Raw genomic sequence first — 115,343 nt, 5'->3', positions numbered from 1 at the left:
ATGAGTAACGAGTGTAAGGTGAGAATCCTTACCGCCGGATGACTAAGGGTTCCTGGGTCAAGTTCGTCTTCCCAGGGTGAGTCGGGGCCTAAGGCGAGGCCGACAGGCGTAGTCGATGGATAACGGGTTGATATTCCCGTACCCGTATGTGTGCGACCATGGTGAATCGGGGATACTAACCACCCATAATCACCGCCAAGCCCCGCCTTCGGGTGGGGCAGGTGGTGTGCGTGCGTGGGGCCTGATCCGGTAGTAGCCAAGTGATGGGGTGACGCAGGAGGGTAGCCGAGCCACTTAGTGGATTGTGGTGCAAGCGTGCAGGCCGGTGTGTAGGTAAATCCGCACACCATCAAGGCTGAGGCGTGATGCGTAGGACCTCATGGTCTGATGTTGGTGATCCCGTGCTGTCGAGAAAAGCCTCTAGCGATGTGCATGTATGGCCCGTACCCGAAACCGACACAGGTAGTCAGGTAGAGAATACTAAGGCGGTCGGGTGAACTGTGGTTAAGGAACTCGGCAAAATGACCCCGTAACTTCGGGAGAAGGGGTGCCATTGCTGGTGACAGTCTTGACGGCTGGTAGCTGGTGGTGGTCGCAGAGAATAGAGGGAAGCGACTGTTTATCAAAAACACAGGTCCGTGCGAAAACGTTGAAGTTGATGTATACGGACTGACGCCTGCCCGGTGCTGGAAGGTTAAGAGGACCGGTTAGGACACCCTTGTGGTGTTCGAAGCTGAGAATTTAAGCCCCAGTAAACGGCGGTGGTAACTATAACCATCCTAAGGTAGCGAAATTCCTTGTCGGGTAAGTTCCGACCTGCACGAATGGCGTAACGACTTCCCTGCTGTCTCAACCACAGGCCCGGTGAAATTGCAGTACGAGTAAAGATGCTCGTTTCGCGCGGCAGGACGAAAAGACCCCGGGACCTTCACTATAGCTTGGTATTGGTGTTCGGTTCGGTTTGTGTAGGATAGGTGGGAGACTTAGAGATCATCACGCCAGTGGTGGTGGAGTCGTTGTTGAAATACCACTCTGATCGGATTGGATACCTGAACCTTGGCCCATGATCTGGGTTGGGGACAGTGCCTGGTGGGTAGTTTAACTGGGGCGGTTGCCTCCCAAAATGTAACGGAGGCGCCCAAAGGTTCCCTCAGCCTGGTTGGCAATCAGGTGTTGAGTGTAAGTGCACAAGGGAGCTTGACTGCGAGACGTACAGGTCGAGCAGGGACGAAAGTCGGGACTAGTGATCCGGCACCTACTAGTGGATGTGGTGTCGCTCAACGGATAAAAGGTACCCCGGGGATAACAGGCTGATCTTCCCCAAGAGTCCATATCGACGGGATGGTTTGGCACCTCGATGTCGGCTCGTCGCATCCTGGGGCTGGAGTAGGTCCCAAGGGTTGGGCTGTTCGCCCATTAAAGCGGCACGCGAGCTGGGTTCAGAACGTCGTGAGACAGTTCGGTCTCTATCCGCCGCGCGCGTGGAAACTTGAAGAAGGCTGTCCCTAGTACGAGAGGACCGGGACGGACGTACCTCTAGTGTGCCAGTTGTTCCGCCAGGGGCATTGCTGGTTGGCTACGTACGGAAGGGATAACCGCTGAAAGCATCTAAGCGGGAAGCCTGTTCTGAGATGAGGTTTCTTTTGAGGTCCCCTATAGATGATGGGGTTGATAGGCCAGATCTGGACGTGGGGTAACCCATGGAGGTGACTGGTACTAATGCACCGACTTCAAACACAACAAACGATTATGCCCACCACGTGGTGGTGGGTGGTTCTGCTGCACGCACTGAGATTCCCAAGTAAATGGGAACAGAAAAAACTTATATGCTCGCGTTCATTATGCAGTGTCTGACACGACACACGTGTGGTTCATGGTGACCACCCCCTTTGGGGTGGTGTCCTGAATGTGTGTCGGTGGTTGATAGCGGCAGGGAAACGCCCGGTCCCGTTCCGAACCCGGAAGCTAAGCCTGCCCGCGCTGATGGTACTGCACCCGGGAGGGTGTGGGAGAGTAAGTTGCCGCCGACCTAAAACAACAACAACTACATAAAAGTGTGAGGGCCTGTGGGCCACCCCAGAGAGGATGAGAATCTTCGGGGGTGGGCCACAGGCCCTTTACCCATGCCCAAATGCCGTTGCGCCTCAGAGGCGAAACGTCCGGAAGTCGTGGGTGAAGGGGTCCCGGAAGCTGAGCTGCGTGGCGCTCAGGCGTAGCGGCCTGTGGAAGTCCTCCTGCGCTGCGGGCAGGGGAGCGGGATAGGCGTTGTCGCCGAGGATGGGCGCCCCGGCGAGGTGCATGTGCAGGCGGAGCTGGTGGGTCTTCCCGGTCTGCGGGCTCAGCACGTACCGCGCGAGCGGTGGCTGGCTGCCGTGGTGGGATTCGAGGAGACGGTGTTCGTCGTCGCTAAGCGGGACAACATCGGCGAGGGTGGTCACCGCATTGACCTCGCCGGGGACAATGCGCGCCTGGAACTCCCCGGGGGTCTTTTCGATCCGGTTCTCCCACACTGTCGGGCAGACGCTGGCCAGCTCCGGTCGGTGGGGCGCGATGGCGTGATAGGTCTTCTGCACCTCCCGGTTGGCGAAGAGCGTCTGGTAGGCGCCGCGGTCGGCTGGGTTCTTGACAAAGAAGAGGACTCCCGACGTCAGCCTGTCCAGTCGATGGGCGGGGGAGAGATCATTGTTTCCGGTCTCTCGCCGCAACCGCACGGTGGCGGTTTCCGTGATGTGCTGCCCGCGGGGCATGGTGGCCAGGAAGGGGGGTTTGTTGACCACGAGCAGCCGATCGTCCTCGTGAAGAATGGCGATGTCGAACGGGACCTTCTTTTCCGGAGCGGGTCGGCGGTAGAACCAGACGTCCTGGTGTTCCGCGAGAGCGGTGTCCGGATCGAGCGGGTTGCCCTGCGGGTCAACGACCTCGTGGTCAGCGAACCTTTGCGCGAGGGCCGAACCATCGTCCTGGGGGTGGCGGTGCCGCTGCGATTCGATCACCGCGGTGAGAAAATCCCGGGCGGTGATGCCCGTGTGGCCCTCGGGAACCCTCACCCGGGTGGGGTTGAGGCCGTCCTTCACGGGCAGAGGTGGTGCACCGCGACGTCGCTGTACTATTGTTGGCCTCATGAACTTAGACGACACCCTTGCTCCGTTCCTCGCATTCTTCTCTGATGGTATCGGCGCTATCATTGCGCAGGTCGCCCGGGTCATCTTCGACCTGCTCTACCCCGCCAACTCCGGCCCCGCCGGCCCGGTGGAGATCCCGAACTAAGCTGCATTTCTTCACAGACCACCCCGTCGTCGCGGATACCGCGGCAGCGGGGTTTTTCTGTGTGCTTGTCATAACCGGCGACCGGGGCGCGAGTACACTGGGGACCATGAGGAGGCCGCCGCGCTATTGCGCACCCTCCGCGTGCCGGAGTTCTGACCAGCACGTACCCAGCTAGGAAAGGACCGGAGAAATGGCTAAGGAAGATATCGTCGTCGTCGCCGTGGACGGCTCCGCGGCATCGAACAACGCTGTGCGTTGGGCCGCCAACACCGCAATGAAGCGGGGCCTGCCCCTGCGTCTGGCCACCAGCTACACCATGCCGCAGTATCTGTACGCCGAGGGAATGGTTCCCCCGGACGAGCTCTTCTCGGATCTCCAGTCCGAATCCATGGAGAAGATCGAGGCCGCCCGGGCGATCGCCCACGACGTCGCGCCCGAGATTCTCATCGGTCACACCGTCGCCGAGGGTTCGCCGATCGACCTCCTGCTGGAGATGAGCAGCGACGTGACCATGCTGGTTCTCGGATCGCGGGGACTCGGAGGCCTGTCGGGCATGGTGATGGGCTCGGTCTCCGCGGCCGTGGTGTCTCACGCACACTGCCCGGTCGTGGTCGTCCGGGAGAACAACAACGTCACGGAAGCCACGAAGTACGGCCCGGTCGTGGTCGGCGTGGACGGTTCCGACGTCTCCCAGCAGGCGACGGAGGTGGCCTTCGAGGAGGCTTCCGCCCGTGGCGCGGACCTCGTGGCGGTGCACACCTGGATGGACATGCAGGCGCAGTCCTCGCTCGCTGGCCTGTCCGCCGCCCAGACCCAGTGGGAGGAGATCGAACAGCAGCAGGCAGACCTGCTCAGCGAGCGGCTGGAGCCGCTGATGGAGCAGTATCCCGACGTGTCGGTGAAGAAGGTCATCACCCGCGATCGCCCGGTCCGCGCCCTGGCGGAGCAGGCGGAGGGCGCACAGCTTCTGGTCACCGGTTCGCACGGACGTGGCGGCTTCCGCGGCATGCTCATTGGCTCGACCTCCCGTGCGCTGCTGCAGTCCGCGCCCTGCCCGATGATGGTGGTCCGACCGGACAGCCGATAGACTACCCCCGCACGTCACCCCCGTCCGGAAAGATAATATCAATAGACCTTCGGGCAGGGCAGGTATGGCGCGGGATTTGTGGACGTGACACGAAGCGGTAACAGTTTCTTATGGTTGCGGCCAGGGCAGTTGGCGCAGCGGCCGAAGTTTCGCCACAATGGTGCCCGTCTCAAGCATGCGGGGACGGTATTGACGTTCTAGGCTGCATGCCCAAAACAAAACAAAAGGAGAATCATCATGGCTGTTGGACTCGGTGGCATCATCGGTTGGCTCGTTCTCGGCGGCCTCGCCGGCTGGATCGCTTCGATGATCAAGGGCAAGAACGCTCAGATGGGCATTGTCGCCAACGTCGTCGTCGGTATCGTCGGCGCCCTTATCGGTGGCTTCCTGCTCGGCCTCTTCATGGAGGGCCAGGCTGGTCTCTTCATCAGCTTCATCACCGCTATCGTGGGTGCGGTTATCCTGCTCTCCATCATCAACATGGTGCGCAAGTAACCACAAGCTCCAGTGAAAGGCCCCGGCGACATCGCCGGGGCCTTTTCCTGACCCCCGGAGTGGTTGCAAACGTACCGGTTTGTCTATATTGGGGAGACGAACGATCCACTGAACGTCAACGAGGAAAGGCAGGGCAGCGACGTGGCAACAGAAACCGCGAAGAAGAAGACCACCAGCCGACGCCGCAACCGGCCGAGCCCCCGGCAGCGCCTGCTCACCTCGGCGACGCACCTGTTCGCCACGGAAGGCATCCGGGTCATCGGCATCGACCGGATCCTCCGCGAGGCCGACGTGGCCAAGGCGTCGCTGTACTCGCTGTTCGGTTCCAAGGACAACCTCGTGGTCGCCTACATCGAGCAGCTCGACGACCAGGCCCGCCAGCAGTGGGCTGAACGCACCGCCGACCTGCAGGACCCGCAGGAGAAGATCCTGGCGTTCTTTGACCAGGTCGTGGAGGAGGAGCCGGAGAAGAACTACCGCGGTTCCTACTTCCTCAATGCGGCCAACGAATACCCGAAACCCGAGACCGAGTCGGAACAGCGCATCGTGGATGCCTGTCTCGCACACCGGCGCTGGATGCACTCGACGATGACGGAGCTGCTCAACGAAAAGAACAGCTACCCGTCGGCGACCCAGGCCAACCAGCTGCTCATCTTCCTCGACGGTGGCCAGGCGGGCGCCAGGCTCGTGCAGGATCCCGCCCCGCTCTACACGGCACGGGACCTGGCCCGGCAGATGCTCAACGAGCCGCCCGCCGACTTCTCCATCTAGGATTCCCCGGACTTCCTGCTCTCCCGCTTCGCCTTCGAGTCCCGGGCCCGGAGCGCGGCCTGGACTCGGTTGCGCTGCCGGCGCAGCTCCTTCTCCTCGGCCTTCCTGGCCGCCTTCTCCTGCGCCTCGCGGGCGTCTCGCTCCTTAAGCTCGGCGCGGGCGCTGGCGCGCGTGGTGCCGCGGCTCTTCGCTGAGGCGACATAGGACCTGTCCTCGGCCCGCCGGGAACGACGTGCGCGACGGGCGTCGATAAGCTCCTGCCGGCCCGCGTGGCGGAGCTCCCGGTGCTCCTCACCCTCCGGCCAGCGGCGGCGGATGACGACGTTGAGCACGATCGTCTGCAGGGCGGTCCAGAGGTTACCGGTGACCCAGTAGAGAACGAGGGCGAAGGGCAGGGGGCCGTGTGTGCCCAGCCAGAAGATGAAGAACGGCATGATCACCGTGAGGGCAACCATGATGCGGAAGACGACCCGCATCGGGGTGGAGGACCAGTCCATGTAGCGGTAATTGAAGTAGTTGCTGACGATGAGGTTGGCCGTGGTGAAGAAGATCGCCACGAGGACGAGGGGGAAGATGACGTTCCACGTGTCGGTGGAGTTCGTGCCCAGCGCGGCGAGGCGCTCCTCGCTCATGGCGAGGTAGGCGGGCAGGGGGACGTCGAAAAGCCGGGCCTGCTCGAAGGACGCGACGTCCTCGCCGGTGAGCACGCCGACGCCGCCGGAGGAATTGCCGTGCGCGCCGAGGAGCTCCGGGCGGGAGATCCACAGGAGGAGCCGGTAGAGACCCAGGACGACCGGGATCTGGATGAGCGGGGGAATGCAGCCGACGGCGGGGCGGAAGCCGTAACGCTCGTGGAGCTCCTTCGTGGCATCACGCAGCGCGATGACATCCTCCGGTTTCGCGGAACTGCCGTAGCGGCGCTCCAGCTCGGCTTTCTCCGGACGCATGAGCACCGAGCGGTGGCTCGAGCGTTTCTGCATCCACGCGAAGGGGAAGAGCAGTCCACGCACGGTGACCACCAGCAGAATCACCGAGATGATCCACGCCGCGGAGGCGTCCATGGTGAACACCTCGGTGAGCAGAAGATGCCATGCCTTGAGGACAACGGACACCGGGTACGCGAACAGCTCCAACATGCGGATCATCCTACGTCTCAGGCCGGGCTTGTCGAACGCTAACCTGGGCGGGAGCAACGACACGGAATATGAGGAGGGCGGGCATGGCTGCTGACGTCCGTCGCCCCGCCGCGGGGCAGGTCACCGGCGAGCTGCTGGTGACCGTCGGGGTCCTGCTGCTGCTGTTCGCCTTCTACGAGGCGTTCTGGACCAACCTCCAGTCCGGCCGGCTGCAGGACGAGGCGGATTCCGGGCGGGAGTCCGCGTGGCAGAACCCCCGCACCTCTCACACGCCCGAGTTGGGCGACGCCTTCGCCCGCCTGTACGTGCCCACCTACGGCGCGGACTGGGCGTTCGCCGTCCTGGAGGGGACCACCGACGAGGTCCTCCGGGCCGGGCCGGGCCATTACCCGGAGACGCAGCTGCCCGGTGCCCGGCAACTTCGCGGTCGCCGGGCACCGGGTCGGCAAGGGTGCCCCGTTCAATGACCTCGGTTCGCTGCAGGCCTGCGACGCGGTGGTCGTAGAGACGGCCACCGAGTGGATCACCTACCGCGTCCTGCCCCTGACCGCGGCCGACGATCCGCTGGCCTGTTTCACCCCGGAGCAGTCGGCGCGCATCTCTTCCGGCGAGTACGCGGGCATCCTCCGCCGGCACATCACCACCCCGGGTGACGTCGGTGTGCTCGTTCCGGTCCCCGAATCGGGGCTGGGGTTGCAGTTAGGGCCGGGGCTGGAGGCGATCCTCACCCTGACCACCTGCCACCCGCAGTTCTCCAACGCGGAGCGCATGATCGTCCATGCCATGGAGGTGGCCACCGAGCCCAAGGCCGAGGGTTTCCGGCCCGCCGTGATGGAGGAGAGATAGATGTACGCCTGGTTGATTCACCTGATCCCCGGGCGCCGGTGGTTCCGGGTACTCGTCGTCTTTGCGGTGGCGATCGCGGTGTTTCTCCTGTTCATGGAGGTCGTCTTCCCCTGGGTCTCCGAGCGGATGCCCTACGCGGAGGTCGCGGTCTAGAGCCCCAGGTTGTTTACGGTGGCCTGGGCGGCCTGCTCCGCCTTGACGGACTGCGCCTGGTTGGTGAAGACCACCACGGCGACCGTGTCCTTCTGCACGGCGAACACCGCGCCGTCGACAACCTCCGCGGCGCCGCGCCCGCCGACCCAACCCCCGGGCAGCTCGGCGGGTTCGGTGCCGTCGACAGGGGCGGCCCAGTCCACCACGGCCGCGGCGGACGGCGGATCCGACATCCGGCGCACGATGACCTGCAGCTGCGGTTCCTCGGGGTAGGACCAGTACACGCAGGCGGGGTCCGCGAACCGGGTGTCCACCCCGACCCCGGTCACACGCTGGCCGTTGACACCCTCCACCCATCCGGTGTCGAGGTACGGGCACGGAGCCCCGCTCTCCCGGCCCCCGGGAACGAGGGGGAGCGTATCGACGCCCAGCTCAGCCCCCGCCGGCAGGGCCATCGGGGCGGAGGTCTGCGCACCGGTGGGCGGCGGCTGCGGGTCGTCCCCCGCGCAGCCTGTCAGCGCGATGCCGGCCAGCGTCAGGAGCACGGCGGCGACTGGGGTCCGCAGGGGCGTGCTCGGTAGGCTCGGGGTCATGAGCTCCAGCCTAAGGCTCCCGGGCAGCCCGCTGCCCGATGAGGACGCCCTGCGCGGCGGCATCCACATCTTCACCGCGGTGCTGCTGATGGTCGCGGTGGCGACCTCCTTCCAGATGTCGCTCCTCGACGCCGCACTCAACCTCGTGCTGATCACCATCTTTGCGGCCGCGTACTTCCTCGGTTCCATCTACGTCGACGCCTGGAGCGAGGGAAAGCGGCAGGCCTGGGTGCTGCTGCTGACGGTGGTGTGGATCTCCGAGATGATCGTGGCGCCCGTGGGCATCTATCTGGTGTTCACGCTGTACTTCCTCTACCTGCAGGTATTCGACAGTCTGCAGGGCGGGGTCTCCGTCGTCTTCGCCACCGCGGCGGCCATCATCGTGCAGATCCCTGGTGGGCTGACCTTCGGCGGGGTGATGGGCCCGGCGGTCTCCGCGGTGATCTCCCTGGCCATCCACTACGCCTTCCGCACTCTGGCGCGCATCAGCGACGAGCGTGAGCAGCTCATCAACCAGCTCATGGACACCCGCGAGAAACTGGCGGAGTCGGAACATGCGGCCGGGGTGGTGGCGGAACGCCAGCGGCTTGCGCACGAGCTCCACGACACGGTCGCGCAGGGGCTGTCCAGCATCCAGATGCTGCTCCACGCCGCGGAGAGGGATGTGTTCGAGGGGCCGGAACGCACCACGCAGGCGGTGGAGCGGATCCGGCAGGCGAGGTCGGCGGCGTCGGAGAATCTCGCCGAGGCTCGCGCCATGATCACCGCCCTGCAGCCCGCGCCGCTCGCCGAGAACTCCCTGCGGGGCGCCCTCGAACGGATGGCGGGCAGCTTCGGGGCAGCCGGTGAGATTGACATCGCCGTGGACGTGGAGGGCGAGCAGCGGCCGCTGCCCATGGGCACCGAGGCGACGCTGCTGCGGATCGCGCAGGGGGCGGTGGGCAACGTGGTCAAACATTCCGGGGCCAGTCGCTGCCGGGTCACCGTGACCTACGAGGCTGACGAGGTGCGCCTGGATGTCGTGGACAACGGCAGGGGGTTCGATCCGGAGGTGATCAGTGCCGAGCGCGCCGGCCTGGGGCACATCGGGCTCTCCGCCATGAGCGGACGGGCGAGCGAACGCGGCGGCACGCTGGTCATCGAGTCCGCCCCCGGCGGGCCCACCGCCGTGTCGGTGGCCATTCCCGACGCCCGGCGGGCCTGAACGTCTGGTGGAGGTGTCTCCTCGACTAAAGTTTGAGAAGACCTTAAGCCGTGCCCGCCACCTGCGGGAACGGCCGACGCTGTAGGAAGGACTTTCCCCATGATTCGGGTGCTGCTCGCGGACGACCACGAGATCGTGCGGCTCGGACTGCGCGCGGTGCTCGAGGAGGCCGAGGACATCTCGGTGGTCGGCGAGGTGGCCACCGCGGAAGCGGCGATCTCGGCGGCGCAGGCGGGCGGCATCGACGTCCTGCTCATGGACCTGCGCTTCGGCGCCGGCATCGAGGGCACCAAGGTGACGGGCGGGGTACAGGCCACCGCCCGGATCAAGGAGTCGATGGCCACCCCGCCCAAGGTGCTGGTGGTGACCAACTACGACACCGACGCGGACATTCTCGGGGCGATCGAAGCCGGCGCGGTGGGTTATCTGCTCAAGGACACGGAACCCTCGGAGCTTCTCGCCGCGGTCCGCTCCGCGGCGGAAGGGGAGTCGGCGCTGTCGCCCATCGTCGCCGACCGGCTGATGACGCGGGTGCGTACGCCGCGGATGTCGCTGACCCCCCGCGAGCTGGAGGTGCTCGAGCTCGTCGCCTCCGGCTCGTCGAACCGGGACATCGGCCAGTCGCTCATGCTCTCCGAGGCGACGGTGAAGTCCCACCTCGTGCACATCTACGACAAGCTCGGGGTGCGCTCGCGCACGTCCGCCGTGGCGGCCGCGCGCGAGCAGGGCGTCCTCTAGGACACCCTCGGTTTAACGCCCGGAGTTGGCGGCACGGAAGGCGTCGATCACCTTGGTGGGGATCTTGCCGCGGTTGGCGACCTGGTGGCCGTTCTTGGCGGCCCAGGCGCGGATGTCCGCCGGGTTCGCCGCGGCGGCGCGGTCCGTCGGTGCCGTGTTGGCGACGGCGAGGTAAGGCTCGAGAAGCTCGAGGAACTTGTCGGCGTTCTGCTCGGAAAGATCGAGGGTGTAGTCGGTCCCGTCCAGGCTGAATCGAATTACACGCAGTTCGTCCTCGGTGAGGGGGGACTTGTCCAGGTCGTCGTAGTACTGGGTGATTTCACGTCGGGCCATGATGATAATTCGCTTTCCTTGGAGATACTTGTGGGGCGGCTGGCTGCACGGCAACAGAAAGCAGATAGTAAGAGATCTATATTACTATTGTATTCGTGGGGATGACCGGCAAAGCCGACCAATAGCGTCGTTCCACTACCGCCCCACAAACTATATCTCAAGAGAGCTAAATGTAGGTAGGCGGGAGGCGATAAGCATTACCGATAATGCAATTTCCTACTGATCTCTTAAATGTCAAACGGCGGCCAGTTTACTCGAGAAGGCGCGCTGGCCGCCGTCGATAGGCAGGGCATATCAGCCTCGCGTAAGCCGTTCCTGAATTTCAGCCGTGAGCTTATCAATGTCCGAGTTGATGGCGTGATGTGCGCGACGGCGCTGATCCGCGGTCATGAACTCCGCATTGTCGGTCGCGGAGCGGAGCTCGTCGAGCCGCGTCTCCGCGTCGCGCTTGAAGCCGGGTGCCAGGCTGGTTCCCTCGAGGGAGCCACGGATGCCTTCGATCCGGGCGTGGAGATCCGCACCGTGGCCGGAGAACCGGGCGAGTTGGTCCGGGGAGATACCCGCTCGCTTCGCCTTGGTCTGCGCGGCGGAATCACGCAGCTGCGTCACCCCGCGGTAGATCAGGGGGAGGAGAACCGGCATGGCGATGCGGCCGGCGTTGACGTAACGGGTCACATTGCCGGCATTGAACTTTCCGGCCTTGCGCTTCTTGTATTCGGTCTTGGCCAGCTCGAGTTCGTGTTTACGCTTGGCCTTGAGACCCTTCTTCTCCTCCTTGATGAGATGCTTCTCCGTGCGGGCGAGGAGTTTCTCGCGACGCTCGAGTGCCTTGGCGCTCTCCTGAACCTCGGCGCGAGCTTTCGCCTGGGCAGCCTTGATGTTCTGGCGGCTCTTCGCGCGGCGCTTGGTGAGATTGGCGACAACACCCATGTCAGTTCCTCTTTTTCGTGGCTGGTCGAGTTCGGTAGGCTGCGGTGTCTGACCCCGAGCGAATCGGGGTCACGCACGCATTGACTAAGATTCGGGTACAACCTTACCTGCGTGCCGTCCGCGCGCGTCGGACAAGTCTCGAAGCATTCGCCAGAAGAGTAGGGCACGCAATAGATACCGCAACGGTCACCGCCTCCGATCTCGTCGGCTGCCGATACCGCTATCCCCAACGCCTGGCCCATCCCGAAATCCCCCGCCTGCCAGCGGAGCTCGAGCGACGCGAGCGCCTGGCCGCGGCGCGGGCCGCGGTGCAGGCGGCCCTGCCCACCCGGCGGGCGCTGGGCGACGGCCGCGGCGCCCGCCCGTTCGCCCGGATCGACCTGGCCGACACGCCCGGCGTGGAGCTGGAGACTCTGGAGGCGCTCGCGGCGGGCGCGGACCTCATCACCGGGGCCGTGTTCATCGGAGACGGGTGGCGCGTGCGTGTCGATGTTCTCGCGCTGACCGCCGACGGGACGTACCTTCCCGTGACCGTCTCCAATCACCGGGCGGCCCGGAGGGATGAAGGCTCCACGATGCTGGCGGTGGCCACCAACCGGCTGTCGTTGAGCGCCCCCATGGCCGTGCCCTACCGGCACCGGCACCATGTCTCGGACGGCTACCGCCTCGCCATGGCTTCCCGCGCCCTGGCGGAGTTCGGCCTCGACTCCGGGCTCGGCGGGGTCATCGGCCAGGACCGGACCCGCGCGTTCGTGGCCGAGACCGCCGGACTGCAGCCCGCCCTGGACGACGCGCTGCGCGCCGGGTGGGCGGACCAGCCGCGCCGGCTCAAGGAATGCGCCAGCTGCCGCTTCTGGGAACTCTGCGAGCCCGAGCTGGAGACGATGGACGACATCAGCCTGGTGCTGCCCGGGGACAAGGCGCGCACCTACCGCGAGCGCGGAATCACGACGGTCCAGGAGCTTATCGACGCCCGCCTAGGCGAACCCAGCGCCCTCGCCGCCGCCTGGCGCGCGGGTGTTCCCCTCCTCGCCCGCGTCCCCGAGGTGACCGGCCCGCGGGCCGACGTGGAGATCGACGTGGACATGGAGGCCTACCTGGACCAGGGGGCCTACCTCTGGGGTGCCTACGACGGCCGCGACTACCGCGGGTTTGCCACCTGGGCACCCCTGGGCGGCGCGGAGGAGGCCGCCAACTTCGCCGAGTTCTGGTCCTGGCTCATGCAGCGCCGCCGCGCCGCACACCAGAGCGGGCAGAGCTTCGCGGCCTACTGCTACAGCGCGCACGGAGAGAACCACTGGCTGCGCCAGTCCGCGCGGCGATTCCACGGGAAACATCGCGGGGTCCCCTCCGAGGCGGAGGTTCAGGAGTTCATCACCTCCGGCGACTGGGTCGACGTGTTCGCGCACGTCCGGTCCCAGTTGGCCGGCACCGAGGGAACGGGACTGAAGATCGTCGCCCGGGAAGCCGGGTACGCGTGGGCGGACGGGGACTTCGACGGCGAGGCCTCGGTCGGTGCCCGGCGCACCGCCGTGGCCACCGGGCCGGAGGCGCTGGCCGCGCGGGAGGCGCTGCTGCGGTACAACGAGGACGACACCCGTGCCACGGCGGCGGTGCGCGGATGGCTTCGCGACGGCGCCCCGGGCGTCCAACCCATCAGCTAGGTTGACGTGCATTTTGGGGCCTGGGTAGTGTCTTTGCCATGTTTATTGGTGTTGGTTCTCTGAAGCTGCGTTCCGCCCGCTGACGGCGGCGGGACCCCTTCTGATTTCTCGCTCGCCGTCCTGGTGCCATGCCGGGCGGCCATTTTGTCATGCCCGGCTCCATGACGAGCTGAGAGAACACCATGCTAATTTCACCATCTGCGCAGTCGTGCGTATGGACCGGAACACCTGCGGGGCCTGCCGCCCACCTCCGAGCTGAGGGAATCCACGTTGCTCCGGGCGGTGAACCCCTGCTGTCCGGTTTGGACATCACCGTCTCGCGGGGAGACCGTCTGGCCATCGTCGGGGAAAACGGCCGGGGAAAGACAACCTTGCTGCACATTCTGGCCGGAGTGCGTGCACCGGAGTCCGGGGACGTCACCCGGGTGGGGTCGCTCGCTCTGGTGAAGCAGGACATGGCCACGAACGAAGACCGCACCGTCGGTGATCTCATCGCCGAAGCCACCGCTCCAGCGACCGCCGCGCTGGGCGCGCTCGACGCTGCCGCCCAGGCCATGGCCCAGGGCGTGGACGCATCCGATGCGTACACACACGCCCTCGAGACGGCCACAGCCCTGGATGCCTGGGATGCGGAGCGTCGTGTCGACATCGCCCTCGCCGGGCTCGACGCTTGCAGCGACCGGGGCCGGCCCCTGGCGACCCTGTCCGTGGGGCAGAGGTATCGGGTGCGCCTCGCGGTCGCGCTCGGGTCGGCCCCGGACATGCTGCTCCTGGACGAGCCGACCAACCATCTTGACGCGGGGGGCCTGACGTTCCTGACGCAGCGACTCCTCGACCATGCCGGGTTGCTGGTGCTGGTCAGCCACGACCGCGCGCTCCTGCGGGACGTCGCCACGACCTTCCTCGATCTGGACCCGACCCGGGATGGACTGCCCCGCCTGTATGCGGGGGGCTACGAGGGCTGGATCGAGGGGCGTCGGCGGGAACGGGCGCGGTGGGAGCAGGGCCACGCCGACCAGATCGCCCACCACGAGGAGCTGCAGCGGGCTGTCGTCGAGGCTCGCTCGCGGCTACAGACGGGTTGGCGTCCGGACAAGGGCACGGGCAAGCACCAACGTGCCACCCGCGCCGCCGGTGCCGTCCAGGCTCTCAACCGCCGCGTCGATGACCTGGATCGACACGAGATCACCGTGCCGCAGCCCCCACTGCGACACGTGTGGCCGCCGTCGGACACTCGGAGGGGAGAGCCGATCCTCGACGTCACTGACCTCGTCGTGGAAGGGCGGTTGATCACCCCCGTCTCGGTGACCATCGGCGGTGGCGATCGACTCCTGGTCACCGGCCCGAACGGCGCAGGCAAATCAACCCTCCTGTCCGTGCTCGCTGGCCGCCTTGCCCCCAGCAGTGGACACGTGCGCGTCGGTCGACGATCGCGGATCTCGATTCTGAGCCAGGAAGCACCAGTCTGGAACGACGACCACCCCGGTCACCGCGCCTACGAGGAGCATCTGGCGCGGATGGGCAGGCGTGGCCACGCGCCGACGCTCTCCTCCTTCGGGTTGCTCGACGCCCAGGCTGCAGGCACTCCCGTCACACGCATGTCCCAGGGGCAGCAGCGGCGACTCCACCTGGCCATGTGTCTGGCTGAAGAGCCCGATCTCCTGCTGCTCGACGAACCCACCAACCACCTCTCGGCAAGCCTCGTCGAGGACCTCACCACCGAGCTGAGGCGCACTGCCTGCGCCGTGGTCATTGTGACACATGACCGCCAGATGCTCGCCGACCTCTCCGACTGGCCACACCTGGCCCTGACCCCCGAGGACCCGTCATGAACCCCCTTCGACCGCTCGCCAGCCCCGCGTACCGGCCGCTCTTCGCGGCCATGACCCTGACCATCTTCGCCCAGGGCGCATGGGCCCTGTACCTCGCCATGCAGACCCTTGACCTCGGCGCTACAGCCGCTTCGCTGTCGTCGGTAGTGGCGTGGAGTGGCATCGGTCTGCTGGCCGGCTCCCTCCCCGCGGGCGTCATCGCAGACCGGTTCCCCAAGAAGAAGATCCTGCTCAGCGTCCTCGGCCTGAACACCCTCGTCGCAACGCTCACCGCGGGACTCGCAGCCGCCGGAACGGTCACCTTCTGGATGCTCGGGCTGTCCGCCTTCGTCATCGGCACCACCACGGCCTTCTTCTTCCCGGCCTACACCGCGCTGGTCCCGCTCGTCGTGCCGGCCGACGACCTGATGGCCGTCAACGGGTTGGAAGGCGCCACCCGGCCCCTAATCGGTCAGGCGCTTGCGCCTGCCGTCGTCGGGGCGGTCATCGGCGCGGCACTTCCCCCGGCAGGAGGTTTTGTCATCGCGGGTGCCCTGGCGGTCGCCTTCCTCGCCGCGCTTCGCCTACCCGCACCGACCGTCCCCGACGAACCCGCGGGACAGCCCGACCCGTCTCCTTTGCGCGACCTACGTGACGGCCTGGCCTACGCGGCCCGCACCCGATGGATCCGCTCCAGCGTCATCTTCGCCGCCCTCATGGGCCTCGGCGTGACCGGGCCGCTGGAGGTGCTTCTGCCCACCCTCATGCGCGAGTCCCATGCCGACGGTGCCGCGCTGTACGGAGCCGTTCTCGCCGCGCTCGGCGTCGGTGGCCTGGTCGGCTCCCTGGTCGCCGGGTCGTGGCACACTCCTCGACGGTTCCTGCCAGCCATGGTCGGCGCGTGGACCGTGGGGTGCCTGCCTCTGGCCGCCCCCGCCTTTACCGCCGACCCGTGGCTCATCGGAGCCGGCCTGGCCCTGTACGGAGCACTGATCGGCATAGGAATGGTGATCTGGGGGACGGTCCTCCAGGAGCACGTGCCCGCGGCCATGCTCGGCAGGATCGCGAGCCTGGACTTCTTCATCTCGATCGCGTTCATGCCCCTGTCCATCGCGCTGACCGGCATCCTGAGCCGACACATGGCGCCCACGACCCTGTTCCTCGGCGCGGCGCTGCTCCCCCTTGCCACGGCCGCCACGCTGGCAGCCCTGGGACAACTGCGCACACCCGACGTCACCGATAATCAGTACAGCTAGGGGACGACGACGATGTCGATGACCATCCCCTGTGCCTGGTGGCCGGCGATGGTGCACCATCCGTGAATGTCGGTCGTGACCACACCCAGGTCCAGCTCCACACTCTCCCCCTCGCCGAGGCGGCCGGACTGCACGCCGTTGGCGAATTTCAGCTCGTGGTCCATGGAGTCCGTGTTGGTGAAGGTGACGGTGAGCTGATCGCCCTCCGGCACCTCGATGCGGTCGGGGACGAAGGTCATGCCGCGGGTGGTCACCTCGACCTCGGTGACACTCTCCGCTCCGGTGGCCTGGGTAGTGGCCGGGGTGGCCCCCTGGGACCCGTTGAGGCCGCCGAAGAGGGAGAGGATCAGCGCGACAACCGCCATGCCGGCGGTGACCTGGTTCCAGGCCGGGCGCGCGCCGGGATCCACCACCGGCCCCTCGGCTTCCTTCATGAGCACCCGGCGCTGGGCCCGCACCGAGCGGACGAGCAGGAGCACAAAGACGGCGAGCGAGCCCAGGCACAGCATCGACATGACCACCCGGATCCACGAGTTGCCGGACGCCAGCCACACGGCCAGGCCCAGGTTGATGAGCGTGAGCCGGAACAGGCCGACCCGGTTCATCTCCCGCAGGCCGGCGCGGACCGCGGACGGGCCGCCGCCCATCGTGGTGGGCAGCAGGTAACTCATCACGCCGATGAGCAGCTGGGCTGCGAACCCGACGAGCAGGGCCGTGGTGGGCAGGGGAACGTCGTGGGCGGGGGCGTCGCTGAGCTGGATGCGCACGCCGTAGAAGGACAACGTTCCCACCAGCCACAACACCGCCATGAGGATGGACACCGGCGGGTACGTGACCCGGTCGCGGGGATCACGCAGCACGGTGATCGTGTTGGCGATCCACCCCTGCAGCCCCACGATCCACCCGGCGACGACGATGAGTAGGCCGGTGGAGACGGCTGGGCGGGCGTCGAGAAGCATCCCCGTGGTGGCCGTGAGGACACCCGCCGCGATGAGCGTGAGCATGGGAGTGGCGTGATTGCGCAGGCCGGAGGTGCGCCAGATCGCGGGGAAGAGCACCGTGAGCGAGGACGCGGCGGCGAGGCCGACGAAACCGCCGAGGTTGACGATCACGTGCGCCCCGCGGACGCGGTCCTGCCAGTCGCCGGGAAGCTCCGTGGCCAGGGCCGCGCCGAACAGCGCGCCGACGGGGAGCGCCAGGCTCGCGCCGACGTAACCCGCCACGGCGGGGCGGAAGGCCTTGGCCCGTGGGGCGCGCCACCACTGCCCACCCAGGACGGCCGCGTGCCAGAGGAGGATCCCGGCGACGATCGTCGCGCCGACCTGGGTGAGGATCCAGTGCCCGGGAAGGATCCCGGCGGTCCACTGGCCGGCAATGATGAGCACGATGCCCGCCTGGAGGATCATCATCCGGCGCAGCTGCCAGGGGCGGGCGGTCTCGGGGAGTTTCTGCTGCAGGAACTTCTCCGTGAGGTGCTGCGACCACAGGACAATGGAGTTGGTGAGCACGCCGAGGGTGAAGATGTGGATGAGCACCCAGCGGTAGTTCGGGATGAGCACGTGGGTCAGGCCGGCGACGAGGAAGAGCATCATCCACACGGTCACGGGCTTCGAGGCCCGACGGTGCCAGGACTTTTTTGACCACTCCCGGGTGGGCAGCTGCGGAGATCCCATGACCGGAAGATTACTCCCCGATAAAACCGGGTATAACCGTGGGTATTAACTCCGGTTCAGGGCCGCCGCGATAGCCACGGCGACCAGCAGTACGCCCGCCGCGACGGCGATGAACCCCGGCCAACTCGTCGCCGCGAAGACCAGGCCGGCGAGGGCGCCGAGCACCGAGGACCCCAGGTAATAACAGAGCAGGTACATGCTCGAGGCCTCCGCACGGTCCCGGGTGGCGATCACCCCGATCCACCCCGACGCCGTGGAGTGCATGGCGAAGAACGACGCGGTGAATACCAGCAGGCCGGGCAGCGCCAGCCATAACGACGGCGCAGCGATGGCGCACAGCCCGGCGAGCATCAGGGTCGCGCCGGTCAGCATGATGCGGCCCCGCCCGAAACGCTCGGCGAGCGCCCCCGCGCGCGCCGAGGACCACGTGCCCGACAGGTACATGACAAACACGAGGCCGACCAGCCCCGGAGAGAGCCCGAAGGTGTCGATCATCCGGAAACCCACGAAGTTGTAGACCGAGACAAACACACCCATGCCCACGAAGGCGATGACAAACAGACCAGCCAGATGCGGGTTGCTCCAGTGCGCCACCACGGCGCGGAACTCGCTGGCCAGGCTGATGTGTTTGGGCTCGAAGCGCCGCTGCCGGGGTAGGAGGAGCGCCATGGCCACGGCCCCCACCAGCGCCGCGGCAGAGATGACAAACAGTGCGGGGCGCCAGGTGGTCAGCTCCAGGAGGCCGGCGGGAACGAGGCGGCCGAGCAGGCCGCCGACCGTGGTGCCCGCGACGTAGAGCCCCATAGCCTGTCCGAGGTCGTTCTCGTGCAGCTCCTCGGCAAGCCAGGTCATGGCCACGGCGGGCACCCCGGCCACGGCCACGCCCTGGAGCAGGCGCAGCGCGATGAGCCAGTGGGCGTCCGGGGCGAAGGGCAGGGCAAGGCCGATGAGCGTGGCCGCCAAGGCGCTGCCGATGAGGACGGGGCCGCGCCCGGCCCGCTCAGAGAGGATGGACACGGGCACGATGCACAGGGCGAGCGCACCCGTCGCCGCGGAGACGGTCAGGGCGGCGGTGGCCGGGGAGATGTGCAGGTCATCGGTGAAGATGGGCAGCAGGGCCTGGGTGGCGTAGAGCGTGGCGAAGGTGGCCAGGCCCGCGGCAAGCATGGCGAGCGAGGCGCGTCGATAGGCAGGGTCGCCCCTGTGCAGGCCCTCGGGTCTGGTGCTCATCATCACTCCATCTTCCTGCACGATCCGGCCGGCCGGAAAACAACGAGACCCCCGGACGAGACCGCGCTGCTTTCACAGGCGGCCCCGCAAGGGGGTCTTCGGGCGCGAAGAAGAGTTACTTCTTGGCGGCTGCGAGGCGCTCGGCGACGTCGTCCCAGTTGAAGACGTTCCAGACTGCCTTGACGTAGTCAGCCTTGACGTTCTTGTACTGGAGGTAGAAGGCGTGCTCCCACATGTCCAGCATGAGCAGCGGGGTGAAGTCGATGGAGACGTTGCCCTGCTGATCGGTCAGCTGCTGGATGATCAGCTGGCCGGCAATGTGGTCGTAACCGAGGACGGCCCAGCCGGAGCCCTGCAGGCCGGTGGCCGCAGCGGAGAAGTGAGCCTTGAACTTCTCGAAGGAGCCGAAGTCCCTGGTGATGGCCTCAGCTAGCTCACCGGTGGGCTCGCCGCCACCGTTGGGGGAGAGGTTCTTCCAAAAGATGGAGTGGTTTGTGTGTCCACCCAGGTTGAAAGCAAGGTTCTTGGAGAGCGCGCGGATCTTGTCCGGGTTGGCCTCACCCTCGCGCTCAGCCTGGAGTGCCTCGAGGGCGGCGTTGGCGCCGGCGACGTAGGTCGCGTGGTGCTTGTCGTGGTGCAGCTCCATGATCTCGGCGGAGATGTGGGGCTCAAGTGCGTCGAAGGCGTAGGGCAGGTCGGGAAGCTCGTACGTAGCCATTAAGAATCAGTCCTTCCAAAAACTTTTGTCTAAGTTCGCGCATCGTCGGACGGTGCGCTGAGCCCCACTATAGACAAACTCGCGATCTCGGCAACGGGGTCGTTTCCTATTTCAGGTTGCCCCCGGTGGGCCCAGGAAATATTCACGTAACGTTCGCGGTTGAATCCCTGTGAAAGGAAGTGACCGATCATGCGTTGGATGTTTCAGAAGACCCCCGAGCTTGTTTCCGCTGATGAGGCCCTCAAGGGCGGCCGAGCGCCCGTTCTGGAGAACCCCCGGCCCCACCCGGTGCTGGGCACCCCGATCACCGGGCCGTGGAAGGAAGGACAGAAGTCCGTCCTCGTCGGCGTCGGCTGTTTCTGGGGCCCGGAGCAGATGTACTGGAAGATGGACGGCGTAGAGTCCACGTCGGTCGGATACGCCGGCGGCGTGACCGCGAACCCCACCTACCGCGAGGTCTGCTCGGGCCGCACCAACCACGTCGAGGTCGTCGAGGTGGTCTACGACCCCGAGAAGGTCTCCCTGCGTGAGATCGTCGCCGTGGGTCTGGAGGATCACGACCCGACGCAGAAGAACCGGCAGGGCAACGACGTGGGCACGCAGTACCGCTCCGCGTTCTACACCGTCGGCGACGATGCCGAGGCGGACAAAAAGCTCATCGAGGAGATGGTGGCGCAGTACGCCACCGCGCTGGCGGAGAAGGGTTACGGCGAGGTCACCACGGAGATCAAACGCCTGGACGAGACCGATGCCGGCGAGTACTACCGGGCCGAGGACGAGCACCAGCAGTACCTGCACAAGAACCCGGGCGGCTACTGCCCGACGCATGCCACGGGCGTGGCCTGCGCGCGTTAGAACTCCACCTCGTCCAGGCTGGCGACATCCCCGCCGCCGGGACGATCCAAGTACACCGCGTGCATGCCCGCCTTACGGGCGCCGCGGACGTCATTGTTCAGGTCATCACCGATGAGGACGCTTCTCGAAGCCTCGGCCGACTCCATGCGCTCCAGCGCCGCCGCGTACGACGCGGGCTGCGGCTTCGCCGCCCCCAGATCCGTGGCCGCGAGCATGACCAGGCCCGGGCGCGAAAGCCCGGTGCGGGCGAGTTTGTCGTTCTGCATGTCCGTGGCCCCGTTAGTGAACACCCCGACGCGTCGGCCGTTGGCGAAAGCCCGGTCCAGCGCTGAGGCTGCGTCGGGGAAGGCTTGCCAGGAGCGTCGATACGCGGCGAGGTACACCTGGTAGATCTCCAGGGCCTCCACCTCGGACATGTCGGGGCGGCCCAGGAACTCGCGGCAGCGTTCGACGCGCTGGCCGGCGTGGGTGACCTTCCCGCGCTCGAAGCGCGTGAACCAGCGGCGTTCGACGGCGAACCAGCGGCGCACTATCTCCTCCGGAGCGCCGGGGAGATCGAAGTGCGCGGCGAAATCGAGCACTCCGGCACGCGCGGCGCCGGCGTGGTCGATGAGTGTGCCGTCGAGGTCGAAGAGGACCACCTGGATGTCGGAGGGGAGGCGCATGACCTTCAGTTTAAGGGCCGGTGAAATCTTGGCTGGTGGGGCTGCCGCGGCGTGGCGACAGTGGCACGGTGGGACCCATGGTGAGCCGGAGACATGTCCTCGCCTCCGCCGTGGCGGTGGGTGGCGCGGCCGCCCTACCCAGCTCGGTGGACAAGGTGCGGGCGTCGAGCGTGCAGGCCTACACGGACGTGGATCTCAGCGCGGTGCACGGCGATCCGCCGCCCTACCCGGAGAGCACCCACCACCTGTTCATGCACGGGGTCGCCTCCGGGGACCCGCTCCCGACCTCGGTGATCCTGTGGACCCGGGTCTCACCCTCCCCGGAGGCGGTCCCCGGGTCCGGGCTCGGCGACGACGTCTTGCTGACCTGGCAGATCGCACTGGACGAACGTTTCTCGCGGGTGGTCCGCGAGGGCGAGGTGCTGGCCACCGCCGCCGACGACCACACCGTGCACGTCGACCCGTTCGGGCTGACGCCGGAGACGACGTACTTCTACCGTTTCCTGGCGGGTTCCACGGCGAGCCCCACGGGGCGCACCCGCACGACCCCGGACGCGGACTCGTCGCCGGAATCGCTGCGTCTGGCGGTGGCGTCCTGTGCCAACCTCGAGTCGGGGTACTTCGGCGCGTATTCGGACATCGCGAGGCGAGCGTGGGCGGGTGAGATCGACGTGGTGCTGCACCTGGGGGACTACCTCTACGAGTACGCCAGCAGCGTCAACCCCGGAAAAACCGGGGTGAGCAGGCCATTTGAGCCACCGTGGGAGATCGTCACCGCGGCGGACTACCGGGTCCGCCACGGCCAGTACCGCCGCGACACCGAGCTGCAGGCCGCCCACGCCGCTGCCCCCTGGGTGGTGACCTGGGACGACCACGAGATCGCCAACGACGCCACCGTGCCCGGCGCCCAGGGCCACGACCTCTTCGAGGGCGACTGGGCCGCGCGCCGGGCGGCGGCAATGGGCGCCTACCTCGACTGGATGCCGGTGCGCGCGACCAATCCGGCGGAGGGCGGCCGGCTGTACCGCAGCCTCCGCTTTGGCACCCTGGCCGAGCTGCACATGCTGGACCTGCGCAGTTACCGCTCCGGCCCGGGCCTGATCCGCTCGACGGACCCCGAGCGCACCATGATGGGCCAGGAACAATTCACGTGGCTGTCACAGAAATTATCGACGTCCGCTGCCACCTGGTCGCTCATCGGCACCTCGGTGATGATCTCCCCGCTGGAACTCCTCGACCTCGATCCCGCCGTGCGCGCGCCGCTGGCCGCGATCACCGGCGCGGACTCCGGCGCGGAGTTGGCGACCGGCCTCAACGCCGATCAGTGGGACGGCTACCCGGCGGACCGCGAGCGGCTGCTCACCCAGATCGCCGAGACCCGTCCCGATGCCTCCACCGTCTTTCTCACCGGGGACATCCATTCCGAGTGGGCGGGAAAGGTCAGCCACCGCGGCCGGGTCATCGGGGCCGAGCTGGTGTGCTCCTCGGTCTCCGCACCGAACCTCGACGACGCCCTGCACCTGCCCACCGGGAGCGCGGTCTCCCGGGCGGCGGAGCGCCACGTGCTGGCGAACAACCCGCACTTCGAGCACGTCAACCTCGACGCGCACGGCTACCTGATCGTGCGCTTGGACGCCGAGGGTGTCGAGGGGAGATGGCTGCGGGTGGACGACGTGGAGCGGGCCGGCTCGCCGGTGCGGGTGGGTAACAGCTGGGCGTTTGCCGGCGGAGCGTAGGCCCGCCGGTGATGTGACGTGGGTCTACTGTCTCCGAAGAATGCGAGCTACGTATCGTTGACGGAAAGATCCTCGCCGGCCCACCACCGTCGGCGGGGATGGTGGCACACCAGCCCATGCTCTGACCCGGAAGAGGTTTCACGATGTCCACTGTGTTCGGGAGTTCAGACTCCGCAGATTCAGCCGGTTCCGGCGACCAGTTGCCGAAGCTCCACAGCGACGAGCATCTCCGCCAGTCCCGTGACCAGTTCGAGCTCGGCAACCTCACGGAGGCCGAGCAGGACCAGTTCAAACAGTCCGACAGTACGCAGAAGCCCGACGGAAGTTTCCTGTCCTGGGTGATCACCCTCTTTGGCACCGCGGTCGGTGCCGGCATCCTGTTCCTCCCCCTGGACGCCGGCAGCTTCGGCTTCTGGCCCCTGGTCGCGGCGACGCTGTTCATCGGCCCGCTGGTGTTCTTCTCACATCGCGCCTACGCCCGGATCGTCAGCGCCTCCCCGATCAAGGGGCTGGATGTCCTGCAGGTCATCACCTCTCTGACCGGCCGCAAGCGCGGAGCCGTCACGGCGCTGATGTACTGGTTCTCCATCTACCCGATCGTGCTCATCTACGGCATCAGCATCACCAACACGGTGGACAGCTTCCTGGTCAATCAGCTCGGCCTGCCGCAGCTGAACCGACTGCTGCTCGCACTCATCTGCGTGGGGGTCCTGGCAGGTTCCTTCGCCCTGGGCAAGAAGGCCATGCTGTGGCTGGCCAACATTCTGGTCTACCCGTTGCTGCTGACCCTCGCGGCGGTCTCGCTCTACCTGATTCCGCAGTGGGACCTGGAGAGCTTCATGGCGTACGAGTCCGCCACCCCGATCTGGAAGTCGTTGCTGCTCATCCTCCCGATCCTCGTCTTCTCCTTCAGCCACATGGCGGCGGTGTCCCAGTTCGTCCTGGACATCCAGAAGGCCAAGGGGGGCGACGTCCACGCCACGGAGCGTGAGGTGTCCCGGATCGAGTTGGTCGCGTCGACCCTGATGGTCGTGTTCACGATGTTCTTCGTCTGGTCCTGCACCCTCGCCCTGGGAGCCGAGGGCATGGACGAGGCAACCGCGGCGAACATCCCGGTGCTCTCCTACCTGGCCAACGTCACTGACGCCCAGTTCCTGGCGGTGATCACCCCGATCATCGCGATCTGTGCGATCACCACCTCCTACTACGGCCACATGCTGGGCACCCAGGAGGGCACGACCTACCTGCTGCGTGTGGTGGCCCCGGGCGCCGCGGCGAAGATCAGCTCGCGGGCGCTCAACGCCGGCATCAACATCTTCATCTTCCTCACCACGGTCGCGGTCGCGGTGCTCAACCCGCCGATCATGGACCTCATCTCCGTCGTCGGCGGCATCTTCATCACGTTCCTCGTCTACCTCGTGCCCAGCCTGTTGTTCCGCAGGGCCACGGCCTTCAAGCACTACGCCAACCGTCCCGACACGATCTTCGTCGGAGTCATGGGCGTGATCATCATGGCAGTGGCGATCTGGCAGCTCTTCCAGGGCTGACCTTCGGTTAGATCCCGTGGCGTTTGCAGTCCGCGTAGATCCAATGCTCGAGCTCGTCCGCGATGTCCTCGGTGAGCTCGAAGGCCGCGTCCTCTCCCAGCACCGCCTGCCAGTAATAGAGCATCTCCCGGTGGTACTGGTGACCGTGCCCGCCGGGCGGATCGAGGGAGTCGACCTGGTCCACGGCGACCTGCCAGCCGGTAACGAAGAAGGCCCACCGCATGCTCTGCAGGACATCCACCCGCTGCGCCTCCGGGGCGGGAATGCCGCGAGCGCCGGGCTCGCGCAGCCAGTCGGGTTCCTGGAATAGCAGCGGCCAGTCCCAGAACACCACCGGGTCGGAGGCGTGCTGGGCGAAGACGATCCGGGGACGCTGCCACGAATGCGCGAACGGGTTCCCCCGGAAATCGGTGTGGACGTGCTCCGGTACCGCGGCGAAACGCACGTGCCTTCCGCCGCCGACCACGGGCAGGCGCTCCGGGGAGCCGTGTTCGCGTTTGGTGACCAGCGCGCGGTGCAGGCCGGTGAAACCGGGGACACCGGAGAAGACGGCGCCGTCGATAAGCGAGAACAACTCGTCGCGCCCGAAGGAGTCCGCGATGCCGTAACCGCCGAGCGACTCGCCGGAGACGTACAACCGGGGGCGGGAATTCTCGGGGAGCTCATCCAGCCAGTCGCGGACGCGGCGGATGAGCAGGCGCGATGAGGCCACGGGGGAGTCGCGGTCGGTGACGTAGGCGAAGGCAGAAGGCAGGTAGGAGTACTGGATGGCCACCACCGCGCAGTCGCCGCCCGTGAGGAACTCCAGCGAATCCATGGACCAGGGGGAGAGCCAGCCGGAGCCGGCGGAGGACATCACCACGACCGCGCGCCGGGAGGCGGCGCCGGTGCGCTCGAGTTCGCGGATGGCCAGCTCGACGGACTCCTCGACCGTCCGGTTCTCGGTGAGGCCGATGAACACTCGGACCGGCTCTTTGACCTGGTGTTTCAACAGCGGGGTCGCGGCGGCGATGTCCCTGGCGCGTGGGCCGGCGGAGAGCACCGTCCGGCCCTTGGACCCCACCGCACCCCAGTGCTCCAGGGAGGCGGCGGACCCGCTGCGTTCCGGCTCGCGCGGCTGCGAGATGCCGGGGAACACGTAGTCGTTGAGTGCCTGCGCGCGCCGGGCCGCGTTGTTGAGGAGCTGGCGCACGATCACCCGGTCCGAGGTCACGACCAGTAGCCCGGTGACCACCGTCGCGGACAACGGCCAGCTGAGCACGGGGGGAAGCCAGCGGCGCAGGAGAAGGGCCAGCCGGGTGATGCTGGACTGGTTGGCCTCGGCGATGAGCAGAATTGCGCCGAAACCGAGTGTCCCGATCCCCAGCCCGGCGATGGCCTCGGAACGGCCGCGGCGACCGGGCTGATCGACGAGTGCGGCCTGCTCGTCCTGGCGCCACAGCGAGGAGGCGGCGGCTACGGCGGTGGTTAGACCCATGGCGGCGTGGAGGATCCGGTGGCCCCGGCGGGTGAAGTCCGGGTTCGGCCGGTGGCCCGTGACGTCGAAGACGGTGCCCAGGGCGAATCCCGCCACCGTGCCGATCGCGTGCCCGACTCCCTGGCAGATGGCCACATTCGCCGCCGTCGCCCACCACGGGCGGGGAAGCAGAGACGGGGAGATGGCCCACCAGGTGGCCGCCTCCGCGCCGAGAAGCCCCGCGCCGAGATTCTGGGGAAGATGACGCCGACCGGTGGCCATGCGGACCCCGGGAAGAATCTCGCCGTAGATCTCCAGGGCCAGGGCCGCGGCATGCAGCCCCGAGGAGGCTGCCCGGAGGGCGAATCGGCGGGCCGGTGCCCGGTGCCACCGGTCCGTCAGCGAAAGCATGGATCTCATCTTGGCAGAACTTTCCCGCCCCTGCACCGGGGAGCTGCCGCCCGGGAGGAATGCAGGTAGAACGGGACGTGAGTGCACACAGGTGTTAGCGCGACGTTCATCTGTACCCAGCGTCGCGTTTACCGCGGCGGTGCACAATGACGTGCGTGAACGAGGACGGCGAGGGCATGGACGAGCAACTGCACACGATGTTGGGCCAGCTGGATGCGATTCTCACGGATCTCGATGCGGAGGCGGAGGCGAAAGCCGCGGTTATCGAGCGTGTCCATCCCCGCCACCGGGAGGGCGCGGTCAACCTCATCCACTACTCGCTACTGCGCGACCATGACGTCCGTGAGCTGCAGGCCGGCCTTTCCGCCATCGGCGCGACCCGGCTGACCACGACGGAGCCGGCCGTGAAGGCCCGCGTCCAGGCTGCCCGCAACGTCGTCGGCGCTTACCTGGGCCTGCCCGTGAAGTTCGGCGGCGACGAGGTCCGCGACGCGTTCCACGAGGCGGACGACATTCTCGACCGCAACTCTGATGAGCTGCTCGGTCCCAATGCCGAGGGAACTCATTCGCGCATCATGGTCACCCTGCCGTCGGAGGCCGCGGACGACGCCGACCTGGTGCTCTCCTTCGCCGAGGCGGGCATGGAGGTCGCCCGCATCAACTGCGCCCACGACGGCCCCGACGCCTGGGGCCGGATGATCGAGCACGTGCACCGCGCTGAGGAATCCGTGGGCAGGCGGATCCGCGTGGCCATGGACCTGGCGGGTCCGAAGCTGCGCACCGGTGCCATCGCGCCGGGCCCGGCGGTCGAGCGCGCCCGGGTGACGCGCACCGAGGTAGGCGAGACGATCACCCCGGCGAAGATCTGGCTGGTCCCGGCTGAGTCGGGCGGCCCGCGTGAGGCCGCCCCCGAGCCGCCGGCCGGTCCCGGTCGGCCCACGGTGACGGTACTTGTCGACGACCGCTGGCTGGACAGAGTCGCCGAGGGCGACGTGCTCTCCCTCGTGGACACCCGCAACGCCAAGCGCGAGTTCACCGCCGCCGAGGTCGTGGATGTCGACGGGGTGCGCTGCGTGCTCGCCACCGGAGACCAGAACGCCTACCTGTCCAACTCCACGCTCATCCAGCACGACTTCGAGCGCACCCGGATCTCCGGCATCCGCGACCTGGAGCAGCACCTGCTGGTCAGCGCGGGGGACACCCTCACCCTGACGACAGATCCGACGCCGGTGGACCCGAGCGCCGGCGACATGGTCATCGGGTGCACCCTGCCCGAGGCGGTCCGGGCCATAGAGCCCGGTCAGCCCGTGCTTTTCGACGACGGCACCATCGAGGCAGTTGCCGGGGAATCGTCCGTCGACGACGCCGGAAACACGCGGGTAGTCCTTAATGTGGTCCGCGCTAAGCCGGGTGGAACCAAACTCCGGGCGTACAAGGGGATCAACCTCCCGCAGACGGTCCTGCCGCTGCCGTCGCTGACCGACGAGGACATCGTCGCCTTCGAGTTCGTCGCCCGTCACGGGGACATCGCCAACGTCTCCTTCATCCGCAACGCCGCGGACGTGGCCTTCGTCCTGTCCACGCTCGCGGAGCTCGCCGACACCATCGAGAAGGAATCCGGGCCGGAGGCGGGGGAGCGCGCCCGCAACCTCGGCGTCGTGCTGAAGATCGAGACGATCCCCGCCTACGAGTCTCTTGCCTCGGTGCTGCTCGAGGGCATGCGCCACGAGAACCTCGGCGTGATGATCGCCCGCGGCGACCTCGCCGTCGAGTTCGGCTTCGAGCGTCTCGCTGAGGTGCCGCGGCTGATCATGAACATGTCGGAGGCCGCGCACGTTCCCACCATCATGGCTACGCAGGTCCTGGAAAGTCTGGCGAAGTCGGGCCTGCCGTCGCGCGCGGAGATCACCGACGCCGCCTACGCGCTGCGGGCGGAGGCGGTCATGCTCAACAAGGGCCCGCACATCACCGACGCGATCCGGATTCTCAACACGATCTCGGCCAAGCTCGGGTCGTCGCAACGCAAGAACCGCATCCAGCTGCGCCGCATCAAATCCTGGCACAACGCCCTCTAGACCTCACGGGAGCCAACACATGAAAATCGTCGCCCACCGCGGAATCGCACCCGGCTTCCGGGAGCTCACCCCGGCCGCTTTCGAGCACTCCCTCGCGCTGCCGATCCACGGCGTCGAGTGTGACGTCCGGCTGTGCCGGACCGGCGAGGTGGTTCTCCACCACGACCGTAGGCTCGGGCGCACGTCCAGCGGGTTCTCCAAGGTGTCCTCCCTGTCGCTCGATCAGCTGCGGCAACAGAACTTCGGCACCGAGGAAATGCCGCAGTCGATCCTCACCCTCGACGAGATGCTGGAAATGATCAGGGACGCGGGCGACAAGCACCTCTACCTGGAGATCAAACACCCCTCGCGTTACGGCCGCATGCTGGAGGAACAGGTGCAGCGCGCACTGATCTACGCCGGGATGCTCGAGGACGAACGCATCCACATCATCTCCTTCTCCACCCTGTCCATCCGCCGGATGGCGGAACTCGCCCCGGCGCTGGACCGCATCTATCTGCGCCGCCAGTGGGAGCTGCGTTACAACCCGGGTGACGTCCAGCTGTGTGAACCCACGGCGCTCGGCCTGGGTCTCAGCTCGGCCCGGGTGCGCCCGGATCTGGTGGGCGCGCACGGCCTGCCGTCCTACCTCTGGACACTGAACTCGCCCGCGGACATCCGGTTCGCGGAACGTGTCGGCGCGGACATCATCGCCACCGACTTTCCGGAGATGGCCCTTGAGACGCTGGGGCAGCTTGCTTCGGTAGATTAGGCCGCATGGCCAAAAAGAACCGCAAGAACGAGCAGGACCAGAACCTTCCCGAGGGCATGAGCCGCCGCCAGGCGAAACTCGCCGCCCGCGCCGCCGAGCGTGAGGCCCTGGACAAGGACCCCCGCCCCTTCGGTGGTCTCGCCGCCGAGGCCGACCTGGTCGCGCTGCAGGAATTTGTCCCCGCCGGCACCGCGACCGTGCCCCTCAAGGGCAGCGACCGCACCGTCACCCTGGGCACCGTGCTCCCCGGCGCCGGCGCCGGACTCGTGCGCGACGAGCAGTTCGGCGGCGACGCACTCGTGGGTCTGCAGGTGCAGAAGCGCTCGCACAACCCCGGCCGCGACCTCGCCTACGCACTGAACTGGGCCGCCAACGCCGCGCCGGGTGAGACCATCGAATCCACCGTCGCCGACGGAAACCAGCCCAAGCTCACCGATCTCATCGACGCCGACACCACCCTGGACATCACCGTCCACGACGACTTCAACTGGTGGGCCCCCGAAGGCGGCCAGGTCCCCTTCGAGGTTCAGCAGGCGATCCAGCGCTCCAACGAGACCATCGCGCCGACGCGCCGCGTCACCGCGAACGTCCCCGGTTCCGCGTGGTGGACCAACCCGGGCGGCGGCAAGGCCTACCTGCGGTGGGTGCGTATCGACGACAATGAGTCCGCCCTCCTCTCCGCCCTGGCACGCGTCGCCGCCCGCGGGGACCTGCACGTGGGCGAGAACACCAAGTTCGCCGGCGTCTTCCGCACCCACGGCGTCATCGTCCCGGTCTTTGACCTGCACGACACCGATAAGGCCGCGGAGGAGTACAACGCCGAGCTCGAGCGCGTGAACACTGCCATCGAGGCCGAGCTGAAGAACGATGAGCAGCTCACCGCTGAAGAGCGCCGCCAGCTGGAGAACATCAAGTCCCGTCAGGTGACCATTCGGTAATTGTCGGGCACGGGGCGTCGATAAGCGAAGCCCCGCGGCAAGAATGTCGAGCTCATCGACGCTGACTTGGTCAGATCGCGCAAAAGAGTAACGTCCGGTGCATGAGTAACTTCACCAACGTCACTGTCCTCGGAACCGGCGTGCTCGGTTCGCAGATCATCATGCAGGCGGCTTTCGCCGGCAAGAACGTCGTGGCCTACGACATCGGCCAGGAGCAGCTGAACAAGCTGCCGGCGCGCTGGGAATGGATACGCGGACATTACCGCAACGATCTGGCGGGTTACACCGACGAGCAGTACGACGCGGCGGTCTCCCGCATTACGGTAACGACGGATCTCGCCGAGGCCGTCGGGTCTGCCGACGTCGTCATCGAATCCATTCCAGAGCAGCTCGAGCTGAAGAAGGATGTCTGGGCCAAGGTCGGCGCCGCGGCTCCCGATCACACCATCCTGCTCACCAACACTTCGTCGCTGCGCCCCTCGGATTTCGCCGGGGCGACCGGGCACCCGGAGCGCTTCCTCGCCCTGCACTTCGCCAACACCGTGTGGCGCAACAACACGGGTGAGGTCATGGCCACCTCCTTCACGGATAAGAAGGTCTTCGAGGACACGCAGGAGTTCGCCCGGCAGATCAACCTCGAGGTCTTCCCCATCCACAAGGAGATCCCCGGTTACATCATCAACAGCCTGATGATCCCGTGGCTGTTCTCCGCCGCGAAGCTGTACCTGGCCGAGGCCGCGGACCCGCAGGTCATCGACCACGACTGGAAGGTCTCCCTCGGCTCACCGCGTGGGCCGTTCGAGGTGTTTGACATCGTCGGCTTCAACGTCGCGTACCACATCATCATGGGCGGCCCGTACGCCGAGATGAAACCCTTCGCCGAACAGCTCAAGGCCAAGGGTATGGACCGCGGCCGTACCGGGCTTGGCGACGGCATCGGTTTCTACGAGTACGACGAGCAGGGCCAAATTGTTCGCCCGAACCCCGACTGGGTCATCTACGGCGACTAGAAGCTGCGCACTTTCTTGGCGGGTTTTCCCTGTTCAGGGGGGATATTGAGTATGCGGCTGCATACTGATTAGCCTGCTGTGATGAGTGCGCACGTGCGCACTATGCCATGGCATAGTGATCGAACACTGCGAGGCGGCGTGCTTTCCTAGCGGTATGCCCTGCTCAGAGGTGTGTCCAGTATGCGGCTGCATACTGTTTAGCCCGCTGCGATGAGTGCGCACGTGCGCACTTTTTTGCTCACGGTTTGATCCGCGGGAGGTGCCGACTATGCCATGGCATAGTGATTGGGCACTTCAGGACTTCGCACTTTCCCAGCCGTACGCCCTACTCAGAGGCGTGTCCAGTATGCGGCTGCATACTGATTAGCCCGCTGTGATGAGTGCGCACGTGCGCACTTTTTGTGCGCGGCAGGGCTCGGGGGCTCGCGCCGACTATGCCACGGCATAGTGATCGGGCGCTGCGAGGCTGCGCACGTTCCCGGTGATATGCCCTGCTCAGAGGCGTGTCCAGTATGCGGCTGCATACTGATTAGCCCGCTGTGATGAGTGCGCACGTGCGCACTTTTTGTGCGCGGCAGGGCTCGGGGGCTCGCGCCGACTATGCCACGGCATAGCGCCCCCACCACTAACGCATCGAGCCGAACAGCTCCTCGGCGGCCGTTTCATCCCACACCACGACGTTGCCCACGTCGGTGTCGAGGAACCCGCTGATGGGCACCGTGTTGGTCTCCACGCCGCGCATCGCCAGGGCGAGGCGGGCGAGGTGCCAGACGTGCTCGCCCTTGCCGACGGTGAAGGTGCCGGAACCGTGGTAGATCAGCGAGACTATGCGCACGGGGTTGAGTAGTGTCGCGGGCGCGGTGATTTCCCCGAGTAGTGCGGCGAAGAACTCGCGCTGGCGCATGACACGGTCGATGTCGCCCATGGCGGTGGCGCGGGTGCGCACGTACCCCAGGGCCGTGGGCCCGTCCATCTCCTGACAGCCGGCCTGGATGTCGAGGTTCGCCAGGGGATCCTGAATCGGTTCGGCGGCGCAGATCTGCACGCCGCCGACGGAGTCGACGAGGTTGGCTAGGCCGCCCATGCCGATCTCGGCGTAGTGGTCGATGTGCAGGCCGGTCGACTGTTCCACGGTCTCGGTGAGCAGCTGCGGCCCGCCGAAGGTGAAGGCGGCGTTGATCTTGTCCTCGCCGTAACCGGGAATGGAGACGAGGCTGTCGCGGGGAATCGACACGAGCTGGGAAGCGCCGGGGCCGGTGGGAATGTGCAGCACCATGATGGTGTCGGTGCGTCCGGTGCCGATGTCGCCACCTGTGCCCAGGCGCTCGACGTCTGCGTCGCTGAGGCCCAGGCGGGAGTCAGAACCGACGAGCAGCCAGTTGGTGCCCGCGGTGTTGCCGATCTGCTGGTCTGGCATGGCCTCGACGCGGGTGAGGCGGGCATCGGCCCACAGGGTGACCACGACAACGAGCACGAGCAGCAGCGCCAGCGGCCAGCCGAGGCAACCCAGGCAACCCGGGCGGCGACGACGGGGCGCGCGCGGTGGCTTGGGCGCGCGGCGGGACATCCGGTCCTCGGGGCTCTGAGAGAGGAGGAGCTCGTCGTCGGCGCGTCGGTAGGTGGGCTGCGCGGGGCGACGCTGCGGCATGGGCTGCGGAGCCGGCTGCTGGACGGGTCGCGGACGTGGGGGCTGCTGCTCGCGCGGGTAGTAGCGGGTCTCGTTGGCCGGCGGGGTCTGGCGCGGAGGAACCTGCTGGTCGCGCCGGGGTGGTCGCTGGCGCGGCTCCGGGCGGGCGGCGCGTGGTTCGGCGGCACGGCGGCGGACGGGGCGGCCGTAGCGGTCGATCAACGGCTTGCCGTCGCGGCCGAGAACAAAGTCTCCGCCGGCGTCACGTGGGTCGCCGGAGCGGGGGATGCGTCGGCGGGGGTCGTCGTCACGCCAGCTGCCGCCGCGCCCTCCCTGATCAGTCATGGGCAATACCCTATCGCGGCCCGGACCTAACCGAGGAACGCGAGGCGGTCACCGATGGCCGCGTAACCCACGAACGCCACGGCGTCGATGAGGAAGTGGCCGATCACCAGTGGCCACACGCGGCGCGTGCGCGCGTAGAACAATCCATAGACCAGGCCCATGACGATGTTGCCGAATCCGGCGGATATCCCCTGGTAGAGATGGTAGGAACCGCGGAGAACTGACGACGCCGCGAGCGCAGCCGGCAACCCCCATCCCAGCTGTCGCAGGCGGGTCAGCAGCCACATCACCACCACGATCTCCTCGCCGAAGGCGTTGCCGGCGGAGTTGAACAGCAGCACAGGAATCTCGATGGCGGCGTGATCCATGCCGGTGGGAACGACCACCTTGGACAGGCCGGCGTGCACGGCGAAGACGTAGAGCCCGAGGCCGGGCAGGCCGATGATGGCGGCGAGCACCGCGCCCCAGCCGAGGTCAGACCAGCGGGGCCGGGGGATGCGGAAGCCGTCGCCGGCGAGGAGGAACAGCGCCAGGCCTCCCCAGGCGAAGAGCACCAGTGAGCTGCAGGTCTGCAGCGCCAGGTCGAGCCAGGGGATGGCGGACTGGGTGACGTTGGGGGTGGTCTGCTGCTGGTTCAGTGGTTCCGGAGCGAGCAGCGAGTCCGTGAGCCGGAGGATCGAACGCAGTCCGGACATGCCGAAGGTGATGGACAGGACCAGGAGGATCTCCCACCGGGCGCGGGTGCGGTCCACCGTCGGAGGAGTCACTCGTGGAGTTCCCGGGCGAGGGCGAGGAGTTCGGCGTCGGTAAGCGTCAGTGAACCCAGGTGAACCGCGGCGGGCTGAGGGCGACCGGGCACGGGCCACGGCAGCGAGATGGCGGCCGCACCGGCGATGTTGAACAGCGAGGTCCACGGCACCCAGCGGGTCTGCGCCTCGAAGTTGTCCTGCGGGGACAACGAGGAGAACGCGCCGGTCACGGGCGGGTCGCAGGAGATGGTGGGGTTGAGGATGACGTCAACGTCCCAGAACTCCGCCAGCCGGGGTTTCAGCGCGAAGGCGTAGGCCTCCGACTCCTCCTGCTGCTGCTTGGACACGGTCAGGCCGCGCTCGCGGAGCCATTCGGCGAGGTAGTCGTAGTCCTCCAGCGCCACCAGGCGGGAGGTGAAGATGTCCTTGAAACGCTCGAAGGTCTCCGACGCCTCGGGCCAGGGGCCCACCGGGATGACCTCGTGCCCCGCGGCCGCCAGCTTCTCGGCGGCCTCGCGCACGGCGGTGAGGTACTCGGCCTGGACGTCGGTCTGGGCCATGAGCGGCTCGGTGAGCACGCCGACGCGGACCTTGCGGTCGAGCGACGGGGTGATCTGATGCAGGAATGCCTGGTCGGCGACGGTGGTGGTGAGGTAGCCGTGCACTGCGAGGGTGGTGGCGGAAGGTTTGTAACCCGCGATGCCGCAGGCCGCGGCCGGGATGCGGATGGAGCCGCCGGCGTCCGAGGCGTGCGCGGCGCGGACCAGCCCGCGCGCCACCATGACCGCCGCCCCGCCGGACGAGCCGCCCGGGGTGTGACCGGGCCAGATGGGGTTGTCCACCGCCGGCAAGTCGCGGGGTTCGGCGTCGACACTCATGCCGAGCTCCGAGGACACGGACTTGCCGGGGATGCGTGCGCCACGGGCCTCGTAGGCCGCGATGAAGGGGTCCGTCTCCTCGGCCATACGGGTGCGTGCCTTCGAGCCGAAGGTGGTGGGCATGCCCTTGAGGTCGTAAAGATCCTTGGCGGGGATGATCCAGCCGCTGAGGTCGCCCTCGGCGACGGGTTCGCGGTCCAGGTCAATGTAGGAGAACCCGTGTTCCTCGGGGGTGAGTTTTTCCAGGGCGCGGGCGAGGTCGGTGATCGATTCCGTCATGCGCACCACCATAGAGCCTGGGTTAGGGTGAGCACATGACTTTCAGCGTGGCGTATCTCGGCCCGGCGGGGACCTTCACGGAGGCCGCCCTCACGGAGTTTTCCGCGCGCGGGGTGTTCGGTTCCACGGGCATTCAGCCGCTCCCGGTGGCCAGCCCGGCCGCGGCTCTCGACGCCGTGCGCTCCGGTCAGGCGGACTACGCGGTCGTGGCCATCGAGAACTCCGTCGACGGCGCCGTGACCGGCACGTATGACGCGCTTGTCGACGGCGGCGAGCCCGTCCAGATCTTCCACGAACTGGAACTCGAGGTCGCGTTCTCCATCATGCTGCGACCCGGCACGGCGCTGAGCGACGTGCGCACCTTCGCCACCCACCCCATCGCCCACCAGCAGGTGCGCCGGTGGCTGGCGGAGAATCTCCCCAACGCGGAGTTTCTCCCGGCCAGCTCCAACGCCGCGGCCGCGGAGATGGTGGCGAACGGCCAGGCCGATGCGGCGGCCGCGCCCGCCCGGGCGGCGGAGATCTTCGGACTGGAGCGGGTAGCCGACTCGGTGGCCGATCGCCGGGGCGCGCGCACGCGGTTTGTGGTCGTCGGTAAGCGATCCGCACCCACCCCGCGCACCGGGAACGACACCACCCTGGTGGTGTTCACCCTCCCGCACGAACCCGGCACCCTGGTGGCGTCGCTGCAGGACTTCGCGCTGCGCGGCATCGACCTCTCGCGCATCGCCTCGCGCCCCACCCGTGACGCGCCGGGCACGTACCTCTTCTATGTGGACTTCATCGGGCACATCGACGACCAGCCGCTCGCCGAGGCCCTGCGCGCCCTGTGGCTGCGCGCGGAGAACATCCGATTCCTCGGCTCCTGGCCCTCGGTAAATGAGGAGGCGCGGGCGAAGTCGGTGGATCTTTCGCGTATCGACGCCGCGTCTGCCTGGGTCGATGCCGCGCGGCGCGGGGAGGAGATCTGATGGCCGGACGAATCATCCTCGTGCGCCACGGGCAGACCACCTCCAACGTGGACCGGCTGCTGGACACCGAACCGCCGGGTGCGGAACTCACCGACCTCGGCCGCCAGCAGGCCACCGACGTGGGTACCGAGCTCGCCGAATACTGCGGGGCCGGCGAGGGCAGCCTCGGGCGGATCGACACCGTGTACTGCGGAATCTCTCTGCGTACCCAGCAGACCGCCATGCTCGCGGCTCGAGCGGTCGAGGCCTATGCCGGGCTTCCGGAGCGCGCGCTGCGCGTGCATCCCACCGTGGGCATTCACGAGCTTGCGGCCGGAGAAATGGAGATGCGCGGCGATGACGAGGCCCACCGCGCCTACGCCGTGGCGACGGCCGGCTGGCTGCGCGGCGACACTGAGGCGCGCATGGCCGGCGAGTTCGGCGAGGGGCTGAGCGACATTCTCGGCCGCTATCAGCCGGTGCTGGAAACCATCGCCGAGGAGCACGAGCTGGGGACGCAGGACCGCGACGTCATCGTGGTCAGCCACGGGGCGGCGATCCGCACCATGGCCACGCACGCCACCAGGATCGACCCCGAGTTCGCCTTCGCCGGCTACCTGGCCAACTGCCGGTTCATCGTGCTCGCTCCGGGCGGGCGGGAGTTCGGCAAGTGGGAGCTGGTGCGCTGGGCGGATCTGGATCACCAGATCTGAAGCGGCGGGTATCGCGCGAGGATCGGTGCCTACCCCTTAACTCGGCGGTACTCACCTGGAGTGATACCCAGAACGCCGCGGAAATCGGCGCACATGTGTGACTGATCGGCGTAGCCCAGTTGTGCGGCGAGGTCGCCCATGGCTACCGACTCCCGTGCACGCAACTGCACGGCGGCCTCCTGCAGGCGGTATCTGCGGATCACCGCCAGCGGCGACAACCCGATGTACCTCGCCGAAAGCCGCTGCACGCTGCGTACGGACATCCTCATCCGCTCGGCCAGCTCGCCAACGCTGGTGATCGAGCGGTCGGCGGCGATGAGATCCACCATGGCGTTCGCAGTTCTGCCGGTGTCGTCAGCGCCGGCAATCTCCCTGCGCACCCAGTCGGCGGCAGCCCGCACCGCCGCGGTGTTCTCGCCCGCGCGCATCGGGGTGGTCACCAGCGAAAGGAGCCCCGGGGCTGCGAAAGACAGGTAGGTGTCGAGGAACTCGGCCGGTTCGCTGGTCAGAGCCGCTAGCCCCGCGGGACGCAGCCGCATCCCGAATGCCCAGTCGTGACCCGAAAGGACGCGGACGCTGATTCCGGTCGTCGGCCCGTAGAGATTCACGTGCCCGTGCTCGACGACGAGGTGAGACGCCGGAAACGGGAGCACCGTCTGCGTCGAGGTGGCGCCGTCTGTGAGCTCCCACCTGGGGATCCAGAACCACTCCACCCGGTCCCTGATGTCTTCGGGCGCGTCCACCCGTTCAAAGGCGGGTAGCTGACCGGGGAAGAGGATGCCCCGTGAATCACCGGTCGTCGTCATGGCACCGCCCTTGTCAGGTGGTTGTCGCGAATCTCCAATCCAGGCGGACCGGACAGTCACTAACCTAATGCCCATGACCACTTCCTCGCCCGGCGTCACCGGGGACCACACCACCAACGGCCGGCCGAACTACTACACGTCCCTCACCCCGTTCATCGCCGTGACCGGTGCCCGGGAAGCGCTCGACTTCTACCGCGATATCTTCGGTGCCGAGGTAATCGATGTCACGGAGATGAACGGCCAGGTCGTCCACGCCGAGCTCGGATTCGACTCGGGAAGACTCCAGCTGGGCGAGGCGACTCCGGACTACGGGCTGGTGCCTCAATCTTCCACCGATGACGCCTGTTTCTCTTTCAGCTTGTACACCCCCGACGTCGACGCGCTCGTCGACCGGGCGGTGAGTGCCGGGGCCACCCCGCGCGAACCTGTGGCCTAATTCGCCTCCGGCGACCGCTATGGCTCCATCAAAGATCCGTTCGGCGTGCGGTGGACGATCATGATGCGGGTGGAAGATCTGTCCTCCGAGGACAGCGCCCGACAGGTTGCCGAGTGGGCTGCCCAGCAGGAGAACTGAGTTAGGGGTCACTGCTGCGGCAGTCCAGACGTCTGGACTGCCGGGAAAACGACCGTCGAGAAGCTAACCCCAACCCAGCTGGTGCAGCCGATGCTCCTCGATGCCGAAGTAGTGGCCGACCTCGTGGAAGACGGTGACCTCCACCTCGTGGGCGAGATCGTCCTCGGAGACGGCGTGGCGCTCGAGGGTGTCCTTGTAGATGAAGATCGCGTCGGGGAGATAACCCGTGTGGTCGAAGGTGCGCTCGGTGAGCGGGACGCCCTGGTAGAGACCGAGGATCTCCGGGTTCTCCTCGTTGAAGGGCTGGACCAGGACGACGACGTTGCCCATGCGCCGCACGACGGCCTCGGGAAGTTTGTCCAGGGCGTCATCGACGAGCTCGTCGAAACGCTCGTCGCTGACGCGGTACATCTACTGTGCGGGCGCCGGGGTGGGTGCCGCAGAGGAGGCGGGCGCCGGGGCACGCACCGGGTCGCGGGCCGGCTGCTCGGGGACCGGGGCGCCGTTGATCTTCAGCGCCGGCTTGTCCTTGGCCGTGCCGACAAGCTCCGAGAATCCGCCCTCGGGGTTGGCGTGCACGAGGTAGCAGTTCGTCGAGTGTGAGCCGCCGATCCACGAAGCCGACTGGATGGGGATCCAGTAGGGCTGCAGCGTCGACTGGTAGAGGGCCTCGTCGTCGCCGAGGTAGTCGATGGCGGCCTGCGTGCACACATCGCGCAGGTGGGTGTCCTGCTGCTCGACACTGGGGGTGCCCTCCGGGAACACCGGGAGCAGGTCCACCACGGAGGTGGCCTCGAGCTGGTGCGGCTGATCGCAGTAGATCGGGGCGAGCTGCTGCGAGCCGTCGACCTGGATGCAGTAACCCGCGGGATAGACCCGCGACTGGTCCTGCTGTGCGACAAAACCACTGGTCTCGACGACGGTTCCGCCGGGATCGGTCTCCTGGATCCCGCAGAGGAGGGTGCGGTCGCCCGCGGCCCACTTCTCCGCGGGCGGGAGAATAGAGGCGATGGAGTAACGCCCGGCCGGGTCGTAGCGCCCGTCGAGGTAGCGCAGCGTGGCGCTCTGGCAGAGTTCCTCACGCAGCTGCGCCTGGCGGGTGACGCCAGGCTGCTCGGCCTCGGGGCCGAACTCGCTGGCGGGGTAGGTGGCCAGGTCCTCGCGGGTGGAGACCTCGAAGCGGTGGGTCTCGTCGCAGGAGGTGCGCTCGAAGTTCTCCAGCTCGCCCGTGCCTTCCGCCACGCCCCAGGTCAGGCAGTCGCCGGCGGCGGCGGTGGTGAACGGGGCGGCGTCGACAGCCGGGGCGGTGGAGGAGGAACCGGGCGCTGCCGTGGTGGAGTCGGTGCCTGTGCCGTCCGACTGGGAGACAAACCCGTAACCGCCGACACCCGCGGCGCCGACGAGGGCGGCGACGAGTGCGGTGCGGACGGCGGTTGCGGATCGCCAGGACGCGGTGCTGCTCGGGGTCCTCGTCGGCAGGGTGGCTCTAGTGCTCATAATGCTGACCATTGTGCACCGGTGAGCGGGGGAAAGTCACGTCAGGGGAGCGCGTCAGCGATGTCGTCCCGTTCGATCCGCGAGGTCAGACGGTACCGGTCCGTGCGGTAGACCGACGAGCACCACTCGACCGGTACATCCCGCGACCGTGCGGTGCGCACGATCTGCAGCAGGGGCGTGCCGATCTCCACGTCGAGGTCAGGCGCGGTCTGCAGGTCCGCGGACACCGCGGTGACGGTCTGGTCGGCGTCGGTGACGGCGTGGCCGAACTCCTTGTCCAGGATGGCGTAGACGGAGTTGTACACGTCGCGTTCCAGCAGCTCGGGGGCGACGGCGGCGTTGTACCAGCCGTCGTCGATGGAATAGGGCACGCCGTCGCCGAGCCGCAGGCGACGCAGGTGGATCTGCGGAGTGGAGGGATCCGCGCCGAAGAACTCCGCCACGGGCAGCGGCGGGGTGGCGCGTGCGGAGAGGAGGATTCTTGACGACGCCGTCACCTCCTGTGCGTTCATCTCCGCCGAGAACGACGCCAGGTGCAGTCGCGAGACCAGCGCATTCGGCGCCACGAAGGTGCCCTTGCTGCGGACCCGGCGCAGCCGCCCGGAGGCGACCAGGTCCCCGATGGCGCGGCGGACGGTGATCCGCGAGACGCCGTAATATTCCTCGATCACCCGTTCCCCGGGGAGCATGTCGCCCGGGGAGAGCGTGGTGGACGCCAGGGAGTTGAGGATGTCGCGCAGTTGCGCGTGCTTGGGCACGGTGCCGTCGACGATGGTGACGTCGGGCAGGACGGGCAGTACCGTGGAGTCGGGCGGGGCCATGGGGATCAGCCTAGACCGCGTGGTTATCACCGGTCTATAGGTTTCTGCACAACGATGGGTGCGGGTCGACCGTGCCGGGCGTGGTCACGGTAAGGTCTGCAGGTGTGATTGATCTGAAATTCCTCCGCGAAAACCCCGACGCCGTCCGCGCCTCCCAGGTCACCCGTGGTGCTAACCCGGCGCTGGTCGACGACCTGCTGGCCGCCGATGAGGCCCGCCGTGAGGCCATCCACGCGGCCGACTCCCTGCGCGCCGAGCAGAAGGCCTTCGGCAAGAAGATCGGCCAGGCCGCGCCGGAGGAGCGCCCCGCGCTGCTGGAGGGCTCCAACGAACTCAAGGCCCGGGTCAAGGCCGCCGAGGAGGAGCAGAAAGCTGCCGAGGAGAAGATGTCCGCGCTGCAGCTGCGCATCGACAACGTCGTCGAGGGCGCGCCCGCCGGCGGCGAGGACGACTTCATCGTGCTGGAGGAGGTGGGTGAGAAGCCCACCTTCGACTTCGAGCCCAAGGACCACCTCGACCTGGGCGAGTCCCTCGGCCTGCTGGACATGGAGCGTGGCGCCAAGGTCAGCGGCGCACGTTTTTATTTCCTCACCGGTGACGGCGCGTTCCTGCAGCTCGGCCTGCTCATGCTGGCCGCGCAGAAGGCCCGGGAGAACGGCTTCACCGTCATGATTCCGCCGGTGCTCGTGCGCCCGGAGATCATGCAGGGCACGGGTTTCCTCGGCGAGCACGAGGACGAGGTCTACCGCCTGAAGAACGACGACCTCTTCCTCGTGGGCACCTCCGAGGTTGCGCTCGCCGGCTACCACAAGGACGAGATCATCGATCTCTCCAACGGTCCGCTGAAGTACGCGGGATGGTCGAGCTGCTTCCGTCGAGAAGCGGGAAGCTACGGCAAGGACACCCGCGGCATCATCCGCGTCCACCAGTTCGACAAGCTCGAGATGTTTGTCTACTGCGACCCGGCCGAGGCCACTGAGCAGCACCAGAAGCTGCTGAAGATGGAACGCGAGATGCTCGCGGCCGTCGAGGTGCCCTACCGGATCATCGACGTCGCCGGCGGGGACCTCGGTTCCTCCGCGGCGCGCAAGTTCGACACCGAGGCGTGGGTGCCCACCCAGAACGCCTATCGCGAGCTGACCTCGACCTCGAACACCACGACCTACCAGGGGCGACGCCTCAACACCCGCTTCCGCGACGCCGAGGGCAAGCCGCAGACCGTGGCCACCCTCAACGGCACCCTCGCCACCACGCGCTGGCTGGTAGCCATCCTGGAGAACCACCAGCAGGCGGACGGATCGGTCGTCGTGCCCGAGGCGCTGCGGCCGTTCGTGGGCGAGGACATCCTCACGCCGGGCAAGTAGACTCCCCGGCATGACCAAGTACATCAAAGCCGGGCAGTTCCGCGTCCCCGAGGGGTACGGGGCCATCGTGGGCCACGCGTCCGAATCGCGGGAGTTCCCCTACGGCGGCCTGTTCATCCGGCTGGCCAAGCTCTGGATGCGCGCCTCCGGAACGACGGTGACCGTGGTGGGTTCCGAGAACATTCCCGCCGACGGGGGAGCGCTCCTGGCCTCCAACCACACCAACTACTTCGACATGGTGTGGGTCGGCATCCCCGCCCACCTGCGCGGACGCCGGCTGGTGCGGTTCATGGCCAAGAAGGAGATCTTCGAGCACCGCGTCGCCGGCGTGCTCATGCGCTCGATGAAGCACCTCTCTGTCGACCGGGCCGCGGGCACCGCGTCGGTGTCCGAGGCCGTGGCTCGACTGAAGGCCGGTGACCTGGTCGCGGTGTTCCCCGAGGCGACGGTCTCCCTGAGTTACGAGATCAAGGAACTCAAGTCCGGAGCCGTGCGCATCGCGGCCGAAGCCGGGGTTCCCCTGATTCCCGTGGCCACCTGGGGCGGACAGCGCATCCTGCCCAAGGGGGGCAAGGCCCAGCTGGGGCGCAAGAAGATCCCGGTCCGGGTGCACGTGGGCACCCCGATCGACCCGGCGGGTGACCCCGTGGAGCGCACCGCCGCCCTCAAGGTCGCCCTCCAGGAACTTCTCGAGGAGGCGCGCGGCGAGTACGAACGCGAATACGGCCCCTTCCCCGGTGGCGAGAGCTGGCGCCCGGCGTCCCTCGGCGGCGGCGCGCCGACGCTGGAGGAGGCCAAGGAAATCGAGAAGAAGACGAAGGAGGAGCGGGCACGCCGATGACGGCATCGCTTATCGACGGCTGGCGGCCGCACCTCATCGTCAGCGACATCGACGGCACCCTGCTCAACTCCGAGGACCGTGTCACGCCCCGGTTGCGCGACGCCATCTCCCGCGCCACCGACGCCGGCTGCGAGGTCGCGCTGGCCACGGGGCGTCCCTTCCGCTGGGTGGGCATGGTCCTGGACCAGCTGCCCGTCCGCCCCATCTGCGTGACCTCCAACGGTGCCGTGCTCTACGACTCCGCCTCCGACTCCGTGCTCTCCGCCCGGGAGATCTCCGCCGAGGCGATGACCGGGGTGCTCGAGGCCGCCGAATGGGCACTGCGTAACGACGGCGGCGTGGCCGTCGCCGTGGAACGTGTCGGGGTCAGCTCCCTCGACGACCCGCGGGATGTCTTTGTCATCGGCCCCGGTTACCTGCACACCTGGGAGGAGCAGGGCTTCGGTTCGGCCTCGCGCAGTGAGGTCATCGGCCTGCCGGCCGTGAAGATGATCCTGCGCAACGACCACCTCACCGCCCCGCAGATGTACGCCAAGATCGCGCCGCACATCGTTGCCACGGAGGCGCACGTCACGTACTCCATGAACGAGGGACTGATCGAGGTCGCCGCGCCGGGAGTGACCAAGGCACTGGGTGTGTCCCGGCTGGCCGAGATCCACGGCGTGAGCAGCGACGATGTAGTGGCTTTCGGCGACATGCCCAACGACATCGAGATGCTGAAGTGGGTGCGCCTCGGGGTGGCCATGGGCAACGCGAACCCGTCGGTGCTCGAGGCGGGGGACATGGTCACCGCCACCAACGACGAGGGCGGCGTGGCCGAGGTGCTCGAGCGCTGGTTCTGACCCCCGGATTCCCGCCCCGCCGGTGACCCCCGGCACAATGGGGCGGGTGAGCGAATCCCGGACCGAACTCCTTGCCGCCATCGACCAGGGCACGACCTCGACGCGGTGTGTCATCATCACCCGCTCGGGCGAGGTGGTGGCCAGCGCGCAGTGTGAGCACCGGCAGATCATGCCCCGGCAGGGCTGGGTGGAACACGACGCCGCGGAGATCTGGGCGAACGTGCGCCAGGTGGTCTCGCAGGCGGTGGTCGACATCGATGCCACCCCCGAAGACATCTCCGCACTCGGCCTGACCAACCAGCGCGAGACAGCCGTGGTGTGGGAGAAGGCCACCGGTCGGCCCATCCACAACGCGATCGTCTGGCAGGACACCCGCACGTCCGCGATCGGTGGTGGCGATCCCGAGAGGTGGCTGGAGCGCACCGGCCTGCTGGCCAGCTCTTACCCGGCGGGTCCGAAGATCGCGTGGTTCCTCGACCATGTGGACGGCGCCCGCGAGCGCGCTGAGCGCGGGGAGCTCCTCGCCGGGACCATGGACACCTGGCTGCTGTGGAATCTCACCGGGGGAGCGCGTGGCGACGAGGGGCGCCCCGCCGTGCACGCGACCGACGTCACCAACGCCTCGCGCACCCTGCTCATGGACCTGCGCACGCAGACGTGGGACGAGGAGCTGTGCGAGAAGGTCGGCGTCCCGCTGGCGGTGCTACCTGAGATCCGGGCGTCGATAGGTGACTTCGGCACCGTCCGCCACCGGGGGACTCTGGCGGGAGTGCCCATCGCCGCAATCCTGGGCGATCAGAGCGCCGCACTGTTCGGGCAGGCGTGTTTTGAGCCCGGCGACGCTAAAAACACCTATGGGACGGGCCTGTTCCTGCTGCTCAACACGGGTGACCAGCCGCATTTCTCCGAGCATGGGCTGCTGACCACCATCGGGTGGCAGGTCGCGGGGGAGGAGCCCGTCTACGCGCTGGAGGGGTCGGTGGCGGTGGGCGGTTCGCTCATTCAGTGGCTGCGTGACCAGCTGGGGATCCTGCGCACCGCGGGGGAGTCGGAGACACTCGCCCGAGAGGTGCCGGATTCCGCGGGTGTCTACGTCGTGCCGGCGTTCTCCGGATTGTTCGCCCCGCGCTGGCGCCCGGACGCACGTGGTGTCATCGTCGGGCTGACGCGTTTCGCGGACCGGCGTCACATCGCCCGCGCCGCGCTGGAGGCGACGTGCCTGCAAACTCGGGAGGTGGTGGACGCGATGGTCGCGGACTCCGGGGTGCAGCTGGGACGCCTGCGTGTCGACGGCGGCATGGTCGCCAACGACCTGCTCATGCAACTGCAGGCGGATGTCCTGGGCATCGAGGTCGAGCGCCCGGCGAACATCGAGACGACCGTGCTCGGCGCCGCCTTCGCCGCCGGGTACGGCCGCGGGCTCTACTACTCGCTCAGCGACATCGCCGGGCTCGTGCCCATCGAATCCTCGTGGAGCCCGGCCATGAGCCAGGTGGACCGGGGCGTGCTTGTCGACGGCTGGAACCGAGCCGTGGAGAAGTCCTTCGACCTGGCCGGGGACGAATAACACAGAAAATCGGCCCAACCCCTGCTGAAGGGGTTGGGCCGATTCCGGCCGCTGCCTAGTTCGTGGAGATGTGCAGCTTGTTGGTGGCCGGATCGTAGGTGATCGAGCCACCCTCGAAGTCGACCTTCAGCTCGCCGCCGTTGCCGGTGGAGACGGGGTCGGAGGTGGGCATGCCCAGCGGTCCGACGTCGTAACCCTGGCCGGCCCAGGCATCGGCCAACGCGCCCCACAGGGCGTGGGTGCCGGTCTCGTCGTCGGAGACGATGATGCCGTTGTCGAAGAGGGCGAAGCGGGCGTTCGCCGCCTCCTCGGGGGTCGGGCCGCCGATGCCGGCGGTGGAGACGCCGCCCTTGGAGTTGCCCAGGACCGGGCCGAAGGCGGAGTTGATGGTGTTCCACTTCTGCTCGATCTCGGAGTCACCGGTGAGGGAGACGAGCCCGTCGATGATGGGGGGCAGCTCGGAGATCTTCAGGCCGTCGAGAATCTCGACGTCACCCGCCGCGCGTGCGGTGCCGGCGTTCCCGGTGCCGTTGGAGGCGGCCGTGCCGAGCAGGATCGCCGCGATGGAGCCGACGATGGTGATGATCGCGGAAACGTCGCCGTTCAGGGCCCTGCGGATGAGATCCAGGGGCGAGGTGTTTCCGGCCGGGGTCGTGGCCGGCTTGGTGGTGGCCGGCTTCGTGGTCGTCGGCGTGGCCGGGTTACCCGGGGTGCTCGGCGTGGAGGTCTGGTTCCCGCCGATCGGGGTGCCGTTCTTGATGGAGTTGTAACGCTCCGAGGCGATGGAGCGGATGGAACTCATCTTGGCGTAGAGGTTCCCGCCCGGGCAGGAGTTGTACTGGAAGTCGCGGTGGGCGTTGATGGTGGGGAAGTTCGTCCCCTGGCCCACGCCGTACTTGTTGCCGTTGTAGTTGAAGTCCGAGGCGAGGTAGGTCGTGCCCGTCGGGTTGAACCCGGAGACGGCGGCCTTCCAGCCGGCCAGCTGGCCGACCGCACGCACGGAGGCGTCGGCGGGCTGGGCGGTCTCGTAGTTGCCCAGGACAGAGATGCCCCAGGTGTTGGAGTTGAATCCGCCGACGTGGGCGCCCTGGACGGCCTTGTCCAGACCGCCGGCGCGGCCCTCGTAGATGTTGCCGTACTTGTCCACCATGGCGTTGTATCCCACATCGCCCCAGCCCAGGGTGGAGCCGTGGTAGGTCTGGATTCCGCGAACCAGCGCCGCGGACTCGGCCTCCGAGTAGTTGTTGGAGCCGGCGGTGTGGTGGATGGTGACGGCCTTGACCGGAGCGTTGTAGTAGGTGTTGCTCAGCCTCTGGTTGGCTCCCCAGCCTGCGCGGGAGATGACCTTGGGCATGCCGTCGGTGGTGGCGGCCAGCTCGATGTTGCCCTCGTTGAGCCCGGCGTCCAGCGACGGGTCGATGAGGACGGCCTCGATGTTGTCCGCGGAGATGGGGCCGGAGTCCTCGGTCTCTGCTTCAGCCTCGGCCTCGGCGACCGGCTGGATGTCGCCGTAGTTGGAGGCGATGGGGGCCAGTCCGGTGGTGTCCGTGTCGGCGGTCTCGTCGAGCGGCTGCGGCTCGGCCGCGGCTTCTTCGGTTGCGGCCGTGTCCGGCCCGCCGGTGCCCCACTCGGGGTTGATGCCGGCGCCGGCGACCGGGGCTTCCTCGGGGACGTTCTCCAGGGAGGCCTCGTCGGCAGGGGTGGCGTCGGCATCGGTGATGCCGAGGTCGACTCCGGCGACGGAGACCTGGATGCGCTGGGTCGGCTCGACGTAGATGAGGTCGGTGCCTCGCTTGCCGTCGGCGCTCGGCTCACCCATGGGGGCGGCGGCGTACCAGGGGCCCCACTCGCCGTCGGCGTTCTCGGCGCGGACGAAGGACGCGAAGTCCTCGTCGCTGTTCCAGGTCAGGGCGAACATGCTGAAAGGGGTGTCGCTGGTGAACTCCTTGACCGTCTTCGGGCCAGGCTGCCCGCCCTGGGAGGCGATGGCGGCGTCCTCGACGACGACGTTGTCGAACTCGCCGAAGTTGACGGACTGCTCGGCGACGGGGATGGGGTCCCCGCCCTCGGACTGTGCCTGGTAGATGGAGTTGCCGCCGAAGACCGTGGCGGCAACGAGTGCGGCCACGGTGAGAACGGCGACGGTCGGGTTCGCGCGGAGTGCGCCCGTCGCGGTGGGCGACGTGATGCGGCGTCTTTGCTGCACGATGAGGCTCCTCAGAGATCAGGGGAAAGAAAAAGAGTTCGGCTCTTTCAGCATGGTAGAACACGCGTGGGGCCCATGGTAACCCAGTTCATCAAAGTTTCATATCGGACACAAGTTGTTGGTGGGATTTTATTGACATAATTTCGAACCGGGCGAATGGTTTTCCACCGGCCCGCCGTGTTTCGCCGGAGGGGCGGGCAGGGAGCGTCGATTAGCCTGATTGCCATGACTTATGACCTCTTTGTTGTCGGATCCGGCCTCTTCGGACTCACCGTCGCCGAGCGCGCCGCCACCCAGCTGGGCAAGAAGGTGCTCATCGTCGACCGCCGCGACCACCTCGGCGGCAACGCCTACTCCGAGGCCGAGCCGGAGACGGGCATTGAGATCCACAAGTACGGGGCGCACCTCTTCCACACCTCCAACCAGCGGGTATGGGAGTACGTCAACCAGTTCACGGACTTCACCGGCTACCAGCACCGGGTCTTCGCCATGCATGACGGCACCGCGTACCAGTTCCCCATGGGCCTGGGTCTGATCAACCAGTTCTTCGGCCGCTACTACTCCCCGGACGAGGCGCGCGAGCTCATCAAGTCGCAGACCGAGGGCATGGATCCCAAGGAGGCGGCGAATCTGGAGGAGAAGGCGATCTCGCTGATCGGCAAGCCGCTCTACGAGGCCTTCATCCGCGACTACACCGCCAAGCAGTGGCAGACCGACCCGAAGAACCTGCCCGCGGCGAACATCTCCCGCCTTCCCGTGCGTTACACCTTCAACAACCGCTACTTCAACGACACGTACGAGGGACTGCCCGTCGACGGTTATACCGCATGGCTGGAGAAGATGGCGGACAACGAGCTCATCGACGTCCGCCTGGGCACCGACTGGTTCGACGTGCGCGACGAGCTGCGCGCCGAGTCCCCGGACGCGCCCGTGGTCTACACCGGCCCGCTGGACCGCTATTTCGACTACGCCGAGGGCACGCTCGGCTGGCGCACCCTCGACTTCGAGACCGAGGTCCTGGAGACCGGCGACTTCCAGGGCACGCCGGTGATGAACTACAACGACGCCGACGTCGACTACACCCGCATCCACGAGTTCCGTCACTTCCATCCCGAGCGGGACTACCGCACGGACAAGACCGTGATCATGAAGGAGTACTCGCGCTTCGCCGACCGCGAGGGCGACGAGCCCTACTACCCCATCAACACGCCCGAGGACCGCGCGATGGTGGAGGCTTACCGACGCCGCGCCGCCGCCGAGGCCCGCGAGAACAACGTGCTCTTCGGCGGCCGCCTGGGCACCTACCAGTACCTGGACATGCACATGGCCATCGCCTCGGCGCTGACGCTGTTCGACAACACGCTCACCCCGTTCTTCGTTGACGGCACTCCGCTGGAGCAGGAGCGCGGACACTAGCTCGACCGTGGATGCGGCGGTGCTCGGGTGGCTGGTGGCGTCGCGTATCGACGCCCTGTCCCCACTCATCGCCGCTTTCAGCGAACTCAGCCGCCCCGCCTACCTACTGCTGTATGCGCTGGTGCTGGCCCTCGGGCAGGGGATCCGCCGGCGGCCACAGTGGGCGCAGTGGTGGGTGCTTCCGCCCGCGATCCTGGTGACCAACGGGCTGGTGCACGCGCTCAAGGCGCTGATCGGGCGCGCCCGCCCACCGGCGGAATTTCAGCTGGGGCAGGTCTCCGGGGATTCCTTTCCCTCCGGGCACGCCGCGGGGGCAGCGGTGGTTGCGGTGCTGGTGAGCCTGCTCTGCGCACGGTGGTGGGCGCGGGCTGCGGTGTGGATCTGGGCCGTGGCCGTCATGGTGTCGCGGCTGTATCTGGGGGTGCACTGGCTGAGCGACGTGCTCGCCGGAGCGGTGCTGGGGGCGGTGGTCGGGGTGGTTTGTTGGGTGACCGCGGGGCGGGTTCGAACGGCCTTAGGTGAACGTCAGGTTAACAACTGACAAAGTTGACGTGTACTCACGAAGCGCCTGCATACGGCACGAAAGTTACCAAAACGCCATGTGGCGAAAACTTTTCCCCAGCGTGCGGCCTTGACAATACTTCTCGCTGCCCGTAAGTTAACTTTACGTAAACAGCGAACGGCGCTCCCGTTAACAAAAAGGTTAACGGTGCATGAACCGCCGGAAGTGAACTGGAAGAACGAAGGAGCGATCACCCTGCACAACGCAACCGCCCCGGAATTTCCTCGCGAGCAGCAACCCGCTCGCCGCCGCCCGGCCCTGAACGCACACGCTGAATCCGAAAGTCTTTCAAGGAGCATCATGAACGTCAACCAGACCCTCACCACCGTCCGAACCGACCTTCACCGCCGCTACGGCCACGAGCTTGCCGTCGCCGACATCGACCGTGTCTTCGACGCCGTCCTCGGGCAGCACCTGTCCACCGCCGCCCTCTATGAGTTCGTCCCCGTCTTCGTCGAGCGTGACGTCACCGAGCGCCTCGAGAACATCGTGCTCAACGCCCCGCTGCGCACCGTGGCCCCCCGCCGCGGCGTCGTCTTCGTCAACCGCAACAACCGTGTCATGGCCGAGATCGCCGCGGCCCTGACCCGCACCGCAGCCGGCGACGGCGTCTCCGTCACCACCGCCGCCACCCACCCCGAGAACGCCCACGACTCCCGCCTCGAGGCCGAGGCCCGCCACCGCGGCATCGACCTCGTCACCGAGACCGCCCACGCCGGCCGTGTCCTGGACAGCTCCGAGGTGACCATCTACCTGGGCGCCCACGAGGCACAGGACATGGGTGGACGCCACGCCGTGGTCTGGGACATGCCCGCCACCGACGGCATGACCGAGGAGCAGATCAGCACCCTGATCTCCGACCTGAACGAGCGCGTCGGCGCCCTGGTCAGCGAGCTGCACCTCGCACCGTCCGCGCCGGCCGTCAACGCCTAGGCGCACGCCGCAGGAGGCCCGGGCTGGATCGTCGAAAAGCGACGATCCGACCCGGGTTTTCCCGTGCGCCGGGGCGGGGCGGCGGCAAAACGTCGAGAAGCGGGACGTGGCAACTACTGGCTGTCCACCCGGCGCACTACTCTGACAGGGCAAGCCTCATCTCACGTCCAGGAAGTTGAAGGGACACCGTTGAACGCCGTGACCGACCCCACCACCGAGACCACCTCGCCCGAGGTGCTCCAGCGCATCCTCCTCCCCCGACAGGGAGAGCCGCAGGACGTGCGCATGCTCTACCTCGTCGAGAGCGGACAGAACAAGGAGCGTCTCTCCTGGTCGGAGCGCTTCTCCGTCCGCGTTCCCGGCGGTTCGGAGGCGAGTTTCGAGACCTACTTCAACGCCTTCCCGGCCTCCTACTGGCGCCGCTGGTCGCAGCTGGACACCGTCCTGCTGAACCTGCACGTGCAGGGCACCGCCGCAGTCTCGGTGTACCGCTCCAAGTCCGACGGCACGCGCGTGGCCGTTGAGTCGAGGCTCATCACCGATGAGGCCACCACCTTCACGCTGCCGCTAAAGAACTTCGAGGACGGCGGCTGGTACTGGTTCGACGTCACCGCCGAGTCCGACGCCACCGTCTCCGAAGCCGCCTGGTGCGCCCCGCACGCGCCCCGAGCGCAGCAGATGCCGGACGGCTCAACCGTCGGGCCCTTCGAGAAGCGGGTCACCGTGGGCATCCCCACCTTCAACCGGCCGGCCGACGCCGTCGCCGCGCTGGAGGCGCTGACCTCCGACCCGGAGATCGACGCCATCATCGACGCCGTCATCATGCCCGACCAGGGCAACCAGCACCCGGCCGACGAGCCCGGTTACGTCGACGCCGTGGCCAGGCTGGGGGAGCGGTTCCACGAGTTCCGCCAGGGCAACCTTGGCGGCTCCGGCGGCTACTCCCGCATCATGTTCGAGGCCCTGGGCGACGGCGAAGCCGGTCTGCCCGAGAGCCCGTACATCCTCTACATGGACGACGACATCGCCATCGAACCCGACTCCATCGCCCGCGCCGTCCAGGCCGCGCGCTACGCGGCCAGCCCCATCGTCGTCGGCGGGCAGATGCTCAACCTGCAGGAGCGCTCGGAGCTGCGCACCATGGGTGAGGCCATCGACCGCAGCGACTTCATGTGGACCAAGGCCAACAACTCCGTCTACGATCACGACTTCGCGCAGTACCCCCTGGGTTTCCTCGGCCACGACAGCGACAAGAAGAACCCGGACGCCTACAACTCCCGCAACCTGCACCGCCGCGTCGACGTCGACTACAACGGCTGGTGGATGTGCCTGTTCCCGCGGGTCGTCGCGGACCAGATCGGTCAGCCGCTCCCGCTGTTCATCAAGTGGGACGACACGGAATACTCCCTGCGTGCCGGCGCCGCCGGGTTCCCCACCGTCACCTGGCCGGGAGCGGCCATCTGGCACATGGCGTGGGCGGACAAGGACGACGCCATCGACTGGCAGGCGTACTTCCACCTGCGCAACCGCCTCATCGTCGCAGCCCTGCACCACGACGGCGGCGCCGAGGGCATCGTGCGCTCCGTGCAGAAATCCACCTTCAAGCACGTGGCCTGCATGGAATACAGCACCCTCGCCATTCAGAACGAGGCCATGAAGGACTTCCTCGCCGGCCCCGCCGGGCTTTTCGACGACCTGGACCAGGCACTTCCCCGGATCCAGGGGATCCGGAAGAACTACTCGGATGCCGTCGTGGTCGAGACCGCCTCCGACCTTCCCTCCCCGACGGGTGCGCCCGGCGTCCCCGTGAAGGACGTGGGCGGCCGGCTGGGCAAGATCCGCAAGGTCCCCTGGCTGGTCCACGGCCTGCGCCACCTCGTCGCCAAGGAGGACACCTCCCACCACCACGCGCCGCAGCTCAACCTCACCGCGCAGGAGGCCCGCTGGTTCACGCTCTCGCGCGTCGACTCCGCCACGGTCACCACCGCGGGCGGCACCGGCGTGGCCTTCCGCAAGCGCGACCGGGACCTGGCCAAGCAGCTGGTCTCGGAGTCGCGCGCCCTGCAGAAGCAGATCGTCGAGCGTTTCGACGAGCTCAAGGACGAGTACCGGGGCTCCTTCGACGACCTGGTCAGCCGCAGTGAGTGGAAGAAGGTGTTTGATGCCCAGTAAGGCACTCGAGCGCACCGAGGCCGAGATCCTGGTCGCGGTGCAGCGGGCCCTCTTCGAGGTGCCCGGGGCCGTACCGACCGCGCGCACGCTCAGCCACTTCGGCGAGCACGCCCTCGGCTGGATGGGCATCTCGGCCGCGGGCGCACTGATCGATCGCCGTCGGCGTCGACAGTGGGTGGTCGTGGGGGCCTCCGCGTTTTTCTCCCATGCGGCCTCCGTGGTGATCAAACGCATCGTGCGCCGGCAGCGGCCGACCGACCCGCGGATCCGGGTGGGAGTCTCCACCCCGTCCACCCTGTCGTTCCCGTCGTCGCATTCCACCTCGACCGCGGCGACGATGGTGTCCCTCGCGCAGCTGTCCGGGTCTCCCGTTTTCCTGCTGGGGATCCCGGTGATGATGGTCTCGCGTATGGTTCTCGGCGTGCATTATCCGACGGACACTCTCGTCGGATCCACCATCGGGGCGGCTACCGCCCTGGCGGTCACGAACATCGAAAGGACGACCAGGTGACAGAGGTCAACCAGCCCATTCCGAACGAGGACACGTCCGGGATCCTGAGCTCCGAGCCCCACACCGAGGGCATCGACACCAACCGCAAGCGTCAGCCGCCGAAGAACCTCGTCGACGCGATGATCAAGTCGCTGCGCCCCAAGCAGTGGGTCAAGAACGTCCTCGTCGTCGCCGCGCCGCTGGCAGCGGGCATGGACGCGTTCACCAACCGGACGTTCTTCGACATCCTCCTGGCCTTCGTGGTCTTCTGCCTGGGTGCGTCGTCGATCTACCTCATCAACGACGCCATGGACGTCGAGTCCGACCGCGAGCACCCCACCAAGCGGTTCCGCCCGATCGCCTCGGGCATGCTGCCCAAGAACCTGGCGTACGTCATGGCGGCCCTGCTCATCGTCGCCTCCATCGGCCTGTCCTTCCTGGCCTCACAGGGCTCCGGGCTGGCGATCGTCATCGCGGTGTACATCGCGTTGCAGCTGGGCTACTGCTTCGGCTGGAAGCACATCCCGGTGATCGACATCGCCCTGGTGTCCTCCGGATTCATGCTCCGCGCCATGGCCGGCGGCGTCGCCGCCGGCATCGTGCTCTCCCAGTGGTTCCTGCTCGTGGCGGCCTTCGGCTCCCTGTTCATGGCTGCCGGCAAGCGCTACGCCGAGCTGCTGCTCTCCGAGCGCACCGGAGCGAAGATCCGCAAGTCGCTGCAGGGTTACACCCCGACCTACCTGCGTTTCGTGTGGACCCTCGCGGCCACCGCCGTGGTCATGTCCTACGCACTCTGGGGTTTCGAGCTCTCCGAGTCCGTCGACGGAGCCGAGGCGCTGTGGTACCAGATCTCCATGGTGCCGTTCATCATCGCCATCCTGCGTTTCGCCGCGGACGTCGACCGTGGCGAGGGCGGCGCGCCCGACGAGATCGCCCTGGAGGACCGGGTGCTCCAGCTCCTGGCGGTGGCCTGGCTCGCTTGTATTGTCATGGCCGTCTACGTCGTCCCGGCGTTAACATAACGTTCTGGTAACCTTTGCCGAATGAGCACGGCCTTAACCCACGATGTGGATGACATAAGCGGCGGACGATACGTCCCGCGCTGGGAGTCCACCACCACGGTCTCGGCCGTCTCCTCCGCCCTCATCCTGGCGACGATCGCCGCAGTCGGCGGCTGGATGCGCCGCTGGATCAGCGACGACGGACTCATCGTCCTGCGCACCGTGCGCAATCTCCTCGCGGGAAACGGCCCCGTCTTCAACGCCGGTGAGCGGGTGGAGACCAACACCTCCACCCTCTGGCAGTACCTCATCTACGTCGTCGGTCTGGTCAGCGACGCCCGGCTGGAGACCATCGCCCTCTGGCTCGGCCTCATCCTCACCACCGCAGCGCTTCTCATTGCGGCCCTGGCCACGGCCGGGTTCTACCGGGGCCGTCCCGGGCTGATCCTGCTGCCCGTCGGCGGCCTGGTGTACCTGGCCATTCCCGCGGCCCGCGACTTCGCTACCTCCGGCCTCGAGTGGGGCCTGAGCATCTTCTGGCTCGCCGTGCAGTGGGCCCTCCTGGTCGCCTGGGTCCGCCCCGCCGACCGGGGCGCACGGCACGGGCGGGCCGCGGCGGACTGGGCACCTTATGCGCTCGCGTTCTGGAGTGGACTGTCCTGGCTGGTGCGCCCGGAGCTCGCGCTCTACGGCGCGCTGACCGGGATCCTCCTGTTGGTCGCCGCCCGCACCTGGCGGGTCGGCCTGGGGATCCTCGCGGCAGCGCTGCCCGTCCCGGCCGCGTACCAGATCTTCCGCATGGGTTATTACGGGGTACTGACCCCGCACACGGCCGTCGCCAAGTCCGCCACCGGCGCGGAGTGGGGCGCGGGATGGGACTACGTTCTGGACCTGGCCACCCCCTACAACCTCTTCCTGGCCATGGCGCTGGTCGTCGTCGTCGCGGCCGCGCTGTTGTGGCGCGCGGCCGCAGCGCCCGCTCTCCAAGCCCCGGCCGCGGGAAGGCTGCGCGCGCGGACCCGCACCGCGGCTGCCGCGGTCCTGTTCGGCGCCGGGGCGCTGCACCTGCTCTACGTCATCCGCGTGGGCGGGGATTTCATGCACGGTCGCATGCTGCTGCTGCCGCTGTTCGCCATCCTGCTGCCCATCACGGTCGCGCCGCTCGTGGATCTCGCCGCGCGTCGGTGGGTCATAGACGGCGTCCTCCTGCTTGCCGGGATCGGCATCGTGGTCTGGGCCTTGGTGGTCATGGCCAACGGCACCAACCGCATCGACATGCACACCTACGAGACCGGTGAGCTCAACATCGTCGACGAGCGGGAGTTCTGGACCAACGCCACCCGCCGCGAGGCCGGGGATCCGCCCCGCCTGGCGGAGGACTTCCTCAAGGCGCCCGCGGTGGGCGACTGGGAGGACAGTGTGGACGAGGCCATGGCGGAGGACCCCGCCCAGATGATCCAGATCATCGTCACCCGCGATCCGGCCACCTATTCCTGGACCGGGGCCGAGCGCATGAGTGTCGACAGCGACCTCGGGGACATCCCGACCACCGTCTACCTGCTCAACCTGGGGATGACCGGGATGAACTCGCCGCTGGACCTGCGGGTGCTCGACACCGTCGGCCTGTCCTCGCCGCTGGCAGCTCGTCAACCGCGCGAGGAGGGGGGAAGGATCGGGCACGACAAGTGGCTGCCGCTGGTCTGGCAGGCCGCCGACACCGACGCCGACCTCGGCCGGCTGCCGTCGTGGATCGATCCGAAGGAAGCCATGCTCGCCCGCGCGGCGCTGCGCTCCCCGGAGATCTCCGAGCTGTTGGCCACGTCGCGTGAGCCCATGAGCCGCGAGCGGTTCCTCGCCAACATCGCCTACTCGCTGGGAGAGGGTCGCTCCCTGGAGATCTCCCGCGACCCGCGCGACCACCTCGACGAGGCCACCATCAAGGCTGTGGAGGAGGCCGCTCGGGCCGCGGAGGACAACCCGGATGCCGCCGACGAAGTCCCCGGGACGACCGACGCCGACGGGGGCCGGGTGGCGTGGCCGACGGAGACACGTATCGACGACCGCTGGTGAGCCCACCCCCCGCGGTGCATTTAAAATGTGCGTTTGCCGGGAAATGGTTTAGGATTCGACCATGATTTAGTCACGATGCGATAACGACTGATGTAACGTCGTGGCCGAACCGCAAGATATATCTCCTGTTGGCGCTCGTCGCCCTTGGTAATTCCCGAATACTCGTCTGCGAGGAAAAATATGTCCGCTATCTCCGGGCTCAACCGCGTCCACCGGGTCGTGCTGACCGTCATCGTCGCCGTGGCCATGGCCGCCGCCATGATGATCGCCGCCCCCAACAAGGCCCACGCCGATCCCCGGGAGTGGCTGCGCCCCGACAGCACCGGCGCCTGCGAGTGGGACGGTGTCGGCTGGTGGGTGCAGCGCTGCGACGTGTGGTCGCCGGCCATGGGCCAGAACATCACCGTGCAGATCCAGCCGGCCGCCCGCGGCGGCAATGCCTCGCTCTACCTGCTCGACGGCCTGCGCGCCACGAACTACACCAACGCCTGGCTTCATGACGTCAACGCAGCCGCCACCTACAACAACTCCAACATCACCCTGGTGATGCCCGTCGGTGGCGCCGGCTCCTTCTACGCCGACTGGCAGGGCCCGGCCACGTATGACCTGCGCAACCCGGTCAACTACAAGTGGGAGACCTTCCTCACCGCTGAGCTGCCGGGCTACCTGGCGCAGCACTTCGGCGTCGCGCGTGATAACAACTCCATCGCCGGCCTGTCCATGGGCGGCACCGCCGCGATGAACCTCGCCGCGAAGCACCCGGACATGTTCCGCCAGGCGCTGTCCTTCTCGGGCTACCTCGCCACCACCGTCCCGGGCGCGCAGACGCTGATCCGCGCCGCGCTCCTCGACGCCGGCGGGTTCAACATCAACGCCATGTACGGCTCGATCATCAGCTCGTCCCGTTTCGAGAACGACCCGTTGCTCAACCTGGGTGGACTGAACACCAAGAACATCTACATCTCTGCAGGTTCGGGCATCCCCTCGCCGGCGGACCAGAACATCCTGCCGCAGCACGTCGCCTCTGGTGTCGCGCTGGAGCTCGTCGCGAACGCCACGACCCGCCTCTACGGTGTCAACGCCCAGGCCCAGGGCAAGAACGTCATCCAGGACTACCCGGCCACGGGTATCCACAACTGGAACCAGTTCGGCGACCAGCTGAACTATACCAAGCGGCTCGTCCTGGACACCATGAACGCCTGGTGATCTGAGACCTTGCACGTCCGAGAAACGCCGCCACTCCTTCAGGGAGGGGCGGCGTTTTGCGGTGTGTCGTCTGGCAAAAGTCTCAAGTTGTACTTAAACTTGAGCCAGCTCGAGGCTGTATCGCTACGCGATGTAACAGGAAAGCCTCAACGGAGCGACAGAGAACTTGTAGAAGCGTTCGGCTTTCACCCGGTGGCGGGGAACCACCGGGAGAAGGCCACCTGACGCCCTAGAACACCAGGCGATGTTTCATTTCGCCATGCCCTGCCCGCACCATCACTTTCACCAACAACGAGGACTGACAACACCATGCGCGACTCCGCATCACGTTCCCCGCGCCGCACCGCGCGCCGCAACCGCCACCTGGCTGCCCTGGCCATTCCGTCGGCGGTGGCCGTCGGACTCGCAGTAGTTCCCGTAGCCCCGATGGCTTCCGCTCAGGGCCTCTCCAGCGGCCTTGGCGCGGGCAACGGCTCCGGCTTCTCCGACTCCGTCGCCCCCGGCGAGCCTGTTCAGCGCACGCCGTACCAGACGACGTACCCCGAGGTGGACGCCCTTCCCGCCGGCGTCTCCGTCGACCGCGTCGAGTGGATCACCAACCGCAAGGTGCGGGTGTTCATCAACTCCGCCGTCATGCCGGGCAAGCCCGTCCAGGTGGACATTCTCCTGGCCCGCGACTGGCACACCAGCCAGGACAAGAAGTTCCCCGAGCTCTGGGCCCTCGACGGTCTGCGTGCCCGCGACGATGAAAACGGCTGGACCATCGAGACGAACATCGAACAGCAGTACGCGGACAAGAACGTCAACGTGGTCCTCCCCGTCGGCGGCGAGTCCTCGTTCTACTCCGACTGGCAGCAGCCCGACAACGGCAAGCACTACATGTGGGAGAGCTTCCTCACCAAGGAACTCGTTCCGGTCCTGGACAACGGATTCCGCTCCAACAAGAAGCGCGCGGTCGTCGGCCTGTCCATGGGCGGCACCTCGGCCATCAACCTCGCAGAGCGCCACCCCTACCTGTTCAGCTTCGTGGGCTCCTTCTCCGGGTACCTGGACACCAGCTCCCGCGGGATGCCCGAGGCCATCGGCGCCGCCATGAAAGATGCCGGCGGCTACAACTCGAACAGCATGTGGGGCCCGAACTACAGCCAGGACTGGATCGACCACGACCCCAAGCTGGGCATCGGCGCCCTCAAGGACATGACCGTCTACGTCTCCTCCGGAAACGGTGCGGACAGCTTCGGCAAGCCGAACTCCCCGGCCAAGGGCCCGGCCAACGCCGCCGGCGTCGGCCTGGAGGTCCTCTCCCGCATGACCTCGCAGACCTTCGTCGACCGCGCGAAGAGGGAGAACGTCAAGGTCGAGTCCCACTTCCGCCCCTCGGGTGTGCACTCCTGGGAGTACTGGCAGTTTGAACTCAACGAGGCTTTCCCCTCCATCGCGGAGGCGCTTCAGCTCGCCCCCGAGGATCGTGTGGGCAAATGTGCTCCCACCGGTGCCATTGCGGGGGTGACCTCGGCTGGCCAGATCGGCTCGTGTGTCAACAACGAGTACGACATCAACGGCGGCAAGGCTCAGGACTTCCGCAATGGCACCGCGTACTGGTCCGCCGAGACCGGCGCCCACGCCCTCTTCGGCGCCATCAACGCCAAGTACGCCTCTCTCGACGGTGCCAATGGCTGGCTCGGTTTCCCCAAGACCGGTGAGAGGACCACCCCGGACGGCAAGGGCCGCTACGTGCACTTCGAGTTCGGCTCCATCTACTGGACCCCGGAGACCGGCGCGAACGCCATCCCGGGCGACATGTTCACGGCCTGGGGTGAGAAGGGCTGGGAGAACTCCGACATCAAGTACCCGGTGGCCGAGGCGACCCCGATCAACGGCGGCCTCGTGCAGGAGTTCCAGAACGGCTGGCTGACCCGCAACCCGGACGGTAAGACCCACTTCATCGTCCACGGTGCCATCGGCGCCAAGTACGGCGAGATGGACACCGCCAACTCCGTGCTGGGTTACCCGACCTCCGAGGAGATCAAGATCAACGGCGGCGCGTTCCAGGCCTTCGAGCACGGCAACATCTACTGGTCCCCGCGGACCGGTGCCCACTTCGTCCTGTACGGCGGCATCTTCGACGAGTGGGGCAAAACCAAGTGGGAGCAGGGTGAGCTGGGCTGGCCCACCACCGACACCGAGAATATCCTGGCGGGCGGCAACAAGCAGTCCTTCGAGCACGGGACGCTGACTGAAACGTTCGGTGCGGTCAGGCGGGGTAACTAATGACGGTGGCTTATCGACGCCTCGCCGGCGCCCTTGTTCTCACCGGCGCCCTCGCCCTCACTGCCTGCGGCGGATCGACCGTGACCAGCGACGACGTGGACTCCTCGTCCACCTCCGTCGCCCCGCTGGATCGCGGTTCGTCCTCGGCAAGCTCGTCCCCCTCGACCTCCTCGTCCCGGGCGGCGTCCTCCTCGGCGCAGCCCCAGGACGAGGGAGCGCGGGAGATCTCGTCGATCCCGTCGGCGGAACCCGCGGTTGACCCGACCCAGGAGAAGTACATCTCGGGCCTCGCCGAGGACGGCATCAACGTCGAAGGCATCGAGGCTCAGCTCGTGGGCACCGCACAGACGGTGTGCTCGGACGACCCCCTCGCCTCCGTCACCGCGGGCGCCGTGGCCGGCCAGCTCATCGAGCAGGGTCGGACCGACCGCCCGGTGGAAGAGGTCACCCGGGCCATCGAGACGTCTGCCCGGGACAACTACTGCGCGTAGCAGGTAATTCGCATCAGACGGCCAGCCCGGTGGTAACCCCGCCGGGTATCGTCCTTTCTTCCCCAAGAACCCAGAGGTACGAAGAACCATGAGAAAAGCCCTGACCGTCGTGGCGGTCGTCCTTGTCCTGCTGCTCATCGGAGGCAGCGCCATCCAGTGGCTGCGCACGGCGGAGAACTCCCCGCTGGGTGCGGCGCCCGGACAGGACACCGAACGCACGCCCGGCGATGAGCCCCTCCCGCAGGAGCCTGACTGGTGCCCGGCGGTGGAGGTCATCTCCGCGCCGGGTACCTGGGAGTCCTCGGCCACTGACGACCCCTTCAACCCGCAGGCCAACCCCCTGTCCTTCATGCTGTCCATCACCCAGCCGCTGCAGGCGGCCTACGACATCAACGACGTGCGGGTCTGGACCCTGCCGTACACGGCGCAGTTCCAGAGTGTGCAGTCCCGGGGCGAGATGACCTACGACGATTCCCGCAACGAGGGCACCGCCAAGGTCAACGGGGAACTTGCGCACATCGCCAACACCTGCCACTCCACGGAGTTCATCCTCGCCGGTTTCTCCCAGGGTGCGGTCATCCTCGGCGACGTGGCCAACGAGATCGGCACGGGCCACGGCGCGGTGCCGGCGGATCGTGTCCGCGGTGTCGCCCTGATCGCCGACGGTCGACGCGAGAACGGTGTCGGGCAGAACCCGGGCGTCGAGCTCGGTGGCATCGGCGCGGAGATCGCGTTGCAGCCGATCGACGCGCTCGTGCAGTTCATCACCCCGGGGGCGTCCATGCGCGGCCCGCGTGAGGGTGGATTCGGCGCCCTGGACGGCGTGGTCCAGGAGATCTGTGCCCCCTCGGACGCGATCTGTGACGCGCCCCAGGACATCGGCAACGGGCTGGGCCGAGCCCAGGAGCTGCTGGCCGCCAACGGTGTGCACGCGCAGTACGCGAGCAATGGGCAGGTCATTCCCGGCACGACCGCGAACCAGTGGGTCGTGGACTGGGCGCACGGGTTGATCAACCAGGGCTAAGAAATCAGGCCTAGGAAACCAGGCCACGCCACCGTCGATAAGCGAAGAACGCCACGGAGACGAAGAACAGCGCGAGAAGCGCCGGCCAGACCTGCGGGTCTGGCCGCAGGACGTTGATGATGGCCTGGATCACCGAGACGATGGCGAAGAACAGCGCGAAACCGAAGGCCGTCTCCCACTGGCGGGCGCGGCGGCGGGAGTGCATCAGGCCTTCACGCCGCCCGCGGTGAGCCCGGAGACGATGCGGCGCTGGAAGACCAGCACCATGATGATCAGGGGGATCGTCACCAGCGCGCCCGCGGCCATGGTGGCGGCGTAGGGGTACTCGAAGGAGCTCGGGCCGGTGAAGCGGGCGATCGCCACGGTGACCGGCTCGGTCGAGGTGGTGGAGAGCTGCTGCGCCAGCATGTACTCGTTCCACGAGGCGATGAACGCCAGGATCGCGGTGGTGAACAGCGCGGGCGCGGCGAGCGGCAGGAGGACGAGGCGGAAGGCCTGGCCGCGGGAGGCGCCGTCGACACGCGCGGCCTCCTCGAGCTCCCACGGCAGCTGCCGGAAGAAGGAGATGAGCGTGTAGATCGTCAGCGGCAGCGCGAACGAGATGTTGGGGATGATCATCGCCTGGTACGTGCCGATCCACCCGATGTCGCTGAACAGCTGGAACAGCGGCGTGACCAGGGCGATGCCCGGGAACATCGACGCGGCGAGGATGAGCCCGGTGACCACGCCCTTGCCCGGGAACTCCAGGCGCGCCAGGGCGTAGGCGGTGAACACACCCACGGCGACGGCGATGACGGTGGTGGTCAGCGAGATGATCATCGAGTTGCCGATGGCCGCGAGGAAGTTGTTTCCCTTGTCCGTGGCCAGCGCGTCGCGGAAGTTGTCCATGGTGACGTGCGTGGGAAACGGCGTGGTGTCGAAGGTGTGGGAGCTGTCGCGCAGGGCGACGACGACCATCCAGTAGAAGGGCAGCAGCCCCCACAGGATGATGAAGGCGACCCCGAGGTAGTGCCAGATCGCGGCGGTGCGGGCGGAACTCATGACTGGGCCTCCTGGAGGGCTTTTCGACGCCTGGCCCGGTCCTTCTTCTTCCGCTGCCCCTCCGTGCCGGACAGATCCGCCCCGAGGAACCGGATCATGACAAAGGCGACGAAGAAGATGAGCAGGAAGATGAGGGTGGACAGGGCGGACGCGGAGTTGAAGTTTCCGCCACGCATGTCGGAGACCACCAGCTGCGAGAGCACGGCGGTGGGGGAGTTGGCGGAGCCGGAGATCATGATCGCCGGGAGGTCGTACATACGCAGTGCGTCAAGGGTGCGGAAGAGGACCGCGACCATGAGCGCCGGGCGCACGAGGGGCAGGGTGATCAGCGTGAACTGCTGCCAGCGCGAAGCGCCGTCGACACGCGCGGCCTCGTAGGTGTCCCTGGGGATCATCTGCAGGCCGGCGAGGATGAGCAGCGCCATGAACGGCGCGGTCTTCCACACGTCGGCGATGATCACCGCCGAGCGCGCCGCCCACGGGTCCGTGGTCCACGCGATGGAGGTGCCCAGCAGGGAGTTGATGATGCCCTGCGGGGCGAAGATGAACTGCCACAGCTTCGCCGTGACGGCCGTGGGGATGGCCCAGGGGATGAGCACGGCGGCGCGGACCAGGCCGCGGCCGCGGTAGTCGCCGGCCATGATGAGCGCCATGATCATGCCCAGGATCGTCTCCAGTCCGACGGTGACGACGGTGAAGAACAGGGTGTTGCGCAGCGCCGGGTAGAAGTCCGTCGCCAGGGTGCCCGGGGCGCAGGTGGCGGACTTGCCCGAGGGGGACTGGCAGCTCTGGGTGATCCAGTAGAGGTAGTGCCGCAGGCCGGCGAACCCGCCGTCGGTGAACATGCCGGTGGTCGGGTCCAGTCCCTTGTCCGCCTGGAAGGAGAGCCAGATGGCGCGGAGGACGGGGTAGCCGATGACCACGGCGAGGACGGCGAGCGTGGGGGCGATGAGCAGGGCCGCTGAGCGTGCCTGCTTTCCCTTATTCATGCGTGGGGTGCTCCTTCAGGTCACGACAAGAGGCCACGTTTCCACGGGAAGGGGAAACGTGGCCCGTCGAGAACTTCTCGGTCGTGTTACTGGGCGTTCTCGATGGCGGACTTCATGTCCGCGGTGGCGTCGTCGACGCTCTTGCCGGAGGTCAGCGCCGCGTAGGCGTTGTCCTGGATGGCCTTGGAGATCTCGGTGTAGAACGGGGACACCGGTCGCGGTGCGGCGTTCTCCAGGGACTCCTTCAGCGCGGGCAGGTAGGGGAACTTCTCGACGAGCGTCTCATCGTCGTAGATCGACGCGAGCACCGGCGGGAAGGAGGCCTCCGCGAAGCTCGTCTGGTTCTCCTCGGAGATGATGAACTCCATGAAGTCGAGTGCGGTGGCCTTGTGCTCGGAGTTGACGTTGATGGCGTTGTTGTAGCCGCCGAGCGTGGACACGCCCACGCCGTCCTTGCCGACCAGCGGGGAGACCTCGGTCTTGCCGGCGACGGCGGAGCCGGCCTCCTCGGCGTTGGTGTACATGTACGGCCAGTTGATGGCGTACGCGGTGCGTCCCTCGGTGAAGGCCAGGTTGGTCTCCTCCTCGGTGGCGGACGTGGAGTCCTTGGCGATCACGCCGTCGGCGTAGGCGTCGACGAGCGCCTGCAGGCCCTCCTTGGCCTCGGGGGAGTCGACGGTGACGGACTCGCCATCGTCGCCGAGGACGGAGCCGCCCCAGCCCTCGATGAAGCCGGTGGTGTTGACGGTCAGGCCCTCGTACTGCTTGAGCTGCGTGGTCAGGCAGTCCACGTTCTTTTCCTTGGCTGCGGAGCAGGAGTCGGCCAGGGCGCCGAAGTCTGCGGGGGCCTCGGGCATGATGTCGGTGTTGCGGAAGAGCAGCTGGCCGTTGGTGTTCTGCGGCAGCGCGTAGAGGGTGTCCATGTAGGTCGCGGACTCGACGGTCGCGGGCAGGAGGCCGGAGGTGTCCACCTCGTAGTCACCCTTGAGGGGCTCGAGGTAGCCGTTGGCGGCGAAGTCGGCGGTCCAGACGACGTCGAGTGCCATGACGTCGTAGTCGGCGTTGCCGGCCTGCAGGGACTGCACGAGGGTCTCGCGCTGGGAGTCCGCCTCGCCGGCGAGCTCGGAGAGGGTGACCTCCTCGTCGGGGTGCTCGGCGTTCCAGGACTCGATGACGGGCTGGAGCTTGTCCACGTCGTTCGCGCCCATGGCGAAGGTGATGGGGCCGCGGCCCTCCTCGTCGGACCCGGAGCCGCCCTCGCTGGCGCTGCTGCTGGCGTTGTTGCTGCTGCCCGTGCTGGAGGAGTCGGAGGAGCTGTTGGAGCAGGCTGCCATGGATACGGCGAAGCCGGCGGCGATGACTCCGCCGGCCACGCGCTTGGAGAGGGAGATGGTCATGGGGTGTTCACCTTTCGATAGGCATACGTTTACGACGACATTAGTGAATGTGGTTACAATTTTTATCTTTGGTGGTCTGGGTCACCCCGAAAGGGGTTAGGCCCGGCTCTTTCCCGGGCCGTCTACGGCCGGTCCAGCGCCCGCCCGGTCTCCCGGTCGAACCGGTGCGCCGCGGCCGGGTCGAAGGCGACGGTGGCCTGCTCCCCGATGCCCGCGGTCTGCGCCGCGCCCGCGCGGGCGACCAGCCGGACCCCGGCCCCGGCATCCACGTAGATGAAGCTCTCGGCACCCAGGGCCTCGACGAGGACGATCTCACCCGTGTAGCTGCGCCACCCGGCCGGGACCTGCTCGCCGGGGTGGATGACGTGCATGGCTTCCGGGCGGACGCCGACCCGGTCAGCGCCGTCGTCGAAGATGTTCATGGCCGGGGAGCCGATGAAGCCGGCGACGAACTCGTTGACGGGGTTGCGGTAGAGCTCGCGGGGCGGGGCGACCTGCTGCAGCACGCCCTCCCGGAGCACGGCGACCCGGTCGCCCATGGTCATCGCCTCCACCTGGTCGTGGGTGACGTAGACGGTGGTGGTGCCCAGGCGGCGCTGCAGCGCGGCGAGCTCGGCGCGGGTCTGCACACGCAGCTTGGCGTCGAGGTTGGAGAGCGGCTCGTCCATGAGGAAGACCTTGGGCTCGCGGACGATCGCCCGGCCCATGGCCACCCGCTGCCGCTGGCCGCCGGAGAGGTCCTTGGGCTTGCGGTCGAGGAACTCCTCCAGGCCCAGGAGACGGGCGGCCTCGGTGACCTTGGCCTCGATGGTGACCTTCGGTTCCTTGGCCAGCTTGAGGGCGAAGCCCATGTTCTGGGCGACCGTGAGGTGGGGGTAGAGCGCGTAGTTCTGGAAGACCATGGCGATGTCGCGCTCGCCGGGTTCGAGTGAGGTGACGTCGCGGCCGTCGATGAGTATCTTGCCTTCGCTGACGGGCTCGAGGCCGGCGAGGGATCGCAGTGAGGTGGACTTTCCGCAGCCGGAGGGGCCGACGAGGACGAGGAACTCGCCGTCGGCGATCTCGAGGTCGAGCTCGGAGACGCTGGGGCGGTCGGCGCCGGGGTAGGTGATCGACACGCGATCGAATGTGACAGAGGCCATGGTGTCCGAGATTATCACCGGATTGTCACTATTCCTGTTCCGGCCGCGCGGGCCCGAATCCCCCCTGCTCCCCCCTGTCCCATCTGTAACACCGGGAAACTTTTGGCAGACTAACGGGGAGGGACACGCTGGTGATAAATTTAGCAGCGAAACATTCCGGCGCGACCAGCCGACGAGACAACCGAGGAGTCACGGAGCATCCATGAATATTGAGAAGGCAATCGGCCAGTTCTTCAGCCCGGAGGGCGACCTCCTCCTCGCCCCGCAGCTCACGCTCGCGGGCATGTCGGAGCTCATGTACCAGGGCGACTTCCACACCGGTGGAGGCGACCGCCACGCGCTGCGCTTCTGGGACTTCTCCGAGTCCCGCGAGGGCACGGCGGTGGACTACACCCGCACCGAGATCAACACCCGCATCAAGGCCACCGCGGCACGCCTGCAGCAGATCGCCAAGATGGGTGACCGCGTCGCCATCCTCGCCGGCAACAGCCCCGAGTACATCTTCGCCTTCCTCGGTGCCCTCTATGCGGGCATGGTCCCCGTGCCGCTCTACGACCCGAACGAACCGGGCCACGGCGACCACCTCAAGGCCGTGCTCGGTGACTCCGAGGCCAAGGTCGTGCTCACCAACGGCTCGTCCGCCGCCGCCGTGCGCGAGCACTTCTCGGAGGTGCCCTCCCGCGAGCGCCCCCGCATCCTTGCCGTCGACTCGCTCCCGGACTCCCTGGCGGAGGCCTACGTCAACCCCATGACCACGCTCCAGGGTCAGCAGATGGCGGCCATGGCCACGACAATGCCCGTGGACAACCTCGCGTTCCTGCAGTACACCTCCGGATCCACCCGCACCCCGGCCGGCGTGGTGCTCACCAACCGCTCCATCCTCACCAACGTGCTGCAGATCTTCAGCGCCGTCGACCTGAAGACCCCCCTGCGCCTGTCCATGTGGCTGCCGCTGCACCACGACATGGGCATCATCCTCGCCGTCTTCGTCACCATCCTCGGCCTGCCCATGGAGCTCATGCGCCCGCGGGACTTCATCCAGCAGCCCAAGCGGTGGACGGACCAGCTGGCCACCCGCGGCGAGGATGACGTCAACGTCTACAGCGTCGTCCCCAACTTCGCCCTTGAGCTGGCCGTGCGTTACGGCAAGCCCGACGCGGACCAGGACTTTTCGAGCGTGGAGGGCCTCATCATCGGCTCCGAGCCGGTGAGCGAGTCCGCCGTGGAGAACTTCGCCGACCTCTTCACCCAGCACGGTCTGAACCGGCTGTCCATGCGCCCCTCCTACGGCCTGGCCGAGGCGTCGCTGCTGGTCACCACCCCGCAGACGGGCACCCGCCCCTTCATCCAGCACTTTGACCGCGACGAGCTCGCCGCGGGCAAGGCGGTTCCGGTGGAGAAGGGCTCCGCGTCCGCGGTCACCTTCGTCTCCAACGGCCAGGTGGTGCGACCGCAGGCGCTGACCATCATCGACCCGGAGACCAAGGCCGAGCTTCCCGACGGCGCCGTCGGCGAACTGTGGACCCACGGCCAGAACAACGCCGCCGGTTACCTCGACCGCCCCGAGGACACCGCCGCCACCTTCAACCAGACCCTCGGGGAGCGTCTGGCGGAGGGCTCCCGCGCGGAGGGTTTCCCGGACACCGGCTGGATGGCCACCGGCGACCTCGGCGTCATCCTCGACAACGAGACCTACATCACCGGTCGTCTCAAGGACCTGGTGGTCATCGCCGGGCGTAACCACTACCCGCAGGACATCGAGGCCACCGTGCAGGAGGCCAGCGAGCACGTGCGCGCTGACTCCGTCGCCGCCTTCTCCGTCCCGGGCGGGGACGTGGAGCAGCTGGTCATTCTCGTCGAACGCGCCGATGACGCCGACGCCTCCGGTGATGCCGAGGCGGTGGAGGCCATCCGCTCCGCCGTCTCCTCCATCCACGGACTGAGCCCGACAGAGATCCGGTTCATGGCCCCCAACGAGATCTCCCGTTCCTCCTCGGGCAAGATCGCGCGCCGGGTGAACCAGAAGAAGTACCTCGCGGAGAACGCCGGGGCCTGACCCCGCTCACCGTCCCCCCGCTGCCCCGCCACACCGTCGGCGGGGCAGCGGGGGTTTTCCCGCCCCGCGCGGAAGGCACGTTCGGACCGATGTCGACCGCGGCAGCGCCCGGGGGTCGACCCGACCGCCCGGAAGGTGAAACAATTTGAAACAATGGCCGGATATACCACGGTAACGTGTGACGAAGCCTGGGCCTCCCGGGCCCTTTTTCCCGATCCCACCGTGACACCCAGCGAGCAGATCTCTTCAGCCGACCACAAGGAAGTGCTTAAATCCATGACTGACAGCCACGGCACGGCAGACGCGCAGGACCCGCAGGCCACCAGGCCCGGACGTCAGAGTTCGATGGGGGAGAGCGAGCTGCGGACCTGGCTCAAGGAGTGGGTGGCCAAGACGACCGACCAGCCGCTCGACACGGTCACGGACAACGCCCCGATGGAGCGTTTCGGCCTGTCCTCGCGGGATGCGGTCGTGCTCTCCGGTGAGCTGGAGAACCTGCTCGGCGTCCAGCTCGACGCCACCATCGCCTACGAGTACCCCACCATCGCGGCGCTGGCCCAGCGCCTGGCCTACGGTGCGCCGGAGCGCGAGTCGGCGCAGAACACGTATCGACGCGCGGGTGCCACCGAGACGCCGGGCAACCGCGACATCGCCGTCGTGGGCATGTCCGGGCGTTTCCCCGGTGGCCCGGACGTCGACGAGTACTGGAAGGTGCTCATCGAGGGCCGCACGGTCACCGGGCCCCGCCCCCTCGGCCGCTGGTCGGAGTACGCCTCCGACCCGGTCATGCGGGAGAAGATGGAGCTGGTCACCACCGACGGCGGCTTCCTCGACGAGATCGCCGCGTTCGACAACGAGTTCTTCGGCCTCTCCCCGCTCGAGGCGGAGAACATGGACCCGCAGCAGCGGCTCATGCTCGAGGAGACCTGGCACGCCTTCGAGGACGCGGGCATCCCGGCGAACACCCTGCGCGGCAAGTCTGTCGGCGTGTGGGTCGGTTCGTCGAGCAACGACTACGGCATGCTCATCTCCTCCGACCCCGCCGAGGCGCACCCCTACGCCCTGACGGGCACGGCGAGCTCGATCATCCCCAACCGCATCTCCTACGCCTTCGACTTCCGCGGCCCGTCGATCAGCGTGGACTCCGCCTGCTCCTCGTCGCTGGTTTCGGTGCACGAGGCCGTGCGTTCGCTTCGCGACGGCTCCTCCGACGTCGCCGTCGCCGGAGGCGTCAACGTCCTCGCCTCCCCGTTCATCTCCACGGCCTTCGGTGAGCTGGGAGTCATCAGCCCGACCGGAGCCATCCACTCCTTCTCCGATGACGCGGACGGCTTCGTGCGTTCCGAGGCCGCCGGCGCGCTGATCCTCAAGCGGGTGTCCGACGCCATCGCCGACGGCAACGAGATCTACGCCGTGATCAAGGGAACCGCCGTGAACTCCGACGGCCACTCCAACGGCCTCACCGCGCCGAACCCGGAGGCCCAGGTCGACGTGCTGCACCGTGCCTACGCGGACGCGGGCATTGAGCCGTCGACAGTTGACTATGTCGAGGCCCACGGCACCGGCACCATCCTCGGCGACCCCATCGAGGCGTCCGCCCTGGGCACCGTCCTCGGCGAGGGGCGCGGCCCCGCGACCCCGACCCTGCTGGGTTCCGCCAAGTCCAACATCGGCCACACCGAGGCCGCCGCCGGCACCGCCGCGATGGTCAAGGTCATCCAGGCCATGCGTCACGACGTCCTGCCCCCGAGCGTGAACTACTCCGGCCCGAACCGCTACATCGACTTCGACGCCGAGCACCTCGAGGTCGTCGAGGACCCGCGCGAATGGCCGAAGTACTCCGGCCGCAAGGTCGCCGGCGTCTCCGGCTTCGGCTTCGGCGGCACCAACGCCCACATCGTCGTCACCGAGTTCGATCCGGCCGACTACCCCGCCGAGTCCTCCGACGCCCAGTCCCAGCTCATCGACCCGGAGAAGCCCCACTCGGCGCTGCTGCCGGTCTCGGGAATGCTGCCCTCGCGACGTCGACAAGCAGCCGCCGACCTGGCCGACTTCCTCGAATCCCGCACCGACGAGGACCTGCCCGCGATCTCCCGGTCCCTGGCCGGGCGCAACCACGGCCGCTCCCGCGCCGTGGTCACCGCCGGCACCGTGGAAGAGGCAGTCAAACGCCTTCGCCAGGTCGCCGAGGGCAAGGTCTCCGTAGGCATCGCCTCCGCGGACGCACCCGCCACCGTCGGACCCGTGTTCGTCTACTCGGGCTTCGGCTCGCAGCACCGCAAGATGGGCAAGAAACTCGCCGAGATGTCGCCGCTGTTCCGGGCGCGCCTGGAAGAGCTCGACGACTACGTCGACTTCGAGTCCGGCTGGTCCTTCGCCGAGATCATCCGCGACGACGAGCAGACCTACTCCACCGAGACCGCGCAGGTGACCATCACCGCGATCCAGATCGCACTCACCGACCTGCTCGCCTCGCTGGGCGTGCGCCCCGCCGGGGTCATGGGCATGTCCATGGGTGAGATCGGCGCCGCCTACGCCGCCGGCGGCATCTCCGCCAAGGACGCCATGCTCATCGCCTGCCACCGCGCCCGACTCATGGGCGAGGGCGAGGCCATGATCGCCGGCACCGACGCCGAGGGCGCCATGGCCGTCGTCGAACTCACCCGCGAGGACCTGAGCGCGTACAACGAGGCCCACCCCGAGCTGGCCGACATCGAGCCGGCCGTCTACGCCGGGCCGGGCATGACCACCGTCGGCGGCCCCGTGGCCAGCGTCGACGCGATCGTCGCCCACCTCGAGGCCGAGGGCAAGTTCGCCCGCAAGCTCCAGGTCAAGGGCTCCGGACATACCTCGGCGCTCGACCCCATCCTTGCCGACCTCGCCGCCGAGATCGCCGGCATCACGGCCCTGCCCACCACCGTTCCGGTGTACAGCTCCGTCGACCGCGGCGAGGTATACCCCGCGGGCAGCGTCATCCACGACGACCAGTACTTCCTGCGCATGACCCGCCAGCCGGTGTGGTTCGAGGACTCCACCGCCCAGGCGCTCGCCGCTGGGCACAACACCCTGGTGGAGATCTCCCCCAACCCCGTGTCCATCATGGGCATGATGAACACCGCGTTCTCCGTGGGCAAGGCCGACGCGCAGCTGCTCTACGTGCTCAAACGCAAGGTCGACGAGGCGGAGAGCATCCGCGACCTGCTGGCCAAGCTCTACGTCAACGGCGCGGACGTCGACTTCCGGGGTGTCTTCGGCCCCGGCGAGGAGATCGCCGTCCCCAAGACCGCGTTCAAGGCCAACCGCTACTGGACCAACGCCCGACCCTCCTCCGGCGGCGCCGCGAACTCCATCCCCGGGATCCGGACCACACTGCCGGGTGGCAAGTTCGCCTTCGTCACCAACGCCGACCTCGTGCCCAGCGCCATCGCGCTCATGGAACACGCCGCCGAGGCCGTCACCCCGGGCTCGACCCTCATCGTCAGCGAGGAGCCCGGTTTCCTCCCGCCCGCGGGAGAGCTCACCACCATCGTCGAACGTGGCCTGGGCGGGCTGAGCATCTCCGTCCACCACGTCGTCGAGGACCGCACCACCCTGCTCGCCGAGGGTTTCGCCACCGCCCTGGACCTGGGGACCCCGACCACCGTCGCCGGGGTCACCACCCCGCCGCCCGCCCGCGAGCCCATCCCGGGCGCCCGCGAGGTTGAGGCCGTGCGCTGGGAGCCGGACTCCGGGCAGACCGTGGAGGAGCGGCTGCGCGCCATCGTCTCCGAGTCGATGGGATACGACGTCGACGACCTGCCCTCCGAGCTCCCGCTCATCGATCTCGGCCTGGACTCCCTCATGGGCATGCGCATCAAGAACCGGGTGGAGAACGACTTCCAGATCCCGCCCCTGCAGGTGCAGACGCTGCGCGACGCCTCCGTGGCCGACGTGGTCCGCATCGTGGAGGACGCCGTCGCGGGTCGAGAGACCGCCGCGACACCTGAGACCGTGGTGCCCCAGCCGGAGAAGGCGGCGGACAAGCCCACCGGCGGCGAGCACCAGACCGCCCAGGGCGTCGGGGTCGCCCCGCGCGACGCGTCGGAGCGCATGGTGTTCGGCACCTGGGCCATGATCACCGGGGCCGCAGCCGCCGGCGTGACCAGCCCGCTCCCGGAGCTGACCGAGCAGCAGGCCGCGGACATCGCCGAGCGCCTCACCGACCGCTCCGGCATCGAGATCACCGCCGCCGAGGTCCGCGCGGCAGGCACCCTCGAACCCCTGGCCAACCAGGTCCGCGAGGGCCTGGAGACCGAGGTCGAGGGCAACGTCCGGGTCCTGCGCGAACGCCCGGAGGGCTCCGACAAACCCGCCGTGTTTGTCTTCCACCCCGCCGGCGGAACCAACGTGGTCTACCAGCCGCTGGCCCGCCGCCTGCCGGCGGACGTGCCCGTCTACGGCATCGAGCGGGTCGAGGGCCCGCTCGAGGAGCGTGTCGCGGGTTACCTCGACGACATCCGCACCTACGCTGACGGCCACCCCGTCGTCCTATCCGGCTGGTCCTTCGGCGGCGCGCTGGCCTACGAGACCGCGCTGCAGCTCAAGGACTCGGACGTCGACGTCCAGCTCATCGCCCTGCTGGACACCACCCAGCCCTCCGAGCCCGCGCCGGACACGCTGGAGGAGACCAAGAAACGCTGGGAGCGTTACGCCGAGTTCGCCGGGCGCACCTACGGCCTGGACTTCCCCGTGCCCTACGAGCTGCTGGAGACCGCCGGGGAGTCCGCGGTGCTGGGCATGCTCGAGCAGTACCTGGCCACCACCGACGCCTCGGCCCACGGACTGAGCGCCGGCGTGCTGGAGCACCAGCGGGCCAGCTTCGTGGACAACCAGATCCTCAGCGCGCTGGACTTCTCCCGCTGGGCGGACGTCGACGTGCCGGTGCTCCTGTTCCGCTCCGAGAAGATGCACGACGGGGCCATCGAACTCGAGCCGCGCTACGCCCACATTGACCCGGACGGCGGCTGGGGCCGTATCGTCGGCGACCTGGAGATCGTCCAGCTGCCCGGCGACCATCTCGCCGTGCCGGACGAGCCGGCGATCGGGATCGTCGCCAAGCACATCGAAGAGCGCCTGGAAGGGAAGTAGCTTGAGCACCACTGCGGAAAAACTCGCCGACCTGCGATCACGCCTGGAGACGGCGCGTGACCCCGGCTCCGAGCGTGCGCGCAAGAGCCGCGACGAGGCCGGGCGCTCCACCCCGCGTGACCGCATCAGCCGGCTGCTCGACGAGGGCTCGTTCACCGAGATCGGTGCCCTGGGCAAGACCCCCGGCGACCCGAAGGCGATCTACTCCGACGGCGTCGTCACCGGCTACGGGCGTATCGACGGTCGCCCCGTCTGCGTCTACGCCCACGACAAGACCGTCTACGGCGGCTCGGTCGGCGTGACCTTCGGCAAGAAGGTAGTGGAGATCATGGAGATGGCCATCAAGATCGGCTGCCCCGTCATCGGTATTCAGGACTCCGGTGGCGCGCGTATCCAGGACGCGGTGACCTCGCTGGCCATGTACTCGGAGATCTCCCGCCGGCAGCTGCCGCTTTCCGGCCGCTCGCCGCAGATCTCCATCATGATGGGCAAGTCCGCCGGCGGTGCCGTCTACGCGCCGGTCACCACCGACCTCGTCGTCGCCGTCGACGGCGAGGCGGAGATGTACGTGACCGGCCCGGCCGTGATCAAGGAGGTCACCGGCGAGTCCATCTCCTCCGCGGAGCTCGGCGGCGCGCGCCAGCAGGAGCTCAACGGCAACGTCCAGGCCGTCGTCGCGTCCGAGGAGGACGCCTTCGACTTCGTCCGCGACTACCTCGGACACATGCCCCTGACCTGCTTCGACCCCGCGCCCGTGACTGCTGCACCCACGGACGAGGAGGTCGCCGCCGACGCCGACCTCGACGCCTTCATGCCCGACGACACCAACGCCGGTTACGACATGATGGACCTGCTGCCGCTGCTCGGCGACGACGAGGATCTCCTCGAACTCCAGGAGAACTTCGCCCCCAACATCATCACGGCACTGGGGCGTATCGACGGTCGTTCCGTCGGGTTCGTGGCCAACAACCCCATGCATCTCGCGGGCTGCATCGATGCCGACGCGGCCGACAAGGCGGCGCGCTTCATCCGGATCTGCGATGCGTACAACATTCCGCTGGTATTCGTCGTCGATACGCCGGGTTACCTTCCAGGGGTGGAGCAGGAGAAGGTCGGCCTGATCCACCGCGGTGCCAAACTCGCGTTCGCCGCGGTGGACGCGACGGTGCCGAAGGTGACGCTCATCGTGCGAAAGGCCTACGGCGGCGCGTATGCCGTCATGGGTTCGAAGAACCTCGCCGGCGACCTCAACTTCGCCTGGCCCTCCGCCCAGATCGCCGTCATGGGTTCGGCCGCGGCCGTGGTGATGATCCAGGGCAAGCAGCTCGCCGCCATCGAGGACCAGACGCAGCGCGCGTACATGAAGAAGATGTTCATGGACTTCTACGACGAGAACATGACCTCGCCCTATGTCGCCGCCGAGCGTGGGTACATCGACGCGATGATCGAGCCGAGTCAGTCCCGGGTGATGCTGCGTCAGGCCCTGCGGCAGCTGCGGACGAAGCGGGAGCGGGACATCGACAAGAAACATGCGATCTCGCCGATGTAGTCCGGATCGTTAACAAACTGAGGCGAAGGCGAGATATTCTCAGAGTAAGAGCCGCAAACCGCCGGCTGGACTATACCGCTAGGAGAGCACCCCATGCTCAGCTCCGTTTTGGACATCACCTTCGAGCTCATCAACTGGATCGTCATGATCGGCAACCAGATCGGCTACATGATCGGGCTCTAGGTTGACCGGGAAGCGGCCGCCGACGATTACTGTCGACGGCCGCTTTTTCACGTCCTCAGGCGAAATGGGCGAAGGCGCCGACGGCAAAGACCGAGGCGGCGAGCGCAGCGCAGAAGAACTCGATGAGCATGCCCAGGCCGAGGGACTTGATGGCCGCCAACGACGAGTGCGTCGCCTTGGAGACGTCCCGCTGGCGCACCAGCTCCGCGGTGAACAGGCCCAGGGCGAAACCGACGAACAGCCCGAAGCCCGGGAGCAGGAACATGCCCACGATGCCGGCCACGACACCCACGGTGACGGGTAGGCCGGGGATCTTCTCCCGCTTCATGGTCCTGCCGGTGAGGACAAACGAGGCGGCCATGCCGACGGCGGCGAGGACGATGCCCACGCCGGCGGCTCCCCACGCCCAGGGTGTACCCAGGGTCCACGCCCACCCCACCAGCGTGATGATGGCCAGGATCGAGCCCGGCAGGACCGGGTAGACCGTGCCCGCGACGGCGACGGTGAGCAGGACCGCCGCCACCACGGTGGCGACGATGTCGAGCGTCAGGGGATCCATCTAGCGTGCTGCCCGGGCTCGGCGGCGTTGGATCGGGATGGCGCCGGCCCGCCAACCCAGCATGAGCAGGCCCGACATCACTGACGCGACGATGATGAAGGACCAGTGGGGGACCGAGCCGTTGTTCAGGCCCCAGATGGCCAGCCCGGTCACGGCCGTGATGATCCACGCGCTGAGGCCGGCGGGCACGATGCGGACGCCGTCCCACTTCAGCGCGGCGATGACCACCCAGGCGAGAACCACGCCGAGGAGGAACGGCCACAGGGTGGACAGCCACCCTGCAAACGTGAAGGGCATCTCTTCGGACTGGTGGGCCATGCGCGCGAGAAGCGCAAACAATGCAATGGCGAGAGCGTCCATGAAAAAGGCTGTGGTTCTGTTCACGGGGGAGAGTCTAACGCGGGGCGGGGAGTATGCAGCCGCATACTCGATGCCTGGCCGCACAGGGCCATACTTCAAAGACTGCGCACGTGCGCAGTCCGGGTGTCAGCGCCGCACTATGCCACGGCATAGTTGGCGCTGGCTGATGCAGGGCCAATTGCTGTCGGGAAAGTGCGCACTTGCGCAGTCCTGGCTGTGGCGCGGGAGTATGCGGCCGCATACTCGAGGCCTGTCCGCGCAGGGCCCTACTTCACATTGTGCGCACGTGCGCAGTCCCTGCGTCGGGGCCTGACTATGCCGCGGCATAGTTGGCGCTGGCTGTTGCAGTGCTTGTTGCTGTCGGGAAAGTGCGCACGTGCGCAGTCCCTGCAACGCCGCCGCACTATGCCACGGCATAGTCGGAAATCCCTCCAACGTTGCCCCGCTGCCGAAAATAGCGCGCACGTGCGCAGTCGTTGCTTCGGCAGTATGCGGCCGCATACTCCCGCGCCGGGGATCAGAACCCGTAGTCGGTCGCCGGATCCAGTCGGAGCTCCGAGTACCGGGCCTCGGGTGACGAGGCGTAGTAGGGCTTGCCCGTGGCGTGCCAGAGTTGATCTGCCCCGCAACGCACGTCCTGGTTGTCGGTGTCGAGCATGGTGAAACCCCAGACCAGGCGGCCCTCGCGGTGCGGGGGAAGCTGGTACGGGCCGACCACCTGGTTCAGGGACCAGTGGACCTGATAGACGTAGGAGAATCCGTAGGCGCTGGTGAGGTACTTGGCCAGTTCACCCTCGCCCTTGGCCTTGGCGGAGGTCTCCGTGGTCTGGGTACGGGTGGTCTTCACGGTCTGGGTGACGGGGATCGACTCGCTGTTCAGGTTGGCCACGCTGGCTGCATCGGTCTGTTTGAACCAGCGTCGAGAAGCGGTGACATACGTGCCGGTCTTGCCGGGCGTGCCACAGCGGGTCTCGGGTTTGTAGTCGTCGTTCCAGCGCTGGGGCAGCTCAAAGTCGCCGGCGAAGGACCCGGGAGCCGCGGACGCGGGCACGGGCACGGGTGTTCCCACCGCAACCAGAGCGGCGAGGAGAACGCCGGCGAACCTGGCCCGCGCTACGCGCCCCACTGCTCGTTGTCCCGGGTGCTGATCTCCACGTGGCGCTCCTTCGGCAGGGTGGCGGTGAAGTTGCCGCCGTTGGCCTGCCAGGTGTGGTTCGCGCCGCAGACCGTGTTCTGGCCCTCGAAGTCGGAGACGACCCAGCCGGCGCGCATGACGGCGCTCTTGCCCGGGGCGACGTTGTACGGGCCGACGAGCTCGCCGACCTCGTACGACTGGGAGTCCGTGTAGCTGGTGGAGAAGGTGAACTGGATCAGCTGCAGGAGGGGGAAGGAGACACCTGCGGAGACGTTCCAGGTCTTGGTCTTGGTCTCCTTGATGGAACGGGTGACCGGGAGCGGGGTGTCGTTGTAGTTGGAGATGGTCCAGGTGCCCGCGGAACCGTCGAAGTAGGTGCGCACGATCTTGATGGTCTGGCCGCGGTCGCCGGGGTTGGTGCAGCGGGCGCCGATGGTGGTCGGGTTGGCGGTGCCCATGTCGCGCGGGGGGAGTGCTTCGGCGGTGGGGGCGGAGAAGGCGGCCAGGCTGAAGGCGGCGGCCAAGGAGAGGGCGGTGGACTTGAGGGCGGTGGCGCGGAGAGACATGGTGGGGATTCCTTCGGGGTGTCAGATGTTGGACTGGGTGGGGACGGGGAGGTTGGCGTAGTCGTCGGGGGTGACGTCCACGCGACGGGTGCTGCCGTTCGGCGAAGTCACCACCGCCTCCGCCCAGAAGCCGCTGGGCGCGGTGGCCTGGGGATAGTTGGAGACGAGGCTGTAGGTCTTGTCCTTGCCGCAGTGGAGCTCGCGGTAGTTCACCCGCGTCATGGTCGTGCCGTACTCGACGCGCACGCGCTCACCGGGGGCCAGCGACACAGACTTCAGCGGCGTGCCCACGGGCATGTAGGTGCGCTGCACGGTGCCCACCGAGTTGAGCCAGCCTTCGGGAAGACGGCCGTCGCGGTCGAACCAGTTGAGGTAGCCGTTGAACTCGGCGCCGACGACGAAGTCCGTGACCGGGTTGAACTGGTAGTCGGTCTTGGACCAGTTGAGGAAGTCCTGCGAGTAACCGGGCTTGCGGAAGGCCGGGGTGACAGAGTTGACGTCCAGCGGGTACCAACGGTTGTCCCCCTGGCGGCATGTCTGGCCCTGCTTCGGCCAGGAAGGATCGCGGCGCAGCGGTTCGTTCGGCGGGGCCACCCGGTCGCGGGCGGGGTCGGCGACCTGCTCGAGGCTGGGCCCGCTGACGCTGGTGTAGGTGCCGTCGATGGGCTTGCTGTTGGCGCCCTGAGCGCGGGAGGGGATCTCCAGAGCCTGGTCGGCGACGCTGTCGTCGGCGCGGATGACATAGGCGAAGGCGTAGCGCTCGGCGGGGACCGTGCCGCGGATGACGCTGGCGCTTTCCGCGTTGCGGAGGTGGCCGTTGTCGCAGGTCATGAACATGGAGATGAAATCCTTCTCCAGGACCCCATATTCGACCCGGAAGGATTCGCCGGGATTGAGGGTGATGGGGCCGAAGGTCTCGCCATCGATCCAGCCGTTGGAGGCCAGCGCGCCGATGTCGCTCTTCGCGGTGGTGTTCCAGTTCGAGGGCAGCTCCGCCGCGGAGTTGGCGCTGATTTTGTGGTTCGTGCCCGTCTCCACCGTGGCGGTGTAGGGCACGGCCTGGTCGGTGCTGTTGGTGAACTGGATCGTGCCGTCGCTGAGTTAGCGGCGGCCGGTTTCACCGTAATGCCAGTCCGGGTACCCCTCTGCCTGTGCGGAGGCGTTGGTGCAGGGGGCGTAGAGGTTGGCGATGGGGTAACCCTGGGGTATCGGCGGGATGGCGGCTGAGGCCGCCGTGGCGGGTGCCGCGAGCATGCCCGCGCCGAGGGTGAGGGCGGTCAGGGATGCGAGTGCGGTGGCAGCGATCCGGAGGTGTCCGGTGCGGCGGAGCAGTGATGTTCTCATGGTTCACCTGAACCTGGGGTCGGTGGCCGCCAGGGGAGGCGGATCGTGGCGGCCGGGGAGGTCCGGGCCAAACATCACCCCTGACTTAGTCCTGAGAACATGGGCGAAAGCTGTGTGTTCCTCCGTCGAAGGGGGGCGCTATCAGCGCTTCACGGCAGGGGACACCACCCCGGGGAAGACGGATACGAAGGGATCCTCTTCCTGGCCGCGGCGTAACGGGGCCGGCAGGCGGCTACTTCTCCGGCCCGGAAAACCCGTGGCCCGCGTACCGGGCGAAGTAGACGATCCACCCCAGCGCGGTCACCGCCACGAAGGACAGGGCCCGGTAGACGATCGCGGCCCCCGTGGCGTCCACCGCCGTCATTCCCGTGGCGGTCAGCGTGGCGATGATCGCCGCCTCCACCGTTCCCAGGCCGGCCGGGGTGACCTGCGCCGACCCGGCCAGTTTCGCCGTGATGTAGGCGAGCAGCACGCCCATGAGTGTGGTCTGATTGTGGGCCGGTTCCAGCAGCGGCAGGTCGCCCGTGACGGCCCAGACCGACAGCCACAGGACCAGGGCGTCGAGAAGCCGGTTGAGCAGGGAATACAGCGACACCGTGGCGAACCCCGCCGGGGTCAGTCGCACGGCGCTGAAGTGCTCGAACTGGGCGCGCAGTGCGTCGCGGCCGCGGTCGGGTTCGCGTCGCAGGGCCCGGTTGACCGTGGGCAGCACCCGCCCGGCCCAGGATTCTAGCGTGCGGGGGTGCCCGCTCAGCCAGTACACGGCGCCGATGACCAGCGCGGTGGCCACGAGGGAGCCGATCAGCGACCAGATCCCGATGTCCGCCCCCAGCAGCACCGCACCCACCCCGATGAGCATGAGCCACATGGTGGAGATCGCCGAGGAGATCACCACGAACCACCCGCTCAGCGCGATGGAGGCACCCCAGCGGCGCTGCACCTGGAACGTCAGGACGGCGGAGAAGGCCGGGCCGCCGGGCATGGTGGTGGACCAGGCGTTGGAGGCGAGGGTGATGCCCGTGGTCTCGGGAAGCGGCACCCGGACCCCTCCGGCCGCGAGCAGCAGGCGCATGACCGCGCCCATGGCCACCAGCGAACCCAGGGACGCGACGAGCGCGACGGCGATGGGGCCGGGGCGGGCGTCGCGTAGCTCACGCACCGCCTGGCCGATGAAGTCCAGCTGGTCACGGAAGAAAAAGGCGAGCACCACGAGAATCAGCAGGGGTGCCAGCCAGCGGAGCAGGTTCCGCTGGCGCATCAGCGGTCCTCGTTCAGTCGCTTCATCAGCTCCGTGAAGGGGATCAGTTCGGTGTCCTGGCCAGCGGTCTTGCCGCCGCGCGCGGCCTGGGTGTCGGGGGCGACGGACACGGAGTCGAGATCGACAACCTCGCCGTCGTCGTCACGCTTCTCGACGGCCGTTTCCACCTCATCGTCGAAGCTGGGCTCGGCGGCGTGACCACCGATGCGTTCGTAGAGGCGGCGGATGGGTGCCGGGGCCCACCAGTTGTCCTCGCGCAGCAGGTGCATGACCGCGGGGACGAGCAGCATGCGGATCACGGTGGCGTCGATGGCCAGGGCGAAGATCATGCCGAAGGCGATGTACTTCATCATGACAATGTCGGAGAGCGCGAAGGCCGCCGCGACGACGATCATGATGAGCGCCGCGGCGGTGATGATGGTGCCGGTGCGGGCGGTGCCGAGTTTGATGGCGCGGTCGGTGCTCTCGCCCCGGTCCCGGGCCTCGACCATACGGGAGACGAGGAAGACCTCGTAGTCCGTGGACAGGCCGAAGATGATGGCCACGATGAGCACCACGATGGGGCTCATGAGCGGGCCGGGCGTGAAGTTGAGTAGGCCGGAGCCGACACCCGCGACGAACATGAGGGTGAGGATTCCCAGCGTCGCACCGAGTCCGAGCGCCGTCATGATGGTGGCCTTGGCCGGGATGATGACCGAGCCGAAGACGAGGATCATGAGGATGAAGGTGGTGGCCACGAGGTAGAGCAGCATCCACGGCAGCATGTGGAAGAGCGCCTCCAGCGACTCCACCTCCATGGCCGGGGTGCCGCCAATGTTGAGCTCTACCCCCTCCGGTGCCTCGATGGCACGCAGCTGCTCGATCACGTCGGCGTTGTCCCCGCGGTCGGCGATGCCGGCGGAGAGGACGGTCGTGCCGTCGACGGTCTGACCCGCGGACATCGGCGCGGTGAGGCCCTGGATGGAGCGGGTCTGCACGACCACGTCGACGAGCTGGGTGTTGTCCGCGTTCTGCACGACCAGCTTCACCGGCTCGGTGCGGAACTGCGGGAACTTCTCGTTGAACTCGTCCTGGGCGACGCGGGTCTCCTGCGTCGGCGGGAGGTAGGACTCGTTGATCCCGCCGAAGGCGATGCCACCGATAGGCAGCATGAGCAGCAGCAGCGCGCCGCCGGCCAGGACGGTGACCTTCCGGGCGTTGCGGATCGACCACGCGGGAATCCGGTACCAGAGCGTCTCCTCGATGCGCCGTCCGCGGCGGCTCGTGCGGCGGACGGAGAACTTGTCGATGTTTCGCCCCAGCATGCCGAAGAGCGCCGGCAGCACCGTCACGGACAGGAGCGCGGCCAGCGACACGGCCGCGATGGCGCCGTAGGACACGGACTTGAGGAAGGCCTGGGGGAAGAGCAGCAGGCCGGCCAGGGCCACCACCACCATGAGGGCGGAGAAGACCACGGTCTTGCCTGCGGTGGCGGTGGTGACGGCCACGGCCCGGTCGATGGGCTGGCCCTTGTCCATCTCCTCGCGGAACCGCGAGACCATGAACAGGCCGTAGTCGATGGCCAGGCCGAGCCCGAGAAGGGTGACGATCGCCTGGGAGAAGACGTTGACCTGGAGGAAGCCGGCGAAGATGGAGAGGATGCCCAGCGCGCCGAGGATGGAGAGGATGCCCACGATCAGCGGCATCGCCGCCGCGACGACCGAGCCGAAGACGATGAGCAGCAGGATGGCCACGAAGGGCAGTCCGAGAACCTCCGCGCGGGAGATGTCCTCCGCCATTCCGGCGTCGAGGGCGTCGGCGACCGCGGTGGCTCCGGCGACCTCGACGGTCATGCCCTCGGGCAGGTCGTCGGGGACGAGGGCGTCCTCGACGGCGCGGAAGTCGCGCAGCGTCTGCTCGCCGTCGCCGGCGAGGCCGATGGCGGCGAACGCGGTGGTGCCGTCCTCGGTGATCATCTGCGGACTGCGGGTGTCGAAGTAGCTGGTCACCTCGGCGATCTCATCCGGGTGCTCCGCCTGCAGCGCCTGCAGGTGGTCGTAGGACGCCTGGAAGTAAGGCTCGCCGGCGATGCCCTCGGGGCTCTCGAAGAGCAGGATGACGTCTCCGGAGTTGTCGCGTCCGAACACCTCCTGCTCCACGGCGGCGGCGGTGGTCGAGGAGGCGTTCGGGTCCTCCCAGCCCTCCTGGCTCAGCCGGTCACCCAGGCGGGTGCCGAAGGCGAGGAAGAGCAGCAGGATGAGGCCGACCAGGACGAGCGGGACGATCCTGCGGAAGCGGTACGTGAAGTATCCCCACTTGAGAAACATGGTGCGCGGGTACTCCTACTGATCGTTGTTTCTGCTCTTGAGCAGAGAGGTGAGCGGGCGGAAGGGCTGGAGCCAGGCACCCTCGTCGGGCAGCTGGTCGAGGTTGACACGCGGCAGGGGCTCGCGGAAGACACCGGGGATGTCCTCCAGGTCCACGAAGGAGATGTTCTCGTCCGTGACGGCCCAGGCCGCGTGCTCGTGAAATCCGATGACCGTGACGGGCAGGCCCTCGGCGATGAGCTCGGCAATGGTGGCGGAGAAGTTCTGCCCGTCGGCCGAGGCGACGACGAGGCCACGCAGCGTGCCCTCGTCGCGACGCCTGCGGATGTGGGCGAGCATGTCCGGGTCGACATCCGAATCCTCGTCGATCTTCGGCTTGGCGAAGACGGCGAAACCCACGTTGCGCAGCGCCTCGACCCAGGGGCGGACCACGTCGGCGCCGCCCGGGGCGACGTTGGTGAAGACCGTCGCCTCGGGTTCGATGACCTGCCCGGTGGTCGCGGAGAGGACCGCGGCGCGCTCGATGAGCCAGCGGCCGATGGCGTCGAAACGCGGCCGGTACGCCGCGGTGGGCCGACCGCCGAGGATCGCGCCGAGGCCCATGTCCAGGTTGGGGGCGTCCCACACCAGTAGGAGGCCGTCCGGCCCGGGGAGCGCGCCGGCGTTGTAGTGGTGGGCGGATTCGTGAATGTCGCTCATGACTTCGAGGTCACGCTCATTTCGGAGTTGATTGTGGGCCTAAATAAATGAGTTCTAGGGGTTCGGCGCGTCGGTGCGCTGCCAGAGATACTCGTTGATGGTGTGGTCCTTGTCGAGACCCTTGCCCTCGAACTTGGTGATCACCTGCCGGTCCGTGAGCAGCGGTGCATCCTCCCACGGCCAGCCGCGGAACTCCAGCAGATCCTCGACCTGCACGAGCTCGTCGATCCACTCGGCGTAATCCGCGTGGTCCGTGGCCACGTGCAGCACCCCGCCGGGTTTGAGCCGGGTGGCGATCAGCCGCAGCGGGCCGGACTGGATGATGCGGCGTTTGTGGTGCCGGGCCTTCGGCCAGGGGTCCGGGAAGAAGATGCGCACGCCGTCGAGGGATTTCTCCGGGATCATCCGGGCCAGCACCTCGATGCCGTCGCCGCGGACCATGCGCACGTTGTCGATGTTCCCGCGGACGACCGCGCCCAGCAGCTTGGCCAGGCCGGGCTTGTACAGCTCCACGGCGATGACGTTGGTGTCCGCCTCCACCGGGGCCATCGCGGCCGTGGAGGTGCCGGTGCCGGAGCCGATCTCCAGGATGGTGGGGTGGCCGGAGCGTCCGAACCAGGAATCCACGTCGATCAGTTCGTCGTCAAGCACCTTTCCCAGGCGCGGCCAGTGCTCGGCGAAGGTGGCCTCCTGGTTGTCGGTCAGGGTGCCGCGACGGAACGTGACCGAGCCGAGCCGGGGATAGTCCAGGCCGTCGGTGAAGTCGGTCTGCGGGGGCCGGCCGGCGGGAAGTTCCCCGATGCCGGAAAGTTCGGGGGAGTTGTCAGTGCTATTCATCGGTCACCATTGTCCACTCGACGTGGGCGGATACCAATTCCCCCGCCGTGGGTTGTGGGTGTTTGCTGGATATATCCGGACTGCTCAACTGGCCGTGCCGGGGGTGAAGTCGGTGGTGTCCCCGCGTGGAGGTCGGGGCGCGGTGGGAAATGTCGACCTGGCGGGGCCGCGAAAAAAGGGCATACCTTTATATCCGGCGGTCGCGGGTGGGGCCCGGGCGGGGTGGTGGGGGAGGTTGGGGAGGCGGCGGGCGTGGCGGGCACCCCTGACCGGGGGTGGGCCTGCTGTGTCCTATGCCCTAAACCTGTTGGTCACTTGGTGGATAAACGCGGGTGAGGCCCCCGATTATTACCGGCGGCCCGTGGCCGGCCTCCGTAGTGCTACCCGCGGAGGTGTGCAAGTCGATATTCTGGCGCTATCAGGTTTTACCGGGAAACGGTGGTCGCGTGCGACACTTTCCCCACAAAGACACTGGGATCTAACTGGGTACCGCGTAGCTCAACGAATTCAGGAGAATCAATGACCACAGCAGTGAAAGGTCTGGCGGGAACCGCCCCGACCGAAAACGAGGATCTGATCGCCTGGATCAACTCCGCCGTAGACATGTTCCAGCCCGAGGACGTCGTCTTCGTCGACGGCAGCCGCGAAGAGTGGGACCGGCTGACCTCCGAACTGGTCGAGAGCGGCACGTTGATCAAACTCAACGAGGAGAAGCGCCCGAACAGCTTCCTCGCCCGCTCGAACCCGGCCGACGTCGCCCGTGTCGAGTCACGCACCTTCATCTGCACCAAGGAGCAGGCCGACGCCGGCCCGACCAACAACTGGGCACCGCCGGCGGCGATGAAGGAAGAGATGACCGAGCGCTTCACCGGCGCGATGAAGGGCCGCACGATGTACGTCGTGCCCTTCTGCATGGGACCGATCAGCGACCCCAACCCCAAGCTCGGCGTGCAGCTCACCGACTCGCCCTACGTCGTGCTCTCCATGGGCATCATGACCCGCATGGGCACAGAGGCGCTGGAGAAGCTCGGCACCGACGGTTCCTTCGTCCCCTGCCTCCACTCCGTGGGCGCCCCCCTCGAGCCCGGTGAGCAGGACGTCCCCTGGCCCTGCAACGACACCAAATACATCACCCACTTCCCGGACACCAAGGAGATCTGGTCCTACGGCTCCGGCTACGGCGGCAACGCCATCCTGGCCAAGAAGTGCTACGCCCTGCGCATCGCCTCCAAGATGGCGCAGGAAGAGGGCTGGATGGCCGAGCACATGCTCATCCTCAAGCTCACCAGCCCCGAGGGCAAGGCCTACCATGTCGCGGGCGCGTTCCCGTCCGCCTGCGGCAAGACCAACCTGGCCATGATCACCCCGACCATCGAGGGCTGGAGCTCCGAGGTCGTCGGCGACGACATCGCCTGGATGCACCTGCGCGAGGACGGCCTCTACGCCGTCAACCCGGAGAACGGCTTCTTCGGCGTCGCCCCGGGCACGAGCTACGACTCCAACCCCATCGCCATGGAGACCATCGACAAGGGCAACACCCTGTTCACCAACGTCGCGCTCACCGATGACGGCGACGTCTGGTGGGAGGGCATGGACGGCGAGAAGCCCGAGCACCTCATCGACTGGCGTGGCAAGGACTGGACCCCCGAGTCCGGCAGCAACGCCGCCCACCCCAACTCCCGCTACTGCGTGCCCCTCGCGCAGACCCCGACCGCCGCGCCGGAGTTCGACGACTGGAAGGGTGTCAAGCTCGACGCCATCCTCTTCGGCGGCCGCCGCGCGGACACCGTCCCCCTGGTCACCGAGATCGAGGACTGGGAGCGCGCCGTCCTGCACGGCACCCTGCTCTCCTCCGGCCAGACGGCCGCCTCCGCCGAGGCCCAGGTGGGCACCCTGCGCCACGACCCCATGGCCATGCTGCCCTTCATCGGCTACAACGTCGGCGACTACCTGCAGCACTGGCTCGACATGGGCGAGAAGGGCGGCGACCGCATGCCGTCCGTCTTCATGGTCAACTGGTTCCGCCGCGGCGACGACAAGCGTTTCCTCTGGCCCGGTTTCGGCGAGAACTCGCGAGTGCTCAAGTGGATCGTCGACCGCATCGAGGGCCGCGTCGAGGCCGACAAGACCGTCCTGGGCAACACCGCCCGCGCGGAGGACATCGACATGACCGGCCTGGACGCCGACATGGACGACGTGCGCGAGGCGCTCACCGCTCCCCCCGAGCAGTGGGCTGCCTCCATCGAGGACAACGCCGAGTACCTCGACGACCTCGGCTCCCGCGTGCCGGGTCGCATCCACGAGCTCTTCGACGACCTGAAGAAGCGCATCGAGGACGCCGACTAGTTCCCCGCCTGCGGCGTGTGTCGGTCTTGAGGACGCGTTCTGAAAGCGCGCGGTCTCGGGGAGACCGACACACGCCGGACATCGGCCCCTGAGGTCTTGAGGGCGCCTTCTTTCGACCGACTGGTTGAGGAAGGCGCCCTCAAGACCAACCGCAGCCCGGGGCCACCACCCAGCCTCTAGGAGATACACCCGCCATGACCCACGCCTCAGATCCCGTCGTCATCCTCGCCGGTGCCCGTACCCCGCAGGGCAAGCTGCTCGGCGCCCTCTCCTCCCAGACCGCGGTGGACCTCGGCGCCCACGCCATCAAAAACGCCGTCGAGCGCTCCGGGGTGTCTCCCGAGGACGTCAACTACGTCATCATGGGCCAGGTCATCCAGGCGGGTGCGGGCCAGAACCCCGCCCGCCAGGCGGCCGTCCAGGCCGGAATCCCCTGGAACGTTCCCGCGGAGACCATCAACAAACTCTGCCTCTCGGGGCTGGACTCCGTGATCCACGCTGCACGCCTCCTGCAGCTCGGTGACGCCGACGTGGTCGTCGCCGGCGGTCAGGAATCGATGAGCAACGCCCCGCGCGTGGTCAAGGGCTCACGCGCGGGCACGCCCTACGGCGGGCTGCAGCTCGAGGACACCCTCGAGGTCGACGGCCTGGTCGACGCGTTCGACAAGGTCTCCATGGGCGTGCTCACCGAGGGGCCGCTGAATGATCTGAGCATTACCCGCGAGGAGCAGGACAACGTGGCGGCGCAGTCGCACCGCCGCGCCGCCGCGGCCCGCGAGCAGGGGGTCTTCGCCGAGGAGATCGCCCCGGTGAGCATTCCCCAGCGCAAGGGCGACGACGTGGTGGTGGACTCCGACGAGGGGATCAGGCCGGACACGAGCGTCGAAACGCTGGCGAAACTCCGTCCCGCCTTCGTCCGCGAGTCGGGCACCATCACCGCCGGCAACTCCTCGCCGATCTCCGACGGCGCGGCAGCGCTCGTGCTCACCCGCAGGTCCTGGGCCGAGGAGCGCGGCCTGGACTACCTCGCCGAGCTCGGCGCCGCCGGGCAGACCGCGGGGCCGGACAACTCCCTGCACGCGCAGCCGGCGGATTCGCTGCTCAAGGCCCTGGGCCGCCAGGGATGGCAGGCCTCGGACCTGGACTTCATCGAGATCAACGAGGCCTTCGGCGCCGTGGCCGTGAAATCGCTGCGCGCGCTGGACTACCCGCTCGAGCAGTGCAACATCCACGGCGGCGCCATCGCGCTCGGCCATCCCATCGGCGCATCGGGCGCCCGCCTCGCGCTCACCGCGGCCTACGAACTCAAGCGCCGCGGCTCCGGCAAAGCGGGCGTGAGCCTCTGCGGCGGCGGCGGACAGGGCGACGCCCTGCTGCTCTCGCGCTCCTAGGGCTCCTAGAGCTTCCGGGCAACCACCACCAGGTTGCTCACCAGGAACTCCCGGAGCACCGGGACACGCACCATCCACCACGCCCACCACGGGTGGTAACGCGGGAAACACAGCTCCACCGACGCCAGCCCCCGGCGCTCCAGCGACCGGGCCCAGGCCAGGCCGTCGGCGCAGGAGACGTCGAAAAGCGACTGGCCCCACACGTTCTTCGGCGCCCGTCCGTGGCGCCGCTCGTACCTGCGGCGCGCGAACTCGCCGCCGACGTAGTGCTCCCACAGGCCGGTCTCGTGACCGCCGAAGGGCCCGAGCCAGACGGTGTAGGAGAGAATTGCCAGGCCACCCGGCCGGGTCACCCGCAGCATCTCATCACCCATGGCGGTGAAGTCGGGCACGTGCTCGGCGACGTTGGAGGAATAGACCACGTCGAAGCTGTCGGTGGCGAAGGGCAGGGCGGTGCCGTCGCCACGCACGGCGGCGGCCACGTCGATGCCCGCGGCGGACATCTCGCCCACGTCGGGCTCCAGGCCCACGTACCAGGCGCCGCGCGCGGCGAAGGCGTCGGCGAAGTAGCCCGGCCCGCCGCCCACGTCGAGGACGGCCCGGCCGGCGAGGTGGTGGCCACGGGCGTCGAGAAGCAGTGCCTCCACCAGTTGTGCGGTGTCCTCCGCGAGGCCGCCGTAGAAGAGATCCGGGCGCGGCTGCTCGTGGCGGAAGGAGCGCAGCAGCGACCACGACCGGGACAGGGTGGCTAATCGACGGGTGGCAGGTGCATTCACGGGAGCCAAGTCTAGGCTGGTGCGGAAATCATGAGAATTCTTCTGTTGTGCTGGCGCGACTCGACCCACCCCCAGGGAGGTGGCTCCGAGCGCTACCTCGAGCGTGTCGGGGAGTACCTGGCGGCCCGTGGCCACGACGTGGTCTACCGCACCGCCGGGCACACCGACGCGCCCCGGCGCAGCAGGAGGAACGGGGTGCGTTACTCCCGTTCGGGCGGCAAATACACCGTGTACCTCAACGCCCTCGGCGGGCTTGCGCTGGGCCGGCTCGGCCTGGGGACCCTGCGTAGGTTCGACGTGGTGGTGGACACCCAGAACGGCATCCCGTTCTTTGCCCGCCTCATCTCCGGCGCGCCGACCGTGCTGCTCACCCATCACCGGCACAGGGAGCAGTGGCCGGTGGCCGGGCGACTGATCGGGCGTTTCGGCTGGTTCCTGGAGTCCCGGGTCGCCCCGCTCGTCTACCGCGGGGCGCCGTACGTGACGGTGTCGGAATCCTCGCGGGCGGACCTCGCCGAGCTGGGGATCTCCGAGGGCGACATCAGCATCATCGCCAACGGCATCGACCCGGTCCCGGCGCAGGTGCCGCGCATTGCGGACGACGGCCATACCCACCTGGTCACGCTGTCGCGGCTGGTCCCGCACAAGCAGATCGAGCACGCCATCGACGTGGTCCGGGAGTTGCCGGACGACGTGGTGCTCGACGTCATCGGCAGCGGCTGGTGGGCCGATGAGCTACGCGAGTACGCCCAGGACGCCCGCGTGATCTTCCATGGGCAGGTCACCGAGGACTACAAACACGCCCTGCTCGCCCGCGCCGCGATCCACCTCATGCCCTCGCGCAAGGAGGGCTGGGGTCTGGCCGTCGTCGAGGCTGCCCAGCACGGGGTGCCCACCATCGGCTACGTCGACGCCGGCGGGCTGCGCGACTCCGTCGTCGACGGCACCACCGGGGTGCTGGTCAACGGCCCGAAGGACCTTCCCGGTGCTGTGCGGGTGCTGCTCAGCGACGAACCCCGCCGCCGCGCCCTCGGCGAGGCCGCCCGCGAACTGGCGGCGGGTTACTCGTGGGAGGAGACCGGCCGGCGTTTCGAGGAACTGCTGCGCCGGGTGGCTAAATAGGTCAGCAACGCGCCAACGGCCAGCCACCACAGCGTCAGGGCCACACCCGTGCGGGTGGGCTGCGGCGCGGCGGCGGTCTCCGTGACCTGACCGTCCGGGGTGACGATGAGCCCGACACCCAGGCGTTCCAGCAACCCGAGGTCGCCGGCGGCCCAGGCACGTTCGACGGCCTGGTAACGCCGGGTGGGCAGGTCGGTGACGTGGGAATCGACACGCAGCTCGCCGGACTCCACCTTGCTCAGCGCCCGGGCATAGGGGTCGAGGATGACCCGCCCGTCCAGCTCAACAAGCGTGCCGCGGCCGGGGAAGTAGACGTCCCGCCCGTCGGCCCGCTCCACCAGTTGAGTGTCCACGGCGATCTCCACCGGGCGCAGCTGCTGCAGCTCCCGGGGCGCGTCGGGCACCTGCAGCAGCGCCAGCGCCAGGGCGGCGACGGCGGGCCAGCGGCTGAGCAGGCCGGCCAAAGCAACGTAGCCGGGGATGGCCAGCATCACCAGCTTCTGCGAGTCCCGCAGCAGCCCGCCGCCGGGAACCTCGGAGACGAACAGGCCCATTAGTTCCGGGGCGAGCCAGGCCAGCGTCGCCCCGCCGAGGCCCAGGCCGGTGAGGATCAGCAGCGGGGCGGGGCAGCGCCGCCACGCGGTGAGCAGCACCGCGGCCAGCGCCACCCCGAACAGCGCGAACCCGTTCTCCCGCGAGGCGGGCACCGCGTCGGCGTTCCAGATCCCGCCCAGGCCCAGCAGCGCGCCGGGGGTGCCCACGAACTGCTCGGCCCGCGGGGCGAAGGCCGCGGCCGAGCTGGCGAGGGAGTCCGCGGCCCCCAGGAACCCGGGCACCAGCCAGGGCACACTCACCGCCGCCCCGGCGAGCAGGAGGCCGGCGCGGGCGGCCCAGGATCGGGCGGTGGCCACGGCCACGAGTGAGGCCATGAGCGCGCCCGTCGGGGTGAGCGAGGCGGCGAACACCGTGGCGGCTGACAGGTAGACCCGTCCGGACAGGGCCGCGGCGGCCACGAGCGGCAGCAGCCAGGCGGCGATGACCAGCGACCACTGGCCCTGGAGCAGGCGTTCCACCACGAAGGGGTTCCACACCGCCACGGTCATGGCCGCGGCCACCGCCCACGCGGAGGCGCGGGGATTGACCACCCGGGCCAGCCGCGCGGCGCCGAATGCGCCGGTGCCGGCACCGGCGACGATGAGCAGGCGGGCGAACCACGAGGCGTCGACAAGCAATCCCACCAGGGCGAGCACCCCGTCCTGGGGCGCGTTGCGGGCGGGCAGGTCGCCGAAACCCACGGCCGAGGGGCTCAGGGCGGGGGAGTCGAGCACGAGCATGTCGCGCAGCGCCAGATCGCCCGGCGCGAGGAGCGGGTGGGTCAGCGCGCCGACGAGGAAGACGGCCCACGCGACCAGCAGGGCGCGGCTCAGGACCGCTCCCGCGCGGCTCGGGCCGCGAGGGCCCGGCGGTGCTTCCAGACCAGGTACATCATGCGCAGCACGAGCAGCACGGCGGCGGTGGTGCCGATCCACGCGAGGACCTGCAGCGTGCGCAGCATGGCGCTCAGGTGCTCGGCGTCGTCGAGACGCGTCGCCTTCGTCGCCTCGTCCCACGTCACGTGCTGCTGGAAGATGGTGCGCCCGGCGGCGGGCTCGCTGATCGACGTCTGCCGCGCCTCCCAGCCGTCCGCGGCGTAGTACAGGTGATAGGTCCCGTCGACGTCGAGGATGCGGCCCGTGCGGGAGTCGACGAGGAGGTCGCGGGTGGCGGAGTAGTAGGGGTGCTGGTCGGGGCGCGGCGGCAGCACCTCCGCGAGGGCGCCGGCCACCGGCTGCGCCTCGATGGTCTGGGTGTAGCGGTAGGCCTCGACGCTGCCCACGGTCACCTCGTCGACGAAGTCCAGCGGGGTGGTGTCGCGCGTGACGGGATCGAGGTAGGCGTAGGAACGGCGCTCGGGGCCGAAGGGGAAGAAGTGGCGCAGCCCGGCCGGCGCTTCACTCTCGAAGTCCGCGCTGGTGCCACCCAGCTCCACCAGCTGCCGCGCCGGCGAGCCGGGGACGGGGAAGGTGGCGCCCCGGTCGACGGTGAGCTCCTCGCGCAGCTGCCCGATCTGTTCGTCACCGAGGAACACGCGGGTCTCGGACTGCGCAGTGGCCTCGCTGCGGTCCGCGCCTGGGCTGGTGCGTTCGTGCTGCTCCAGGTGGCCCGTGCCGGTGATGGCCTCGTCGCCCTGCAGCACGGTCATGGGGGCGGATTCGGTGACGTAGGTGTTGTCGACATCGCGGGGCAGGGGCTCGAGAAACCACAGGACCATCGGGGCCAGGAAGGAGCCGAAGAGGAACGCCACCAGCGTCAAGGCCCCCAGCCAGGCCAGCCGCCGGCGTGGGAGGCGCGGTGCGGCAGTCGTGTCCACGCGAACCCCTTCCATATACAATCGCGTCACCTCTAACAGTTGACGACGATACGGGAGCGCTCATGGCCACCGCCGCTCAGGCCTCCCGCGCCCACCGGCACCTGCCCGCCCTCGAGGGGCTGCGTTTCGTCGCCGCGGCCGGGGTGGTGGCCACCCATGCGGCCTTCCAGACCGGCATGGACCCCGCATCGCCCGTCGGTTCCGTTCTCGCGCGTTTCGACTTCTTCGTCTCCGTCTTCTACGCCCTCTCGGCCTTCCTCCTGTGGCGCTCCTACGGACCGGGCACGGGGCGCCTGCAGGTGGGGCGCTACTGGCGATCGCGGGCCGGGCGCATCCTGCCGGCCTACCTCGCGCTGGTGGTCACCGTGGTGGTGCTGCTTCCCGAGGCCACGACGATGACCTGGCGACAGGTGCTGGCCAACCTCACGATGACGCAGATCTACTGGCCGGACGGGCTGGTCGGCGGCCTGACGCACCTGTGGTCCCTGTGCGTGGAGGCGGCGTTCTACCTGGTGTTTCCCCTGGTGGTGCTGGCTTTGCGACGTCTGCGGCCCGCCAGCCGGATGGCCGCGATCGCCGCCCTGGCCGTGCTCAGCCTCGGGTGGGCCTACCTCCCGTTTGTCGCCGACACCCCGGCAGACGGCGTGGCCAACCGGCAGATCTGGCCCCCGGCGTACGCCAGCTGGTTTGCCGTGGGCCTGCTCGCCGCGGAGTACGAGGGGCGCCGCGTGCCCCGGATCTTCCGGGTGCGCTGGCTGTGGTGGGCGCTCGCCCTGCTCACCGCCTGGGTGGCGGGGCAGGAGTGGTTCGGCCCCCTCGGCCTGACCCACCCTTCCCCGGGGGAGTTCGTCCGCCGCATCCTCGCCGGGGCGGCGTTCGCGTTCTGCGTGGTTGTCCCCGTGGCCCTCGCGCCGGGCGATAGGGTCCTGTCCTCGCCCGTGATGACCACGCTCGGGCGCTGGTCCTACTCGGTGTTCCTCTGGCACCTGCCCGTCATGGCGGTGGTGTTCCCCCTCACCGGGATCGACTACTTCTCCGGGCATTTTCCGCTCGTTTTTGCCCTCACCCTGGCCCTGACGGTGGTGGTGTCGGCGCTGAGCTACGAGTTCATCGAGCTCCCGGGGGCGCGGTTGGTGCGGGGCAGAAGGCCCGGCAGTGAGCAGGCCAGCGCGGCGGCCAGCACCCACTGAAGAACGTCCACGTCGCCCGCGTAGGTCGGCGAGGGCCAGGGGGAGCGCGCCAGCCATGCTCCCGCGACGGCCACCAGCCCCGCCGCCAGCCACGGCCCGCGGATGAGGGTGAAATAACGGATCGCGGCCACCGCAGCCGCGGCGATCAGCCCGGCCGGGCCGGCCACGACAAACAGCGCCGCCAGCCCGGCGATGATGGTGGCGGTGGGGTTGCCCTCGGGAAGCTCGCCCCGCTCGCGCCCCCGGCGCCCGGACAGGCCCACCACGGCGCAGGCCAGCAGCGTCAGCGCGAGCAGCGCCCCGCCCATGATGAGCGAGCCGCGGTAGGCGCGCTCGCCGGCAAAACTCACCTCGACGGGGCCCTCGACCCCCTCGGGCAGCACAAAACCCTGCATGCCGGCGCCGACCCGGCGCGGCTCGAGCTCCACGCCGCCCGCGTGCGCGCGCAGCCCCTCGTTCGCCGAGAGCCCGGAGTAGTAGAGGTTCTCCCCGGTCGCGGGTGCGAACCCGGGTTCGGTGAGGGTGACCCAGGTGGCCTCGGTGTCCAGGCGGTGCTGTCCGGCCGGCAGCTCGAGGGTGTCGCCGGGGTGGTGCTCCTGGTCGTCGATAAGCACGGGTCCGTCGGAATCCAGCCGCACCGTCATGTCGCGCGGGGCGGTGAAATCGCGCACGAGCACGCCGGTGTCCACCAGGAGCCGCTGGAAGAGGAACTGCCGCACGTTCGGGGAGGTGTCCGGCACCGTGACCACCCGCTCGGCGGGGTGGCCGTCGACGGAGATCTCCGCGATGCCCACCGCTGCTGGGCCGGCGAGGGTCACGCGGATCGCGCCGGTCGCGGGCCCGGGCACGACGACCTCGGCCTCCTCCCCGCCGGTCAACGCCACGGTCGTGGCCGCCTCCCCGGAACTGACGGTAACCTCCGAGTCGTCCGTCGCCGTGATGCGCACGTGCTCCTGCCCGGCGAAGTCCCCGGCCAGCTCGATCCATTCCCCGCTCGCCGCGCCGGGAGCGGGCCACCAGGCGGTGTCGGGATGCTTGTCGACGCCCGCCGTCACCGACTTGGCCACGTCAGCCCCGCCGAAGGCGGTCGCGTCCGCCGCCGACGAGGACGCGGAGACCCGCAGGCCGTGCTCGACCACCCGGGTGAGCGGCCCGGCGGAGGGGTAGTCACGCGCCCGGTTGCGCACGTCCGCGCCCTCCTCGGGGTGGGCCAGCGGGGCGGAGACCGGATTGTCCAGCGTGCCGTAGTTGCGGGCGACGGCCAGGGGTGTGTCGGTGACCACGTCGGCATCGGTGGCGACGAGCTCGCGCGGGGCGGGTTCGGTGAGGGTGTCCAGCAGCGCGACGGATTCGCCGCCGCCGGCCACCCGCAGCGGTGCGGTGTCGCTGGTGTGCGCGCCCGCGTCCGGGTCGAGCAGCACCACCTCGATCTCGCCGAACCCGTGGACCCGCGCGCCGGGGACGGACTCCGCGAGCGCCTCGGCGTCCACTGGCTCAGCGTTCTCCAGGTCGTGGCGCACCAGCACCGCCCCGATCCCCGCCTGTACCAGCGCGGGTCCGGCCTGTTCCGGGAGCTGGTGCAGCACGGCCATCATGCCGTCGAGCCCGCGCACCGCCTCCGGGTCGACCAGGGGGATGGCGTCGCGCACGGCCCAGGGGACGTCGAGAAGCGGCTGCGCGGGTTCGTCGCGGGTCCAGCCCCAGTCCTGTCGGGCGAAGGGGGTCTCCGGGGCGATGAGCGTGCGGGTGCCGGCGGCGTTGTCGTTGAGGAAGGCCGTGGCCTCCAGCCAGTAGTCCGGGATCTCGTTCCACGTGCCCGTGGGCAGCAGGCGCGCGGAGAGGGCGGGGGAGACGGCGGCCAGCGCCACGAGCGAGACGAGCACCGCGCCCGCGTGGCGCCGGCTCGGGTGGGCGAGGTCGGCCGCGGTGGTGGGCAGGGACAGCCGGCTGCCCAGGTGGGCCAGGCCGATGAGCAGGGGAATGCGCACCAGCGGGTCGGCCTTGTGGATGTTGCGGAATGCGGCGAGGGGGCCGTCGAGAAGCTCCAGCCACCCGGCCGCGAAGGGGCCGTGCGCGGCGCCGAGCAGCGCGACCCCGGTGAAGAGCATGACCAGCCACAGCGAGCGCCGGGGCAGCAGGCACAGGCCGACGAGACCGGCCGCCGCCACGGCCATGGTGACCAGGACATACACCGGCTGCAGCACCAGCAGGGCGCCGGCGGTGCGTTCGGTGTCCACGAAGGGTGCCCAGCTGGTCGTGCCTCGGAGGATCTCCGCGAGGTTCAGCCAGCGGTTGGTCACGAAGGAGGACTCGATGAAGTCCGTGAACGGCGCAGAGTAACGGCCCAGGACCAGGAGCGGGCCGATCCACCACGCGCTGACCAGCGCGCAGCCCAGCAGCCACAGCCCGGCGAACCCGGCACCGCGGCCGCGCGCGGCGAGCACCCTGACCAGCAGGGCGATACCCGCCGGCAGGCAGGCCAGCAGCGTGGCCGAGGCGTTGACCGCCCCCATGAGTGCCACCGGCACGATCGCCCCGACCAGTGCACGTCTGTCCAGGCGCGGCGAGAGCACCGCCGCCACCACCCAGGGAGACAGCATGACCGGCCAGGTCTCCGAGGAGATGGCCGTCAGCGTGGTGAGCGTGCGCGGGGAGAAGGCGAAGAGCGCGGCGGCGAGGAAACGGAAGGCGGGCGAGCCGATGTCGATACGCCGCAGCAGCACGAGGAAACCGGAGTAACCCACGCCGACGACGAGGGTCCACCAGAGCCGCTGCGCGACCCAGTCGGGCAGAAAGTCCGTGAGCAGGAAAAACAGGCCGTGCGGGAAGAGATACCCGTAGGCCTGGTTCTGCAGCTGGCCCAGGGTGAAGTCGGCGGAGTAGGCCGAGGCGGCCCCGGCGAGGAAACCCGCGGGATCGACCATGAGGTCGAGCTTGGTGTCCGCGGCCACCTCACCCCACGGCTGCACCGCCATGACCAGGGCGATGAGCGTCCAGCCGAGCAGGTGCGCGCGGGCGCCGGAGACGGCGCGATGCCGGGCAGTTATTGGCGGGTGCCGTACTCGGGGCTACCCATGACGGCCTGTTCGGCGGGAACCGCGTTGCCCTGGGGCACGGTGTTCTGACCGGAGAACAGGGCCAGTCCCACCACACCGACGACACCGAGGGCGACGCCGACGACGGCACTGGCCACGACGGGGCCGAGGGTGCGACGGTTGAGGGAATCAGATTCGAGCGCCATGTTTCGGGAGCCTACCAGGCCAAGGCGCTGCTAAAACGCGCTGAGCGGCGTTTCGGAGGAGTAGTCCTCCGACTCCGGCCCGTCCGAACCCGTCGGCGGCACGATGAACACGGGCAGGCCGGCGTTCTGCAGGATCTGCTCCGCCGTGGAGCTGTTGAACCAGCTGCGCACCCCGGACAACCCGCGGGTGCCCACGACGATGACATCCACCTTGAGCTCCTTAGCGGCGTCGACGATGGCCTGGGAAGTCGTGCCGGAGGTCTCCACCAGGTGCGCGCGGGACTTCAGGCCCAGCTCGTGGGCGAGTTCCACGCCGTCTTCGAGGATGCTCAGGGCGTGCGCCTGCGCTGCGTCGGTGCCCTCGCCCTCCGGGTCGATCTCCACGGTGGTCTGCGGCATCCCGGTGCGGCCCAGCGCCCGGGCGGTCTGGCGGGTGACCGGCTCCCACGCGGTGATGAGTTCGACGGTGTCGGGGCGCAGCAGCTCCGCGGCCCGGACGAGGGCGTGGCGGGCGCGTCGGGAGCCGTCGTAGGCGATGAGCATGGAGGTCGGTTGGGTAGACAAGACTCGGGGAGCACTACTCCTGGGTCGGGTGTAGAGGGCGGAGATTCCCTTTCGAGTGTAAGCGTCGATTACTCTCGCTAGAATTCACGCCCGGGCTCGGTGATCGCCACGGGGGCACGACGAATGAGGGGGCGGGATGGTCAGCAGACGCGCGGTACTTGCCGCGGCAGCGACGTCGGTCGCCGCCGGGCTGGCTGCCTGCGCCCGCGAGCAGACCCCGCCGACGCCCACCCCGAACCCGCAGCCGACACCCACGCCCGTCCCCTCCGCCGCGGCCAGGCCGCCCCTGCCGCCGGAGACCGTTGCCGCCTCCCGGGTCCCTCAGGACCTGCGCGGAAAGATCGCCTCGCTGCTGCACGTCGGCGTGGTCAACTTCGATGACGCGCTGGCCAAGCTCAACGCCGGCGTCGGCGGTATCTTCATCACCAGCTGGGCAGATCCCGCGATTCTGACTGAGCCGTGGCGCAACATCCACGATCTCCGGGCGATCACCGGGCGTGCGTTCGGGGTCTCCATCGACTTCGAGGGCGGACGCGTGCAGCGCCATGCGCAGGTGCTGGGCAGTTATCCGTCGCCACGCGAGATGGCCCGGACGATGGACCCGGCGGGAGTGACCGCGACCGCCCTGGCCATCGGGCAGAGCCTGCGCGCGCATGGCATCAACGTGAATTTCGCGCCCGTGCTGGACATCGACTCCGCCGGGCTCGAGGTCGTCGGCGACCGCGCCTTCAGTGCCGATCCCACGCAGGCCGGCGTGTATGGCGCGGCGTTTGCCCGCGGGCTTCGCGACGCCGGCGTCGCCCCCGTGTACAAACATTTCCCCGGCCACGGACAGGCCTCCGGCGACACGCACCTCGGGGCCGCCGTGACCCCGCCGCTGGACAACGTCATCACCCACGACCTGCCGCCCTTCGCGCGGGCGCTGGCGGAGACACCCGCCGCGGTGATGATGGGCCACATGATCGTTCCCGGGCTTGGCGACGGCCAGACGCCCTCCACCCTCAATCCCGCGGCCTACGACCTGCTGCGCACGGGTTCGTACCCCGGCGGAGCGTCGCTCACCGGCCTCATCTACACCGACGATCTGTCGGGAATGAAGGCGATCACCGACCGGATCTCCCTGCCCGGGGCCGTGGCCGCCGCGCTCTCCGCAGGTGCTGACCAGGCGTTATGGTCCTCGGGCGTGGGGCTGGTCGAGGCGATCGACGCCGTGGAGCTCGCGGTCCGGGAGGGCCGGCTGCCGGTCGAGCGTCTCGACGCGGCCGCGTTCAACGTGCAACTCCAGCTCGTCTATGCAGGCTATTAAGCTGCCTCGGTTCTCTCACCTGCGCCGTGAGACGTTAACCTAGGGCGTGTGAGTCAAGCAGGCAGAACCAACCGGGCCGCGACGATCACCCTCGGGGTGATCGTCGGCCTCATTGTCATCCTCGGCGCCCTCTACGCCTGGGACTACCTGTCCACCAAGGACAACGTCCCCCGGGGCACGAGCGTGGGCGGCGTCGACATCGGCGGCATGACCCACGACGAGGCCGAGCGGACCCTGCAGTCCCAGCTCGGTGACGCCGCGACGCAGCCCGTCACCGTCACCGCCGGCGAGCGCACCAGCCAGCTCGTCCCCGCGGAATCCGGCCTGGCCATTGACTGGGCCGCCACCGTGGACCAGGCCGGCGAGGAGTCGGCCAACCCCCTCACCCGCCTGCGCGGGCTCTTCGGCACCCACGAGGTGGCAGTGGTCTCTCAGGTGGACGCGGCCGCGCTGAACCCGCAGATCGACCGGGTCGCCTCCGAGCTGCGGACCGAACCCGTCGACGGCTCGGTGTCCATCGCCGCTGGCAAGGTGGAGACGGTGGACCCCGTGCTCGGCCAGCAGGTCGACCCGCAGGTGCTGAGCGCCGAGGTCAGCGAGCACTGGCTCAACCCCGAGGGCATCGAGGTGGAGCCGCAGCCGGTCGAACCGGTGATCAACGATGACGTGATCAAGTCCGCCGTCGACGGCCCCGTCGCCGCGGCGATCGCCGGCCCACTCACGGCCAAGGGGTCCAACGATGTGCGTGCGGTGATCGAGCCGGAGCGGATCGGGGAGTTCGTCACCTTCGCCAACGTCGAGGGCCGCATCGTGCCCGAGGTCAACACCGAGATCGCCGGCGCGATCCTCGGCGAGCAGCTCTCCGCCTCGGAGACGGAGGCGGAGAACGCCCGCCTCAACCAGGACGGCTCCGTGACCCCGCACGTCGACGGCACGCTCGTCGACTGGGAGGCCACCATGGCGGACTTCCCGGCCCGCGTGCTCGGCGAGCAGCCGCGCGAGTGGGACGCCACCTACAAGCCGGACCCGGCGGAGTTCACCACCGACGAGGCCCGCTCGGCCACGTTCGACCAGGTCATCGGCGAGTTCACCACCAGCGGCTACTCCGAGAACTCCGGCCACAACATCGCCACCATCGCCGCACAGGTCAACGGGGCGATCGTCAACCCGGGTGAGACGTTCTCGCTCAACGGCTACACCGGCCCGCGCGGCCTCGCGCAGGGTTACATCGCCAGCGGCATCATCGAGAACGGCCGCTCGGCGCAGGGTGTCGGCGGCGGCGTCTCCCAGTTCACCACCACGCTGTACAACGCCAGCTACTTCGCCGGCCTCGAGGACATTGCCCATACGCCGCACAGCTACTACATCTCCCGCTACCCGGCGGGCCGCGAGGCGACGATCTGGGACGGCGGCATCGACCTGGTGTTCCGCAACACCAACAGCCACCCCATCCGGATCGAGACCAGCGTCGGCGGCGGGGACGTCACCGTGAAGATCCTCGGTGTCAAGGAGGTCAACGTCGAGTCCTCCAACGGTGGCCGCTGGGCCACCACGGAGCCGCAGGTGCAGAACCTCTCCGGCGACAACTGCATCGCGTCCTCGGGCATTCCGGGTTTCACCACCTCGGACACCCGCACGATCACGGATCTCAGCGGCAATGTCATCGACCGCCAGACCCAGACCTGGACCTACGACCCGCAGCCCATCGTGCGCTGCTCCTGACATGCATCTGTGGATCGACGCCAGCGCCGGCATCGCGGGGGACATGCTCCTCGGCGCGCTTCTCGACCTCGGCGCCGACCTTCCCCAGCCGGCCGTCGACGCGGTCATCCCCGGCTCCGTCTCGCTCTCTGTTTCTGAGACGTCGCGCCAGGGCCAGCGTGCTTCGAAGCTCTCCGTTGAGGTGCTTGTCGACGACCCCCCGCATCGCACCTGGTCCACCATTCGTCAGCTGCTTATCGACGCCCGCCTGCACCCCGATACCCGCGCGGCGGCCCTCTCGGTGTTTTCCCGGCTGGCTGACGCCGAGGGCACGGTACACGGCGTCGACCCTGAGACGATCCACTTTCACGAGGTCGGCGCACTCGACTCCATCGCCGACGTCGTCGGGGTGTGCGAGGCCCTGCGGTCGCTGGGCGTGACCTCGGTGTCCGCCTCCCCCGTTGCCCTGGGGTCCGGCCGCATCGCTGCCGCGCACGGAGACATTCCCGTGCCCGCCCCCGCGGTTGCCGAGCTTGCCGCGGGCTGGCCCGTGCTCGCCGGCGGCGAGGGCGAGCTGGCCACGCCGACCGGCATGGCCCTGCTGCGCCACTTCGCCTCTCCGGGCCCGCTGCCCGCCGGCGTCCTGGCCGGCGTCGGCGTCGGTGCCGGCACGAAGGACACCCCGGGCAGACCCAACGTCGTGCGCGCCATGCTGTTCTCTGACGCTTCCTCGGCTGAGACGTTGGTGCAGGCCGAGGCCAACATCGACGACCTCGACCCCCGCCTCTGGCCGGGCGTGCTGTCGACGCTTCTCGACGCCGGAGCCGTTGACGCCTGGCTCACGCCGATCCACATGAAGAAAGGCCGGCCCGCGATGACGGTGCACGCGCTCGTCGAGAAGCCGGGACTGGACGCGGTGAAGACCGTACTTTTCGGGCACACGACCACCTTCGGCGTGCGGCACTTCGAGGTATCCCGGGAAACGCTCGAGCGGAGGTGGGAGTCCGTGGACGTGGACGGGTGCGCGGTGCGCGTGAAGATCGGCTCCCGCGACGGCGAGGTGATGACCGCGCAGCCCGAGTTCGAGGACGTGCGCGCGGCGGCGTTGGCGCTCGGAGTGTCCGAGGCCGAGGTGCTGCGGCGCGCGCTGGTCGGATGGACGCGGTCGGATGCAGACCGATAGAGGGCCCTGTTGGTCGGATTCACTGCTGAATCCGACGGCGTCCATCCGACCGACGCCAGCCGCCCCTACGGCGCAGCGATCTGCGCCGCCAGGTGCCCGGCCCCGTAGCCGTTGTCGATGTTCACGACGCCGACCCCGGGAGCGCAGGCGTTGAGCATGGTCAGCAGGGGAGCGATCCCACCCGCGCCCGCCCCGTAGCCGACGGAGGTGGGCACGGCGACGACGGGCGCGGACACCAGGCCGGCCACCACGCCGGGGAGTGCGCCGTCCATGCCGGCGGCGACGATGATGACCCCGGCGGCGCGGAGCTGGTCCTGGACGTCGAGAATTCTCTGCAGCCCGGCGACCCCGACGTCGGCGATGAGCGAGGTATCGCGGCCCAGGTGGCGCGCGGTGTGCAGCGCCTCGCGGGCGACGGGCAGGTCGGAGGTGCCGGCACAGACCACCAGCACGGACTTGCCGGCGGGCGCAGGCGGTTCGGCGGGGTAGGCCAGTACCCGGGCGAGGGGGTCATGAAAAGCGGAGGGAAGCACGGAAAGCACGGCCGCGGCATGCGAAGCGGACGCCCGGGTGAACAGCGTCGCGTCCCCGGTCTCCGCGAAACGCTGAGCGATCGCCGCGACCTGATCCGGGGTCTTGCCCTCGCAGAAGACGGCCTCGGGGTAGCCGCGGCGCTGGGCCCGGTCGGTGTCCAGGCGGGCGAAGTCGCCGACGTTCTCGCTCACAGGGAGCCGCGGGCGTTGAGGATCGACAGAGTCATGGCGCCCGACTGTATGCCCTTGAGGTCGATGGCCGCGTAGGTGAAGCCCGCGCGCAGGGCGGCGGCCTGGATCTCGTCGGCGTGTTCGAGTGCCAGCGGCATCTCGGCGCGCGGGAGTTCGAGGCGGGCGATGGATCCGTGGTGGCGCACCCGGGAGTCGGAGAAGCCGAGCTCGTAGAGGGCCAGCTCCAGGGCCTCGATCTGCGCGAGTTTCTCCGGGGTGACCTCCTGGCCGTGCGGGATGCGCGAGGCGAGACACGGTGAGGCGGGTTTGTCCGCCACGGGCAACTCCAGGAATCGCGCGACCTCGCGGACCTGGTCCTTTGTCAGCCCGGCGGAGGCGAGCGGGCGCAGCACGGAGTGCTCGGTGGCGGCGACCGCGCCGGGGCGGTCGACCCGCAACGCATCGTCGGCGTTCTCCCCGTAGGCCACCGCGTCCACACCGAGGTCGGAGGAGTCGATGACCGTGAACATCTCGTCCTTGCAGTAGTAGCAGCGGTCGACGTCGTTGGCCCGGTAGCCGGGAATGGACTGCTCGTCGGTCTCCAGCTCCACCACGGAAACGCCCAGACCACGCGCGACCGACAAGGCGGCGGCGCGCTCCCGCGCGGCCAGGGACGCGGACACGGCCATGACCCCGACCACGCGCGAAGGCCCGAGAACACGCACGGCAATGGCCAACAGCGTGGCGGAGTCGACCCCGCCGGAGTAGGCGACGGCGAGGCGGCCGGAGGCCGGGAGGTGGTGGGAGACGGCGTCGATAAGCTCTTCGGGCGTCACGGGCGCTCGGACTCGAGGCGATGGAGGATCTCGCCGGCGTGCTCGACCACGAGGGTGTCCGGGTCCTGCGACAGCGCGGCAAAGTCGAGCGAATCGGGGTCGGTGTAGCCCAGGTTGTAGGCCTCGCAGACCTCGCGCGGCACGCGAGTGGCCAGCGTGATGTTGATGCGCAGCTCCTCCGTGTCCGTCGCCGGGTCGTAGGTGCCCAGGCCCCGCACGTGCGTGGAGTGCGCGATCTCGCCCCAGGGGTGGTACTTGAAGCGCTCCCACTGCTTGGTGAAGTAGTCGATGCAGTGATAGCCGATCTCCGCGATCCCGGGGTGCATCTCGGAGATCTCCGTGATGTGCGGCGCGTAGACGATGATCTCGCCTCCATCCGCGCACACCGGCTCCATCTTGTACACGCCCTTCGCGCCGGTCCAGAGGTCCTCGTACATCTCCGGGACCTTGGACACGATGCGCCGGTAGGGCTTCTCGACGTACTTTATATGCGTCCGCGCAGCCACCCGCGCGTTCGCCGCCCACGCTGACTGCGTGTCGCCGAACGCCACGGAATGCAGGCCCCGATCGCCGGTGGCCACGTAGGTAATGGCCAGCTTCTCGCCCGCGATCATCTCGGAGGCGGTGTCGATGAGCTGACGCACCGGCGTGATCCCGGACGTGCCGATGATGCGCGAGGCCGTGATCAGCGCGCCGACCCAGTGGGAGATGTCGATGACGTCGTGCACCGAGCAGCCCGGGAAGAAATACTTGTTGCCGCCCGAGAAACCGACGACCTCGTGCGGGAACACGGGCCCGATGACGAGGTTGACGTCCGCGTCGGCGACCAGCGAGTTGATCTGCACGTCCATCGCCCGATCCGAGAGCAACCCCTGCGTGAGCCGGCTGATCTCCTCCGCCGGCACGGTGCCCAGGGTGGTGATCGCCGCCGGGTTCTTCCAGTCGTGGTTGACGATCCGCGCCCTGGGGAACCTCTCGGCCGGGCCCCCGACGAGTCTCTCGATCGCCTCCGTCGACATATCCGCGTGTGTGCCCAGCGCGATGAGGATGGTGATCTCCCCAGCCCGCTCGGCGATCGCGTCGTACGCCGCCTGGATCATCAGCGCGTGCGGGCCGGAACGGGTGCCGTCCGGGATGACGATGCACGCGGTTTTGCCGTCGAAGTCATGGCCCGCAAGCTGCTCGGCGATGAACGCGCGCGCCTGCTCGTCGGTAAGAGTTTCCTCGGCAGATCCGACGATGGCCGCGCGCTCGGCGAGCCCCTCGGGAACGGGGCGGGTCAGATCTTCTTTGCTCATGGCAACTAGTTTCGCGCTTATCGACGGCCTTTTCAAGGCCGCCTGTTTCGTGCCGCGCCCCCGCCTGCGAAAGACGGGCGCTCTCGTGGCTTATCTTTCGTCCGGGACCCGCAGCTGAAACTCCACGGCTTCGCTCTCGCTGCCGTTGGCGGTCAGCGACACCGCCTGCGTCCCGGGGTAGTAGACCCGCGTGGTCACCTCCCGGAAGACGTGGCGTTTGCGCACTTTCGCGGTCTGCCCGGGCGCCACGGTGACCTTGGTGAGCTTGAACGTGGTGGGCCGGCGCTCGCCGTTCTTCTTCAGAAAGTGCATGCGGTAATCCACGATGACGGTGCGCGTCATGTCGCTGGCGTTGTGCACCTCGGCCTCGATGACCGCGTGCTCGCCGAGAGTTATATCGCGAGGCGTCATACAGACATTTCCCATGGCCACGTGCTCGGAAGCGCCCGCACCGAGCAGCTCCAGCGCGTTCGGTTCGCCGCGTTTGATGAGGGTCCGCAGCCCCTTGGTCACGATCCACTCCGTCTCCGGCACCGGACTGCGCTCCAGCCACTCGCGGGCCGTCTCCACCGCCAGCTGGGGATGGTCCTTGGACACGTCGTTGAGGTTGTTGGCCACCGACGTGCGCACATATTTGGAGGGGTCGGCGATGAGTGGGGAAAGGGCGTCGATAAGCGGCGCGGGATCGTGCTTGAACGGGGCGTAGTGCGCGGCCCACGGCAGGCGCGGGCGGATGCCCTCGGAGGCGAGGCGGCGCAGGTGCTCGTCGGGGGAGCGACGCCACTCGAGGACCGCGGCCATGGTGGGCTCGGGGTGCTCGCGCAGGAAGGGCCGGATGGCGAACTCGCCGGTGTAGTGCGGGGTGAGGCGTGCGATCGCCGCCAGTGAGGCCTCCGGGTGATCCAGGCCGAACTCCTCGATGAAGCGAGCGACCGGAGCCAGGGCCCAGGCTTCGACGTCGGGGACGGGGCTGGTCAGTCCGTTGAGGGCCTCGACGTAGTCCTCGGGGAGTCGCTCGCGCAGACAGGTGGCGATGAACAAGATGCGGTCCTTCATCTCCAGGTCGGGCACGCGCTGGGCGACGTCTGCGGAGAAGTCCGCGAGGTCGAGAGCCTGGGAGAGGATGCGCGCGCAGTCGGCGCCGTAGAGGTCTTTGAAGGCCATGGTCAGTAGATATACACCGCCGCATTCTGCCCACCGGCACAACGGATGAGGCGGCTATCCACCTGCGTGCAGCTGAGGAGGTAATCCTGCTCGGTCACCGGGCTGGTGACGGAGATCTGGCCGGGCAGGTGGGCGCGCAGGTTGTCGTCGGTGGCGTTGAGGCCGTCGGTAAGCACGCCGTAAACCGCGTTGACGAATTCGCAGCTGGTGTCGGTGTTTGCTGCCCAGACGTTGGTGCCGAACCCGTCGCCCATGATGCACACCGTGGCGGGCTCACCGGCGATGGTCACCGCGGTGCCGACGGGTTCGACGGGAAGGCTGCCGGATGCAGGCTGCGTGGCGGTGTCGGCCGGGGCAGAGCTCGCGGGCGCGGGGGCCGGTGCGGCGGTGGTCGTCACGGTGCTGGGGGCGGCTGTCGTGCTGGTCACGGTCGGGGCGGCCAGAGAAGTGGCGGTGGCAACGGTGGAGGAAGCCGGCGCGGAGGAGGTCTGCGAGTCCGAGCACGCGGTGAGGGCGGCGGTGCAGGCGAGGGAGGCAAGGACGGGGACGATCTTCATGGGGTCTTCTCCTGTCATGCGGGATCCTGGAAAGGAGCGGCCGCGCAGAAGAAAAGTGCGGCCGACTCTCCCTACAGGAAGTATCGGCCGCACAAGGAAAAATGTCACGAAGTGGAGCCGGCGACGAGAATCGAACTCGCACTCTCAGCTTGGGAAGCTGATGTTCTACCACTAAACTACGCCGGCATTCGCGCAGCATTACCTGCACAAACAACACCCTAGCACCGCTGAAGCCCGCGAGAAAAACCCCCTGACGTAAGCTGGCTGCCGTGTTACTTTCCGACCGCGACATCCGCACAGCCATCTCCGACGGCGACCTCGGCATCGAACCTTTCGACGCCGACCTGGTCCAGCCGTCGAGCGTCGACGTCCGCCTGGACCGCTACTTCCGGGTGTTCAACAACTCCCGCTACACGCACATCGACCCGAAGCTCGAGATGGAGGAGCTGACCACGCTGGTCGAGGTCGAAGAGGGCGGCAACTTCGTCCTCCATCCGGGCGAGTTCGTGCTCGCCTCCACGCTGGAGAAGTTCACCCTGCCCGCGCATCTCGCGGGCCGCTTGGAGGGCAAGTCCTCACTGGGTCGCCTGGGCCTGCTCACGCACTCCACGGCGGGATTCATCGACCCGGGTTTCTCGGGTTACATCACCCTCGAGCTGTCCAACGTGGCCAATCTGCCCATCACCCTGTGGCCGGAGATGAAGGTGGGTCAGCTGGCGTTGTTCGGCATGTCCTCGCCAGCGGAAACGCCCTACGGCACGGGCAAGCTCGGCTCGAAGTACCAGGGCCAGCGCGGCCCGACCCCGTCCAAGGCGTACCTCAACTTCCGATGACCGTCCTAACCGTCTTCGACCCCGCCCTGGTTCCGCACGGCGACATCGCCGACTTCCTCCACTGGTACGACCTCACCACGGAGTGGGTGGAGGACCGCGACTACACCTCCACCGACGGCACCTCCGCGCCGCTGCTGCCGTGGCTCTCGCAGCTCAGCACCGAGTTCCCGCCGCGTATCGACGGCGCCTCCGGCACCACGCGTTACATCATCGGCTCCAGCTGCGTCTACGCCCGCTTCGCCGACGCCATCTCCGCGGCCGCAGAAGAACGCTCCCGCGACCTGGCCCGGGCGAACGGCCTGGGCCTCTACGTCGCCGGCTCCGGCGAGGTGACGCTGCCGAGCGGCGAGCTGCTCACCTAGCCGGTGACGCCCTCGTAGATCATCCACACCGCCACGCAGAGGAACACCACGCCGGCGACGATGTCGATGTAGGGCGCGGCCCGGCCGAGGAAGCGGCTCGCGGCGTTGACCCCGAGGGCCATGGCGGTGAAGACGACGATGGCGAGGGCAACGAGCGTCGCAAAGATGGCGAAAGCCCAGCCCGCGCCCATGCCGGGGCGGATGAACTGAGCGAAGATCGCGCCGAAGAACAGCACGGCCTTGGGGTTGGACAGGTTGGTCCACAGGCCGATGCGAAACGCCTGCCCTGCGGAGACGTCCACGCCGGGGGCGTGGGTCACCACGGAGCCGCGCTGCCGGAGGCCCGAGCGGATGGACTGCACACCCATGTAGACGAGGTAGCAGCCGCCGACGATCTGGAGCACCCGCAATACGGCGGGATAGGCGTTGACCAGCGCGGACAGTCCCAGCAGCGATGCGGCGATCCAGATCGCGATGGCCGTCGAGATGCCCAGCGCGCACAGCACGCCGGCGCGCCTGGACTTCATGCTCAGCCGCAGGATCTGCACCGTGTCAGGCCCGGGGGCGATGATGGTGGGGATCCAGATGGCGAGGAGACTCGCGAAGGCAGCGGCGGACATTGGTCCGACTTTAGCGCAGGTGGCTCACCACGAACACCAGTTCCTGCTGCCTCGGCCTGGCCAGGCGCCCGGAGCGACCGGGCGGCCACTTCTCCAGCGCGTCGGCGCAGGCCTCGGGCACCGTCGCGCCCCGCTCCAATGCATCGCTTATCGACGGCAGCATCCCCGCCACCGCCCTGGTCTGCGAGTCGTGGACCAGCTGATCCAGGGCCGACAGGTCGAGGTGGCCATGGCCGATACGGATGGTGTGGCGGCCCTTGGCCTGCGGGGGCTTGCGGCCGGCGACGTCGATACGCAGCTTTCGCGCATCGGGCCGGTCGAAGCCGCGCAGCGGGGGAGCGGGCTCGGCAAGCTCGCGGGCGCGGGCGGTCGCGTCGACGGGCAGGTAGGCGTCCATGAGGATGACGGTGTCGGCGACGTCGAGAAACGCCGAGGTGCCGCCGGTGACCACGACGGTGGACACTCCCAACGATTGCTTCAGCCCGGCAATGCGGTGCAGCAGCGGGGTGATGGGCTCGCGGTCGTCGGGGACGAGTTGGCGCATGCGCTCGTCGCGGATCATGAAGTTGGTGGCCGAGGTGTCCTCGTCGATGAGCAGGCAGGAGCTGTCGGCCTCCAGGGCCTCGACGAGCCAGGCGGCCTGGGAGGTCGAACCGGAGGCGTTGGGGGTGGAGAACGCCGTGGTCGATGCGCCGGAGGGCAGGTCGTTGATGAACGCGGAGATGTCCACGCTGTTGACCGCGCGCCCGTCCTCGGCCCGCAGCGAGACGGCGTCGGCCACGCTGACGGCGAACTCGCGACCGTCGCCGGCAACGTGGTCGTAGACGCCGAACTGCAGCGCGCGCAGCAGGGTCGACTTGCCGTGGAAACCACCACCGGCGATGACGGTGATGCCCTCGGGCACGCCCATGCCGGTGACCACCCGGCCGCTGTCCAGCGTGAACGTGTGGCGCAGGGAGTCGGGGGACTGGAAACGCACGGCATCGAGGAGCGGCTCGTCGCTGTCACCCGAGCGGCGCGGCAGGATGGAGCCGTCGGCGACAAACGCCACCAGGCCGGCACCGGGGATCTGATCGCGGAGGGACTGCTGGTCCACCTTCAGGCGGGCCGCATCATGCAGTTCGGCGGGGTCGACGTCGAGCGCCCGGCCAATGGCGTCGGGCAGGGCCTGCGTGAGCAGGTCCGCGGCCGCGCGGCCCTTGATGCGTCGACCCTGGGCGGGCAGCGCCGCCTCCATGCGGATCTCCACCTCGTCCCGGTCGAAAGCGACCGAGGTTCGCTCGAGAATCTGCTGGCCAGGGGCGTCGATAAGCAAATCCCGCGGGAGGCGCGATGCTATTCGGCGGGTGAGCACGTCCGCCGCCGCGACGTCCGAGGCGGTGCGGAGGTCGAAGGGCGCGGTGACGCGGATCTGCGACGGCGGCGCGTAGGGGTCCGACTGGACGCGGTCGATGTGCAGCGTCAGCGGGCCGAGATCGTGGCTGCCCTTGAGGGATTTGTAGGCGCCGTAGCTCTTGCCGTCGAGGGAGTTCAGTCGGTTGCGCAGTGACATGCGCTCCAGTGTGGGGGCTGGCGGGGTGATCAGGCAATCCTGCGGTCTGACCTAGTGAAGAGTGAGAAACCAGGAGTGAGAAAGGAAGCGTCCTTTTGCACAGTAGCCCGTGTTGATTGCAAAAGGCCGGGCCCTTTCTCACTGTTGCTTTTCCGAAAAGACCTACTGCTTATAGGAAACCAGGAAGTTGCCCAGCCGCTGGATGGCGTTCTCCAGCTGCGACGCCCACGGGAGGGTGACCACACGGAAGTGCTGCTTGTCCGGCATGTTGAACCCGGTGCCCTGGACCATGAGGATCTTCTCGGCGCGCAGCAGGTCGAGCATGAGCTGGGCGTCGTCGTGGATGTCGTAGACGTTGGGGTCCAACTTGGGGAAGGCGTAGAGCGCGCCCATCGGCTTGACCACGGAGACACCGGGGATCGCGGACAGGCCCTCGTAGGCGATGTTGCGCTGCTCCAGCAGTCGCCCGCCTCGGCCGGTGAGTCCGTAGATGGACTGTCGGCCACCGAGCGCCACCTGGATGGCGTGCTGCCCGGGCACGTTGGAGCACAGGCGGGTGCCGGAGAGCAGCTCCAGGCCCTCGATGAAACCCTTGGCCTGGTGCTTCGGCCCGGTGACGATGAGCCAGCCCGCGCGGTAGCCGGCCACGCGGTAGGCCTTGGACAGGCCGTTGAAGGTCAGGGTCAGCACGTCGGGGGCGACCTCGGCCATGGAGATGTGCTGCGCGCCGTCGTAGAGAATCCGGTCGTAGATCTCGTCCGCGAGGATCATCAGGCCGTGCTCGCGGGCGACGTCGGCGATGCCCTCGAGAGTTTCGCGGCTGTACACGGCACCGGTGGGGTTGTTGGGGTTGATCACCACGATGGCCCTGGTCCGCGGGGTGATCTTCGAGCGGATGTCCTCGATGGACGGGTTCCAGCCGTCCTCCTCGTCGCAGAGGTAGTGCACCGGCGTGCCGCCGGACAGCGTCGCCGAGGCGGTCCACAGCGGGTAGTCCGGGGCGGGGATGAGGATCTCGTCGCCGTCGTTGAGCAGCGCCTGCGTGGTCATGGAGATGAGCTCGGAGACGCCGTTGCCCAGGTAGACGTCGCTGACGTCGAAGTCGGGGAAGTCCTCGATCATCTCGTAGCGCGTGACCACCGCGCGGCGTGCGGGGAGGATGCCCTTCGAGGTGGAGTAGCCCTGGGACGTGGGCAGGTTGGCGATCATGTCGCGCATGATCACGTCGGGAGCGTCGAAGCCGAAGATCGCCGGGTTGCCCGTGTTGAGCTTGAGAATCAGGTGGCCGTCGGCCTCCATCTTCTCGGCCTCCTCGGCGAGCGGCCCGCGGATGTCGTAGAAGACATTCTTCAGTTTGTTCGACTGGTCGAAGACCGGCGCTTTTCGACGCCCGCCTGCCCGCTGCTTCTGCTCGCCGGGCGTCCCGGGATTCTCCTGCTCACTCATGCTTACCTAGCATGCCACGTGGGGGCGGCTATTTCTTAAAGCGGTCTATCGATTTCTTCGCCAACCCCATGGCCTCGTTAGTCAGCTCACCCGTCAGCTCCCGGCGCCGGGCCCGGATCTCCGCCTGCCGGGCCTCCTCCTGCGCGCGACGCTCGGCGTTGAGCTGCGCGTTGGCGATCTGGATCTCGCGCATGCGCTCGCGTTCGATCTGGCGCGGGGAAGGCTGGTGCCAGGACGTCGGGCCGACCTTCATTACGTAGAGCAGGATGAACACCGTCGGAATGAGAAAGACCAACAGTCCGCCCAACCCGCCGACAGCAGAGACGAGGATCGGCGTGGCGACTATGGTGCCCACCGTCGTCAGGCCCATCACACCGGCCCGCGTGCGTCTCGACGACCGCCGCGCCGCCTGCACCTCCGCCACCGAGTACACCGGCCGGTGATCCAGCGCGGTGGACTGCGGGTTCTGCGGGAGATCCGCGAAGACGACCTGGAGGTCGGCGAGGGACTGCGCCTCGGTGATGTCCTTGCAGCGGCAGTCGTACTCGTCCATGGTCAGGCGCCCCTCCGCGAAGGCGCGTCCCAACGAGCTCATGGCGCCGTGGCGCTCCTCGTCGCTGAGGCGGACGTTCGGGTTGTGGAAGGCATAGGGACTGCTCATGATTTCCGATTCTAGGTCGCCGTCGGGCCGCGGTGCATCGGGGAAAGCCCCCATCTTCGACGTTGGTCTTGAGCACGCCTTCTGAGAGCTCGGGGTCTTGTCAAGACCGGAGTGAGGCCTAAACAGGCCGCGTTGGTCTTGAGAGCGGGCTCCTGAGACCGCGCGCTTTCAGAAGGCGTTCTCAAGACCAACGCGCGGGCCGGCCTGGCCGTTGCTATGCATCGCCTGTCCATCCGACCAATACAGTGGCCGGCATGGAACACAAGATCTTCACCATGCCCGTCGCCGAGGTGTACCCGCACTACGTCACCAAACTCGCGCGCAAGGGCCGCACCGAGGAGGAGCTGCGCGAGGTCATGCGCTGGCTCACCGGCTACACCGATGCGGAGATCGACGAAGCTCTCGCGGACAGGACCGACTTCCGCAACTTCTTCGCCGGGGCACAGCTCAACGACGCCGCCGACCAGATCACCGGCGTGATCTGCGGCGTGCGCGTCGAGGAGGTGGAGGACCCGCTGATGCGGCAGATCCGGATGATGGACAAACTCGTGGACGAGTTGGCCAAGGGCAAGAAGATGGAGAAGGTGCTCAGGGGCTAACGCGAGGAGCCGGAGAACAGCGACGCCGCGCTCGACTCACCGTAGGGGTAGTTGCCGAAGGGGCCCTTGAGGATGATCTCGCCGACTTCGAGTTCCACGACGGTGGTGGTCTCGCGCCCCGCGCCGTCGGTGGCGATCACGGGCACGAGGTAGGTGGCGTAGGATTCTCCGGCGCCGGGGGTGGCGACCACGGTGCCGTCGGCACGCACCGACACAAAACCGGGCACGCTCCAGCCGCGCTGCGCATCCGGCTGGCCGAGCCGGAAGGTGTACCCGGCCGGAACGCCGGCGAGCTCATCCCCGGTGGCCCGGCTCCAGATCTCGGGGCGCAGGCTGAAGGAGTACCCGGGTTTGGCGGTCAGCCCGCGGTAGTAGACGGCGTCCATACGCGGGTTGGTGACGTCACCCAGGCCCTCGCGCACGTATTCGAAACGCACGAGCTGGTACTCCGACGTGCCCAGGGAGGGGTTGTGGATGACGATTCCGGCCTCGTGGATCCCCGGGACATGGTCGAACGCGGGGGAGAAGATGAGCGAGCCGTCGGCCCCGGCGCTGGTGGTGTCGGAATAGAAGTCGCCGACCCAGCCGTCCTCGTCGCGCCAGGTCGTCGAGAAGCTGTATCCGGCCGCCGCAGGGTCCGTGACGGGTGTGCCGTCCGGGGCGGTGAAGGCGGTGGGGGAGACCACGGTCTCTTGACCAGCCACGACGACGGGCAGGTTGGGGTAGGTCAGCTCGGCGTAGCAGCTCGGCGCGTTCTGGTCCCCGGTGACGGGGTGCTGGCCGCGCGTGCCCACCAGGGCCTCGGCGGGAGTGATGGCCAGGCCCAGGGCGAGGGTGGCGATGAGTGCGGCGGTGCTCCAGCGGCGGGCGCGGTTCATGGCGATCGTCCTTAGGTAGGGGAATGTATCCACATCCTAAGGCCCGCACGCAGGGGAATCAACAGCTGGGAGCAGTTTCTCCGGCAGTGCGCGTGAGCCCCCAGAGGATGAGGTTCACGCTGGCCCGGCTCGACGGGAGCTGCGGGTGCGGGATCTGTCCGGCGTCGGCGCACTGCGTCTCGACATTGACGTTGACCACGTCTGCGCCGGGCCCGGCCGCGAGCATCGAGGTCTGATTCGGTGTCGCCGTGGTATCCGAGGGCGAGTAGCCGGCGGTGTAGAGGATGCCGGGCGCGGTGTCCGGGAACTGATCCAGCGCGGTGACCTGCGGCGTATCGACGAGCTGTTGCAGCGATCCCGTGGAGGCAAAGAAGGCGGAGAGAAGGGGGAAGGTCCTGACCAGCCCGCCGAGGAATTCGGCCGAGCCGTTGAGTGTCGTGCCGTGGAAGGTGGCACCGAGGGTGACCACTCGGTCGACGTTGTACGCGTGGCCCAGCTGCTGGATGTACTTCTTGGTCTGGGTGCCGCCCTGGGAATGTCCGACGAGGCTGACCTTCTCCGCCCCGGTGACGGCCATGATCTCGCCGATCTTGGCCTCGATCTCCCGGGCGGAGTCGTCCACGTCGCCGTAGCCGCCGACCTGGGCGATGGCCATGATGGTGGCGCCGGAGCGGCCGTAGTCGATGGTCCACGGGCACATGCCCTGCTCGGACACCGCGGCGGCCGCGTTGTTCCAGTCCTTCGACGAGGCACCGGTGCCGTGGAGGAAGATCACGGGCTGGCCGACGCAGGTGGCGTCGTTGGTCACCGGGGCGGAAGCGGACGAGGACTGGGCCGAAGCCGGGGCGGCGAGGGCGACGAGGGCGGTGGCCGTGAGGGTGGCGGCGGCGAGGTTGCGGTGCATGACGCGAAAAGTACCGCTGATTGGTGCGGGGGATGCCCCAAAACGTCAGATCGGATACTTAAGTATCACAGGTTCTGGAGCTCGTAACCGACTCGCAGAGCAAACTCGGGAGCCTGAGCGTTCTTCAGATTCTTGACCAGGTTGAAATTTCCTGGGCGTTTTTCGCAGTAGTAGTTCCACTGATCCTCCACGGCCTGACGAAGACGCTCGGGAGAGGAGTCTGCAATCAGCGTGAAGAAAGAATCTGCAGTGTGGACCTCGAACGGGAAATCGTCCAGATCGGGGAGCCCTAGAAACGTCTTGTCGTCCGTCACCAGGTAGGTGGAGTTCCCATGGATGGCTGCGTTGACTACATGCCAGTCGCCCTCATCGGGATGCCCCTGATCCAGGATGTCGTAGCCCTGAATTCGTTGGTATTTCAGTGCATTCCGAATGTGGTCGAATCGGAAGTCTAGGGGTCGAGAAGGGGCGGCGGGATTGTTCTTCCGGAGGCGGTAGCGAGCCTCCGTCAGGATGTCCTCGGTCCACTGGATATCGAAGAGGGGAGTGTCTCCCGCCCGATAGAACGCAAACATCCAGTCGGAGAGGGTTCGGGACACCCAGATGTTCGCATCGACGAGGACTGATTGATAGGCCATGAACCCTCACGAGGCTAGTTCTGAAAGAATGACTCTGACTCTAACTCATCATCAATCTCGCGGAGCTTGTCAAAAGCATCGAGTTGACGTCGGCGTTCATTCTTCTGGAATTCCTGAACGTCTTTCAGATGCAGTCGGGTGTGGCTGCCCACCTTGTGGGCCGGAATTTCTTCATTATGGACGAGCTTCATCAGAGTCGGCCTCGACATCCCCAGCTGCCGGGCTGCTTCGGTAGTGCTCAATTCCTGGGGGAGGGTACCGATAGTCACGGTTTTTCCCTCGGAGGCGGCTTTAACAAATTGCCTGACGACATTGCGCAGCTCGGGGGGAAGGGATGTACCGAGGGGTGTCCCCTCCTGAACGGCCTGGCGGGCCTGGGAATGTACGAGTTCGGTGACGAAGATGGACTCCGCAACAGCTGACTGCGTCATGGGAGTGCTCCAACCTGTTAGCGTTTCACTTGCAAGTGAAACGCTAACAGGTAGGTTAACCAACTTCAACCCTCGCGCGCCCTACTCCTCCTCGGCGAACTGCGACTGGTGCAGGCGCCAGTAGGCGCCCTCGGCGGCCAGCAGCTCGTCGTGGGTGCCGGACTCGACGATGCGGCCCGACTCCATGACCAGGATGAGGTCGGAGTCGCGGATCGTCGAGAGGCGGTGCGCGATGACAAACGAGGTGCGCTCGCTGCGCAGGGCCGACATGGCCTTCTGCACGAGCAGCTCGGTGCGGGTGTCCACGCTGGAGGTGGCCTCGTCGAGGATGAGCAGCGCCGGCTGGGAGAGGAACGCACGGGCGATGGTGATCAGCTGACGCTCGCCGGCGGAGAGGGAGCCGCCGCTCTGGTCGATGACGGTGTTGTACCCCTCGGGCAGGGCGTGCACGAAGCGGTCGACGTAGGTCGCCGTGGCGGCCTCGATGACCTCCTCGTCGGTGGCGTCCAGGCGGCCGTAGCGGATGTTGTCCATGATGGTGCCCTCGAAGAGAACCGCGTCCTGCAGGACCATGCCCACCTGGGAACGCAGCTGCTCCCGGGTCATCTGGGCGGTGTCCACGCCGTCGAGAAGTATCTTTCCGCCGTCGATCTCGTAGAAGCGCATGATGAGGTTGACCAGCGTCGTCTTGCCGGCGCCGGTGGGGCCGACGATGGCGGCGGTCTGGCCGGGCTCGACGCGCAGGGAGAGGTCCTCGATGAGGGGTTCGTCGGTGTAGGAGAAGTCCACGTCGCGGAACTCCACCAGGCCACGGGCGCGGCCCTCGACGGCGGCGGTGCCGGTGTCGGCGGACTGCTCGTCGGCGTCGAGGAACTCGAAGACCCGCTCGGCGGAGGCGACGCCCGACTGCACCATCTGCATCATGCCGCCCAGCTCGGCGAGGGGCTGGTTGAACTGGCGCGAGTACTGGATGAAGGCGGTGGCGTCGCCCAGGGTCATGCTGCCCGCGGCGACCTTGAGGCCGCCGAGGACGGCGAT

General features: G+C 67.9%; 99 protein-coding genes, 1 tRNA gene, 2 rRNA genes and 2 pseudogenes (2 of these 104 running past the window's edge). 51 read left to right on the top strand and 53 right to left on the bottom strand.

The window, feature by feature from the left end:
• Positions 1-1,741 (top strand): 23S ribosomal RNA (locus CDOO_RS12610) (it extends 1,354 nt beyond the left edge of the window).
• 171 nt (positions 1,742-1,912) lie between these two features.
• A 5S ribosomal RNA gene (rrf, locus tag CDOO_RS12605) occupies positions 1,913-2,030 on the top strand.
• 114 nt (positions 2,031-2,144) lie between these two features.
• On the opposite strand, the gene CDOO_RS12600 is transcribed toward rrf, so the two are convergent.
• Complete coding sequence (locus tag CDOO_RS12600; protein WP_081610354.1) at positions 2,145-3,185, bottom strand: pseudouridine synthase; 1,041 nt, start codon at positions 3,183-3,185, stop codon at positions 2,145-2,147.
• On the opposite strand from CDOO_RS12600, the gene CDOO_RS14130 reads away from it, so the two are divergent.
• The 4 genes from CDOO_RS14130 to CDOO_RS12585 all read left to right on the top strand — a co-directional run bounded on the left by CDOO_RS14130 (position 3,121) and on the right by CDOO_RS12585 (position 5,620).
• Positions 3,121-3,267 (top strand): hypothetical protein, encoded by a 147-nt coding sequence (locus CDOO_RS14130; protein ID WP_018021996.1) that lies wholly within the window; start codon positions 3,121-3,123, stop codon positions 3,265-3,267. The two genes, CDOO_RS12600 and CDOO_RS14130, sit on opposite strands and share 65 nt — an antisense overlap.
• 190 nt (positions 3,268-3,457) lie before the next feature.
• Positions 3,458-4,354, top strand: a complete 897-nt coding sequence (locus CDOO_RS12595; protein WP_018021997.1) for a universal stress protein — start codon at positions 3,458-3,460, stop codon at positions 4,352-4,354.
• Positions 4,355-4,591: 237 nt separating this feature from the next.
• Positions 4,592-4,849: a GlsB/YeaQ/YmgE family stress response membrane protein gene (locus tag CDOO_RS12590; protein WP_018021998.1), complete on the top strand. Its 258-nt coding sequence runs from the start codon at positions 4,592-4,594 to the stop codon at positions 4,847-4,849.
• 141 nt (positions 4,850-4,990) lie between these two features.
• A complete protein-coding gene (locus tag CDOO_RS12585) occupies positions 4,991-5,620 on the top strand; it encodes a TetR/AcrR family transcriptional regulator (protein ID WP_018021999.1) in 630 nt (209 codons plus the stop codon).
• Here the strand turns inward: CDOO_RS12585 and yidC are convergent.
• Positions 5,617-6,756, bottom strand: coding sequence for a membrane protein insertase YidC (yidC, locus tag CDOO_RS12580; RefSeq protein WP_026159366.1), 1,140 nt, complete (start codon positions 6,754-6,756; stop codon positions 5,617-5,619). The genes CDOO_RS12585 and yidC overlap by 4 nt on opposite strands.
• 83 nt (positions 6,757-6,839) lie before the next feature.
• Here yidC and CDOO_RS12575 point away from each other — a divergent pair.
• Together CDOO_RS12575 and CDOO_RS14125 are read left to right on the top strand one after the other, a co-directional pair.
• Positions 6,840-7,602 (top strand): annotated as a pseudogene (locus tag CDOO_RS12575) (class E sortase).
• A complete protein-coding gene (locus CDOO_RS14125) occupies positions 7,603-7,755 on the top strand; it encodes a hypothetical protein (RefSeq protein ID WP_018022001.1) in 153 nt (50 codons plus the stop codon).
• Here the strand turns inward: CDOO_RS14125 and CDOO_RS12565 are convergent.
• Positions 7,752-8,348 carry a DUF2020 domain-containing protein gene (locus tag CDOO_RS12565; protein WP_018022002.1) on the bottom strand — a complete coding sequence of 199 codons (597 nt, stop codon included), beginning with the start codon at positions 8,346-8,348 and terminating at the stop codon, positions 7,752-7,754. The genes CDOO_RS14125 and CDOO_RS12565 overlap by 4 nt on opposite strands.
• Here CDOO_RS12565 and CDOO_RS12560 point away from each other — a divergent pair.
• On the top strand, positions 8,347-9,552 hold the full coding sequence (locus CDOO_RS12560) for a sensor histidine kinase (protein WP_018022003.1): 1,206 nt from the start codon (positions 8,347-8,349) through the stop codon (positions 9,550-9,552). The two genes, CDOO_RS12565 and CDOO_RS12560, sit on opposite strands and share 2 nt — an antisense overlap.
• 99 nt (positions 9,553-9,651) lie before the next feature.
• Positions 9,652-10,290, top strand: coding sequence for a response regulator (locus tag CDOO_RS12555; protein WP_018022004.1), 639 nt, complete (start codon positions 9,652-9,654; stop codon positions 10,288-10,290).
• 12 nt (positions 10,291-10,302) lie between these two features.
• On the opposite strand, the gene CDOO_RS12550 is transcribed toward CDOO_RS12555, so the two are convergent.
• The gene (locus CDOO_RS12550) at positions 10,303-10,623 is read right to left on the bottom strand and encodes a histone-like nucleoid-structuring protein Lsr2 (RefSeq protein ID WP_018022005.1); all 321 of its coding nucleotides are present in this window, start codon (positions 10,621-10,623) and stop codon (positions 10,303-10,305) included.
• 294 nt (positions 10,624-10,917) lie between these two features.
• Positions 10,918-11,553, bottom strand: coding sequence for a DUF6474 family protein (locus CDOO_RS12545; protein WP_018022006.1), 636 nt, complete (start codon positions 11,551-11,553; stop codon positions 10,918-10,920).
• Positions 11,554-11,723: 170 nt separating this feature from the next.
• Here CDOO_RS12545 and CDOO_RS12540 point away from each other — a divergent pair, with 170 nt between their 5' ends.
• From CDOO_RS12540 to CDOO_RS12530, 3 genes are all read left to right on the top strand, one after another.
• Complete coding sequence (locus CDOO_RS12540; protein ID WP_026159368.1) at positions 11,724-13,217, top strand: TM0106 family RecB-like putative nuclease; 1,494 nt, start codon at positions 11,724-11,726, stop codon at positions 13,215-13,217.
• A 182-nt stretch (positions 13,218-13,399) separates the two neighbouring features.
• On the top strand, positions 13,400-15,049 hold the full coding sequence (locus CDOO_RS12535; RefSeq protein ID WP_026159369.1) for an ABC-F family ATP-binding cassette domain-containing protein: 1,650 nt from the start codon (positions 13,400-13,402) through the stop codon (positions 15,047-15,049).
• Entirely contained in the window at positions 15,046-16,284 is a 1,239-nt protein-coding gene (locus CDOO_RS12530) for an MFS transporter (protein ID WP_018022009.1), read from the top strand. The genes CDOO_RS12535 and CDOO_RS12530 overlap by 4 nt, the downstream gene beginning before the upstream one ends.
• Here CDOO_RS12530 and CDOO_RS12525 read toward each other — a convergent pair.
• From CDOO_RS12525 to CDOO_RS12515, 3 genes are all read right to left on the bottom strand, one after another.
• Positions 16,281-17,957 (bottom strand): cupredoxin domain-containing protein, encoded by a 1,677-nt coding sequence (locus CDOO_RS12525; RefSeq protein WP_018022010.1) that lies wholly within the window; start codon positions 17,955-17,957, stop codon positions 16,281-16,283. The two genes, CDOO_RS12530 and CDOO_RS12525, sit on opposite strands and share 4 nt — an antisense overlap.
• 45 nt (positions 17,958-18,002) lie before the next feature.
• Positions 18,003-19,190 (bottom strand): MFS transporter, encoded by a 1,188-nt coding sequence (locus CDOO_RS12520; RefSeq protein WP_018022011.1) that lies wholly within the window; start codon positions 19,188-19,190, stop codon positions 18,003-18,005.
• 112 nt (positions 19,191-19,302) lie between these two features.
• Positions 19,303-19,905, bottom strand: a complete 603-nt coding sequence (locus CDOO_RS12515; RefSeq protein WP_018022012.1) for a superoxide dismutase — start codon at positions 19,903-19,905, stop codon at positions 19,303-19,305.
• Positions 19,906-20,094: 189 nt separating this feature from the next.
• Between CDOO_RS12515 and msrA the strand changes: the two genes are divergently transcribed.
• The gene (gene msrA / locus CDOO_RS12510) at positions 20,095-20,760 is read left to right on the top strand and encodes a peptide-methionine (S)-S-oxide reductase MsrA (protein ID WP_026159371.1); all 666 of its coding nucleotides are present in this window, start codon (positions 20,095-20,097) and stop codon (positions 20,758-20,760) included.
• Here the strand turns inward: msrA and CDOO_RS12505 are convergent.
• On the bottom strand, positions 20,757-21,425 hold the full coding sequence (locus CDOO_RS12505; protein ID WP_018022014.1) for an HAD family hydrolase: 669 nt from the start codon (positions 21,423-21,425) through the stop codon (positions 20,757-20,759). The genes msrA and CDOO_RS12505 overlap by 4 nt on opposite strands.
• Positions 21,426-21,502: 77 nt before the next feature.
• Here CDOO_RS12505 and CDOO_RS12500 point away from each other — a divergent pair, with 77 nt between their 5' ends.
• Together CDOO_RS12500 and CDOO_RS12495 are read left to right on the top strand one after the other, a co-directional pair.
• Entirely contained in the window at positions 21,503-23,161 is a 1,659-nt protein-coding gene (locus tag CDOO_RS12500) for an alkaline phosphatase D family protein (RefSeq protein WP_018022015.1), read from the top strand.
• A gap of 143 nt (positions 23,162-23,304) precedes the next feature.
• A complete protein-coding gene (locus CDOO_RS12495; RefSeq protein ID WP_018022016.1) occupies positions 23,305-24,708 on the top strand; it encodes an amino acid permease in 1,404 nt (467 codons plus the stop codon).
• Positions 24,709-24,715: 7 nt separating this feature from the next.
• Here the strand turns inward: CDOO_RS12495 and CDOO_RS12490 are convergent, their stop codons facing one another.
• Positions 24,716-26,584: an alpha/beta-hydrolase family protein gene (locus CDOO_RS12490; protein WP_018022017.1), complete on the bottom strand. Its 1,869-nt coding sequence runs from the start codon at positions 26,582-26,584 to the stop codon at positions 24,716-24,718.
• Between the two features lie 146 nt (positions 26,585-26,730).
• On the opposite strand from CDOO_RS12490, the gene CDOO_RS12485 reads away from it, so the two are divergent.
• The 4 genes from CDOO_RS12485 to CDOO_RS12470 all read left to right on the top strand — a co-directional run bounded on the left by CDOO_RS12485 (position 26,731) and on the right by CDOO_RS12470 (position 31,349).
• Positions 26,731-28,650, top strand: coding sequence for a pyruvate kinase (locus CDOO_RS12485; protein ID WP_020384616.1), 1,920 nt, complete (start codon positions 26,731-26,733; stop codon positions 28,648-28,650).
• Between the two features lie 19 nt (positions 28,651-28,669).
• Positions 28,670-29,401: a glycerophosphodiester phosphodiesterase family protein gene (locus CDOO_RS12480; protein WP_018022019.1), complete on the top strand. Its 732-nt coding sequence runs from the start codon at positions 28,670-28,672 to the stop codon at positions 29,399-29,401.
• A gap of 5 nt (positions 29,402-29,406) precedes the next feature.
• Positions 29,407-30,339 (top strand): DUF5926 family protein, encoded by a 933-nt coding sequence (locus CDOO_RS12475; protein WP_018022020.1) that lies wholly within the window; start codon positions 29,407-29,409, stop codon positions 30,337-30,339.
• A 101-nt stretch (positions 30,340-30,440) separates the two neighbouring features.
• Complete coding sequence (locus CDOO_RS12470; RefSeq protein ID WP_018022021.1) at positions 30,441-31,349, top strand: 3-hydroxyacyl-CoA dehydrogenase; 909 nt, start codon at positions 30,441-30,443, stop codon at positions 31,347-31,349.
• 625 nt (positions 31,350-31,974) lie between these two features.
• Here CDOO_RS12470 and CDOO_RS12465 read toward each other — a convergent pair.
• Genes CDOO_RS12465 through CDOO_RS12455 form a run of 3 tightly spaced genes read right to left on the bottom strand, consistent with a single transcriptional unit; the run spans position 31,975 to position 35,227 of the window.
• Positions 31,975-33,321, bottom strand: coding sequence for an LCP family protein (locus CDOO_RS12465; RefSeq protein WP_018022022.1), 1,347 nt, complete (start codon positions 33,319-33,321; stop codon positions 31,975-31,977).
• 26 nt (positions 33,322-33,347) lie between these two features.
• The gene (locus CDOO_RS12460; RefSeq protein ID WP_425389141.1) at positions 33,348-34,088 is read right to left on the bottom strand and encodes a CPBP family intramembrane glutamic endopeptidase; all 741 of its coding nucleotides are present in this window, start codon (positions 34,086-34,088) and stop codon (positions 33,348-33,350) included.
• The gene (locus CDOO_RS12455) at positions 34,085-35,227 is read right to left on the bottom strand and encodes an amidase (protein ID WP_026159373.1); all 1,143 of its coding nucleotides are present in this window, start codon (positions 35,225-35,227) and stop codon (positions 34,085-34,087) included. Before CDOO_RS12455 ends, CDOO_RS12460 begins: the two co-directional genes overlap by 4 nt.
• Positions 35,228-35,262: 35 nt before the next feature.
• Here CDOO_RS12455 and pheA point away from each other — a divergent pair, with 35 nt between their 5' ends.
• Positions 35,263-36,198: a prephenate dehydratase gene (gene pheA, locus CDOO_RS12450; protein ID WP_018022025.1), complete on the top strand. Its 936-nt coding sequence runs from the start codon at positions 35,263-35,265 to the stop codon at positions 36,196-36,198.
• Complete coding sequence (locus CDOO_RS12445; RefSeq protein ID WP_018022026.1) at positions 36,198-36,890, top strand: histidine phosphatase family protein; 693 nt, start codon at positions 36,198-36,200, stop codon at positions 36,888-36,890. Before pheA ends, CDOO_RS12445 begins: the two co-directional genes overlap by 1 nt.
• Before the next feature lie 29 nt (positions 36,891-36,919).
• Here CDOO_RS12445 and CDOO_RS12440 read toward each other — a convergent pair whose 3' ends face one another.
• Positions 36,920-37,696 (bottom strand): AraC family transcriptional regulator, encoded by a 777-nt coding sequence (locus tag CDOO_RS12440; RefSeq protein WP_018022027.1) that lies wholly within the window; start codon positions 37,694-37,696, stop codon positions 36,920-36,922.
• A 73-nt stretch (positions 37,697-37,769) separates the two neighbouring features.
• Between CDOO_RS12440 and CDOO_RS12435 the strand changes: the two genes are divergently transcribed.
• The gene (locus CDOO_RS12435) at positions 37,770-38,132 is read left to right on the top strand and encodes a VOC family protein (RefSeq protein ID WP_342668855.1); all 363 of its coding nucleotides are present in this window, start codon (positions 37,770-37,772) and stop codon (positions 38,130-38,132) included.
• A gap of 201 nt (positions 38,133-38,333) precedes the next feature.
• Here the strand turns inward: CDOO_RS12435 and CDOO_RS12430 are convergent, their stop codons facing one another.
• Genes CDOO_RS12430 through CDOO_RS12420 form a run of 3 tightly spaced genes read right to left on the bottom strand, consistent with a single transcriptional unit; the run spans position 38,334 to position 40,588 of the window.
• On the bottom strand, positions 38,334-38,681 hold the full coding sequence (locus CDOO_RS12430; RefSeq protein ID WP_018022029.1) for a metallopeptidase family protein: 348 nt from the start codon (positions 38,679-38,681) through the stop codon (positions 38,334-38,336).
• Complete coding sequence (locus CDOO_RS12425; RefSeq protein ID WP_018022030.1) at positions 38,682-39,767, bottom strand: septum formation family protein; 1,086 nt, start codon at positions 39,765-39,767, stop codon at positions 38,682-38,684.
• 41 nt (positions 39,768-39,808) lie between these two features.
• Positions 39,809-40,588 (bottom strand): GntR family transcriptional regulator, encoded by a 780-nt coding sequence (locus CDOO_RS12420; RefSeq protein ID WP_018022031.1) that lies wholly within the window; start codon positions 40,586-40,588, stop codon positions 39,809-39,811.
• Positions 40,589-40,692: 104 nt separating this feature from the next.
• Here CDOO_RS12420 and serS point away from each other — a divergent pair, with 104 nt between their 5' ends.
• From serS to glpK, 4 genes are read left to right on the top strand one after another with little or no spacing between them, the layout of a single operon-like run.
• Entirely contained in the window at positions 40,693-41,952 is a 1,260-nt protein-coding gene (serS, locus tag CDOO_RS12415) for a serine--tRNA ligase (protein ID WP_018022032.1), read from the top strand.
• A 10-nt stretch (positions 41,953-41,962) separates the two neighbouring features.
• Positions 41,963-42,793, top strand: coding sequence for a lysophospholipid acyltransferase family protein (locus CDOO_RS12410; protein ID WP_018022033.1), 831 nt, complete (start codon positions 41,963-41,965; stop codon positions 42,791-42,793).
• Complete coding sequence (locus tag CDOO_RS12405; RefSeq protein WP_018022034.1) at positions 42,790-43,635, top strand: Cof-type HAD-IIB family hydrolase; 846 nt, start codon at positions 42,790-42,792, stop codon at positions 43,633-43,635. The genes CDOO_RS12410 and CDOO_RS12405 overlap by 4 nt, the downstream gene beginning before the upstream one ends.
• 37 nt (positions 43,636-43,672) lie before the next feature.
• Positions 43,673-45,202: a glycerol kinase GlpK gene (glpK, locus tag CDOO_RS12400; RefSeq protein WP_018022035.1), complete on the top strand. Its 1,530-nt coding sequence runs from the start codon at positions 43,673-43,675 to the stop codon at positions 45,200-45,202.
• A gap of 55 nt (positions 45,203-45,257) precedes the next feature.
• On the opposite strand, the gene CDOO_RS12395 is transcribed toward glpK, so the two are convergent.
• Positions 45,258-47,408 carry an N-acetylmuramoyl-L-alanine amidase gene (locus tag CDOO_RS12395; protein ID WP_018022036.1) on the bottom strand — a complete coding sequence of 717 codons (2,151 nt, stop codon included), beginning with the start codon at positions 47,406-47,408 and terminating at the stop codon, positions 45,258-45,260.
• Between the two features lie 225 nt (positions 47,409-47,633).
• On the opposite strand from CDOO_RS12395, the gene glf reads away from it, so the two are divergent.
• The 11 genes from glf to CDOO_RS12340 all read left to right on the top strand — a co-directional run bounded on the left by glf (position 47,634) and on the right by CDOO_RS12340 (position 61,044).
• On the top strand, positions 47,634-48,824 hold the full coding sequence (gene glf, locus CDOO_RS12390) for a UDP-galactopyranose mutase (RefSeq protein ID WP_018022037.1): 1,191 nt from the start codon (positions 47,634-47,636) through the stop codon (positions 48,822-48,824).
• A gap of 19 nt (positions 48,825-48,843) precedes the next feature.
• Positions 48,844-49,365: a phosphatase PAP2 family protein gene (locus CDOO_RS12385; protein WP_162138667.1), complete on the top strand. Its 522-nt coding sequence runs from the start codon at positions 48,844-48,846 to the stop codon at positions 49,363-49,365.
• A 321-nt stretch (positions 49,366-49,686) separates the two neighbouring features.
• The gene (locus CDOO_RS13395; protein WP_018022039.1) at positions 49,687-50,319 is read left to right on the top strand and encodes a three-helix bundle dimerization domain-containing protein; all 633 of its coding nucleotides are present in this window, start codon (positions 49,687-49,689) and stop codon (positions 50,317-50,319) included.
• Positions 50,320-50,508: 189 nt separating this feature from the next.
• Positions 50,509-52,491 (top strand): glycosyltransferase, encoded by a 1,983-nt coding sequence (locus tag CDOO_RS12375; protein ID WP_018022040.1) that lies wholly within the window; start codon positions 50,509-50,511, stop codon positions 52,489-52,491.
• Positions 52,481-53,002, top strand: coding sequence for a phosphatase PAP2 family protein (locus CDOO_RS12370; RefSeq protein ID WP_018022041.1), 522 nt, complete (start codon positions 52,481-52,483; stop codon positions 53,000-53,002). Before CDOO_RS12375 ends, CDOO_RS12370 begins: the two co-directional genes overlap by 11 nt.
• Complete coding sequence (locus CDOO_RS12365) at positions 52,999-54,003, top strand: decaprenyl-phosphate phosphoribosyltransferase (protein ID WP_018022042.1); 1,005 nt, start codon at positions 52,999-53,001, stop codon at positions 54,001-54,003. Before CDOO_RS12370 ends, CDOO_RS12365 begins: the two co-directional genes overlap by 4 nt.
• 21 nt (positions 54,004-54,024) lie before the next feature.
• The gene (locus tag CDOO_RS12360; RefSeq protein WP_175576646.1) at positions 54,025-56,052 is read left to right on the top strand and encodes an arabinofuranosyltransferase AftB family protein; all 2,028 of its coding nucleotides are present in this window, start codon (positions 54,025-54,027) and stop codon (positions 56,050-56,052) included.
• 180 nt (positions 56,053-56,232) lie between these two features.
• Entirely contained in the window at positions 56,233-57,258 is a 1,026-nt protein-coding gene (locus CDOO_RS12355) for an alpha/beta hydrolase (protein WP_018022044.1), read from the top strand.
• 309 nt (positions 57,259-57,567) lie between these two features.
• Positions 57,568-59,529, top strand: coding sequence for an alpha/beta hydrolase-fold protein (locus tag CDOO_RS12350; RefSeq protein ID WP_018022045.1), 1,962 nt, complete (start codon positions 57,568-57,570; stop codon positions 59,527-59,529).
• A gap of 5 nt (positions 59,530-59,534) precedes the next feature.
• A complete protein-coding gene (locus CDOO_RS12345) occupies positions 59,535-60,020 on the top strand; it encodes a hypothetical protein (RefSeq protein WP_245616227.1) in 486 nt (161 codons plus the stop codon).
• A gap of 88 nt (positions 60,021-60,108) precedes the next feature.
• Positions 60,109-61,044, top strand: coding sequence for a cutinase family protein (locus tag CDOO_RS12340; RefSeq protein ID WP_018022047.1), 936 nt, complete (start codon positions 60,109-60,111; stop codon positions 61,042-61,044).
• Between the two features lie 10 nt (positions 61,045-61,054).
• On the opposite strand, the gene CDOO_RS12335 is transcribed toward CDOO_RS12340, so the two are convergent.
• The 5 genes from CDOO_RS12335 to CDOO_RS12315 all read right to left on the bottom strand — a co-directional run bounded on the left by CDOO_RS12335 (position 61,055) and on the right by CDOO_RS12315 (position 65,613).
• Entirely contained in the window at positions 61,055-61,249 is a 195-nt protein-coding gene (locus tag CDOO_RS12335; protein WP_018022048.1) for a hypothetical protein, read from the bottom strand.
• A complete protein-coding gene (locus CDOO_RS12330) occupies positions 61,249-62,085 on the bottom strand; it encodes a carbohydrate ABC transporter permease (RefSeq protein ID WP_018022049.1) in 837 nt (278 codons plus the stop codon). The genes CDOO_RS12335 and CDOO_RS12330 overlap by 1 nt, the downstream gene beginning before the upstream one ends.
• Entirely contained in the window at positions 62,082-63,074 is a 993-nt protein-coding gene (locus CDOO_RS12325) for a carbohydrate ABC transporter permease (protein ID WP_018022050.1), read from the bottom strand. The genes CDOO_RS12330 and CDOO_RS12325 overlap by 4 nt, the downstream gene beginning before the upstream one ends.
• An 86-nt stretch (positions 63,075-63,160) precedes the next feature.
• Positions 63,161-64,471, bottom strand: a complete 1,311-nt coding sequence (locus CDOO_RS12320; RefSeq protein ID WP_018022051.1) for an ABC transporter substrate-binding protein — start codon at positions 64,469-64,471, stop codon at positions 63,161-63,163.
• A gap of 122 nt (positions 64,472-64,593) precedes the next feature.
• Positions 64,594-65,613, bottom strand: a complete 1,020-nt coding sequence (locus tag CDOO_RS12315) for an ABC transporter ATP-binding protein (protein WP_018022052.1) — start codon at positions 65,611-65,613, stop codon at positions 64,594-64,596.
• A gap of 202 nt (positions 65,614-65,815) precedes the next feature.
• Between CDOO_RS12315 and CDOO_RS12310 the strand changes: the two genes are divergently transcribed.
• From CDOO_RS12310 to CDOO_RS12300, 3 genes are all read left to right on the top strand, one after another.
• Positions 65,816-67,669, top strand: a complete 1,854-nt coding sequence (locus CDOO_RS12310; protein ID WP_018022053.1) for a FadD32-like long-chain-fatty-acid--AMP ligase — start codon at positions 65,816-65,818, stop codon at positions 67,667-67,669.
• 345 nt (positions 67,670-68,014) lie between these two features.
• Positions 68,015-72,796, top strand: a complete 4,782-nt coding sequence (gene pks13, locus CDOO_RS12305; protein WP_026159377.1) for a polyketide synthase Pks13 — start codon at positions 68,015-68,017, stop codon at positions 72,794-72,796.
• A gap of 1 nt (position 72,797) precedes the next feature.
• Entirely contained in the window at positions 72,798-74,345 is a 1,548-nt protein-coding gene (locus tag CDOO_RS12300; protein WP_018022055.1) for an acyl-CoA carboxylase subunit beta, read from the top strand.
• Between the two features lie 238 nt (positions 74,346-74,583).
• On the opposite strand, the gene CDOO_RS12295 is transcribed toward CDOO_RS12300, so the two are convergent.
• From CDOO_RS12295 to trmB, 9 genes and pseudogenes are all read right to left on the bottom strand, one after another.
• Complete coding sequence (locus tag CDOO_RS12295) at positions 74,584-75,087, bottom strand: DUF456 domain-containing protein (protein ID WP_018022057.1); 504 nt, start codon at positions 75,085-75,087, stop codon at positions 74,584-74,586.
• Positions 75,088-75,471, bottom strand: a complete 384-nt coding sequence (locus CDOO_RS12290; RefSeq protein ID WP_026159378.1) for a DUF3054 domain-containing protein — start codon at positions 75,469-75,471, stop codon at positions 75,088-75,090.
• A 493-nt stretch (positions 75,472-75,964) separates the two neighbouring features.
• Positions 75,965-76,504, bottom strand: a complete 540-nt coding sequence (locus CDOO_RS12285; protein WP_020384621.1) for a hypothetical protein — start codon at positions 76,502-76,504, stop codon at positions 75,965-75,967.
• 56 nt (positions 76,505-76,560) lie between these two features.
• Positions 76,561-77,148: a hypothetical protein gene (locus CDOO_RS12280; protein WP_018022060.1), complete on the bottom strand. Its 588-nt coding sequence runs from the start codon at positions 77,146-77,148 to the stop codon at positions 76,561-76,563.
• Positions 77,149-77,169: 21 nt separating this feature from the next.
• A pseudogene (locus CDOO_RS12275) lies at positions 77,170-78,402 on the bottom strand (hypothetical protein).
• A gap of 322 nt (positions 78,403-78,724) precedes the next feature.
• Positions 78,725-79,750 carry a lysylphosphatidylglycerol synthase transmembrane domain-containing protein gene (locus CDOO_RS12270; protein WP_018022063.1) on the bottom strand — a complete coding sequence of 342 codons (1,026 nt, stop codon included), beginning with the start codon at positions 79,748-79,750 and terminating at the stop codon, positions 78,725-78,727.
• Complete coding sequence (locus tag CDOO_RS12265; RefSeq protein WP_018022064.1) at positions 79,750-82,056, bottom strand: MMPL family transporter; 2,307 nt, start codon at positions 82,054-82,056, stop codon at positions 79,750-79,752. The genes CDOO_RS12270 and CDOO_RS12265 overlap by 1 nt, the downstream gene beginning before the upstream one ends.
• A gap of 15 nt (positions 82,057-82,071) precedes the next feature.
• Positions 82,072-82,755, bottom strand: coding sequence for an NYN domain-containing protein (locus CDOO_RS12260; RefSeq protein ID WP_018022065.1), 684 nt, complete (start codon positions 82,753-82,755; stop codon positions 82,072-82,074).
• Between the two features lie 54 nt (positions 82,756-82,809).
• A complete protein-coding gene (gene trmB, locus CDOO_RS12255; protein ID WP_018022066.1) occupies positions 82,810-83,592 on the bottom strand; it encodes a tRNA (guanosine(46)-N7)-methyltransferase TrmB in 783 nt (260 codons plus the stop codon).
• Between the two features lie 519 nt (positions 83,593-84,111).
• Here trmB and CDOO_RS12250 point away from each other — a divergent pair.
• On the top strand, positions 84,112-85,938 hold the full coding sequence (locus CDOO_RS12250; RefSeq protein ID WP_020384622.1) for a phosphoenolpyruvate carboxykinase (GTP): 1,827 nt from the start codon (positions 84,112-84,114) through the stop codon (positions 85,936-85,938).
• Between the two features lie 194 nt (positions 85,939-86,132).
• On the top strand, positions 86,133-87,329 hold the full coding sequence (locus tag CDOO_RS12245) for an acetyl-CoA C-acetyltransferase (protein ID WP_018022068.1): 1,197 nt from the start codon (positions 86,133-86,135) through the stop codon (positions 87,327-87,329).
• 5 nt (positions 87,330-87,334) lie between these two features.
• On the opposite strand, the gene CDOO_RS12240 is transcribed toward CDOO_RS12245, so the two are convergent.
• Complete coding sequence (locus CDOO_RS12240; protein WP_020384623.1) at positions 87,335-88,105, bottom strand: class I SAM-dependent methyltransferase; 771 nt, start codon at positions 88,103-88,105, stop codon at positions 87,335-87,337.
• 30 nt (positions 88,106-88,135) lie between these two features.
• On the opposite strand from CDOO_RS12240, the gene CDOO_RS12235 reads away from it, so the two are divergent.
• A complete protein-coding gene (locus CDOO_RS12235) occupies positions 88,136-89,227 on the top strand; it encodes a glycosyltransferase family 4 protein (RefSeq protein WP_026159380.1) in 1,092 nt (363 codons plus the stop codon).
• Here the strand turns inward: CDOO_RS12235 and CDOO_RS12230 are convergent.
• Positions 89,167-90,654 carry an MmpA family trehalose lipid delivery protein gene (locus CDOO_RS12230; RefSeq protein ID WP_038574099.1) on the bottom strand — a complete coding sequence of 496 codons (1,488 nt, stop codon included), beginning with the start codon at positions 90,652-90,654 and terminating at the stop codon, positions 89,167-89,169. The genes CDOO_RS12235 and CDOO_RS12230 overlap by 61 nt on opposite strands.
• Entirely contained in the window at positions 90,651-91,637 is a 987-nt protein-coding gene (locus tag CDOO_RS12225) for a porin PorA family protein (protein ID WP_018022072.1), read from the bottom strand. Before CDOO_RS12225 ends, CDOO_RS12230 begins: the two co-directional genes overlap by 4 nt.
• 62 nt (positions 91,638-91,699) lie before the next feature.
• Here CDOO_RS12225 and CDOO_RS12220 point away from each other — a divergent pair, with 62 nt between their 5' ends.
• Positions 91,700-92,827: an acyltransferase family protein gene (locus CDOO_RS12220; protein ID WP_026159382.1), complete on the top strand. Its 1,128-nt coding sequence runs from the start codon at positions 91,700-91,702 to the stop codon at positions 92,825-92,827.
• On the opposite strand, the gene CDOO_RS12215 is transcribed toward CDOO_RS12220, so the two are convergent.
• The 3 genes from CDOO_RS12215 to CDOO_RS12205 all read right to left on the bottom strand — a co-directional run bounded on the left by CDOO_RS12215 (position 92,737) and on the right by CDOO_RS12205 (position 96,632).
• On the bottom strand, positions 92,737-95,802 hold the full coding sequence (locus tag CDOO_RS12215) for an alpha-(1->3)-arabinofuranosyltransferase domain-containing protein (protein WP_018022075.1): 3,066 nt from the start codon (positions 95,800-95,802) through the stop codon (positions 92,737-92,739). The two genes, CDOO_RS12220 and CDOO_RS12215, sit on opposite strands and share 91 nt — an antisense overlap.
• A 68-nt stretch (positions 95,803-95,870) precedes the next feature.
• Entirely contained in the window at positions 95,871-96,068 is a 198-nt protein-coding gene (locus CDOO_RS12210; protein ID WP_018022076.1) for a DUF2613 domain-containing protein, read from the bottom strand.
• Positions 96,069-96,098: 30 nt separating this feature from the next.
• Entirely contained in the window at positions 96,099-96,632 is a 534-nt protein-coding gene (locus CDOO_RS12205) for a universal stress protein (protein WP_020384624.1), read from the bottom strand.
• 136 nt (positions 96,633-96,768) lie between these two features.
• Here CDOO_RS12205 and CDOO_RS12200 point away from each other — a divergent pair, with 136 nt between their 5' ends.
• The 3 genes from CDOO_RS12200 (at position 96,769) to larC (ending at position 100,822) form a co-directional block, all read left to right on the top strand.
• Positions 96,769-97,938 carry a glycoside hydrolase family 3 N-terminal domain-containing protein gene (locus CDOO_RS12200; RefSeq protein ID WP_018022078.1) on the top strand — a complete coding sequence of 390 codons (1,170 nt, stop codon included), beginning with the start codon at positions 96,769-96,771 and terminating at the stop codon, positions 97,936-97,938.
• Between the two features lie 96 nt (positions 97,939-98,034).
• Positions 98,035-99,660 carry a VanW family protein gene (locus CDOO_RS12195; protein WP_018022079.1) on the top strand — a complete coding sequence of 542 codons (1,626 nt, stop codon included), beginning with the start codon at positions 98,035-98,037 and terminating at the stop codon, positions 99,658-99,660.
• Position 99,661: 1 nt separating this feature from the next.
• Positions 99,662-100,822: a nickel pincer cofactor biosynthesis protein LarC gene (larC, locus tag CDOO_RS12190; protein ID WP_018022080.1), complete on the top strand. Its 1,161-nt coding sequence runs from the start codon at positions 99,662-99,664 to the stop codon at positions 100,820-100,822.
• 65 nt (positions 100,823-100,887) lie between these two features.
• Here larC and larB read toward each other — a convergent pair whose 3' ends face one another.
• The 6 genes from larB to CDOO_RS12160 form a co-directional block, all read right to left on the bottom strand.
• Positions 100,888-101,547: a nickel pincer cofactor biosynthesis protein LarB gene (larB, locus tag CDOO_RS14040; RefSeq protein WP_018022081.1), complete on the bottom strand. Its 660-nt coding sequence runs from the start codon at positions 101,545-101,547 to the stop codon at positions 100,888-100,890.
• Complete coding sequence (gene larE / locus CDOO_RS14035) at positions 101,544-102,362, bottom strand: ATP-dependent sacrificial sulfur transferase LarE (RefSeq protein WP_018022082.1); 819 nt, start codon at positions 102,360-102,362, stop codon at positions 101,544-101,546. Before larE ends, larB begins: the two co-directional genes overlap by 4 nt.
• Positions 102,359-103,660 carry a lactate racemase domain-containing protein gene (locus CDOO_RS12175; RefSeq protein ID WP_018022083.1) on the bottom strand — a complete coding sequence of 434 codons (1,302 nt, stop codon included), beginning with the start codon at positions 103,658-103,660 and terminating at the stop codon, positions 102,359-102,361. Before CDOO_RS12175 ends, larE begins: the two co-directional genes overlap by 4 nt.
• Positions 103,661-103,750: 90 nt before the next feature.
• Entirely contained in the window at positions 103,751-104,824 is a 1,074-nt protein-coding gene (locus CDOO_RS12170) for a DNA alkylation repair protein (RefSeq protein WP_018022084.1), read from the bottom strand.
• A gap of 2 nt (positions 104,825-104,826) precedes the next feature.
• Positions 104,827-105,399: a hypothetical protein gene (locus tag CDOO_RS14420; protein ID WP_245616224.1), complete on the bottom strand. Its 573-nt coding sequence runs from the start codon at positions 105,397-105,399 to the stop codon at positions 104,827-104,829.
• Between the two features lie 94 nt (positions 105,400-105,493).
• Positions 105,494-105,567 (bottom strand) — tRNA-Gly (locus tag CDOO_RS12160).
• An 83-nt stretch (positions 105,568-105,650) separates the two neighbouring features.
• Between CDOO_RS12160 and dcd the strand changes: the two genes are divergently transcribed.
• Both dcd and CDOO_RS12150 read left to right on the top strand, forming a co-directional pair.
• Positions 105,651-106,214: a dCTP deaminase gene (dcd, locus tag CDOO_RS12155; RefSeq protein WP_018022086.1), complete on the top strand. Its 564-nt coding sequence runs from the start codon at positions 105,651-105,653 to the stop codon at positions 106,212-106,214.
• Positions 106,211-106,576 (top strand): hypothetical protein, encoded by a 366-nt coding sequence (locus CDOO_RS12150; RefSeq protein WP_018022087.1) that lies wholly within the window; start codon positions 106,211-106,213, stop codon positions 106,574-106,576. Before dcd ends, CDOO_RS12150 begins: the two co-directional genes overlap by 4 nt.
• Here CDOO_RS12150 and CDOO_RS12145 read toward each other — a convergent pair.
• The 4 genes from CDOO_RS12145 to CDOO_RS12130 form a co-directional block, all read right to left on the bottom strand.
• Positions 106,573-107,196: a LysE family translocator gene (locus tag CDOO_RS12145; protein ID WP_018022088.1), complete on the bottom strand. Its 624-nt coding sequence runs from the start codon at positions 107,194-107,196 to the stop codon at positions 106,573-106,575. The genes CDOO_RS12150 and CDOO_RS12145 overlap by 4 nt on opposite strands.
• A gap of 10 nt (positions 107,197-107,206) precedes the next feature.
• A complete protein-coding gene (locus tag CDOO_RS12140) occupies positions 107,207-108,748 on the bottom strand; it encodes an ABC-ATPase domain-containing protein (RefSeq protein ID WP_018022089.1) in 1,542 nt (513 codons plus the stop codon).
• A gap of 162 nt (positions 108,749-108,910) precedes the next feature.
• Entirely contained in the window at positions 108,911-110,194 is a 1,284-nt protein-coding gene (locus CDOO_RS12135) for a pyridoxal phosphate-dependent aminotransferase (protein WP_018022090.1), read from the bottom strand.
• 28 nt (positions 110,195-110,222) lie between these two features.
• A complete protein-coding gene (locus tag CDOO_RS12130; protein WP_038573444.1) occupies positions 110,223-110,855 on the bottom strand; it encodes a DUF1707 SHOCT-like domain-containing protein in 633 nt (210 codons plus the stop codon).
• Positions 110,856-111,109: 254 nt separating this feature from the next.
• Here CDOO_RS12130 and CDOO_RS12125 point away from each other — a divergent pair, with 254 nt between their 5' ends.
• Positions 111,110-111,454 carry a DUF2200 domain-containing protein gene (locus CDOO_RS12125; RefSeq protein WP_018022092.1) on the top strand — a complete coding sequence of 115 codons (345 nt, stop codon included), beginning with the start codon at positions 111,110-111,112 and terminating at the stop codon, positions 111,452-111,454.
• On the opposite strand, the gene CDOO_RS12120 is transcribed toward CDOO_RS12125, so the two are convergent.
• The 5 genes from CDOO_RS12120 to CDOO_RS12100 form a co-directional block, all read right to left on the bottom strand.
• Positions 111,451-112,332: a hypothetical protein gene (locus tag CDOO_RS12120; RefSeq protein ID WP_018022093.1), complete on the bottom strand. Its 882-nt coding sequence runs from the start codon at positions 112,330-112,332 to the stop codon at positions 111,451-111,453. The genes CDOO_RS12125 and CDOO_RS12120 overlap by 4 nt on opposite strands.
• Positions 112,333-112,390: 58 nt before the next feature.
• On the bottom strand, positions 112,391-113,236 hold the full coding sequence (locus tag CDOO_RS12115; protein WP_018022094.1) for an esterase/lipase family protein: 846 nt from the start codon (positions 113,234-113,236) through the stop codon (positions 112,391-112,393).
• Positions 113,237-113,301: 65 nt separating this feature from the next.
• Positions 113,302-113,874 carry a PIN domain-containing protein gene (locus tag CDOO_RS12110; RefSeq protein ID WP_018022095.1) on the bottom strand — a complete coding sequence of 191 codons (573 nt, stop codon included), beginning with the start codon at positions 113,872-113,874 and terminating at the stop codon, positions 113,302-113,304.
• A gap of 14 nt (positions 113,875-113,888) precedes the next feature.
• Entirely contained in the window at positions 113,889-114,305 is a 417-nt protein-coding gene (locus CDOO_RS12105) for a helix-turn-helix domain-containing protein (protein ID WP_018022096.1), read from the bottom strand.
• 81 nt (positions 114,306-114,386) lie between these two features.
• Positions 114,387-115,343: the 3' end of an ABC transporter ATP-binding protein gene (locus CDOO_RS12100; RefSeq protein WP_018022097.1), read on the bottom strand. 1,011 nt of this gene lie beyond the right edge of the window; only the last 957 of its 1,968 coding nucleotides appear in the window; its start codon lies off the right edge, out of view; the stop codon is at positions 114,387-114,389.

This window comes from Corynebacterium doosanense CAU 212 = DSM 45436 (assembly GCF_000767055.1).
Taxonomy (GTDB): domain Bacteria; phylum Actinomycetota; class Actinomycetes; order Mycobacteriales; family Mycobacteriaceae; genus Corynebacterium; species Corynebacterium doosanense.
The sequence above is the reverse complement of the archived record's forward strand: the minus strand, read 5'-3'. Positions and strand labels throughout refer to the sequence as shown.

Bases quoted from the DNA above. Each gene is read 5' to 3' on its own strand.
- CDOO_RS14130 (WP_018021996.1), top strand. From the start codon at position 3,121: ATGAACTTAGACGACACCCTTGCTCCGTTCCTCGCATTCTTCTCTGAT.
- CDOO_RS12600 (WP_081610354.1), bottom strand. From the start codon at position 3,185: ATGATAGCGCCGATACCATCAGAGAAGAATGCGAGGAACGGAGCAAGG.
- CDOO_RS12595 (WP_018021997.1), top strand. From the start codon at position 3,458: ATGGCTAAGGAAGATATCGTCGTCGTCGCCGTGGACGGCTCCGCGGCA.
- CDOO_RS12590 (WP_018021998.1), top strand. From the start codon at position 4,592: ATGGCTGTTGGACTCGGTGGCATCATCGGTTGGCTCGTTCTCGGCGGC.
- yidC (WP_026159366.1), bottom strand. From the start codon at position 6,756: ATGTTGGAGCTGTTCGCGTACCCGGTGTCCGTTGTCCTCAAGGCATGG.
- CDOO_RS14125 (WP_018022001.1), top strand. From the start codon at position 7,603: ATGTACGCCTGGTTGATTCACCTGATCCCCGGGCGCCGGTGGTTCCGG.
- CDOO_RS12560 (WP_018022003.1), top strand. From the start codon at position 8,347: ATGAGCTCCAGCCTAAGGCTCCCGGGCAGCCCGCTGCCCGATGAGGAC.
- CDOO_RS12565 (WP_018022002.1), bottom strand. From the start codon at position 8,348: ATGACCCCGAGCCTACCGAGCACGCCCCTGCGGACCCCAGTCGCCGCC.
- CDOO_RS12555 (WP_018022004.1), top strand. From the start codon at position 9,652: ATGATTCGGGTGCTGCTCGCGGACGACCACGAGATCGTGCGGCTCGGA.
- CDOO_RS12550 (WP_018022005.1), bottom strand. From the start codon at position 10,623: ATGGCCCGACGTGAAATCACCCAGTACTACGACGACCTGGACAAGTCC.
- CDOO_RS12545 (WP_018022006.1), bottom strand. From the start codon at position 11,553: ATGGGTGTTGTCGCCAATCTCACCAAGCGCCGCGCGAAGAGCCGCCAG.
- CDOO_RS12535 (WP_026159369.1), top strand. From the start codon at position 13,400: ATGCTAATTTCACCATCTGCGCAGTCGTGCGTATGGACCGGAACACCT.
- CDOO_RS12530 (WP_018022009.1), top strand. From the start codon at position 15,046: ATGAACCCCCTTCGACCGCTCGCCAGCCCCGCGTACCGGCCGCTCTTC.
- CDOO_RS12525 (WP_018022010.1), bottom strand. From the start codon at position 17,957: ATGGGATCTCCGCAGCTGCCCACCCGGGAGTGGTCAAAAAAGTCCTGG.
- CDOO_RS12520 (WP_018022011.1), bottom strand. From the start codon at position 19,190: ATGATGAGCACCAGACCCGAGGGCCTGCACAGGGGCGACCCTGCCTAT.
- CDOO_RS12515 (WP_018022012.1), bottom strand. From the start codon at position 19,905: ATGGCTACGTACGAGCTTCCCGACCTGCCCTACGCCTTCGACGCACTT.
- msrA (WP_026159371.1), top strand. From the start codon at position 20,095: ATGCGTTGGATGTTTCAGAAGACCCCCGAGCTTGTTTCCGCTGATGAG.
- CDOO_RS12505 (WP_018022014.1), bottom strand. From the start codon at position 21,425: ATGCGCCTCCCCTCCGACATCCAGGTGGTCCTCTTCGACCTCGACGGC.
- CDOO_RS12500 (WP_018022015.1), top strand. From the start codon at position 21,503: ATGGTGAGCCGGAGACATGTCCTCGCCTCCGCCGTGGCGGTGGGTGGC.
- CDOO_RS12495 (WP_018022016.1), top strand. From the start codon at position 23,305: ATGTCCACTGTGTTCGGGAGTTCAGACTCCGCAGATTCAGCCGGTTCC.
- CDOO_RS12490 (WP_018022017.1), bottom strand. From the start codon at position 26,584: ATGAGATCCATGCTTTCGCTGACGGACCGGTGGCACCGGGCACCGGCC.
- CDOO_RS12480 (WP_018022019.1), top strand. From the start codon at position 28,670: ATGAAAATCGTCGCCCACCGCGGAATCGCACCCGGCTTCCGGGAGCTC.
- CDOO_RS12475 (WP_018022020.1), top strand. From the start codon at position 29,407: ATGGCCAAAAAGAACCGCAAGAACGAGCAGGACCAGAACCTTCCCGAG.
- CDOO_RS12470 (WP_018022021.1), top strand. From the start codon at position 30,441: ATGAGTAACTTCACCAACGTCACTGTCCTCGGAACCGGCGTGCTCGGT.
- CDOO_RS12465 (WP_018022022.1), bottom strand. From the start codon at position 33,321: ATGACTGATCAGGGAGGGCGCGGCGGCAGCTGGCGTGACGACGACCCC.
- CDOO_RS12455 (WP_026159373.1), bottom strand. From the start codon at position 35,227: ATGACGGAATCGATCACCGACCTCGCCCGCGCCCTGGAAAAACTCACC.
- pheA (WP_018022025.1), top strand. From the start codon at position 35,263: ATGACTTTCAGCGTGGCGTATCTCGGCCCGGCGGGGACCTTCACGGAG.
- CDOO_RS12445 (WP_018022026.1), top strand. From the start codon at position 36,198: ATGGCCGGACGAATCATCCTCGTGCGCCACGGGCAGACCACCTCCAAC.
- CDOO_RS12440 (WP_018022027.1), bottom strand. From the start codon at position 37,696: ATGACGACGACCGGTGATTCACGGGGCATCCTCTTCCCCGGTCAGCTA.
- CDOO_RS12435 (WP_342668855.1), top strand. From the start codon at position 37,770: ATGACCACTTCCTCGCCCGGCGTCACCGGGGACCACACCACCAACGGC.
- CDOO_RS12430 (WP_018022029.1), bottom strand. From the start codon at position 38,681: ATGTACCGCGTCAGCGACGAGCGTTTCGACGAGCTCGTCGATGACGCC.
- CDOO_RS12425 (WP_018022030.1), bottom strand. From the start codon at position 39,767: ATGAGCACTAGAGCCACCCTGCCGACGAGGACCCCGAGCAGCACCGCG.
- CDOO_RS12420 (WP_018022031.1), bottom strand. From the start codon at position 40,588: ATGGCCCCGCCCGACTCCACGGTACTGCCCGTCCTGCCCGACGTCACC.
- CDOO_RS12410 (WP_018022033.1), top strand. From the start codon at position 41,963: ATGACCAAGTACATCAAAGCCGGGCAGTTCCGCGTCCCCGAGGGGTAC.
- CDOO_RS12405 (WP_018022034.1), top strand. From the start codon at position 42,790: ATGACGGCATCGCTTATCGACGGCTGGCGGCCGCACCTCATCGTCAGC.
- glpK (WP_018022035.1), top strand. From the start codon at position 43,673: ATGGGGCGGGTGAGCGAATCCCGGACCGAACTCCTTGCCGCCATCGAC.
- glf (WP_018022037.1), top strand. From the start codon at position 47,634: ATGACTTATGACCTCTTTGTTGTCGGATCCGGCCTCTTCGGACTCACC.
- CDOO_RS13395 (WP_018022039.1), top strand. From the start codon at position 49,687: ATGAACGTCAACCAGACCCTCACCACCGTCCGAACCGACCTTCACCGC.
- CDOO_RS12370 (WP_018022041.1), top strand. From the start codon at position 52,481: ATGCCCAGTAAGGCACTCGAGCGCACCGAGGCCGAGATCCTGGTCGCG.
- CDOO_RS12360 (WP_175576646.1), top strand. From the start codon at position 54,025: ATGAGCACGGCCTTAACCCACGATGTGGATGACATAAGCGGCGGACGA.
- CDOO_RS12355 (WP_018022044.1), top strand. From the start codon at position 56,233: ATGTCCGCTATCTCCGGGCTCAACCGCGTCCACCGGGTCGTGCTGACC.
- CDOO_RS12350 (WP_018022045.1), top strand. From the start codon at position 57,568: ATGCGCGACTCCGCATCACGTTCCCCGCGCCGCACCGCGCGCCGCAAC.
- CDOO_RS12340 (WP_018022047.1), top strand. From the start codon at position 60,109: ATGAGAAAAGCCCTGACCGTCGTGGCGGTCGTCCTTGTCCTGCTGCTC.
- CDOO_RS12335 (WP_018022048.1), bottom strand. From the start codon at position 61,249: ATGCACTCCCGCCGCCGCGCCCGCCAGTGGGAGACGGCCTTCGGTTTC.
- CDOO_RS12330 (WP_018022049.1), bottom strand. From the start codon at position 62,085: ATGAGTTCCGCCCGCACCGCCGCGATCTGGCACTACCTCGGGGTCGCC.
- CDOO_RS12325 (WP_018022050.1), bottom strand. From the start codon at position 63,074: ATGAATAAGGGAAAGCAGGCACGCTCAGCGGCCCTGCTCATCGCCCCC.
- CDOO_RS12320 (WP_018022051.1), bottom strand. From the start codon at position 64,471: ATGACCATCTCCCTCTCCAAGCGCGTGGCCGGCGGAGTCATCGCCGCC.
- CDOO_RS12315 (WP_018022052.1), bottom strand. From the start codon at position 65,613: ATGGCCTCTGTCACATTCGATCGCGTGTCGATCACCTACCCCGGCGCC.
- CDOO_RS12310 (WP_018022053.1), top strand. From the start codon at position 65,816: ATGAATATTGAGAAGGCAATCGGCCAGTTCTTCAGCCCGGAGGGCGAC.
- pks13 (WP_026159377.1), top strand. From the start codon at position 68,015: ATGGGGGAGAGCGAGCTGCGGACCTGGCTCAAGGAGTGGGTGGCCAAG.
- CDOO_RS12295 (WP_018022057.1), bottom strand. From the start codon at position 75,087: ATGGATCCCCTGACGCTCGACATCGTCGCCACCGTGGTGGCGGCGGTC.
- CDOO_RS12280 (WP_018022060.1), bottom strand. From the start codon at position 77,148: ATGTCTCTCCGCGCCACCGCCCTCAAGTCCACCGCCCTCTCCTTGGCC.
- CDOO_RS12270 (WP_018022063.1), bottom strand. From the start codon at position 79,750: ATGCGCCAGCGGAACCTGCTCCGCTGGCTGGCACCCCTGCTGATTCTC.
- CDOO_RS12265 (WP_018022064.1), bottom strand. From the start codon at position 82,056: ATGTTTCTCAAGTGGGGATACTTCACGTACCGCTTCCGCAGGATCGTC.
- CDOO_RS12260 (WP_018022065.1), bottom strand. From the start codon at position 82,755: ATGAGCGACATTCACGAATCCGCCCACCACTACAACGCCGGCGCGCTC.
- trmB (WP_018022066.1), bottom strand. From the start codon at position 83,592: ATGAATAGCACTGACAACTCCCCCGAACTTTCCGGCATCGGGGAACTT.
- CDOO_RS12250 (WP_020384622.1), top strand. From the start codon at position 84,112: ATGACCACAGCAGTGAAAGGTCTGGCGGGAACCGCCCCGACCGAAAAC.
- CDOO_RS12245 (WP_018022068.1), top strand. From the start codon at position 86,133: ATGACCCACGCCTCAGATCCCGTCGTCATCCTCGCCGGTGCCCGTACC.
- CDOO_RS12235 (WP_026159380.1), top strand. From the start codon at position 88,136: ATGAGAATTCTTCTGTTGTGCTGGCGCGACTCGACCCACCCCCAGGGA.
- CDOO_RS12220 (WP_026159382.1), top strand. From the start codon at position 91,700: ATGGCCACCGCCGCTCAGGCCTCCCGCGCCCACCGGCACCTGCCCGCC.
- CDOO_RS12215 (WP_018022075.1), bottom strand. From the start codon at position 95,802: ATGGCGGTGCAGCCGTGGGGTGAGGTGGCCGCGGACACCAAGCTCGAC.
- CDOO_RS12210 (WP_018022076.1), bottom strand. From the start codon at position 96,068: ATGGCGCTCGAATCTGATTCCCTCAACCGTCGCACCCTCGGCCCCGTC.
- CDOO_RS12200 (WP_018022078.1), top strand. From the start codon at position 96,769: ATGGTCAGCAGACGCGCGGTACTTGCCGCGGCAGCGACGTCGGTCGCC.
- larC (WP_018022080.1), top strand. From the start codon at position 99,662: ATGCATCTGTGGATCGACGCCAGCGCCGGCATCGCGGGGGACATGCTC.
- CDOO_RS12175 (WP_018022083.1), bottom strand. From the start codon at position 103,660: ATGAGCAAAGAAGATCTGACCCGCCCCGTTCCCGAGGGGCTCGCCGAG.
- CDOO_RS12170 (WP_018022084.1), bottom strand. From the start codon at position 104,824: ATGGCCTTCAAAGACCTCTACGGCGCCGACTGCGCGCGCATCCTCTCC.
- CDOO_RS14420 (WP_245616224.1), bottom strand. From the start codon at position 105,399: ATGACAGGAGAAGACCCCATGAAGATCGTCCCCGTCCTTGCCTCCCTC.
- CDOO_RS12150 (WP_018022087.1), top strand. From the start codon at position 106,211: ATGACCGTCCTAACCGTCTTCGACCCCGCCCTGGTTCCGCACGGCGAC.
- CDOO_RS12145 (WP_018022088.1), bottom strand. From the start codon at position 107,196: ATGTCCGCCGCTGCCTTCGCGAGTCTCCTCGCCATCTGGATCCCCACC.
- CDOO_RS12140 (WP_018022089.1), bottom strand. From the start codon at position 108,748: ATGTCACTGCGCAACCGACTGAACTCCCTCGACGGCAAGAGCTACGGC.
- CDOO_RS12135 (WP_018022090.1), bottom strand. From the start codon at position 110,194: ATGAGTGAGCAGGAGAATCCCGGGACGCCCGGCGAGCAGAAGCAGCGG.
- CDOO_RS12130 (WP_038573444.1), bottom strand. From the start codon at position 110,855: ATGAGCAGTCCCTATGCCTTCCACAACCCGAACGTCCGCCTCAGCGAC.
- CDOO_RS12125 (WP_018022092.1), top strand. From the start codon at position 111,110: ATGGAACACAAGATCTTCACCATGCCCGTCGCCGAGGTGTACCCGCAC.
- CDOO_RS12120 (WP_018022093.1), bottom strand. From the start codon at position 112,332: ATGAACCGCGCCCGCCGCTGGAGCACCGCCGCACTCATCGCCACCCTC.
- CDOO_RS12115 (WP_018022094.1), bottom strand. From the start codon at position 113,236: ATGCACCGCAACCTCGCCGCCGCCACCCTCACGGCCACCGCCCTCGTC.
- CDOO_RS12110 (WP_018022095.1), bottom strand. From the start codon at position 113,874: ATGGCCTATCAATCAGTCCTCGTCGATGCGAACATCTGGGTGTCCCGA.
- CDOO_RS12105 (WP_018022096.1), bottom strand. From the start codon at position 114,305: ATGACGCAGTCAGCTGTTGCGGAGTCCATCTTCGTCACCGAACTCGTA.